Origin of the sequence: Klebsiella sp. K47 (assembly GCF_051858335.1) — a bacterium.
GTDB classification, from domain to species: Bacteria; Pseudomonadota; Gammaproteobacteria; order Enterobacterales; family Enterobacteriaceae; genus Klebsiella; species Klebsiella pneumoniae.
This window is the reverse complement of record NZ_JBPYUI010000023.1, coordinates 1-93,038: the sequence shown is the minus strand read 5'-3', so window position 1 is coordinate 93,038 and position 93,038 is coordinate 1. Positions and strand designations below refer to the sequence as shown.

General features: G+C 58.0%; 101 protein-coding genes and 3 pseudogenes. 55 read left to right on the top strand and 49 right to left on the bottom strand.

All coding sequences use genetic code 11. The features are described from left to right. The 4 genes from RRF55_RS20515 to RRF55_RS20500 form a co-directional block, all read left to right on the top strand. Nucleotides 1-238 (top strand): DUF1028 domain-containing protein (locus tag RRF55_RS20515; RefSeq protein WP_439419162.1); only part of this gene is annotated, 238 nt, incomplete at its 5' end. Further along, entirely contained in the window at nucleotides 216-1,400 is a 1,185-nt protein-coding gene (argE, locus tag RRF55_RS20510) for an acetylornithine deacetylase (protein WP_369887433.1), read from the top strand. The genes RRF55_RS20515 and argE, both read left to right, overlap by 23 nt. Before the next feature lie 24 nt (nucleotides 1,401-1,424). Then, on the top strand, nucleotides 1,425-2,243 hold the full coding sequence (locus tag RRF55_RS20505) for a phytanoyl-CoA dioxygenase family protein (protein WP_032102800.1): 819 nt from the start codon (nucleotides 1,425-1,427) through the stop codon (nucleotides 2,241-2,243). Nucleotides 2,244-2,265: 22 nt separating this feature from the next. Continuing rightward, nucleotides 2,266-3,249, top strand: a complete 984-nt coding sequence (locus RRF55_RS20500) for a zinc-dependent alcohol dehydrogenase family protein (protein ID WP_074185293.1) — start codon at nucleotides 2,266-2,268, stop codon at nucleotides 3,247-3,249. A gap of 2 nt (nucleotides 3,250-3,251) precedes the next feature. Here the strand turns inward: RRF55_RS20500 and tynA are convergent, their stop codons facing one another. Together tynA and paaZ are read right to left on the bottom strand one after the other, a co-directional pair. After that, on the bottom strand, nucleotides 3,252-5,519 hold the full coding sequence (tynA, locus tag RRF55_RS20495) for a primary-amine oxidase (protein WP_020803986.1): 2,268 nt from the start codon (nucleotides 5,517-5,519) through the stop codon (nucleotides 3,252-3,254). Nucleotides 5,520-5,995: 476 nt separating this feature from the next. After that, on the bottom strand, nucleotides 5,996-8,041 hold the full coding sequence (paaZ, locus tag RRF55_RS20490; RefSeq protein WP_064153554.1) for a phenylacetic acid degradation bifunctional protein PaaZ: 2,046 nt from the start codon (nucleotides 8,039-8,041) through the stop codon (nucleotides 5,996-5,998). A 286-nt stretch (nucleotides 8,042-8,327) separates the two neighbouring features. On the opposite strand from paaZ, the gene paaA reads away from it, so the two are divergent. The 14 genes from paaA to RRF55_RS20420 all read left to right on the top strand — a co-directional run bounded on the left by paaA (nucleotide 8,328) and on the right by RRF55_RS20420 (nucleotide 19,897). Next, nucleotides 8,328-9,257: a 1,2-phenylacetyl-CoA epoxidase subunit PaaA gene (gene paaA, locus RRF55_RS20485; RefSeq protein ID WP_004176377.1), complete on the top strand. Its 930-nt coding sequence runs from the start codon at nucleotides 8,328-8,330 to the stop codon at nucleotides 9,255-9,257. Nucleotides 9,258-9,268: 11 nt separating this feature from the next. Further along, the gene (gene paaB, locus RRF55_RS20480) at nucleotides 9,269-9,556 is read left to right on the top strand and encodes a 1,2-phenylacetyl-CoA epoxidase subunit PaaB (RefSeq protein ID WP_004224492.1); all 288 of its coding nucleotides are present in this window, start codon (nucleotides 9,269-9,271) and stop codon (nucleotides 9,554-9,556) included. A gap of 7 nt (nucleotides 9,557-9,563) precedes the next feature. Further along, the gene (gene paaC, locus RRF55_RS20475) at nucleotides 9,564-10,319 is read left to right on the top strand and encodes a 1,2-phenylacetyl-CoA epoxidase subunit PaaC (RefSeq protein WP_016947246.1); all 756 of its coding nucleotides are present in this window, start codon (nucleotides 9,564-9,566) and stop codon (nucleotides 10,317-10,319) included. A gap of 11 nt (nucleotides 10,320-10,330) precedes the next feature. Beyond that, the gene (paaD, locus tag RRF55_RS20470; protein ID WP_016947247.1) at nucleotides 10,331-10,828 is read left to right on the top strand and encodes a 1,2-phenylacetyl-CoA epoxidase subunit PaaD; all 498 of its coding nucleotides are present in this window, start codon (nucleotides 10,331-10,333) and stop codon (nucleotides 10,826-10,828) included. A 7-nt stretch (nucleotides 10,829-10,835) separates the two neighbouring features. Continuing rightward, nucleotides 10,836-11,906: a 1,2-phenylacetyl-CoA epoxidase subunit PaaE gene (paaE, locus tag RRF55_RS20465; RefSeq protein ID WP_016947248.1), complete on the top strand. Its 1,071-nt coding sequence runs from the start codon at nucleotides 10,836-10,838 to the stop codon at nucleotides 11,904-11,906. Further along, a complete protein-coding gene (gene paaF, locus RRF55_RS20460) occupies nucleotides 11,903-12,670 on the top strand; it encodes a 2,3-dehydroadipyl-CoA hydratase PaaF (protein ID WP_016947249.1) in 768 nt (255 codons plus the stop codon). Before paaE ends, paaF begins: the two co-directional genes overlap by 4 nt. A gap of 2 nt (nucleotides 12,671-12,672) precedes the next feature. Further along, the gene (gene paaG, locus RRF55_RS20455) at nucleotides 12,673-13,461 is read left to right on the top strand and encodes a 2-(1,2-epoxy-1,2-dihydrophenyl)acetyl-CoA isomerase PaaG (protein WP_004140117.1); all 789 of its coding nucleotides are present in this window, start codon (nucleotides 12,673-12,675) and stop codon (nucleotides 13,459-13,461) included. Then, a complete protein-coding gene (locus tag RRF55_RS20450; RefSeq protein ID WP_016831960.1) occupies nucleotides 13,462-14,886 on the top strand; it encodes a 3-hydroxyacyl-CoA dehydrogenase in 1,425 nt (474 codons plus the stop codon). It begins immediately after the preceding gene. Beyond that, nucleotides 14,876-15,298 carry a hydroxyphenylacetyl-CoA thioesterase PaaI gene (gene paaI, locus RRF55_RS20445; protein ID WP_002902876.1) on the top strand — a complete coding sequence of 141 codons (423 nt, stop codon included), beginning with the start codon at nucleotides 14,876-14,878 and terminating at the stop codon, nucleotides 15,296-15,298. The genes RRF55_RS20450 and paaI overlap by 11 nt, the downstream gene beginning before the upstream one ends. Continuing rightward, nucleotides 15,298-16,503, top strand: a complete 1,206-nt coding sequence (pcaF, locus tag RRF55_RS20440; protein WP_004151578.1) for a 3-oxoadipyl-CoA thiolase — start codon at nucleotides 15,298-15,300, stop codon at nucleotides 16,501-16,503. Before paaI ends, pcaF begins: the two co-directional genes overlap by 1 nt. 26 nt (nucleotides 16,504-16,529) lie before the next feature. Continuing rightward, nucleotides 16,530-17,846: a phenylacetate--CoA ligase PaaK gene (gene paaK / locus RRF55_RS20435; RefSeq protein WP_020803996.1), complete on the top strand. Its 1,317-nt coding sequence runs from the start codon at nucleotides 16,530-16,532 to the stop codon at nucleotides 17,844-17,846. A gap of 99 nt (nucleotides 17,847-17,945) precedes the next feature. Further along, nucleotides 17,946-18,872, top strand: a complete 927-nt coding sequence (gene paaX, locus RRF55_RS20430) for a phenylacetic acid degradation operon negative regulatory protein PaaX (RefSeq protein WP_020803992.1) — start codon at nucleotides 17,946-17,948, stop codon at nucleotides 18,870-18,872. A 9-nt stretch (nucleotides 18,873-18,881) separates the two neighbouring features. Beyond that, entirely contained in the window at nucleotides 18,882-19,478 is a 597-nt protein-coding gene (gene paaY, locus RRF55_RS20425) for a phenylacetic acid degradation protein PaaY (RefSeq protein WP_004183856.1), read from the top strand. A gap of 8 nt (nucleotides 19,479-19,486) precedes the next feature. Then, entirely contained in the window at nucleotides 19,487-19,897 is a 411-nt protein-coding gene (locus RRF55_RS20420) for a GFA family protein (RefSeq protein ID WP_024940864.1), read from the top strand. A 36-nt stretch (nucleotides 19,898-19,933) separates the two neighbouring features. On the opposite strand, the gene azoR is transcribed toward RRF55_RS20420, so the two are convergent. Then, entirely contained in the window at nucleotides 19,934-20,539 is a 606-nt protein-coding gene (azoR, locus tag RRF55_RS20415) for an FMN-dependent NADH-azoreductase (protein WP_002902889.1), read from the bottom strand. Between the two features lie 204 nt (nucleotides 20,540-20,743). Here azoR and hrpA point away from each other — a divergent pair, with 204 nt between their 5' ends. Further along, a complete protein-coding gene (gene hrpA / locus RRF55_RS20410) occupies nucleotides 20,744-24,646 on the top strand; it encodes an ATP-dependent RNA helicase HrpA (protein ID WP_020803980.1) in 3,903 nt (1,300 codons plus the stop codon). A gap of 60 nt (nucleotides 24,647-24,706) precedes the next feature. Here hrpA and RRF55_RS20405 read toward each other — a convergent pair whose 3' ends face one another. The 6 genes and pseudogenes from RRF55_RS20405 to RRF55_RS20380 all read right to left on the bottom strand — a co-directional run bounded on the left by RRF55_RS20405 (nucleotide 24,707) and on the right by RRF55_RS20380 (nucleotide 31,010). Continuing rightward, a complete protein-coding gene (locus tag RRF55_RS20405) occupies nucleotides 24,707-25,381 on the bottom strand; it encodes an O-methyltransferase (RefSeq protein WP_019704213.1) in 675 nt (224 codons plus the stop codon). Further along, nucleotides 25,382-26,761 carry an efflux transporter outer membrane subunit gene (locus tag RRF55_RS20400; RefSeq protein WP_020804011.1) on the bottom strand — a complete coding sequence of 460 codons (1,380 nt, stop codon included), beginning with the start codon at nucleotides 26,759-26,761 and terminating at the stop codon, nucleotides 25,382-25,384. Continuing rightward, on the bottom strand, nucleotides 26,758-27,843 hold the full coding sequence (locus tag RRF55_RS20395; protein WP_002902965.1) for an HlyD family secretion protein: 1,086 nt from the start codon (nucleotides 27,841-27,843) through the stop codon (nucleotides 26,758-26,760). Before RRF55_RS20395 ends, RRF55_RS20400 begins: the two co-directional genes overlap by 4 nt. A gap of 28 nt (nucleotides 27,844-27,871) precedes the next feature. Continuing rightward, a pseudogene (locus RRF55_RS20390) lies at nucleotides 27,872-29,524 on the bottom strand (MFS transporter). After that, entirely contained in the window at nucleotides 29,524-29,955 is a 432-nt protein-coding gene (locus RRF55_RS20385) for a MarR family winged helix-turn-helix transcriptional regulator (protein ID WP_002902969.1), read from the bottom strand. The pseudogene RRF55_RS20390 and the gene RRF55_RS20385 overlap by 1 nt, the downstream one beginning before the upstream one ends. Nucleotides 29,956-30,062: 107 nt before the next feature. Then, nucleotides 30,063-31,010 (bottom strand): LysR family transcriptional regulator, encoded by a 948-nt coding sequence (locus tag RRF55_RS20380; RefSeq protein ID WP_002902971.1) that lies wholly within the window; start codon nucleotides 31,008-31,010, stop codon nucleotides 30,063-30,065. Nucleotides 31,011-31,110: 100 nt separating this feature from the next. On the opposite strand from RRF55_RS20380, the gene RRF55_RS20375 reads away from it, so the two are divergent. Further along, nucleotides 31,111-32,109 carry an aldo/keto reductase gene (locus RRF55_RS20375; protein WP_004148231.1) on the top strand — a complete coding sequence of 333 codons (999 nt, stop codon included), beginning with the start codon at nucleotides 31,111-31,113 and terminating at the stop codon, nucleotides 32,107-32,109. A 155-nt stretch (nucleotides 32,110-32,264) separates the two neighbouring features. On the opposite strand, the gene RRF55_RS20370 is transcribed toward RRF55_RS20375, so the two are convergent. Together RRF55_RS20370 and RRF55_RS20365 are read right to left on the bottom strand one after the other, a co-directional pair. Further along, a complete protein-coding gene (locus tag RRF55_RS20370; RefSeq protein ID WP_004151574.1) occupies nucleotides 32,265-33,539 on the bottom strand; it encodes a Glu/Leu/Phe/Val family dehydrogenase in 1,275 nt (424 codons plus the stop codon). A gap of 212 nt (nucleotides 33,540-33,751) precedes the next feature. After that, nucleotides 33,752-33,898 carry a hypothetical protein gene (locus RRF55_RS20365; RefSeq protein WP_004224524.1) on the bottom strand — a complete coding sequence of 49 codons (147 nt, stop codon included), beginning with the start codon at nucleotides 33,896-33,898 and terminating at the stop codon, nucleotides 33,752-33,754. A 169-nt stretch (nucleotides 33,899-34,067) separates the two neighbouring features. Here RRF55_RS20365 and RRF55_RS20360 point away from each other — a divergent pair, with 169 nt between their 5' ends. The 6 genes from RRF55_RS20360 to RRF55_RS20335 are packed head-to-tail and all read left to right on the top strand — an operon-like array spanning nucleotide 34,068 to nucleotide 41,579. Then, nucleotides 34,068-35,273 carry an aspartate aminotransferase family protein gene (locus tag RRF55_RS20360; RefSeq protein ID WP_004176366.1) on the top strand — a complete coding sequence of 402 codons (1,206 nt, stop codon included), beginning with the start codon at nucleotides 34,068-34,070 and terminating at the stop codon, nucleotides 35,271-35,273. Between the two features lie 18 nt (nucleotides 35,274-35,291). Next, on the top strand, nucleotides 35,292-36,314 hold the full coding sequence (gene astA / locus RRF55_RS20355; protein WP_004140076.1) for an arginine N-succinyltransferase: 1,023 nt from the start codon (nucleotides 35,292-35,294) through the stop codon (nucleotides 36,312-36,314). After that, nucleotides 36,305-37,771 carry a succinylglutamate-semialdehyde dehydrogenase gene (astD, locus tag RRF55_RS20350; RefSeq protein ID WP_004210329.1) on the top strand — a complete coding sequence of 489 codons (1,467 nt, stop codon included), beginning with the start codon at nucleotides 36,305-36,307 and terminating at the stop codon, nucleotides 37,769-37,771. The genes astA and astD overlap by 10 nt, the downstream gene beginning before the upstream one ends. A 21-nt stretch (nucleotides 37,772-37,792) precedes the next feature. Further along, the gene (gene astB, locus RRF55_RS20345; RefSeq protein WP_130974929.1) at nucleotides 37,793-39,133 is read left to right on the top strand and encodes an N-succinylarginine dihydrolase; all 1,341 of its coding nucleotides are present in this window, start codon (nucleotides 37,793-37,795) and stop codon (nucleotides 39,131-39,133) included. A 10-nt stretch (nucleotides 39,134-39,143) separates the two neighbouring features. Then, nucleotides 39,144-40,139 carry a succinylglutamate desuccinylase gene (gene astE / locus RRF55_RS20340; protein WP_439419161.1) on the top strand — a complete coding sequence of 332 codons (996 nt, stop codon included), beginning with the start codon at nucleotides 39,144-39,146 and terminating at the stop codon, nucleotides 40,137-40,139. 9 nt (nucleotides 40,140-40,148) lie between these two features. Beyond that, nucleotides 40,149-41,579, top strand: a complete 1,431-nt coding sequence (locus RRF55_RS20335; RefSeq protein WP_002903059.1) for an amino acid permease — start codon at nucleotides 40,149-40,151, stop codon at nucleotides 41,577-41,579. A gap of 206 nt (nucleotides 41,580-41,785) precedes the next feature. Here the strand turns inward: RRF55_RS20335 and RRF55_RS20330 are convergent, their stop codons facing one another. Beyond that, on the bottom strand, nucleotides 41,786-43,111 hold the full coding sequence (locus RRF55_RS20330) for an MFS transporter (RefSeq protein WP_032417093.1): 1,326 nt from the start codon (nucleotides 43,109-43,111) through the stop codon (nucleotides 41,786-41,788). Nucleotides 43,112-43,491: 380 nt separating this feature from the next. Here RRF55_RS20330 and RRF55_RS20325 point away from each other — a divergent pair, with 380 nt between their 5' ends. Then, entirely contained in the window at nucleotides 43,492-44,292 is an 801-nt protein-coding gene (locus tag RRF55_RS20325) for a YdcF family protein (protein ID WP_020316474.1), read from the top strand. A 61-nt stretch (nucleotides 44,293-44,353) separates the two neighbouring features. On the opposite strand, the gene RRF55_RS20320 is transcribed toward RRF55_RS20325, so the two are convergent. Beyond that, complete coding sequence (locus tag RRF55_RS20320; protein WP_004140057.1) at nucleotides 44,354-44,491, bottom strand: hypothetical protein; 138 nt, start codon at nucleotides 44,489-44,491, stop codon at nucleotides 44,354-44,356. Between RRF55_RS20320 and aldA the strand changes: the two genes are divergently transcribed. Further along, the gene (gene aldA, locus RRF55_RS20315) at nucleotides 44,490-45,929 is read left to right on the top strand and encodes an aldehyde dehydrogenase (protein WP_004151568.1); all 1,440 of its coding nucleotides are present in this window, start codon (nucleotides 44,490-44,492) and stop codon (nucleotides 45,927-45,929) included. The two genes, RRF55_RS20320 and aldA, sit on opposite strands and share 2 nt — an antisense overlap. A gap of 48 nt (nucleotides 45,930-45,977) precedes the next feature. Here the strand turns inward: aldA and gap are convergent, their stop codons facing one another. Continuing rightward, nucleotides 45,978-46,976: a type I glyceraldehyde-3-phosphate dehydrogenase gene (gene gap, locus RRF55_RS20310; protein ID WP_002903227.1), complete on the bottom strand. Its 999-nt coding sequence runs from the start codon at nucleotides 46,974-46,976 to the stop codon at nucleotides 45,978-45,980. A gap of 282 nt (nucleotides 46,977-47,258) precedes the next feature. Here gap and RRF55_RS20305 point away from each other — a divergent pair, with 282 nt between their 5' ends. Beyond that, nucleotides 47,259-47,417 carry a YqaE/Pmp3 family membrane protein gene (locus RRF55_RS20305; RefSeq protein WP_002903230.1) on the top strand — a complete coding sequence of 53 codons (159 nt, stop codon included), beginning with the start codon at nucleotides 47,259-47,261 and terminating at the stop codon, nucleotides 47,415-47,417. A 34-nt stretch (nucleotides 47,418-47,451) separates the two neighbouring features. Here RRF55_RS20305 and RRF55_RS20300 read toward each other — a convergent pair whose 3' ends face one another. The 4 genes from RRF55_RS20300 to RRF55_RS20285 form a co-directional block, all read right to left on the bottom strand. Continuing rightward, the gene (locus RRF55_RS20300; protein WP_023285078.1) at nucleotides 47,452-47,844 is read right to left on the bottom strand and encodes a DUF1398 domain-containing protein; all 393 of its coding nucleotides are present in this window, start codon (nucleotides 47,842-47,844) and stop codon (nucleotides 47,452-47,454) included. A 250-nt stretch (nucleotides 47,845-48,094) separates the two neighbouring features. Then, nucleotides 48,095-48,328, bottom strand: coding sequence for a sulfurtransferase-like selenium metabolism protein YedF (gene yedF / locus RRF55_RS20295; protein WP_002903233.1), 234 nt, complete (start codon nucleotides 48,326-48,328; stop codon nucleotides 48,095-48,097). Further along, complete coding sequence (gene yedE / locus RRF55_RS20290) at nucleotides 48,325-49,533, bottom strand: selenium metabolism membrane protein YedE/FdhT (RefSeq protein ID WP_002903234.1); 1,209 nt, start codon at nucleotides 49,531-49,533, stop codon at nucleotides 48,325-48,327. Before yedE ends, yedF begins: the two co-directional genes overlap by 4 nt. Before the next feature lie 103 nt (nucleotides 49,534-49,636). Further along, nucleotides 49,637-49,990 carry a DUF1304 domain-containing protein gene (locus RRF55_RS20285; RefSeq protein ID WP_002903236.1) on the bottom strand — a complete coding sequence of 118 codons (354 nt, stop codon included), beginning with the start codon at nucleotides 49,988-49,990 and terminating at the stop codon, nucleotides 49,637-49,639. Nucleotides 49,991-50,226: 236 nt separating this feature from the next. Between RRF55_RS20285 and RRF55_RS20280 the strand changes: the two genes are divergently transcribed. Continuing rightward, nucleotides 50,227-50,706: a hypothetical protein gene (locus RRF55_RS20280; RefSeq protein WP_072202360.1), complete on the top strand. Its 480-nt coding sequence runs from the start codon at nucleotides 50,227-50,229 to the stop codon at nucleotides 50,704-50,706. Between the two features lie 69 nt (nucleotides 50,707-50,775). On the opposite strand, the gene ydfZ is transcribed toward RRF55_RS20280, so the two are convergent. Next, on the bottom strand, nucleotides 50,776-50,979 hold the full coding sequence (gene ydfZ / locus RRF55_RS20275) for a putative selenium delivery protein YdfZ (protein ID WP_004151566.1): 204 nt from the start codon (nucleotides 50,977-50,979) through the stop codon (nucleotides 50,776-50,778). 311 nt (nucleotides 50,980-51,290) lie between these two features. Between ydfZ and RRF55_RS20270 the strand changes: the two genes are divergently transcribed. After that, nucleotides 51,291-52,319, top strand: a complete 1,029-nt coding sequence (locus RRF55_RS20270) for a CorA family divalent cation transporter (RefSeq protein ID WP_004179669.1) — start codon at nucleotides 51,291-51,293, stop codon at nucleotides 52,317-52,319. Between the two features lie 13 nt (nucleotides 52,320-52,332). On the opposite strand, the gene RRF55_RS20265 is transcribed toward RRF55_RS20270, so the two are convergent. Beyond that, nucleotides 52,333-53,505, bottom strand: a complete 1,173-nt coding sequence (locus RRF55_RS20265) for a MalY/PatB family protein (RefSeq protein WP_009308961.1) — start codon at nucleotides 53,503-53,505, stop codon at nucleotides 52,333-52,335. A gap of 51 nt (nucleotides 53,506-53,556) precedes the next feature. Next, on the bottom strand, nucleotides 53,557-55,149 hold the full coding sequence (malX, locus tag RRF55_RS20260; RefSeq protein ID WP_002903245.1) for a maltose/glucose-specific PTS transporter subunit IIBC: 1,593 nt from the start codon (nucleotides 55,147-55,149) through the stop codon (nucleotides 53,557-53,559). A gap of 172 nt (nucleotides 55,150-55,321) precedes the next feature. Here malX and RRF55_RS20255 point away from each other — a divergent pair, with 172 nt between their 5' ends. Beyond that, complete coding sequence (locus RRF55_RS20255; RefSeq protein WP_004148253.1) at nucleotides 55,322-56,350, top strand: Mal regulon transcriptional regulator MalI; 1,029 nt, start codon at nucleotides 55,322-55,324, stop codon at nucleotides 56,348-56,350. A 39-nt stretch (nucleotides 56,351-56,389) separates the two neighbouring features. Here the strand turns inward: RRF55_RS20255 and RRF55_RS20250 are convergent, their stop codons facing one another. Both RRF55_RS20250 and manA read right to left on the bottom strand, forming a co-directional pair. Beyond that, nucleotides 56,390-57,949: a YdgA family protein gene (locus RRF55_RS20250; protein ID WP_064145602.1), complete on the bottom strand. Its 1,560-nt coding sequence runs from the start codon at nucleotides 57,947-57,949 to the stop codon at nucleotides 56,390-56,392. A gap of 86 nt (nucleotides 57,950-58,035) precedes the next feature. Continuing rightward, nucleotides 58,036-59,214, bottom strand: a complete 1,179-nt coding sequence (manA, locus tag RRF55_RS20245; protein WP_002903312.1) for a mannose-6-phosphate isomerase — start codon at nucleotides 59,212-59,214, stop codon at nucleotides 58,036-58,038. Nucleotides 59,215-59,415: 201 nt separating this feature from the next. Here manA and fumA point away from each other — a divergent pair, with 201 nt between their 5' ends. Then, entirely contained in the window at nucleotides 59,416-61,062 is a 1,647-nt protein-coding gene (gene fumA / locus RRF55_RS20240) for a class I fumarate hydratase FumA (RefSeq protein WP_002903313.1), read from the top strand. 339 nt (nucleotides 61,063-61,401) lie between these two features. Continuing rightward, nucleotides 61,402-62,802: a class II fumarate hydratase gene (gene fumC / locus RRF55_RS20235; protein ID WP_002903315.1), complete on the top strand. Its 1,401-nt coding sequence runs from the start codon at nucleotides 61,402-61,404 to the stop codon at nucleotides 62,800-62,802. On the opposite strand, the gene tus is transcribed toward fumC, so the two are convergent. From tus to rstA, 4 genes are all read right to left on the bottom strand, one after another. Next, the gene (tus, locus tag RRF55_RS20230; protein WP_004148259.1) at nucleotides 62,792-63,724 is read right to left on the bottom strand and encodes a DNA replication terminus site-binding protein; all 933 of its coding nucleotides are present in this window, start codon (nucleotides 63,722-63,724) and stop codon (nucleotides 62,792-62,794) included. The genes fumC and tus overlap by 11 nt on opposite strands. A gap of 75 nt (nucleotides 63,725-63,799) precedes the next feature. Continuing rightward, nucleotides 63,800-65,101, bottom strand: coding sequence for a two-component system sensor histidine kinase RstB (gene rstB / locus RRF55_RS20225; protein WP_004151564.1), 1,302 nt, complete (start codon nucleotides 65,099-65,101; stop codon nucleotides 63,800-63,802). 256 nt (nucleotides 65,102-65,357) lie between these two features. Further along, a complete protein-coding gene (locus RRF55_RS20220; RefSeq protein WP_002903374.1) occupies nucleotides 65,358-65,720 on the bottom strand; it encodes a hypothetical protein in 363 nt (120 codons plus the stop codon). A gap of 242 nt (nucleotides 65,721-65,962) precedes the next feature. After that, nucleotides 65,963-66,682, bottom strand: coding sequence for a two-component system response regulator RstA (gene rstA / locus RRF55_RS20215; RefSeq protein ID WP_002903377.1), 720 nt, complete (start codon nucleotides 66,680-66,682; stop codon nucleotides 65,963-65,965). Between the two features lie 128 nt (nucleotides 66,683-66,810). On the opposite strand from rstA, the gene RRF55_RS20210 reads away from it, so the two are divergent. Beyond that, nucleotides 66,811-67,146, top strand: a complete 336-nt coding sequence (locus RRF55_RS20210; RefSeq protein WP_002903379.1) for a GlpM family protein — start codon at nucleotides 66,811-66,813, stop codon at nucleotides 67,144-67,146. On the opposite strand, the gene folM is transcribed toward RRF55_RS20210, so the two are convergent. The 3 genes from folM to ydgH all read right to left on the bottom strand — a co-directional run bounded on the left by folM (nucleotide 67,143) and on the right by ydgH (nucleotide 70,412). Then, on the bottom strand, nucleotides 67,143-67,865 hold the full coding sequence (folM, locus tag RRF55_RS20205; protein ID WP_004176334.1) for a dihydromonapterin reductase: 723 nt from the start codon (nucleotides 67,863-67,865) through the stop codon (nucleotides 67,143-67,145). The genes RRF55_RS20210 and folM overlap by 4 nt on opposite strands. 36 nt (nucleotides 67,866-67,901) lie before the next feature. Beyond that, nucleotides 67,902-69,284: an amino acid permease gene (locus RRF55_RS20200; RefSeq protein ID WP_004183892.1), complete on the bottom strand. Its 1,383-nt coding sequence runs from the start codon at nucleotides 69,282-69,284 to the stop codon at nucleotides 67,902-67,904. A 177-nt stretch (nucleotides 69,285-69,461) separates the two neighbouring features. Continuing rightward, nucleotides 69,462-70,412 carry a DUF1471 family protein YdgH gene (gene ydgH / locus RRF55_RS20195; protein WP_002903384.1) on the bottom strand — a complete coding sequence of 317 codons (951 nt, stop codon included), beginning with the start codon at nucleotides 70,410-70,412 and terminating at the stop codon, nucleotides 69,462-69,464. A 521-nt stretch (nucleotides 70,413-70,933) separates the two neighbouring features. Here ydgH and pntA point away from each other — a divergent pair. The 3 genes from pntA (at nucleotide 70,934) to RRF55_RS20180 (ending at nucleotide 74,199) form a co-directional block, all read left to right on the top strand. After that, on the top strand, nucleotides 70,934-72,463 hold the full coding sequence (gene pntA / locus RRF55_RS20190) for a Re/Si-specific NAD(P)(+) transhydrogenase subunit alpha (protein WP_004148265.1): 1,530 nt from the start codon (nucleotides 70,934-70,936) through the stop codon (nucleotides 72,461-72,463). 10 nt (nucleotides 72,464-72,473) lie between these two features. Next, nucleotides 72,474-73,862, top strand: a complete 1,389-nt coding sequence (pntB, locus tag RRF55_RS20185) for a Re/Si-specific NAD(P)(+) transhydrogenase subunit beta (RefSeq protein WP_002903386.1) — start codon at nucleotides 72,474-72,476, stop codon at nucleotides 73,860-73,862. Between the two features lie 148 nt (nucleotides 73,863-74,010). Beyond that, on the top strand, nucleotides 74,011-74,199 hold the full coding sequence (locus RRF55_RS20180) for a YdiH family protein (RefSeq protein ID WP_002903388.1): 189 nt from the start codon (nucleotides 74,011-74,013) through the stop codon (nucleotides 74,197-74,199). Nucleotides 74,200-74,308: 109 nt separating this feature from the next. Here the strand turns inward: RRF55_RS20180 and uspE are convergent, their stop codons facing one another. The 3 genes from uspE to ogt all read right to left on the bottom strand — a co-directional run bounded on the left by uspE (nucleotide 74,309) and on the right by ogt (nucleotide 76,860). Further along, complete coding sequence (gene uspE, locus RRF55_RS20175) at nucleotides 74,309-75,259, bottom strand: universal stress protein UspE (protein ID WP_002903391.1); 951 nt, start codon at nucleotides 75,257-75,259, stop codon at nucleotides 74,309-74,311. Nucleotides 75,260-75,397: 138 nt separating this feature from the next. Further along, entirely contained in the window at nucleotides 75,398-76,150 is a 753-nt protein-coding gene (gene fnr / locus RRF55_RS20170) for a fumarate/nitrate reduction transcriptional regulator Fnr (RefSeq protein WP_002903394.1), read from the bottom strand. A 194-nt stretch (nucleotides 76,151-76,344) separates the two neighbouring features. Further along, nucleotides 76,345-76,860, bottom strand: a complete 516-nt coding sequence (gene ogt, locus RRF55_RS20165; protein ID WP_004224598.1) for a methylated-DNA--[protein]-cysteine S-methyltransferase — start codon at nucleotides 76,858-76,860, stop codon at nucleotides 76,345-76,347. Nucleotides 76,861-77,152: 292 nt separating this feature from the next. On the opposite strand from ogt, the gene RRF55_RS20160 reads away from it, so the two are divergent. Next, nucleotides 77,153-77,311 carry a hypothetical protein gene (locus RRF55_RS20160; protein ID WP_002903398.1) on the top strand — a complete coding sequence of 53 codons (159 nt, stop codon included), beginning with the start codon at nucleotides 77,153-77,155 and terminating at the stop codon, nucleotides 77,309-77,311. 32 nt (nucleotides 77,312-77,343) lie between these two features. Here the strand turns inward: RRF55_RS20160 and RRF55_RS20155 are convergent. The 15 genes and pseudogenes from RRF55_RS20155 to RRF55_RS20085 form a co-directional block, all read right to left on the bottom strand. After that, a pseudogene (locus RRF55_RS20155) lies at nucleotides 77,344-77,796 on the bottom strand (AbgT family transporter); the annotation flags it as partial. Nucleotides 77,797-77,921: 125 nt separating this feature from the next. After that, nucleotides 77,922-78,182, bottom strand: coding sequence for a pyocin activator PrtN family protein (locus RRF55_RS20150; protein ID WP_023313034.1), 261 nt, complete (start codon nucleotides 78,180-78,182; stop codon nucleotides 77,922-77,924). Between the two features lie 133 nt (nucleotides 78,183-78,315). Further along, nucleotides 78,316-78,717 carry a hypothetical protein gene (locus RRF55_RS20145; RefSeq protein WP_029602963.1) on the bottom strand — a complete coding sequence of 134 codons (402 nt, stop codon included), beginning with the start codon at nucleotides 78,715-78,717 and terminating at the stop codon, nucleotides 78,316-78,318. Continuing rightward, a complete protein-coding gene (locus RRF55_RS20140; protein WP_040244128.1) occupies nucleotides 78,714-78,938 on the bottom strand; it encodes a hypothetical protein in 225 nt (74 codons plus the stop codon). Before RRF55_RS20140 ends, RRF55_RS20145 begins: the two co-directional genes overlap by 4 nt. Further along, a complete protein-coding gene (locus RRF55_RS20135) occupies nucleotides 78,935-79,498 on the bottom strand; it encodes a hypothetical protein (protein ID WP_023313037.1) in 564 nt (187 codons plus the stop codon). The genes RRF55_RS20140 and RRF55_RS20135 overlap by 4 nt, the downstream gene beginning before the upstream one ends. Next, nucleotides 79,495-80,211, bottom strand: a complete 717-nt coding sequence (locus RRF55_RS20130) for a Rha family transcriptional regulator (RefSeq protein ID WP_040244130.1) — start codon at nucleotides 80,209-80,211, stop codon at nucleotides 79,495-79,497. Before RRF55_RS20130 ends, RRF55_RS20135 begins: the two co-directional genes overlap by 4 nt. Before the next feature lie 5 nt (nucleotides 80,212-80,216). Next, nucleotides 80,217-80,735 carry a hypothetical protein gene (locus RRF55_RS20125; RefSeq protein ID WP_021441619.1) on the bottom strand — a complete coding sequence of 173 codons (519 nt, stop codon included), beginning with the start codon at nucleotides 80,733-80,735 and terminating at the stop codon, nucleotides 80,217-80,219. Nucleotides 80,736-80,775: 40 nt separating this feature from the next. After that, nucleotides 80,776-81,216, bottom strand: coding sequence for a hypothetical protein (locus RRF55_RS20120; RefSeq protein WP_023317661.1), 441 nt, complete (start codon nucleotides 81,214-81,216; stop codon nucleotides 80,776-80,778). After that, nucleotides 81,213-81,431: a ParE family toxin-like protein gene (locus RRF55_RS20115; protein ID WP_439419160.1), complete on the bottom strand. Its 219-nt coding sequence runs from the start codon at nucleotides 81,429-81,431 to the stop codon at nucleotides 81,213-81,215. The genes RRF55_RS20120 and RRF55_RS20115 overlap by 4 nt, the downstream gene beginning before the upstream one ends. Beyond that, nucleotides 81,403-81,657: a hypothetical protein gene (locus tag RRF55_RS20110; protein ID WP_040244134.1), complete on the bottom strand. Its 255-nt coding sequence runs from the start codon at nucleotides 81,655-81,657 to the stop codon at nucleotides 81,403-81,405. The genes RRF55_RS20115 and RRF55_RS20110 overlap by 29 nt, the downstream gene beginning before the upstream one ends. Then, nucleotides 81,650-82,015 carry a hypothetical protein gene (locus RRF55_RS20105; protein ID WP_023304721.1) on the bottom strand — a complete coding sequence of 122 codons (366 nt, stop codon included), beginning with the start codon at nucleotides 82,013-82,015 and terminating at the stop codon, nucleotides 81,650-81,652. The genes RRF55_RS20110 and RRF55_RS20105 overlap by 8 nt, the downstream gene beginning before the upstream one ends. Beyond that, on the bottom strand, nucleotides 82,016-82,240 hold the full coding sequence (locus RRF55_RS20100; RefSeq protein ID WP_040244136.1) for a hypothetical protein: 225 nt from the start codon (nucleotides 82,238-82,240) through the stop codon (nucleotides 82,016-82,018). A 171-nt stretch (nucleotides 82,241-82,411) separates the two neighbouring features. Then, nucleotides 82,412-82,606, bottom strand: a complete 195-nt coding sequence (locus RRF55_RS20095) for a hypothetical protein (protein WP_040244138.1) — start codon at nucleotides 82,604-82,606, stop codon at nucleotides 82,412-82,414. Beyond that, on the bottom strand, nucleotides 82,596-82,904 hold the full coding sequence (locus tag RRF55_RS20090) for a hypothetical protein (RefSeq protein ID WP_040244141.1): 309 nt from the start codon (nucleotides 82,902-82,904) through the stop codon (nucleotides 82,596-82,598). The genes RRF55_RS20095 and RRF55_RS20090 overlap by 11 nt, the downstream gene beginning before the upstream one ends. A 158-nt stretch (nucleotides 82,905-83,062) precedes the next feature. Then, on the bottom strand, nucleotides 83,063-83,770 hold the full coding sequence (locus tag RRF55_RS20085; RefSeq protein ID WP_032433006.1) for an XRE family transcriptional regulator: 708 nt from the start codon (nucleotides 83,768-83,770) through the stop codon (nucleotides 83,063-83,065). Between the two features lie 124 nt (nucleotides 83,771-83,894). Between RRF55_RS20085 and RRF55_RS20080 the strand changes: the two genes are divergently transcribed. The 13 genes from RRF55_RS20080 (at nucleotide 83,895) to RRF55_RS20020 (ending at nucleotide 91,503) form a co-directional block, all read left to right on the top strand. After that, entirely contained in the window at nucleotides 83,895-84,122 is a 228-nt protein-coding gene (locus RRF55_RS20080) for a transcriptional regulator (protein ID WP_072025957.1), read from the top strand. Nucleotides 84,123-84,197: 75 nt separating this feature from the next. Beyond that, nucleotides 84,198-84,386, top strand: a complete 189-nt coding sequence (locus tag RRF55_RS20075) for a DUF4222 domain-containing protein (protein ID WP_032419902.1) — start codon at nucleotides 84,198-84,200, stop codon at nucleotides 84,384-84,386. Beyond that, entirely contained in the window at nucleotides 84,383-85,213 is an 831-nt protein-coding gene (locus RRF55_RS20070; RefSeq protein WP_048279576.1) for a helix-turn-helix domain-containing protein, read from the top strand. Before RRF55_RS20075 ends, RRF55_RS20070 begins: the two co-directional genes overlap by 4 nt. A gap of 11 nt (nucleotides 85,214-85,224) precedes the next feature. Next, nucleotides 85,225-86,103, top strand: coding sequence for an ATP-binding protein (locus RRF55_RS20065; protein ID WP_040244146.1), 879 nt, complete (start codon nucleotides 85,225-85,227; stop codon nucleotides 86,101-86,103). After that, nucleotides 86,100-87,479 carry a replicative DNA helicase gene (locus RRF55_RS20060; RefSeq protein ID WP_040244148.1) on the top strand — a complete coding sequence of 460 codons (1,380 nt, stop codon included), beginning with the start codon at nucleotides 86,100-86,102 and terminating at the stop codon, nucleotides 87,477-87,479. Before RRF55_RS20065 ends, RRF55_RS20060 begins: the two co-directional genes overlap by 4 nt. After that, nucleotides 87,466-87,834 carry a RusA family crossover junction endodeoxyribonuclease gene (locus RRF55_RS20055; RefSeq protein WP_040244151.1) on the top strand — a complete coding sequence of 123 codons (369 nt, stop codon included), beginning with the start codon at nucleotides 87,466-87,468 and terminating at the stop codon, nucleotides 87,832-87,834. The genes RRF55_RS20060 and RRF55_RS20055 overlap by 14 nt, the downstream gene beginning before the upstream one ends. Beyond that, nucleotides 87,831-88,613 carry an antitermination protein gene (locus tag RRF55_RS20050; protein ID WP_040244153.1) on the top strand — a complete coding sequence of 261 codons (783 nt, stop codon included), beginning with the start codon at nucleotides 87,831-87,833 and terminating at the stop codon, nucleotides 88,611-88,613. The genes RRF55_RS20055 and RRF55_RS20050 overlap by 4 nt, the downstream gene beginning before the upstream one ends. Nucleotides 88,614-89,059: 446 nt before the next feature. Continuing rightward, nucleotides 89,060-89,383, top strand: a complete 324-nt coding sequence (locus RRF55_RS20045; protein ID WP_071717307.1) for a four-helix bundle copper-binding protein — start codon at nucleotides 89,060-89,062, stop codon at nucleotides 89,381-89,383. A 526-nt stretch (nucleotides 89,384-89,909) separates the two neighbouring features. Next, nucleotides 89,910-90,209 carry a phage holin family protein gene (locus tag RRF55_RS20040; RefSeq protein ID WP_031280382.1) on the top strand — a complete coding sequence of 100 codons (300 nt, stop codon included), beginning with the start codon at nucleotides 89,910-89,912 and terminating at the stop codon, nucleotides 90,207-90,209. Then, the gene (locus tag RRF55_RS20035; RefSeq protein ID WP_004184488.1) at nucleotides 90,206-90,745 is read left to right on the top strand and encodes a glycoside hydrolase family 108 protein; all 540 of its coding nucleotides are present in this window, start codon (nucleotides 90,206-90,208) and stop codon (nucleotides 90,743-90,745) included. The genes RRF55_RS20040 and RRF55_RS20035 overlap by 4 nt, the downstream gene beginning before the upstream one ends. After that, complete coding sequence (locus RRF55_RS20030; protein WP_004190674.1) at nucleotides 90,742-91,086, top strand: hypothetical protein; 345 nt, start codon at nucleotides 90,742-90,744, stop codon at nucleotides 91,084-91,086. The genes RRF55_RS20035 and RRF55_RS20030 overlap by 4 nt, the downstream gene beginning before the upstream one ends. Then, entirely contained in the window at nucleotides 91,083-91,358 is a 276-nt protein-coding gene (locus tag RRF55_RS20025) for a hypothetical protein (RefSeq protein ID WP_004190672.1), read from the top strand. Before RRF55_RS20030 ends, RRF55_RS20025 begins: the two co-directional genes overlap by 4 nt. Further along, nucleotides 91,309-91,503 carry a hypothetical protein gene (locus tag RRF55_RS20020; protein WP_032422211.1) on the top strand — a complete coding sequence of 65 codons (195 nt, stop codon included), beginning with the start codon at nucleotides 91,309-91,311 and terminating at the stop codon, nucleotides 91,501-91,503. The genes RRF55_RS20025 and RRF55_RS20020 overlap by 50 nt, the downstream gene beginning before the upstream one ends. A gap of 90 nt (nucleotides 91,504-91,593) precedes the next feature. On the opposite strand, the gene RRF55_RS20015 is transcribed toward RRF55_RS20020, so the two are convergent. Next, nucleotides 91,594-91,878, bottom strand: coding sequence for a hypothetical protein (locus tag RRF55_RS20015; RefSeq protein ID WP_065800649.1), 285 nt, complete (start codon nucleotides 91,876-91,878; stop codon nucleotides 91,594-91,596). A gap of 132 nt (nucleotides 91,879-92,010) precedes the next feature. Here RRF55_RS20015 and RRF55_RS20010 point away from each other — a divergent pair, with 132 nt between their 5' ends. The 3 genes and pseudogenes from RRF55_RS20010 to RRF55_RS20000 all read left to right on the top strand — a co-directional run. Then, nucleotides 92,011-92,283 (top strand): hypothetical protein, encoded by a 273-nt coding sequence (locus RRF55_RS20010; RefSeq protein WP_439419159.1) that lies wholly within the window; start codon nucleotides 92,011-92,013, stop codon nucleotides 92,281-92,283. A gap of 324 nt (nucleotides 92,284-92,607) precedes the next feature. Beyond that, nucleotides 92,608-92,853 carry a DUF2560 family protein gene (locus RRF55_RS20005; protein ID WP_029497198.1) on the top strand — a complete coding sequence of 82 codons (246 nt, stop codon included), beginning with the start codon at nucleotides 92,608-92,610 and terminating at the stop codon, nucleotides 92,851-92,853. A 55-nt stretch (nucleotides 92,854-92,908) separates the two neighbouring features. Continuing rightward, nucleotides 92,909-93,038 (top strand): annotated as a pseudogene (locus tag RRF55_RS20000) (HNH endonuclease); the annotation flags it as partial.

Sequence of the window (93,038 nt, the reverse complement as noted above, 5' to 3'; positions counted from 1 at the left end):
GCTGCGCGCCGGGATCGTCGCCGGGGGCGAGGCCGGGCCGGTCCACTCGGCGGCGGTGAAGGTGGTGGACGATTACCCGTGGCCGGTGGTCGACCTGCGCATTGACTGGGCGGAGGTGGATCCGCTGGCGGCCCTTGAGCAGCTGTGGCTGGCGTGGGAGCCGCAAATGGAGGCCTATATTACCCGGGCGCTCGACCCGCGAGAGGCGCCGGCCTATGGCGTGCCTGGCGATGAATAACACGCCGGGAGCGATCCTTGCCGCGCTGCTGGCTTTTGACACCACCAGCCGCCATTCGAACCTGGCGATGATCGACTGGATCGCCGATTTTCTCGCCGCCCGCGGCGTGGCGTCCCGCCGCTTTTATGACCCGTCGGGCGGTAAGGCCAATCTCTACGCCCGGCTGGGGCCGTCCGGCGGCGGTGGGGTGATGCTCTCGGGCCACACCGACGTGGTCCCGGTGGACGGCCAGGCCTGGAGCGTTCCGCCTTTCAGCCTGACCGAGCGCGATGGCCGCTACTATGGCCGCGGCAGCGCCGATATGAAGGGGTTTCTCGCCTGCGTGCTGGCGGCAGTGGATGACTTTCTGGCGGCGCCGCTGCGCATGCCGCTGCATCTGGCCTTCTCCTATGACGAAGAGGTCGGCTGTCTCGGCGTGCGCAGCCTGGTGGATTTTCTGCAGGCCTCGCCGGAGAAACCGGCGCTGTGCCTCATCGGCGAGCCGACAGAGATGCAGCCGGTGTTCGGTCATAAAGGCAAACTGGCCATGCGCTGCTGCATCGAGGGGCAGGCCTGCCATTCGGCCTACGCCCCGCAGGGGGTGAATGCCATCCGCTACGCGGCCAGGCTGATCAACCACCTGGATCGGCTGGGCGTGCGTCTGGCCCGGCAGCAGGACAGCCGCTTTTCGCCGCCCTTCAGCACGCTACAGGTGGGCACCATTCAGGGTGGGGCCGCGCTGAACATCGTTCCGCAGTCCTGCCGCTTTGATTTTGAAATCCGCTACCTGCCGGGGATGCGTCCTGAAGCGGTCACCGAGGCGCTGGCGGCCTACGCCCGCCGCCGACTGCTGCCGGAGATGCGCCGGGTCGGCGGCGGGAGCGACATCCAGTTTCAGCTGTTGAGCCACTACCCGCCGCTGCTCAGCGATCCACAGTCCGACTTCGCCCACTGGCTGGCGCAGTGGTGCGGCAGCGATCGGTTTTCCACCGTGGCGTTCGGCACCGAAGGGGGACTGTTCGATGAGATGGGCGTCGCGACCCTGGTCTGCGGGCCGGGCAGCATGGCCCAGGGCCATAAGGCCGATGAGTACATCAGCATCGACCAGACCGAACGCTGCATGGCGATGCTGGGCCAGCTTTGCGCCTGGATGCGCGCCGAACCGGCGGAACCGCTTACCTGATCCACCCACACAGGAACCCAAGCGATGCACAATCAACACTCTCCCCATATCGATCAAGCGACTGTCGACCGCTGGCAGGCGGACGGCGTGGTATTACTGAAGGGCGTTTTTACCCACTGGGTCGAGCGCCTCGCCGAGGGGGTCACGGCGCTGATGGCCAGCCCCAGCGAATATGGTCATGCGCGCACGGTGATCCCCAAAGATGGTTCGCCGCCTTTTTTTCAGGATTACTGCAACTGGGCGCGGATCCCGGCGTTTAGCGAGTTTGTCTTCCAGTCGGCGGCCGCGGAGATCGCCGCGGCGCTTATGCAGTCGCAGACGGCGAAATTTTTCCATGAGCATACGCTGGTCAAACCCGCCGGGGGCAGCACGGTGACTCCCTGGCATCATGACCAGCCTTACTATTGCGTCTCCGGCAGGCAGAACGTCAGCTTCTGGATCCCGCTGGACCCGGTGGCGGAGGCGACCTCGCTGCGCTGCATTCGCGGGTCGCATCGCTGGGAGGCGGAGTACAGTCCTACCCGTTTCAATGGCACTAAGCTTTACGAGCACACCCGGTTCAGCGCGCTGCCGGATATCGACGCCCATGAGGACGAGTACGATATCGTCAGCTGGGCGCTGGAGCCGGGGGATGCGGTGGCCTTCCATTTTCGCACCGTCCATGGCGCCCGCGGCAACCCCGGGGCGCGGGCTCGACGGGTCTTCTCCGCCCGCTGGGTGGGGGATGACGCCGCGTTTGCCGACCGCGGCGGCGTGACCTCGCCGCCGTTCCCCGAGCTGACCCTGCGGGACGGCGACCCGCTGGATTCCCCACTGTTCCCCCAGGTCTGGCCACCGGCGTAAGCGGCTTCGGACGGGATCTGCTATGATCCCGACTTTCGTTGTCTGGAGCCAGTCGATGTTCAACGACGCCATTGTTTATGACCGCTACGGGCCGCCGTCCGCGGTGCTAACGCTGAAACGCCTGCCGCTGGCGCCGCTGGCGGGCGGACGGGTGCGGGTCAGGATGCGCTTTGCCCCGGTGAATCCTTCGGATCTGATCCCCGTGACCGGCGCCTATCGCCATCGCACCCGACTGCCGGCCGTCGCCGGCTATGAAGGCCTTGGCGAGGTGGTCGCCGCGCCATACGGCAGCCGGCTGTGCGCGGGCCAGCGGGTGCTACCTCTTCGCGGAGGCGGTACCTGGCAGCGGTTTATCGATCTGGATGAGACCTGGCTGGTGCCGGTGCCGCCGGCGGTTGACGATCTGCTGGCCGCACGCGGGTATATCAATCCGCTGACGGCTATGCTGATGCTCAAGCGCTGGCCGGTTGCCGGAAAACACCTCGTGCTGACCGCGGCATCGTCCTCCTGCGCCAGTCTGCTGGGACAGTGGGCGCTGGCGATGGGCGCCCGCTCGGTGAGCGGGATTATTCGCTCGCCGCAGCATCGGGCGCGCCTGGAACAGGCCGGGATCTATCCGATCCTCGATACCGACCGGGCGCTGATGGAGAAGGTCAGCCAGCACAGCGATCTGGTGTTTGACGCGGTGGGCGGCGAACTGGCGAATACGCTGCTGTCGGTGCTGCCCGGGTCGTCGACCCTGATCTCCTATGGGCTGTTATCCGGGTGGCCGCTGACCCAGACGCGCGGTAGCGCGACGGTGCGCAAGTTTCATCTGCGGGAGGCGCTGCCGACACTCAGCGTGGCGGCGTGGCGGGCAGCGTTCGACGAAATCTGGCAGCGCCTGCCGACGACCTCCCAGCCGCCGGCCCAGCGTATAGCGTTGAACGACTGGCGGGCGGCGATTGCCGCCGCCGGCCAGCCGGGAAGAGGCGGTAAGATCCTGCTGGATTTCACCGCCGGTTAAGATTACTTTTTCTTTTCGCCCAGAGTAGGGGTTTCGTCAAAGAAGTTCCACGGCTTGAGCAGCGCGTGCGCCCACTCGGTCGGCATGATCGGCCACTCTTCGGCGCGCGCCACGTGGGTGGTGCCGGTGGTGATCCACACGACGTCATCGTGGTTAGTCAGCGACTCATCATCCTTCGCGTACTGGCCCAGGCCGGTATCGTGGGCGGAACGGTTCGGGTATTTCCCTTCCGGATATCGCTCTGTCGGGTGGTAGCGCGTCACCCACAGCTGTTTATCCATAAAGCTCAGGCGATGATATATCCACTCGTCCGGGGCGAATTTGGCGCCGGTCGCCGCCGGGTGCGTGCCGCCGGCGTAAGGGATAATCTGGTATGAGACCGGGTTGCCCATGCGGTTCTCTTTGCTGGTGTTGCTCAGCAGGCGGATAGTGCCCGGGTCGAATTTCTGCGCCGCTTTTTGCTCGCTATCGATTGTGTACTGATTCACCTGCATGGTGCTGGTGCGCGGGCCGCCGGCGGTGTTTGGCTTCACTTCCGGGTCCATCGCCACCAGGGTGTTGTTCTCGCCGTCCACATCGAGGTCGAGGCGGAAGTTATAGATGTGCTGGTGAGTGGTGCCGACAATATTATGGTCGATCAACGTTCCGTAGCGGGTATCCTCTTTGGCGCTGGGGTCATGCATGGTCTTCGCCAGCACGCCTTTCACCGCTTCAATGCCGGTGGCGCCGGCATCGATACCGATGGTGCCGTTGTCGTGGAACACCCAGTCAAAGATATAGTCGTAGTTGCCGACGGTGCTGATCCAGCGTACCACCAGTTCCCGGCGTTCGGTGCTGACGTTGGGTTTGCCCATCTCCAGGTGCTTATACTCAGGCCCGGCATAGCGTTCGAATATGGCCACCGCGCCTGGAATAGTGGTTGGTTTGCCGGTGTAATCGGCGATAGTTTCGTCCAGCAGTACCGCATTTGACGGCGCATCTTTACCGCGTACAATCGGCGAGGTCAGGGTGCCCATGCCATAATCGCCGGAGTCCAGATAGGCTTTGAAATACCAGCCGACGTCCGGGTCGCCGTAGGGGACGATCATCCCGCCGAGGGAACCTTCATACATCACCTGGCGTTTTGTGCCGTTATCGTTGTAAGTCACCGTTGACAGAATTGGTCCGACGCGCGAGTTCAGGCGCAGATGAAAATCCCAGTTCTGCCAGTGAATGGTATCGCCGGTGATCGTGTAGTTTTTGCCTTCCGGTTCGGTTATCTCCAGCGGTTTCACCGCCGGGGCGTTGCGGTCGCGACCATCATACGGACGGGGCTCCATTGGGACCGGGATCACCGGACCTTCTTCGATTTTGATGATTTTCTTCGCTTCAAGGTCGACCACCGCCACCAGGTTTTCAATCGGGTGCGCCCAGTAGTTGCCGTCGCCGGTATCCAGATAACTGACCACCTTCAGCAGACGCGCATCCTGCTGCAGGCCATCTTTGCCATCAAAAAAGCCAACGGTGAGCGGGGTGGTGACCACTTTGCCAGGATCGGTAATACCGTGCTTTTTCAGCACCTCAGCGAATTCGCTGCTGGTATTGATGATGTTCTGCACGCTGACAAAATCATCGAGCAGCACCATCCCGTGGGCGCCTTTGATCGGCGTCCAGGAGAGGATTTTTTTGTTTTGCAGATCGACCACGGCTTCAATGACGTGTTTGCCATCGAGCATCACCACATCGGCAGTGCGGGGAGCATCGACCGGCGTTCCCTGCAGGGCAAAGGCCCATACCGCCGCCTTGTCCGGCTCGTGTAAGGAAATCTCAGTAAAGCGGGTATTCGGCTGAAACTCCGGCGCGGCTTTGACAATGGTCACCGCTTTACTGATTTCCGCCGCCGAGAGCGAGTTTAACGGGTGCGGGCGCTTTTCCACCTGGAAGGTCTGATCGAGACCGGACTGGAAGACATCGTTGATAAAGGTATCGGAAACCCAGGCTTTACCTTCCTTCATTACCACAGGCACCGGTAGGTCAAGGGATTTACCGTTGACGATCGCCGTTTTGGCGCCGGGCTTTACTTTGACGTAAGCGCCGTCTTTTATCAGGGTGAACATTTGCGCGTAGTCATCCCACTGCACATCAGCGCCGAATTCCTGCAGCGTTTTATCCAGCGGTACCATGTGGGCTTCGCTACCGTGAGCGAAGACCGGTGATTGCCAGGCGCAAACCACCGCCACGGCCAGCGCCAGCGCGGTTTTACGAGGAGAAAATTTCAAGCCGTTTGCCATTGTGACCTCATCTTATTGTTGTGTTGTCTCTTGCCGCTGCGAATGTCGGCTTTGTCATCCTTAAGCTACCAGCCAGCGGCGCCGGGGCGTTTGTTTGCTTTTGCCAGCTTGTTTGTCAGTTTTGCCAGACGGGCGTAAAAAATGCCTCCGCAGAGGCATTGAGAACGTGCGCTGATTTTTTTGCCGGGTGGCGGCTGACGCCTTACCCGGCCTACGGTCCGTGCGGCCTGCCGTTAATTTATTCACCATTCTTGCTGGCCCGAGCCCGGGGGTACAGGGGGCGGCGGCGACTGGCCGCCCCCTGTGCGCTCCCAGCGCTATGCCAGGCATAACGCAGACGATTAACCGGGAGCGCAATGTGCGCTGAAGCCACGGATAACATAAAGGACTTCCCGGGGCGAAACCGTTGCAAACCGATTGCAGTATCAATGGCTAAAGGGTCGGCCAACAGAGCGCCAGCGGTCTATTTTTCGCTATCACGCCGGGAAATCTCCCTGTTGACGCGCCACCAGGGTCAGAATGGAATACAGCGCCACCGCCTGCTGGTGCTGATTGAAAATCTCCACCGCCCATTCCACCACGCCGGTGGCTTTCTCATCGGCGCTGCGCTGATGTTTGACCGTTTTCCGCTTACAGGTGAGGCGAACCTGAATGGTGTCGCCCGGTTTGACCGGCTCAATAAAGCGCAGGTTTTCCATGCCGTAGTTGGCGATAACCGGCCCGACGCCGGCATCGACGAACAGCCCGGCCGCGGCGGAGATCAGGAAATAGCCGTGGACCACCCGCTCGCCAAAAATCGACTCGGCGGCGGCGATTTTGTCCATATGCGCGTAGAAATGATCGCCGCTCAGGCAGGCGAAGTTAACGATATCCGCTTCGGTCAGGGTTCGGCGCGGGGTTAATAAGCTGTCGCCAGGCTGAATCTCTTCGAAATATTTGCGGAACGGGTGAATACGGTCTTCGTTCACCTGGGCGCCGCGCACCCACTGTTGACCGATGGTCGCCAGCATCGTTGGGCTGCCCTGGACCGCGGTACGCTGCATATAGTGTTTCACCGAACGCAGCCCGCCAAGCTCTTCTCCGCCGCCAGCGCGGCCAGGGCCGCCGTGCACCAGCTGCGGCAGCGGCGAACCGTGGCCGGTTGATTCTGCGGAGGATGCTTCATTCAGTATCTGAATACGGCCATGGGCGCGGGCGGCGCCGAGGATAAACTCGCGCGCCAGCTCGCCGCTGGCGGTGACCAGCGTCCCCGCCAGACTGCCGCCGCCGGCGCGCGCCAGCGTCAGCGCATGCTGGCGGTCGCGATACGGCATCAGCGTCGCCACCGGACCAAAAGCTTCAATGGCGTGTACCGCCGGCGTTTCATCCGGCTGTGAGCAGTACAACAGGGTCGGCGGGAAAAATGCGCCGGCCGCGCTGAGATCCGCCTCTCCACCGAGGAGTACTTCGCAGCCAGCGGCTATCAGCTTATTGACGCTCTCCTGTACGTCCTGACGCTGTTCGCTATTAACCAGGGCCCCCATCTTAACGCCCTCCTGCGCAGGGTCACCGACGGTTACTTTATGCAGGCGGGAGATCAGTGCATCGCTAACCGCATTAATCTGAGCCAGTGGCACAATGATTCTGCGGATAGCGGTACATTTTTGCCCGGCTTTCGCCGTCATCTCGCGGACCACTTCCCGAATAAACAGCGCGAATTCCGGTTGCTCCGGAGTGACGTCTTCGCCTAACACGCAGCAGTTGAGTGAATCTGCTTCCATGGTAAAGGGAATGGATTTGGCTACCAGGTTAGGGTGCGCCCGTAGCTGCTGGCCGGTGGCGGCTGACCCGGTAAAGGTCACCACGTCCTGGCTATCGAGGTGGTCGAGCAGATCGCCCGCGCCGCCGCAAATCAGGCTGATGGCGCCCTCCGGCACCAGGCCGCTGTCGACAATCGCTTTCACCATTGCCTGGGTGAGCTGGGCGGTAGCGGTTGCCGGTTTAATGATCGCCGGCATACCGGCAAGCCACGTGGGCGCCAGTTTTTCCAGCATTCCCCAGCAGGGGAAGTTGAAGGCGTTGATATGGACGGCGACGCCTGATTTTGATGTCAGCACATGACGCGCGGCAAAACCGCCCTGTTTGGAGAGCGGGATGAGCTCGTCTTCCGGCCACAGGATATCGTCCGGTAATTCTCGACTACCGAGCCCGGCATAGGTGAAAAGGGTACCGATACCGCCTTCAATATCCACCCAACTGTCGGCGCGAGTGGCGCCGGTTTGCGCGGAGATGGCGTAGAACTCGTCTTTCTGCTCCAGCAACCGTTTTGCTACCGCTTTCAGCATCGCGCTGCGTTCAATAAAGGTCATCGCCTGCAGGGCTTTACCACCGCGCTCAATCGCGAAGCGGCGCGCCTGCGCCATATCCAGGCCTTCACTGGTCACCTCCCAAAGCGCCGCGCCGGTGATGGCGTGATGGATAGTACGGGCGCGGCCCCGGCCGGTCTGCCAGGCGCCGGATAAGTAGCTGGCTAACTGCTGCATCGCAAATCTCCAAATGTGTTACGTGTGATATCTATAAATAGTTCTTTTATGAATCATAAAATGCAAGCCCATATTTAATAAATTATTAACATTGTGATCGCGATGGCGTTACGTCTTATGCTTAACTTACTGTATTAATTGTGGTTTACAAAAGGTTTTGCGGAGATTATCACAAAAAGAGCAAACAAAATTTGTGGTTTTATTTAACCAATATGTAACCTTCAATAAACAAAGTGATTCACATAAATGTTTTTGTTGTGAATATCGGAATCATAAAGGTGATGACGTGACAGAAGAACAACGCTTTGACCAGCGCATCGCGCAGGAAACGGCCATCGAACCGCAGGACTGGATGCCGGATGCCTACCGTAAGACCTTGATTCGGCAGATAGGCCAGCACGCGCACTCGGAGATCGTCGGCATGCTGCCGGAAGGCAACTGGATCACCCGCGCGCCGACGCTGCGCCGCAAAGCGATCCTGTTGGCTAAGGTACAGGATGAGGCTGGACACGGGCTGTATCTCTATAGCGCCGCGGAAACCCTTGGCTGCGCCCGGGAAGACCTGTATCAGAAGATGCTCGACGGGCAGATGAAATACTCCTCCATTTTTAACTACCCGACCCTCAGCTGGGCGGATATCGGCGTGATCGGCTGGCTGGTCGATGGCGCGGCCATCGTCAACCAGGTGGCGCTGTGCCGGACCTCCTACGGCCCCTATGCCCGGGCGATGGTCAAAATCTGCAAAGAAGAGAGCTTTCACCAGCGTCAGGGATTTGAAGCCTGCATGGCGCTGGCGCAGGGCAATGACGCGCAGCGGCAGATGCTGCAGGACGCCATTAACCGCTTCTGGTGGCCGGCGCTGATGATGTTTGGCCCCAACGACGACAACTCGCCGAACAGCGCCCGCAGCATGGCGTGGAAAATCAAACTGCACTCCAACGACGAGCTACGTCAGCGCTTCGTCGATAACACCGTGCCGCAGGTAGAGATCCTCGGTATGACCGTCCCGGACCCGGATTTGCAGTTTGATGAAGCCAGCGGGCACTACCGCTTCGGCGAAATCGACTGGCAGGAATTTAACGAGGTGATTAGCGGCCGTGGCATTTGCAATCACGAGCGGCTGGCCGCCAAGCGTAAGGCCTGGGAAGAGGGCGAGTGGGTGCGCGAGGCCGCGCTGGCCCATGCGCAAAAACAGCAGGCCCGCAGCGCGGCATGAGGAGAGACAACATGAGCAAAGTTTACTGGCCGTTATATGAAGTGTTCGTTCGCAGCAAACAGGGGTTATCCCATCGTCACGTCGGCAGTCTGCACGCCGCCGATGATCAAATGGCGCTGGAGAATGCCCGCGATGCCTATACCCGCCGCAGCGAAGGCTGCTCAATTTGGGTGGTGAAGGCCAGCGAAATCGTTGCTTCGCAGCCGGAAGAGCGCGGCGAATTCTTCGACCCGGCGGAAAGCAAAGTCTACCGTCATCCGACTTTCTATACCGTGCCGGATGGCATGGAACATATGTGAGGCGGCGATGAATATCCCTAACCCCGTAGCCACCTACGCCCTGCGGCTTGGCGACAATGGTCTGGTTCTGGCCCAGCGTTTAGGCGCCTGGTGCGGCCATGCTCCCGAGCTCGAGATCGATCTTGCGCTGGCCAACATCGGCCTCGACCTGCTCGGCCAGGCGCGCAATTTTTTAAGCTATGCCGCCGAGCTTAACGGCTGCGGCGACGAAGATACGCTGGCTTTTGGTCGCGATGAGCGCCAGTACAGCAACCTGCTGCTGGTGGAGCAGCCAAACGGCAATTTTGCCGACACCATCGCCCGCCAGTTCTTTATCGATGTCTGGCACGTCGCCCTGTACAGCCGGCTGGTGAACAGCCGCGACGCGCAGCTGGCGGCCATTGCCGCCAAAGGGCTGAAAGAGGTGCGTTACCACCTGCGCTTCAGCCGCGGCTGGCTGGAGCGTCTGGGTAACGGCACCGAGTTATCAAATCGCAAAATGCAGCAGGCGGTCGACAATCTGTGGCGCTTCACCGGCGAACTGTTCCTTGCCGATGAAGTGGAGCTCAGCCTGGTTGAGCAGGGTATTGCGGTTGATCCGCGTGAGCTTCAGGCCGAATGGCAAAGCGCGGTACACACGGCGCTGCTCGACTCCGGCTTACAAATCTCGCAGGAAGCGGCCTTCCGCAGCGGCGGCAAACAGGGGCTGCACAGTGAACATCTCGGCCCGCTGCTGGCGGAGATGCAATATCTGCAGCGTTCGCATCCCGGACTGCAGTGGTAAGTGAGGTGACTATGCAACGTCTTGCCGATATCGCTCCTGCAGAGGTTCGCACCATCTGGGGATTATTAAGCGCGATCCCGGATCCGGAAGTGCCGGTACTCACCATCACCGACCTCGGTATGGTACGCAGCGTCGCGCGCCATGGCGACGGCTGGGTGATTGGCTTTACCCCGACCTATTCGGGCTGTCCGGCGACGGAGCATCTGCTGGGGGAGATCCGCGCGGTCATGAGCGAGCATGGTTTTCAGCCGGTACATATCGTCCTGCAGCTGGATCCGCCGTGGACCACCGACTGGATGAGTCAGGATGCCCGCGAGCGCCTTCGCCTGTACGGCATCAGCCCGCCCCAGGGGCACGCCTGCCATGCGGACATGCCCGCTGAGGTGAGCTGTCCGCGCTGCGGCAGCACCCATACCTCGCTGATTAGCGAATTCGGTTCCACGGCCTGCAAAGCGCTCTATCGCTGCGACAGCTGCCGGGAACCTTTTGATTACTTTAAATGTATTTGAGGTTGCCATGACGACGTTCCATTCGCTTAAGGTGGCGAGAGTCGAGCCGGAAACCCGCGATGCGGTGACCATCACTTTTGCGATCCCGCAAGCCCTGCAGGCGGAGTACTGCTTTCGCCCGGGCCAGCATCTGACGCTAAAAGCCCGTCTGGGCGGTGAAGAACTGCGCCGCTGTTACTCCATTTGTCGCAGCCGCACGCCCGGCGAAATTAGCGTCGCGGTCAAAGCTATCGACGGCGGGCGCTTTTCGCGCTACGCCCAGCACGATATCCAGCAGGGTATGGAGCTGGAAGTGATGGTGCCGCAGGGGCATTTCGGTTATCAACCGCAGGCTGAACGGCAGGGTGAATATCTGGCGATTGCCGCCGGTTCCGGGATCACGCCGATGATGGCGATCATGAGCGCGACGCTGGCGACCGAGCCGCAAAGCCGCTTCACGCTGATCTACGGCAACCGCAGCAGCCATAGCATGATGTTCCGCCAGGCGCTGGCCGATTTAAAAGACCGCTATCCGCAGCGCCTGCAGGTGATACACCTGTTTAGCCAGGAGTCGATGGACAGCGATCTGCTACAGGGGCGCATTGACGGCGACAAACTGCGCCAGCTCGCTGACCATCTGCTGGATTTCAGCCGTTTCGACGAGGCTTTTATCTGCGGCCCGGCGGCGATGATGGATGAGGCGGAAGCGGCGTTACGTGAACTTGGCGTAGCGGAGAAATCGATTCATCTCGAACGCTTTAATACCCCAGGCGGCAATGTGAAGCGCGCCGCTGGAGTGCAGGCGGAAGGGCGCACGGTGACCATCCGCCAGGACGGGCGCGATCGGCTTATCGCCCTCAGTGCCGAAGACGACAGCATCCTGGATGCCGCATTGCGTCAGGGCGCCGATCTGCCGTTCGCCTGTAAGGGCGGGGTATGCGCCACCTGTAAATGCAAAGTGCTACGCGGTGAAGTGGCGATGGCCGCCAATTACAGCCTGGAAGCAGATGAGCTGGCGGCGGGCTACGTGCTGAGCTGCCAGTCGCTGCCGACCAGCGGCGATGTGGTGGTCGACTTTGACGCGCGGGGGATAGCATGAGCGACCTTCTGATCCACCGTCATGGCCGGGTGCTACAGCTAACGCTAAACCGCCCGCAGGCCCGCAACGCGCTGAACAATGCCCTCTTAACCCGGATTGCCGAGGCGCTGGAGGCTGCGGCAGTTGATGACAGCGTCGGCGTCTGCGTTATCAGCGGTAACGCGCGTTTTTTCGCCGCCGGGGCTGACCTCAATGAAATGGCGGAAAAAGATCTTCCTGCCACCCTGGATGATATTCGCCCACGGTTATGGGGGCGAATTGATGCCTTTACTAAACCGCTCATCGCCTCGGTCAACGGCTACGCCCTCGGCGCCGGCTGCGAGCTGGCCCTGCTGTGCGACCTGATTGTCGCCGGGGACAACGCCTGCTTTGGCCTGCCGGAAATTACCCTCGGCATCATGCCGGGCGCGGGCGGCACCCAGCGGCTGATCCGCAGCGTTGGCAAGGCGCTGGCCAGCCGGATGGTGCTGAGCGGCGAGAGTATTGACGCCCGCCAGGCGCAGCAGGCCGGGCTGGTCAGTGATATCCATCCGGCGGCGTTAACCGATGAGTATGCCCTGAAACTGGCAACCACCATTGCCTGCCATTCGCCGCTGGCGCTACGGGCGGCAAAACAGTCGCTGCGCCTGTCGCAGGAAGTCAGCCTGCAGGCCGGTCTGCAACAGGAGCGCCAGCTGTTTAGCCTGCTGAGCGCCACCGAGGACCGCCGCGAAGGCATCGACGCCTTCTTACAAAAACGTACCCCGGAATTTAAAGGACGCTAATCGTGGAAGCTTTCATTCTCAGCGCAGTGGAACAGGGCGTCATGACCATTACCCTCAATCGCCCGGACCGCCTCAACAGTTTTAACGATCTGATGCATCACCAGCTGGCGGAATGTCTGAAGCAGGCCGAGCGCGATGATGGCGTGCGCTGCCTGCTGATCACCGGCGCCGGCCGCGGTTTTTGCGCCGGCCAGGATTTGAACGACCGCAATGTCGACCCCAGCGGCCCGCCGCCGGATCTTGGCATGTCGGTAGAACGCTTTTACAACCCGTTAGTGCGCCGTCTGGCGGCGCTGCCGAAACCGGTCATCTGCGCGGTTAACGGCGTGGCCGCCGGCGCGGGCGCTACCCTGGCGCTGGGCTGCGATATCGTGCTGGCCGCGCGTTCGGCCAAATTTGTGATGGCGTTCAGCAAGCTCGGCCTGGTGCCGGACTGCGGCGGCAGCTGGTTCCTGCCGCGGGTGGCCGGCCGTGCGCGCGCGATGGGGCTGGCGCTGCTGGGCGACAGCCTCAGCGCGGAACAGGCCGCGCAGTGGGGGATTATCTGGCAACTGGTGGACGATTCAGAACTGGCGGATACCAGTCTGCAACTGGCGCGCCATCTTGCGGCGCAACCGACGTTTGGTCTTGGGCTGATTAAAAAGGCGCTGCTGGCTTCTGAAACCAACAGTCTCGACGCGCAGCTGGACCTGGAGCGCGATTATCAGCGTCTGGCCGGGCGCAGCGATGATTACCGCGAAGGGGTCAGCGCGTTTCTGGCCAAACGGCCACCACAGTTCAGCGGAAAATAGATGATGACGACATCCTTAGTCAACGTGGCGGTGATCGGCAGCGGCACCATGGGGGCCGGCATCGCCGAAGTGGCTGCCGCCGCCGGGCATCCGGTGCGTATTTTTGATATTAACCCTAAGGCTGTAGACCTGGCGATAGAGGGTATCGCCGGGCGTCTGGCGTCACGCGTTGCGCGGGGCAAACTGGCGTCAGAGCAGGCCGACGCGCTGCTGGCGCGCCTGCATCCGGCCCACGATTTAGCCGCACTTGCCGATGCAGATTTAGTGATCGAAGCGGCCTCTGAACGGTTGGAGGTCAAAACGGCTCTATTCGCGCAGCTGGCGGAGATCTGCGCGCCGTCAACGCTGTTGACCAGTAATACCTCGTCTATTTCGATTACCGCTATCGCCGCCGGGGTCAAAAACCCGGAGCGGGTGGCCGGACTGCACTTTTTTAATCCGGCGCCGGTGATGAAGCTGGTCGAGGTGGTGAGTGGTCTTGCGACCTCCACAGAAGTGGTGGAGCAGCTGTGCCAGTGCGTAAGCGGCTGGGGGAAACAGCCGGTACGCTGCCGCTCAACGCCGGGATTTATCGTTAACCGCGTAGCGCGTCCGTTCTACGCTGAGGCCTGGCGCGCGCTGGAAGAACAGGTTGCCGCCCCGGAGGTTATCGATGCCGCTTTGCGTGACGGCGGCGGTTTTCCGATGGGACCGTTGGCGCTGACTGACCTGATTGGCCAGGACGTCAACTTCGCCGTGACCTGTTCGGTGTTTAACGCCTTCTGGCAGGACCGCCGCTACCTGCCATCGCTCCTCCAGCAAGAGCTGGCGCTGGCCGGGAGGCTGGGTAAAAAGAGCGGTCACGGCGTCTATCGCTGGCCCGCGGAGACGCAGCCGGACGCGGCGCTGCCGCCGGTAATGATGGGTGCTGAATCCGTTACCGTCAGAAGTGACAACGTCACTGAATTAGACGATGTCTTGCTGCTGGAGACTGAAGGCGAGACCGCCCTGGCGCTGAGTATTAAGCATCACCGCCCGGTGGTGGTGTATGACCTGTGCGCCAGCGATACGGTGGTGCTGGCCGCAGCGGCAACCAACGCGCCTGCGGCCACTGAAAAGGCCGTGCATTACTTCCAGCAGCAGGGCAAGAAAGTGCTGCGTATTGCCGATTATCCCGGCCTGCTGGTGTGGCGCACGGTGGCGATGCTGATTAACGAAGCGCTGGATGCGGTGCAAAAAGGCGTCGCCAGCCCGCAGGATGTCGATACCGCGATGCGCCTTGGCGTGAACTATCCGCATGGCCCGCTGGCATGGGGAGAACGCCTTGGCTGGCGGCGGGTGCTGCAACTGCTGGAGAACCTGCAACACCATTATGGCGAGGAGCGCTATCGCCCCAGTTCCCTGCTGCGCCAGAAGGCGCTGATGGAGAAGCACCATGAGCAATGATCCGTGGCGCAACGCGCGCGTGATGTACGAAAAAGATACCTGCGCCAGAAAGATGGGGATCGAACTTATCGAAATGGACGACGGTTTTGCGCAGATGAGTATGACCGTCTCGGCGGACATGCTTAACGGCCATCAAACCTGTCACGGTGGTCAGCTATTTACGCTTGCCGATACCGCTTTCGCCTACGCCTGTAACAGCCAGGGGCTGGCGGCGGTGGCCTCGGCGGCAAGCATTGATTTTCTTCGTCCGGCGTTTGCCGGCGACCGGCTGGTCGCCACCGCCAGAGTCAAACAGCAGGGCAAGCTGACCGGCGTCTACGACATCGAAATTGTTAATCAACAGCAAAAGATTGTGGCCCTGTTCCGCGGCAAATCGCACCGCATCGGCGGCACAATCACGGGAGACGTGTAATGCGCGACGCCTTTATTTGTGACGGGATCCGTACGCCGATTGGCCGCTACGGCGGCGCGCTGGCCAGTGTGCGCGCCGACGACCTGGCGGCAATCCCGCTGCGTGAGCTCCTGAGTCGTAATCCCGGGCTCGACCCGGCAGCAATTGATGATGTGATTTTCGGCTGTGCGAATCAGGCCGGGGAAGATAACCGCAACGTGGCGCACATGGCGACGCTGTTGGCCGGTTACCCGCATACCGTGCCGGGCACCACGATTAACCGCCTGTGCGGATCGGGTCTGGATGCCATCGGCTTTGCCGCCAGGGCGATCAAAGCCGGCGATGCCGATCTGCTGATTGCCGGCGGCGTGGAATCGATGTCGCGTGCGCCTTTCGTGATGGGAAAAGCCAGCGCGCCGTACCAGCGTCAGGCGGAACTCTTTGATACCACGATTGGCTGGCGTTTTGTGAACCCGCTCATGGCGCAACACTTCGGAACTGACAGCATGCCGGAAACGGCCGAGAATGTAGCTGAATTGTTAAATATCAGCCGAGCCGATCAGGACGCTTTCGCCTGGCGCAGCCAGCAGCGCACGGCGCAGGCCCAGCGCGACGGCATTCTGGCGCAGGAGATTGTGCCGGTGCAGATTGTCGGCCGGAAAGGGGCGGTTAGCGACGTGCGCGAGGACGAGCATCCGCGCCCGGAAACCACGCTTGAGCAGCTGGCGAAACTGAAAGCGCCGTTCCGCCAGGGCGGCGTCATTACTGCGGGCAATGCTTCAGGCGTCAACGATGGCGCCGCGGCGCTGATCATCGCCAGCGAACAGCAGGCCGCTATCCAGGGGCTCACGCCGCGGGCGCGTATCGTGGCGATGGCGACGGCGGGTGTCGAACCGCGCCTGATGGGACTGGGGCCGGTACCGGCGGTGCGTAAAGTGCTGGAGCGGGCGGGACTCAATATTAACGATATGGATCTGATTGAGCTGAATGAGGCCTTCGCCGCCCAGGCGCTGGGGGTGCTCAGACAGCTCGGCGTGCCGGACGATGCGGCGCACGTAAATCCCAACGGCGGCGCCATCGCGTTAGGCCATCCGCTGGGCATGAGCGGCGCGCGGTTAGCGCTGAGCGCCAGCCTTGAGCTGCAACGCCGGGGCGGGCGCTATGCGCTGTGTACGATGTGTATTGGCGTGGGTCAGGGCATTGCCATGATCCTCGAGCGAGTGTGAGCTAATTTACCTGCGAGTACCCTACAATGATAACTACTACAAAATTAGATCCGATTGAAACCGCATCGCGTGACGAACTGCAGGCCCTGCAAACCCAGCGCCTGAAATGGACGCTGAAGCATGCGTACGAAAATGTGCCGATGTATCGCCGCAAATTCGACGCCGCCGGCGTGCACCCTGACGACTTTCGGGAATTAAACGATCTGCAAAAATTCCCCTGCACCACCAAACAGGATCTGCGCGACAACTATCCCTTCGATACCTTCGCGGTGCCGATGGAGCAGGTGGTGCGCATTCACGCCTCTTCCGGCACCACCGGCAAACCGACGGTGGTGGGGTATACGCAAAACGATATTGATAACTGGGCCAATATTGTCGCCCGTTCGCTGCGCGCGGCCGGTGGTTCAGCAAAAGATAAAATTCACGTCGCCTACGGCTATGGCCTGTTTACCGGCGGCCTTGGCGCGCACTACGGCGCGGAACGTTTGGGCGCGACGGTGATCCCGATGTCCGGCGGACAGACCGAAAAACAGGCGCAGCTGATCCGCGATTTCCAGCCGGATATGATCATGGTGACGCCGTCCTACTGTCTGAATCTGATTGAAGAGCTGGAGCGCCAGATGGGCGGCGATGCCCGCAGCTGTTCATTGCGGGTCGGCGTCTTTGGCGCTGAGCCGTGGACGCTGGCGATGCGCGCGGAAATCGAGCGCCGGCTGGGGATCACCGCCCTGGATATTTACGGTTTGTCGGAAGTCATGGGACCGGGCGTAGCGATGGAGTGTCTGGAAACCGTTGACGGCCCGACTATCTGGGAAGACCACTTCTTCCCGGAAATCGTCAACCCGGACGACGGTACGCCGCTGGAAGATGGCGAGCATGGTGAGCTGCTGTTTACCACCCTGACCAAAGAAGCGCTGCCGGTGATCCGCTATCGTACCCGCGATCTGACGCGCCTGATGCCGGGAACCGCGCGGACCATGCGCCGCATGGATCGCATCAGCGGACGCAGCGACGATATGCTGATTATCCGCGGGGTTAACGTCTTCCCCTCGCAGCTGGAAGAGGAGATCCTCAAGTTTGAACACCTGGCGCCGCACTATCAGTTAGAGGTCAATCGCCGCGGTCATCTGGATTCGCTGGCGGTGCGCGTTGAGCTGAAAGAGAGCGGGCTGGCGCTGAGTCATGAACAACGCTGCCAGATTTGCCATCAGTTGCGTCACCGCATTAAGTCGATGGTCGGGATCTCCACCGATATTACTATCGTCAACTGCGGCAGCATTCCGCGCTCGGAAGGGAAAGCCTGTCGGGTATTCGACCTGCGAAAAGCGGTGGTTAGCGGTTAATCCTCTCCCCGATAACCCGGCTGAGGCCTTTACGCCGTAAGCCGGGAATTTCCTGTGCTATGATTCATAAAGGAAAAATATAACAACAGAATGAATCAGATGAGTAAACTCGACGCCTTTATTCAACAAGCGGTGACGGCGATGCCCATCAGCGGCACGTCATTAATTGCCTCGCTGTATGGCGACGCTTTATTACAACGCGGTGGGGAAGTGTGGCTGGGCAGCGTCGCGGCGCTGCTGGAAGGATTAGGCTTCGGCGAGCGCTTCGTACGCACCGCGCTGTTTCGCCTCAATAAAGAAGAGTGGCTTGATGTTGTCCGCATCGGCCGGCGCAGCTTCTATCGCCTGAGTGATAAAGGGTTGCGTCTGACCCGGCGCGCGGAACATAAAATTTATCGGGCGAATGCCCCGGAATGGGACGGAACCTGGCTGCTGCTATTGTCGGAAGGGTTAGAAAAAACGGTTCTGGCGGAAGTCAAAAAGCAACTGTTATGGCAGGGATTTGGCGCGCTGGCGCCGAGCCTGCTGGCCTCGCCGTCGCAAAAACTGGCCGATGTCCAATCGCTGCTACATGAAGCGGGCGTTGCCGAAAACGTCATCTGTTTTGAAGCCCATTCGCCGCTGGCGCTCTCAAGGGCGGCGCTGCGCGACCGCGTAGAGGAGTGCTGGCATCTCACCGAACAAAATGAGATGTACGAGGCGTTTATCGCCTTGTTCCGACCATTACTGCCGCTGCTGCGCGACAGCGAGCCGTCAGAGTTGACGCCGGAGCGCTGTTTCCAGATCCAACTGCTCCTTATCCATTTCTATCGCCGGGTGGTGCTCAAAGACCCGCTGCTGCCGGAAGAGCTCCTGCCGGCGCATTGGGCAGGGCAAACCGCCCGCCAGCTGTGTATCAATATTTATCAACGCGTGAGTCCCGGTGCGCTGGCGTTTGTCAGCGAGAAAGGTGAGAGCTCGGTGGGCGAGCTCCCGGCGCCGGGTCCGCTCTATTATCAGCGCTTTGGCGGTTTGCCGGGCGCATAAGGAGGTTGCATGCCGATATATCAGATTGATGGACTGACGCCGGTGGTGCCGGAGGAGAGTTACGTTCACCCGACCGCGGTGTTGATTGGCGACGTGATCCTCGGCAAAGGGGTCTATGTTGGGCCCAACGCCAGCCTGCGCGGCGACTTCGGGCGCATCGTGGTCAAAGACGGCGCCAATATTCAGGATAACTGCGTGATGCATGGCTTCCCCGGCCAGGATACGGTGGTGGAAGAGGAGGGCCATATCGGCCACGGCGCTATTCTGCACGGCTGCGTGATTGGCCGCAACGCGCTGGTGGGCATGAGCGCGGTGATTATCGACGGGGCGGTCATTGGCGAAAACAGCATTGTCGGCGCTTCGGCCTTTGTCAAAGCCAACGCCGAGATGCCCGCCAACCATCTGATTATCGGCAGCCCGGCAAAAGCGATTCGCATCCTGAGCGAACAGGAGCTGGCGTGGAAAAAACAAGGTACCCGTGAATACCAGGCGCTGGTGGAACGCTGTAAGCAGACGCTGCACCAGGTGGAGCCATTACGGGAAGTCGAAGCAGGGCGTAAGCGGCTGGCGTTTGATGAAAACCTGCGGCCAAAAGCCGCCACCTGAGGGGTAAAATTATGGCAGAGAAATTATCCGCTCACTGTCACTGCGGTGCGGTGGCGTTTACCGTGGAACTCAGCGACGGCTTCAACACCGTTCGGCGCTGTAACTGCTCATATTGTCGCATGCGTGGGGCGGTCGCGGTCTCTTCGCCGCGTTCAGGAATAGAGGTGGTACGCGGAGGGGATAAGCTCACAGAGTATCGCTTTAATACAGGGGAAGCCGTGCACTTTTTCTGCTCGGTATGCGGGATCTACACCTTTCATCAACGGCGATCAAACCCACAGCAGTATGGGGTGAATGTGGCCTGCATTGACGGCGTTTCGCCTTTCGATTTCCCTTGCGTGGAGGTCAACGACGGCGTGAATCATCCAAAAGATGGCGGCGGAGGCGTGGTGGGGTATTTACGCTACGAGAAAAAGTAAAACTCTCCTCCCGCAGGAAGCGAGAGGAGTGAAATATTAGGCTGCAACCACGCTGTCGATGGCCGCTTTCGCGTCAGACTGCGCTTTGGCCGCGACTTCCGGGCCGTAAGCGATACCTTCGGCGAACACAAAGTTCACGTCGGTGATGCCGATGAAGCCGAGGAAGGTGGACAGGTATGGGGTGACCAGGTCGGTCGGAGTATCTTTATGGATACCGCCGCGGCTGGTAACGACGACCGCGCGTTTACCGGTTACCAGACCTTCCGGCCCTTTCTCGGTGTAGCGGAAGGTGACGCCGGCGCGAGCCACCAGGTCGAAATAGTTTTTCAGCTGCGTCGGGATGTTGAAGTTGTACATCGGCGCAGCGATAACAATCACATCGTTGCCTTTCAGTTCGGCGATCAGCTCGTCGGAAAGGGCCAGCGCTTCCTGCTGACGCGGAGTCAGCGGCGCGTCGCTCGGACGCAGGGCGCCCACCAGTTCGCCATCCAGAACCGGGATCGGATTGGCGGCCAGGTCACGCACGGTGATCTCATCGCCAGGGTGTTTTTCCTGCCATTGTTCAACAAAATAGTCGGAAAGCTGACCAGATTGTGAGTACCCTGCCAGAATACTGGATTTCAGAACTAATACTTTGCTCATGGGTGTTTCCTTTTTTTAATGTGATTGACGGGTCAATGCCCTGGTGCTTGTTGACACTGTATTCACAATCGCGCCACAGAGATAGCGCAATATATCGAATCCTATGTTCAGATTTTTTGAACAAGGCACGAATGACACAGATGTGGTACTCTAAGGCAATACTTCAAAAGAGATTTTCCCGGCAGAGCTCTGCCCGATAACGCTATGACAGAACAACAAAAAATCACCTTCCCCCAGCTTTATCAACAGCTCGACGGCCTGATGCTGCGCGACAAAACGCGCTTTGCCCGCCGTCTGCACGGCGTGAAGAAGGTTAAAAATCCTGAATCGCAACAGGCCATTCTGCAGGAGATGGCGCTGGAGATAAGCCAGGCAGCCGGTAAAGTCCTGCTGCGCGAAGCGGCGCGTCCGGCCATCACCTATCCGGAAAACCTGCCGGTTAGCCAGAAAAAACAAGAGATTCTCGAGGCGGTGCGCGACCACCAGGTGGTGATCGTCGCCGGGGAGACCGGTTCGGGTAAAACCACCCAGCTGCCCAAAATCTGCATGGAGCTGGGGCGCGGGCTGAAAGGACTCATCGGCCATACCCAGCCGCGTCGCCTGGCGGCGCGGACCGTCGCCAATCGTATTGCCGAAGAGCTGCAGAGCGAGCCGGGCGGCTGCATCGGCTATAAAGTCCGCTTCAGCGACCACGTCAGCGAAAACACCATGGTTAAGCTGATGACCGACGGTATCCTGCTGGCGGAGATCCAGCAGGATCGCCTGTTGATGCAGTACGACACCATCATTATCGATGAGGCGCACGAGCGCAGCCTGAATATTGACTTTCTGCTCGGCTATCTGAAAGAGCTCCTGCCGCGCCGCCCGGACCTGAAAATCATCATTACCTCGGCGACCATCGACCCGGAACGTTTCTCAAAGCATTTCAATAATGCGCCGATTATCGAAGTCTCCGGGCGGACTTACCCGGTGGAAGTGCGCTATCGGCCGATAGCGGAAGAGGCGGACGATACCGAGCGCGATCAGTTACAGGCGATCTTTGATGCGGTTGACGAACTGGGGCGCGAAGGGCCCGGCGATATTCTGATCTTTATGAGCGGTGAGCGGGAAATTCGCGATACCGCCGATGCGCTGAATAAGCTGGATCTGCGCCATACCGAAGTGCTGCCGCTGTACGCCCGCCTGTCCAACAGCGAGCAGAACCGCGTCTTCCAGCCGCACAGCGGACGACGCATCGTGCTGGCGACCAACGTGGCGGAAACCTCGCTGACCGTGCCGGGCATTAAATACGTTATCGATCCCGGTACTGCGCGTATCAGCCGTTACAGCTACCGCACCAAGGTGCAGCGCCTGCCGATCGAGCCGGTTTCCCAGGCGTCCGCCAACCAGCGTAAGGGCCGCTGCGGCCGCGTTTCGGAAGGGATCTGTATTCGTCTTTATTCAGAAGACGATTTCCTGTCGCGCCCGGAATTTACCGACCCGGAGATTCTGCGCACCAACCTGGCGTCGGTCATCCTGCAGATGACCGCCCTGGGCTTAGGCGATATCGCCGCCTTCCCGTTTGTCGAAGCGCCGGATAAGCGCAATATCCAGGACGGCGTACGCCTGCTGGAAGAGCTGGGCGCCATCACCACCGATGCGCAGGCAACGGCTTATAAGCTAACCCCGCTGGGCCGCCAGCTCAGCCAGCTACCGGTGGATCCGCGTCTGGCGCGCATGGTGTTGGAGGCGCAGAAGCACGGCTGCGTGCGGGAAGCGATGATCATCACCTCCGCGCTGTCGATCCAGGACCCGCGCGAGCGGCCGATGGACAAACAGCAGGCCTCTGACGAAAAACATCGCCGCTTCCACGATAAAGAGTCTGATTTCCTCGCCTTCGTCAATCTGTGGAACTACCTCGGCGAGCAGCAGAAGGCGCTGTCGTCGAATCAGTTCCGCCGCCAGTGCCGGGTCGATTTTCTTAACTATCTGCGCGTGCGCGAGTGGCAGGACATCTACACCCAGCTGCGCCAGGTGGTGAAAGAGCTCGGCCTGCCGATCAACAGTGAGCCGGCGGAATATCGCGAGATCCATACTGCGTTGCTGACCGGTCTGCTGTCGCACATCGGCATGAAAGATGCCGATAAGCAGGAGTTTACCGGCGCCCGTAATGCGCGGTTCTCTATCTTCCCCGGCTCCGGTCTATTCAAGAAGCCGCCGAAGTGGACGATGGTTGCGGAGCTGGTCGAGACCAGCCGGCTGTGGGGGCGTATTGCCGCGCGCATTGAGCCGGAGTGGGTGGAGCCGGTAGCGCAGCACCTGATCAAGCGCTCATACAGTGAGCCGCACTGGGAGCGGTCGCAGGGCGCGGTGATGGCGACGGAGAAGGTCACCGTCTACGGCCTGCCGATCGTTGGCGCGCGCAAGGTCAACTACAGCCAGATTGATCCGGCGCTGTGTCGTGAGCTATTTATCCGCCACGCGCTGGTAGAGGGCGACTGGCAGACGCGGCACGCCTTCTTCCGCGATAACCTGAAGCTGCGCGCGGAAATCGAAGAGCTGGAGCATAAGTCGCGCCGCCGCGACATCCTGGTGGATGACGAGACGCTGTTCGAGTTCTACGACCAGCGCATCAGCCACGACGTCATCTCCGCCCGCCACTTCGATAGCTGGTGGAAGCGGGCCAGCCGTGAAACGCCAGACTTGCTCAATTTTGAAAAGAGCATGCTGATTAAAGAGGGGGCGGAGCAGGTCAGTAAACTGGACTACCCGAATTTCTGGCATCAGGGCAACCTCAAGCTGCGGCTTAGCTATCAGTTTGAACCTGGCGCCGATGCCGATGGCGTAACGGTTCATATTCCGCTGCCGCTGCTCAACCAGGTAGAGGAAGCCGGGTTTGAATGGCAGATCCCTGGCCTGCGTCGCGAGCTCATTATCGCGCTGATAAAATCGCTGCCGAAGCCGGTACGGCGCAATTTCGTCCCGGCTCCCAACTATGCGGAAGCGTTTCTTGGCCGGGCGACGCCGCTTGAGCTGCCGCTGCTCGATTCGCTGGAGCGCGAGCTGCGTAAGATGACCGGCGTGACCATCGACCGCGAAGCCTGGCAGTGGGATCAGGTGCCCGATCACCTGAAAATCACCTTCCGGGTGGTGGATGATAAAAACAAGAAGCTGCAGGAAGGGCGCTCGCTGCAGGCGTTGAAAGACGCCCTGAAGGGCAAAGTGCAGGAGACGCTGTCGGCGGTCGCTGATGACGGTATTGAGCAGAGCGGGCTGCATATCTGGAGCTTTGGCACCCTGGCGGAAAGTTACGAACAGAAGCGCGGTAACTATAAGGTGAAAGCCTGGCCGGCGCTGGTGGACGAGCGCGACAGCGTGGCCATCAAGCTGTTTGATAATCCACAGGAACAGCAGCAGGCCATGTGGCGCGGTCTGCGTCGCCTGCTGCTGCTCAACATCCCGTCGCCGATTAAGTATCTGCACGAGAAACTACCGAATAAAGCCAAGCTTGGGCTCTACTTTAACCCGTACGGCAAAGTGCTGGATCTGATTGATGATTGCATCTCCTGCGGCGTTGATAAGCTTATTGACGAGGCGGGCGGTCCGGTGTGGACGGAAGAGGGCTTTAGTCAGCTGCACGATAAAGTGCGAGCCGAGCTCAACGACACGGTGGTGGAGATCGCTAAACAGGTCGAGCAGATCCTCACCGCGGTGTTCAATATCAACAAACGGCTGAAAGGCCGGGTGGATATGACCATGGCGCTGGGGCTGTCGGATATCAAAGCGCAGATGGCGGGTCTGGTGTATCGCGGCTTTGTCACCGGCAACGGTTTCCGCCGTCTTGGCGATACGCTGCGCTATCTGCAGGCGATTGAAAAGCGTCTGGAGAAGATGGCTATCGATCCGCACCGCGATCGGGCGCAGATGCTTAAGGTGGAGAGCGTGCAGCAGGCGTGGCAGCAGTGGCTGAATAAGCTACCGCCGAACCGCCGTGAGGACGACGATGTCCGCGAGATCCGCTGGATGATCGAGGAGCTGCGGGTCAGCTTCTTCGCCCAGCAGCTGGGCACCCCGTATCCTATCTCGGACAAGCGAGTGTTGCAGGCGATGGAGCAAATTACCCCATAGCCTGGCTGGTTGTCCCCGGTGGCGCTGCGCTTACCGGGGCTACTGGTCAGGCGTCCACGCTTAAGCGTTTACCCACGCCAGAGTAAAGCCGTCCCAGCCTTTAGTGCCCACGGTTTGCAGCGCCGTTGCCGTCAACCGTGGCTCGGCGCCCATCATCTCAATGAACTGACGCACACCCTGAACGCGCTCGTCGGCGCTCTGTGGATTGACCACTTCGCCGTCGCGTACCACGTTATCGCCAATAATTAAGGTTCCTGGGCGGGAATAACGTAGCGCCCAGCGCAGATAATGGGGGTTATTCGGCTTATCGGCATCGATGAAGATCAGATCGAAAGCGGGACATGCGCCAAGCGCCTCCAGGGACTGTAGCGCGGGTCCCTCCCGTAGCGTGACCCGCTGGTCAACGCCCGCCAGCTGCAGATTCTCCCGCGCCACCTGGGCATGATGCGCGTCGGCCTCCAGGGTGAGGAGTTGGCCGTCTGCAGGAAGCTCGCGCGCCATCCAGATGGTGCTATAGCCGCCGAGGGTGCCGATCTCCAGTATCCGCTTAGCCTGGGTTAGCCGTACCAGCAGGGCGAGAAACTGACCCTGATTGGCGGCGACATCGTGTGCCGGGAGCCCGGCACGATGGTTGTTTTCCAGTACCCGATCGAGCACAGGATCGCCGGGAATTAAGGCCTTAATCAAATAATTGTCTACTGCCGACCACTGTTGTTGCATATGACGCTTCCCCATTTAGCTCCCTGATGAGTCAGACCAGCCGCCTCCCAGCGCCCGGTACAGATCGATCTGCGCCAGCAGCAGGTTGTTCTTCACCTGCACCACGCTAAGCTGGGTGGAGAACAGCGTTCGCTGGGCATCAAGCACATCCAGATAAGAAGAGTAGCCGTTACGGTAGCGGTTTTGTGCAATACGTAAGGTTTCCTGGGCAACGGTCTCTTGTTCCTGAAGCTCGGATAACTGTTCGCCATAGCGACTGATGGCGTCCAGGCTGTCATTGACCTCTTTGAACGCGCTGCGCACCGTTTTCTCATAGCTATAGAGCGCCTGGTTGCGCTGGGCCATGGAGACGTCCACCTGGGCATTTAACGCCTGGCGGTTTAGCAGCGGCGCCAGAATACTGCCGCCAAGACTCCACAGCCGCAGCGGGTTGTCCAGCAGATCCGGCAGCGTCCGGTCCTGCAGGCTGCCGGTAGCGGTCAGGTTAATAGAGGGCAGCAGCTGCGCCTGCGACGAGGCCAGCGTGGCGTCGGCGGCCACCAGCTGGCGCTCGGCCTGAGCGATGTCCGGACGGCGGTTGAGCAAGGTGGACGGCAGCTGCGACGGCAGACGCAGCGGGGTAAGCTGGGCGAACTCGCCGCGTTTTACCGCGCCAGGGTTATCGCCGAGCAGCACGCTGAGCGCATTTTCCTGCTGCGCAATCTGGTGCTGTAGCGGCGGGATCTGCGCCCGCGTTGACCGCAGCTCCGAATCCGCCTGCATTAGCTCAAGGCGTGAAGTATACCCGGTTTCAAACTGACGTTTGGCCAGGCGCCACGCGTCTTCCCTTGATGTTAGCGTCTGCTGGGTCACCCGCAGCTGCTCATCCAGCGACAGCAGCGTGACGTAGCCAACGGCCACCGAGCTGGCGACGCTCAAATTGGCGGCGGCGGCGGCGGCTTTCTGCGCCTCAAGGCTGGCCCCGGCGGCGTTGGCCGCGCTGCGGTTCGCTCCCCAGATATCGACATCATAGCTGGCGGTCAGGCCGCCCTTATACAGTGTGCTGTGGATCGGCAGGCCGGTGGCGGCGGACTGCGTCCGGGCGCGGGTGCCGGTGAGGCTGGCGTCCAGTGACGGAAACAGACTGCTGTCGGCGGCGTAAGCGCGCGCCTGATACTCATTCACCCGCTCGCGGGCGATCAGCACATCGCTGTTATAGCGCAGCGCCTGGTCGACATACTGATTGAGGGTATTGTCATGAAAATTGCGCCACCATACGCCCTCCACCGGGCTGGCCGGGCCAACGTCGGCCCGCCAGGCGGCAGGAATGGTCAGGGTCGGCTGCGCGCGTTGCACATCGGCGGATTGACAGCCGACCAGCGCCAGAACGATAGCAAGGGCGACCGGGCGGATCATGGTTGTTTCTCCGCACGGGTATCAATAGTCACCTGCACCGACATCCCCGGCCGCAGGCGTTCGCTGTTGTTTTGCCCGTCGTTGACCGTAATACGCACCGGGATGCGCTGGGCGATCTTGACGAAATTGCCGGTGGCGTTGTCCGGAGAGATGGCGCTGAACTCCACCCCGGTCGCCGGGGAGATACTCTGCACCTTGCCGTGGAAGGTCTCGCCGTTGAGCGCGTCTACGGTGAAGGTGACCGGCTGGCCAACGCGTACTTCGGCCAGCTGGGTCTCTTTGAGGTTGGCAATCACCCAGTGCTGCGGCGGAACCAGCGAGGTCAGATGGGTCCCGGCGCTGACATAGGCGCCAAGACGCACCGAGATCTGCCCCAGCTGGCCGCCGGTGGGGGCGATAATCTGGGTATTCTGCAGGTCGATCTGCGCCAGCTCAAGCGCCGCTTTGGCGCTGGCCACGTCGGCCTCCAGCGAATCGCGATTGACGATGGTCGATTCACGGTCCTGGCGCGACATCTCCAGCGCCGCTTTCGCCTGCTCAATATCCGCCGCCCCTTGCGCCGCGCTGGCCCGCGCCGAATCACGTTCGCGGATCGACAGCGAACCGTCGGCGGTTAACTGCTGGATGCGTTTTAAATCGGCCTGGATTTTCAGATTCTGCGCGCGGGCGTTTTGCAGCGCGGCTTCATTCTTGGCGATCGTCGCCTCGGCGCTTTTGCGCTGTTGCAGGTTATTGCGCAGCGCGGCCTCTTTCATCGCCAGGGTAGCCTGTGCCTGATGCACCCGCTGTTTATAGATGCGATCGTCTATCTGGAACAGCACCTCGCCCGGCTGGACAATCGCGAAATCTTTGACGTTGACGGCGGTGATATAGCCGTTGACCTGCGGGCTAATAAAGGTGGTCTGCCCGCGCACATAGGCGTTGTCGGTAAACTGGCTATGACGAGTGAACGGCGGCAGTTGCCAGGCGTAGAGGATCACCAGCACGCCGACGAGGCCTATCGCCGCGGCGGTAAAAATGGAAACCACGCGAATATTATTCCGGGTGTTGGCCTGTTGTTTGGCCGCATCCTGCTGACTCATAACGACTCCAGAGATGAAATGATGATAATTATTTGCTGCCGGTAGCGCGTTGCAACGCGATACGGGCAGTCAGTCGTAAGCGAATTAAGCGCCAGAAAACCCACACTAGTGTCCCGGCGGAGATCGCCGCCGTCAGCAGATAGGTATCATTCCAGGCGAGAATATTGGCCTGCAACGTCGCGGCGTTTTGCAGCAGGGTGGTGGCCTGAACGTTGAGCAGCGTACTGTCGCCAATCTGGCTCTGATACATCTGGCTGTACTGCTGCAGCCGCTCGACGATCAGCGGGTTCAGGGTGGTTATCTGGTCCGCCAGCTGGCTGGAGTGGAATTTCTCACGCCAGGTCTGGAAGGTGCCGAGGATCGCCGAGCCGAGCAGCCCGCCAATGTTCTGGCTCATGCCGAACAGCACCGAGAAGCTGACCAGGTTGCGCGGGTCGGCAAACACGCCGCCAATCCCGGCGAGCATCGCCGGGGCCAGAAAGAAGGCGCTGCCGAAGCCGAGTAAAAACTGGCTGAACATTAATTGTTCCGGACGGGTGAGGGCGTTGGACTGGCTGTCGAGCAGCGAGGCTATCATGATCAGCGCCAGCGCGGTGGCGGTCGGCCAGTAGAGCTTCTGCGGGTTGAGCGTCAGACAGCTGGCAATGATCCCGCACAGAATACCGGCGAAAATCGACCACGCGAGGTTAGTCATCTGTTCGTTTTGCAGGCCAACGTACTGCAGCCAGCCGATGACCCCGGTGTTCTGCTCCGCCAGCACGATGCGGATCAACAGCATAATCAGGCCCAGACGCACGATGCTGCCGCTGGAGAGCCATTTGGTATTGAGCAGGGGGTTGCTGCGGTTATGCTCGAAGGTAATCGCAGCGACGATCAGTATTACCGCCGCCGCCAGCGCCCAGCCGATCCACGGCGCTTCAAACCACCACTCGAGCCGCCCCAGCGACAGCACGGCGCACACCAGCGCCATGCCGGGCGCCAGCAGAAAGAAGGTAATGAAATCCTTTTTTTCGAACACTTTTTTACGATCGCTTGGCGGCAGTTTTAGCGCGATGACGCAGGCCAGCGACACCAGCGCCAGGCCCAGTTCAAAGAAGTAGAGACCGCGCCATTCATCGGTCTGCAGCAGTTCGGTGGAAAAGAGGCGCGCCAGGGGAATGGCCAGCGACGAGCCGGTGATGCCGATAGTCAGCCCTTTCAGGCGATGCCGAGCAGGCCAGGCCTGTACCTGGTAGTAGATCCCCAGCGAGCTGAGCGCCGCGGCCACCATGCCATGGGCGGCGCGAACCATCATCGCTGAGCTGAGATCGTTGACGAAGAGGTGGAAAAAGGTGACCAGCACATAGAGCACCAGAAAGCCTTCGGTGAAAGCGCGCAGGCCAAACTGCTGGCGGAATTTCACCAGCAGCAGGTTGATGGAGACGTTGGTCATCACGTATACCGCCGGCAGCCAGGCGATTTCTGTCGACCAGGCGGCGAAGGTACCCTGCAGCAGCTGCAGGTTGGCGGTGACCACTGCGTTGCCCAGCGCGCCGGTGAGACATACCAGCAGACCGACCACGCCGTAGGCAAGGCGTTTCGCCGGACTGTGCAGCGGCGTCGACGGCGAACCGAGCAGAGCCGGTTTTTCATGCGGCGCCCAGTCATGCGGGGCGTAGGGGTTATCCTGGCGACGGGGCATTATTTCTTCTCCACTTCGCGCAACAGCTTTTCCAGCACCCGCTGGGTTTGCTCCTGCTCCTGTGGGGTAATCGCCGTCAGGATCTCTTCGCGCAGATCGTCAGCCACCGTTTTGACCTGTTCATAGAGGGCCTTCCCTTTGTCGGTGACCACCAGCAGTCGCTTACGTTTGTCGCTGGCGGTGGTGATGCGCTCCACCAGTCCGAGGGCGACCAGACGATGGATCAACGGCACAATGGTCGGGCTCTCCACCCCCAGCTCCTGCGCCAGTTCGCTTTGCGACAGCGGCTGCTGGTGGCGGGCGATGGACGCTACCGCCACCCAGCTGGCCTGGCTGAGACCGAGATTTTTCAGCCGACGATTGACCGCCAGCCGCCAGTGGTGCGCGGTGAGGTATAAAAGATGGGAGAAGGTAAGCTGTCGATTGTCCATAGGTCGTCTGTCAATATCGTTAGAGCTCTAACGATTTTATGCCGGATAACCGCCGGAGTTCAAGATGAAAGATAGAAATTGGTTAACGGTATGTACGTTAATTGTAGTTAACCTTCCGGCCGCGATCCGTGTCGTGCGGTCTGCTGACCGAGGATATTTTTATTCTGCGCCATCACCCAGGCGATAAAGGCCCGCAGGGGGGCGGGAATATGTTTCCGGCTTGGGTAGTAGACGCAGAAATGGTCGGCAGGATAGCGGTAGTCGGGTAACAAATGGACCAGGCTGCCCGCGCTCAGCTGCTGCGTCACCAGCGACTGATAGACAAAGGCGATGCCTAATCCGCTCTCCGCGGCCTGGATCATTGCGCTATCGGCATCGACGACCAGATCGCCTTTAACCGCGACCTCGCTAAGCTCGCCGCTGGGGCCAATAAACTCCCAGCGGTACTTCTCCCCACCAGGAAAACAGCGGTTAATGCAGCGGAAATTAACTAATGACTGCGGGGTGTCGGGCTCTCCGGCTTCGCGTATATAGTCCGGGCTGGCCACCGGGATCAGCGATAGTTTCTCGCCAAAGGGGATGGCAATCATCTCTTTGGGCACATCCTGCGAATAGCGAATGCCGGCGTCAAAACCGGACTCGATAATATTGACTTTCCGATCGGTGGCATACAGTTCGAGCGTCACATTGGGACAGGCGTTTTTAAAGGCGATAAAATAGTCTTGAAAAAACAGGTCAATAACAATGCGCGGTAAATTAACTTTCACCACGCCTTCCGGAGTCAGACGGTGATAATTCAGACTGTCCACCACCCGGCGATAATCATTGACCACCGGCGTTATATTATTAAGAAATTCCTCACCCACTGCGGTTAATGACAAACTGCGCGTTGAGCGATTTAGCAGGCGCACGCCTAACTTTTCTTCCAGATGATTAATAGCGACGGTAAGGGCCGGTGGGGAAAGGTTTAACGCTTTAGCGGCCTGACGAAAACTGCCATGTTTCACTATGAGTATTAATATTTCTATTTGTTGCAGATCGGGCAAGGTTTTCATTGTTAATTTCCAGCTAACACCGCGTTCGGAATAGATTAATTGTTATCAATATGAAAGGGAAGTATATATTTAATGCCATTCAGCAATTAAGGAAAATAAGATGAAAACACGTTATCTTGGAAAAGAGAAGTTTCAGGTTTCCGCATTAGGTCTCGGATGTATGGGGATGAGTTTTGCCTATGGCGGCGCTGAAACGTCGCAGGCGATAAATACGATCCATGCCGCCATGGACATGGGCGTGACCTTCCTGGATACCGCCGAAGTATATGGTCCTTTCGATAATGAAGTTCTGGTCGGAAAAGCGATTAAAGGTTTTCGCGATAAGGTGCAGATTGCCACCAAATTTGGATTTCGTATTTTGCCGACCGGCCAGGGTCTGGAGCGGATGGCCGGCGTTGACAGCCGTCCGGCACATATTCGCGAATCAGTGGAAGGGTCGCTGAAGCGACTGAATGTCGAGACCATCGATCTGCTCTATCAGCACCGCGTCGATCCCGCGGTACCGGTGGAAGAGGTGGTGGGCACTATGGCCGATCTGGTTAAAGAGGGTAAAATTCGCCATATCGGTCTGTCGGAAGTATCTGCTCAGACGCTGCGCCGGGCCTGCAAGGTACATCCGATCGCTGCCGTGCAGACGGAATATTCGCTATGGAGCCGCGAGCCGGAGGCCGGTATTCTCCACACCTGCCGCGAGCTGGGGGTCGGCTTTGTGCCATACAGCCCGCTTGGCCGCGGCTTCCTGACGGGGACAATTACCGATCCCGGCGTTTTGGCAGCGGATGATTTCCGCCGCCATCTGCCGCGCTTCCAGGCCGAAACCATGCGCAAAAACCAGCTGCTGCTTGAGCGCCTGCAGCAGGTGGCCACCCGCTATGACGCGACCCTTGCGCAGATTGCCCTTGCCTGGGTGATGAGCAAAGGCGAGGATATCGTGCCTATCCCGGGGGCGAGGAAAATTGCTCACCTGCGCGACAATGCCGGCGCCGCGAATATTACTCTCGCGCCGGAGGACATCCTCACCATCGAACATATTTTCACTGCCGACAACGTCACTGGCTTACGCTATACCCAGGGCGACTTTGATTTAATCGAAAAATAATCCCCTGCGGGCAGCGGATGGTTATTACTTGCGTGACGTTGTCACCTTTGCCGAACAACTCCTCGTCAGATAGCGCACATCCTCGGCGGTTAACGGCGCGGCAAAGAAAAAAAGGGGCGGCGCAAGGCCACCCCTGATGCGGTTGCTGATGGGGATCAGCCCGGGTAGATGCCGCGGTCTTTACGCGCCATCAGGATGCGCTCGCAGGCCACGATATAGGCGGCGGTGCGCAGCGTACACTCTTTCTCGGCGGCTTTATCCCAGACGTGCACGATAGCGTCGGTCATAATGCGGTCCATCTTGGCGTTGATCTCCTCTTCGCTCCAGAAGAAGCTGGCCATGTCCTGTACCCACTCAAAGTAGCTGACGGTCACCCCGCCGGCGTTGCAGATAACGTCCGGCACCACGATCACGCCGCGCTCGGCCAGCACGTCGTCCGCTTCCGGATAGGTTGGGCCGTTGGCCCCTTCCAGCACCAGTTTGCAGGTCAGCTTCTCAGCGCGCTCGCGGGTGATTTGCCCTTCCAGCGCCGCCGGGATCAGGATGTCCATCGGGGTGGTCCAGAAGGCGTCTTTATCGATCTCCTGGGCGCCCGGGAAACCGGCAATCTGCTTTTTCTCCGCCTGCCAGGCGGTGAGGGCGGCCATATCGATTCCGCCTTCGTTATACAGGGTCGCGGTATGATCCTGAATAACCACGATACGAGCGCCGACCCCGGCGAACAGGCGGGCCGCTTCGCTACCGACGTTACCAAAGCCCTGCAGCGCCACTTTGGCGCCTTCAATTTCGATACCGGCGCGACGGGCAACTTCCCGGCCGGTGACAAACACGCCGCGTCCGGTGGCTTTTTCACGACCGAGGGAGCCGCCGAGGTGGATCGGTTTGCCGGTGACCACGCCGGTGATGGTGGTGCCATGGTTCATGGAGTAGGTGTCCATCATCCATGCCATCACTTTGCCATTGGTGCCGACGTCCGGCGCCGGAATATCTTTCTGCGGCCCGATAATAATGCCGATTTCGCTGGTGTAGCGGCGGGTCAGACGCTCCAGTTCACCTTCCGACAAGGAGAAGGGGTCGACGCGGATGCCGCCTTTGGCCCCGCCGTAAGGAATATTGACCGCGGCGCACTTAATGGTCATCCAGGCAGAAAGTGCCATGACTTCGTTAAGATCGACATCCGGATGGTAGCGAACACCACCTTTACCCGGTCCGCGCGACAGATTGTGCTGAACGCGATAGCCCTCGAAGTGGCGGATGGTGCCGTCGTCCATTTGCACAGGAATGTCGACGATCAGCGCGCGCTTCGGATGGCGCAGGGTTTCCACCCAGTAGGCAAGATCGCCGAGATAAGGCGCGACGCGGTCGATCTGGCGCAGGTAGGTGGTCCATGGAGATGTACTACTTTCAGATGCGTAAGATAACTTTTCCATAAGAGTCCTGTTTCTCAGTGTTATTTATGTCGTGTAAAACCGTGGAATAGCTACAGCAGTAAACTCTGTGCAATGAATGGTATCACCAATTTTATAAAGCGGTATTTGACGGCAATTCCGATTTTTAAATTTTTGTTAGATTTTTTATTTTTTAAGTGAATAACTACGCACGTCAACCACCCGCAAGCTGTGCATTTTAATTCACTTTTTATTCACTTAAGTGCATAAGAAAATATTTTTTCTATGTTTTTCATTATCTTGATGATCTTCAAAAAGTGAATAAATTGCTTTTGCCCGTATTGACAATCTTGTTGTTCACAGGCCAGCATTAGCCCACACAACAACATGGCATTAACCATGAATTAACAATTACCCGTAAAAAGAATAGGGCTTTATTTTTCTGTGGTGAATATTTTTACCATCGCAGCGGGTGCGCTCGTGCCCAAAATAAGCCGAGGGGCAGGGTTAATGTCGATTGTCCAACGCGACGGGAGCGTTTTCCGTCGTCTTACGTTCCGGAGATAAATTATGTCAGGCAGTATGACTCGCGAAGATTTTGACGCTTACCTGGTTCCCTGTTTTGCCCCCGCGCCGTTTATTCCGGTCAGAGCGGCGGGCTCCCGCGTCTGGGACCAGCAGGGGAAAGAGTATATCGATATGGCGGGCGGCATCGCAGTGAACGCCCTGGGCCATGCTCACCCGGCGCTGGCTCAGGCCCTGCAGGATCAACTGGCGAAACTGTGGCATATCGGCAATGGCTATACCAACGAGCCGGTGCTGCAGCTGGCAAAAACCCTCGTGCAGTCGACCTTTGCCGACAAGGTGTTTTTCTGCAACTCCGGCGCCGAAGCCAACGAGGCGGCCCTTAAGCTGGCGCGGAAATATGCCCACGATAAGTTTGGCGGTGAAAAAAGCGAAATCATCGCCTTCAACCACGCCTTCCACGGCCGCACGCTGTTCACCGTCTCCGTTGGCGGCCAGCCGAAATATTCCAGCGATTATGCTCCGCTGCCGCAGGGCATTACCCATCTGCCCTATAACGATATCGAGGCGGTCACCGCGGCGATCTCCTCGCGCACCTGCGCGGTGATCGTCGAGCCGATTATCGGCGAAGGCGGGGTGATCCCGGCGGACCCGGCGTTCCTGCAGGCGCTGCGTACCCTCTGCGATCGCCATCATGCCACCCTGATATTCGATGAGGTGCAGACCGGCGCCGGGCGTACCGGCCATCTCTACGCCTACCAGCATTACAACGTCGTCCCGGACATTCTCACCAGCGCCAAAGGGCTGGGGGGCGGCTTCCCGATCGGCGCGATGCTGGCGAAAGAGGCCTGGGCGCAGGTCTTCCAGCCAGGCACCCATGGCACCACCTTCGGCGGCAACCCGCTGGCGGCAACCGTCGCTAACGCCGTGCTGGCCCATCTCGATGCGCCGCTGCTGGCGGGCGTTGGCGAGCGCCATGCGCTGATCGTTGACCAGTTGAATGCGATCTCTGCCCGATACGATGCGTTCAGCGCCGTGCGCGGCACCGGTCTGCTGATCGGCGCTGAGCTGGCGGGGCCGCTGCGCGGCAAGGCCAAAACGTTGACTAACCTGGCGGCGGAAGAGGGGCTGATCGCCCTGATTGCCGGCCCGGACGTGCTGCGCTTCGCGCCGGCGCTCAATATCCCGCTGGCGGATATTGCGGAAGCCTTCGTGCGCCTTGATCGCGCCGTTGCCCGCTTAACCCGCTAACCGGGAGGACGGCCTGTGATGCTATTTCGTCCCGTACGGGAAAACGATCTCGACGACATCGTCCGCCTCGCCGCGCGGGCGGGGGTCGGCATGACCTCTTTACCGCATGACGTCGGGCGCCTGGCGGCCCGGATCCGGCGCAGTATCGAGACCTTCGCCGGCGAACTGCCGCGCAGCCAGCAGGGTTTCCTGTTTGTGCTGGAGGACACCGCGCTGGCGCGGGTGGTGGGGGTGAGCGCCATTGAGGTCGCAGTGGGCCTGGACGAGCCGTTTTACAATTTTCGCATTCAGAAAACGGTGCGCGCCTCGAAAGCGCTGGGAGTCTATAAGCCCCAGGAGCTGCTTAATCTCAGCTATGACCACACCGGGCATAGTGAGCTATGTACGCTGTTTCTCGACCCGGCGTATCAGCGCAACCGCAATGGTCTGCTGCTCTCCAAGGCGCGCTTTTTATTTATCGCCGCCTTTCGCGAGTGGTTCTCCCCGCACCTGTTTGCCGAACTGCGCGGCTGCAGCGATGAGCAGGGACAGTCGCCGTTCTGGGATGCGCTGGGCCATCATTTCTTCGACATCCCGTTCGCCGATGCCGACCGGCTGACCGGCACCGGCATGAAAACCTTTATTGCCGAACTGATGCCGGCGTACCCGATCTATATCTCACTGCTGCCGGAAGCGGCCCGCGGGGTCATCGGTCAGGTGCATCCCAATACCGCCCCGGCGCGGGCGATCCTCGAGAAAGAGGGTTTCAGCTGGCGCGGCTCGGTGGATATTTTCGATGCCGGTCCGGTGCTGGAGGCGGACACCGATCAGATCCGCGCCGTGCGCGACAGCCAGCGCCTGCCTGTCCGGCAGCTGATGGGCGACCTGCCGGCGCCGACCCTCGTCGCCAACGGTCAATTCGACAACTTTCGGGCGCTGCTGGTGGCCCACGAAGAGCAGGTCTCGCTTGACAGCGCCGCGCTGGACGCGCTGCAGGTCAGTGAAACCGACCGCGTTTATACGGTAACCCTGAATCCAGAGGACAACAGATCATGGCGGTAAAAGCACAGTTTATAGCCGGGCAGTGGCTGCCAGGCAGCGGCGCAACGATGAGCAAACTGGCCCCGGAGGATCAGTCGCTGCTGTGGCAGGCGGCCAGCGCGGGGGCTGACGACGTCCAGGCGGCCTGCGCCGCGGCGCGCGCGGCGTTTTATCCCTGGTCGCACCGGCCGCTGGCCGAGCGTATTGACGTCGTACAGCGTTTTGCCGCGCTGCTGGAGACGCATAAAGAGGCGCTGGCGACCCTGATTTCCCGCGAGACCAGCAAGCCGCTGTGGGAGACCCGCACCGAAGTGCAGGCGATGATCGGCAAGGCCGCGATCTCCATCGAAGCCTATCACCAGCGGACGGGCTTTCATGAGTCGACGCTGCCGGACGGTAAAGCGCTGCTGCGCCACAAACCGCACGGCGTGATGGCGGTCTTTGGCCCCTACAACTTCCCGGGCCACCTGCCCAACGGACATATCATTCCGGCGCTGATCGCCGGGAACACCATTGTGTTTAAACCCAGCGAGCTGACGCCGGCTACCGCTGAAATGACGGTCCAGCTGTGGCAGCAGGCGGGCATCCCCGACGGGGCGATCAACCTGCTGCAGGGCGGAAAAGCCACCGGCCAGGCGCTGCTGGAAAATCGTGATATCGACGGCGTGCTGTTCACCGGCAGCGCGGCGGCCGGTTTCCACTTCCATCGCTACTTCGGCGGCCAGCCGGAGAAGATGCTGGCCCTCGAGATGGGCGGCAACAACGCACTGATCGTCGCCGACGTGGCCGATATCGATGCGGCGCTGCATGTGATTATCCAGTCGGCGTTTATCTCTGCCGGGCAGCGCTGCACCTGCGCGCGCCGGCTGATCGTGCCGCGCGGCGAGCAGGGGGATGCGCTGCTGCAGCGGCTGGTAGAGGCCAGCGCGCAGATCCGCGCCGGCAAGTGGGATGATCAGCCGGCGCCGTTTATGGGCGGGGTGATCTCTCTCGACGCTGCGCAGAACATGCTGGCGGCGCAGCAAAAACTGGAGGGGCTCGGCGGCAAGGTGCTGCTGCGCATGCGCCAGCCTGACCCGCGCTCCACGGTGCTGACCCCGGGGATCGTCGACGTCACCGGTATTGAGGTGCCGGATGAAGAGTACTTTGGCCCGCTGCTGACGATTATCCGTTACGACGGCTTCCCGGAGGCGATTCGCCTCGCCAATCAGACCCGCTATGGCCTGGCCGTCGGGCTGATCTCCAGTGATGCGGCGCAGTTTGATCAGCTGGCGGACGAGGCGCGAGCCGGGATCGTCAACTGGAACAAGCCGCTGACCGGCGCATCGAGTAAAGCGCCGTTTGGCGGGGTGGGCGCCTCCGGCAACCATCGCGCGGCAGCGTGGTATGCCGCCGATTACTGTGCCTGGCCGATGGCCTCTCTGGTCAGCGATACGCTGACGCTTCCGGCGACGGTATCGCCGGGCCTGCCATTCTGATAACGGATCCTGTGAGGACATATGTCTGGTTTTGAAGCAAACTTTGATGGCCTGGTCGGCCCGACGCACCACTACGCCGGACTCTCCGTCGGCAATGAAGCCTCGCAAAATAACCGCGATGGTCTCTCTAACCCTAAAAAGGCGGCGCTGCAGGGGCTGTATAAAATGAAAGCCCTGGCCGATCGCGGCTTCGTGCAGGGCATTCTGCCGCCGCAGCCGCGGCCGAATCTGCGTCTGCTGCGCGAAGTGGGTTTCCAGGGCAGCGATGAGCAGGTTATCCGGCAGGCGGCCCACGCGGCGCCGCAGCTGCTCTCCGCCTTCAGCGCCGCCTCGTCGATGTGGACCGCCAACGCGGCGACCGTCTCACCGTCGGCGGACAGCGCCGACGGCAAAGTCCATTTCACCGTCGCCAACCTGAACAATAAGCTGCACCGTATGCAGGAGGCGCCCACCACCTCGGCGATCCTTGGCGCCACGTTCGCCGATCCGCGCTACTTTGCCCACCATGCGGCGCTGCCGCAGCATGGCGACCTCGGCGATGAAGGGGCGGCCAACCATAACCGCTTCTGCCGGGAATATGACCGGCAGGGGGTGCAGTTTTTCGTCTATGGTCGACGCGCCAGCGGCGGTATCGCCCCGGTGAAGTATCCGGCGCGGCAGACCCTCGAGGCCAGCGAAGCGGTGGCCCGCCTGCATCAGCTGGATCCGCGCTACACGGTGTTTGCCCAGCAGGCGCCGCAGGCTATCGATCGCGGCGTGTTTCATAACGACGTCATCGCGGTCAGCAATCGCCATGTGCTGTTCCACCATCAGCAGGCGTTTGTCGATCAGGCTACAGTGCTGGCCACGCTGCGGGCTAAAAGCGACAGTCTGGATATCCCGTTCACCAGCGTGGAAGTGCCGGACGAGCGGGTTTCGCTCGACGACGCCGTGGCCTCATACCTGTTCAACAGCCAGCTGCTGAGCAAACCAGACGGCAAGATGCTGATCGTGGTGCCGGAGGAGTGCCGCCAGCGGGAAAACGTCTGGCGCTATCTCAGCGATCTCGCCGCCGATAGCGCATCGCCGATCGATGAAGTGGCGGTCTTTGACCTGCGGGAAAGCATGCGCAACGGCGGCGGCCCGGCCTGTCTGCGGCTGCGAGTGGTGCTCAACGAGGCGGAGCGCCAGGCGGTCAACGCCCATAGCCTGATGAACGACGAACGTTATCAGCAGCTGACGGCATGGGTGGAAAAACACTATCGCGACCGGCTGCATGCCCGCGATCTGGCGGACCCGCAGCTGCTGCGCGAGGTTTATCAGGCGCTGGATGAGCTGACGCAGATCCTGCGCCTCGGCGCGGTCTATGATTTTCAGCGTTAAGGAGCGGCAGATGGAGCACCTGGTTAACGATTTACTGCACTGCCGCCTGCAGGCGTGGACCTTTCCGGCGGGCATCGAGGCCCGCTGGCTGGGCGAGGGCATTTTACAGCTGCTGCCGACGGCGCCGTGGCGCCGGGCGACGATCCTCTCCGCCGGCGTGCATGGCAATGAGACCGCGCCGATTGAACTGCTGCTGCAGCTAACCCACGATCTGAGCCAGGGGCGGCAGCCGCTCACGCAGGCGCTGCTGATCGTCTTTGGTAATCTGCCGGCGATCCGCGCCGCGCGCCGCTATCTGCATAACGACCTGAATCGCCTGTTCGGCGGCCGCCATCTGGCGGTCACCCCGGGAAATGAGTCGCGGCGGGCTTTTGCGCTGGAGCAGGCGGTGCAGGCTTTTTATCGCGCCGCCGATGCGGCGGGGCCGGTCAACCGTGGTCATCTCGATATGCACACCGCCATTCGCGGATCGCTGTATCGCCAGTTTGCGCTGCTCCCGGCCCACGCCGGGGATTTTTCGCCCGATTTCTATCAGCTGCTGCAGGCCAGCGGGATGGACGCCGTCGTGCGCCATACCGAAGCGGGCGGCACCTTCACCCATTTCACCTGCGAAAAGTTCGTCGCGCAAAGCGCCACCCTGGAGCTGGGGAAAGTGATGCCGTTCGGCGCCAACGATCTCAGCCTGTTCGCCGCCGCCGACGCGGCGATCCGGGCCTGGATCGCTGACGCGCCGCTGCCGCCGCGCGACAAAGCGCCGGTGGACTACTTCCTGGTCGAGGAGAGCATCATCAAGCGCGAGGGGGAATTTACGCTTAATCTCGCGGCAGACGTTGAAAACTTCACCGCGCTCCCGGCAGGGTATGAGATCGCCCGCCAGGCAGAGAAACGTTGGGTGGTGCAGGCCCGGGCCCCCTATATCCTCTTTCCCAACGCCGGGGTCGCCACCGGCCAGCGCGCCGGGCTGTTGCTCCGCGCCGCTGCCCTTCGTCTCCCGCAACCAGCCTGAGGAAACACCATGACTGAACATCAACATCAGGCGTCACCTGCCGCCGGAGGTGAAGGCGCGTCACAGCTTAAGCGCGGGCTCAGCGCCCGCCATATCCAGATGATTGCCCTCGGCGGCGCCATCGGCACCGGGCTGTTTATGGGGGCGGGGCGCAACATCGCCGTCGCCGGCACCTCGATCCTGGTTATCTATGTGCTGGTCGGGTTCTTTACCTATATGGTGATGCGGGCGATGGGCGAGCTGCTGCTCACCCGCCATGACTACCGCTCGTTTGCCGACTTTGTCGGCGAGTATCTCGGGCCGCAGGCCAGCTTTTACCTCGGCTGGACCTACTGGCTAAGCTGGGTGGTGACCTGTATCGCCGACGTGGTGGTCTGCGGGAGCTATATGCAGTACTGGTTCCCGGAACTCTCGGCGTGGATGCCGGCCCTCAGCATGCTGGCGATCCTGTTCCTGCTTAACCTGCTGTCGGTGAAAATGTTTGGCGAGGCGGAGTTCTGGTTCGCCCTGATCAAGGTGATCACCATTATCGCCCTGATCGGCACCGGCGGCTGGATGATTGCCACCGGCTGGACCTCCCCGGACGGCGTGACGGCCTCCCTCAGCCATCTCACCGACCCGACGGCCTTTATGCCCCACGGCATCACCGGCTTTTTCGCCGGCTTCCAGATAGCGATCTTCTCCTTTACCGGCATTGAGCTGCTGGGCACCATGACGGCGGAGACCCGCGATCCGCAGCGCATTTTGCCCAAGGCGATCAATGCTCTGCCGCTGCGGATTATCATCTTCTATCTGCTGTCGATGGTGGTGATCATCGCTGTCGCCTCGTGGCCGGGGGTGTCGGCGGAGACCAGCCCCTTCGTGACGCTGTTCGCCAAGGCCGGGCTGCCTGCCGCCGCGGCGGTGATTAACTTTGTGGCGCTGACCTCGGCGATGTCCTCGGCCAACAGCGGGGTCTTCTCCAGCACCCGCATGCTGTACGGCCTGTCGGTGGAGAAGCATGCGCACTGGCAGTTTCGTATCCTGTCGCGCAGTACCCGCATTCCGGTGCGCAGCCTGCTGTTCTCCTGCTTCTGCATGCTGATCGGCACGCTGTTGCTGTTTCTGGTGCCGAACGTGATGACCCTGTTCACCATCGTCTCGACCCTGGCGGCGATTATGGTGGTGTTCAGCTGGGGGATGATCCTCGTGGCCTATCTGGTTTACCGCCGTCAGCGTCCGGACCTGCACGCCGGGTCGATCTTTAAGATGCCCGCCGGGGTAGTGATGAGCTGGGTGAGCCTGCTGTTCTTCGCGTTCGCTATCTTCATCATGATCTTTGACCCGGACACGCTGCTGGCGCTGTTGGCTTCTCCGCTGTGGTTTATCGCGCTGTGGGGCTTCTGGAAGCTGAAGCAGCGGCGCGAGGGGCAGCTTCAGCTGGACAACCAGAGCGCCTGACACCCGCCGGCCCTGGCGGCCGGCTAAGCAGGGGGGAAGACTTGACGCCTGTTTGTGCCCGGTGGCGGCTGGCGCCTTACCGGGCCTACATGCTTACCGGACCTGGGATAAGCGGTTTCCCCCGCGGCGCGATCCCCCCAGGCCCGCGCACGCGCAGCGCCGCAGGGCGGGATAGTCGACTCCGTAGTAGCCCTGGCGGGCTGCGGTCAGGCGCTTTCCGCCCGGGAGGGGGCCGTGCCCAGCGCGGACTTCATCCGGCTGGCGCAGAATATCGCCAGGAGCGAAATCGCCACCGTAACGCCCAGATAAATGGCCACCGGCCGCCAGTCACCGTCATATTTTGCCAGCAGACCGGTGGCGATAAGCGGCGCGGTTCCCCCGGCCAGCGCGGCGCCCAGCTGGTAGCCGAGGGTGATCCCGGTATAGCGCACATTGGCGCTGAAAATCTCAGAGCACAGGGTGCCGAGCACCGCGGTTACCGGCGCCCACAGGATGCCGAAGGCAACGATCGTCGCCAGCATGATGCCCCAGCCGGTGCCGGTGTCGAGCAGCAGGAACCACGGGACGATAAACAGCCCCAGCAGCACCACGCTCAGGGTGTACATCTTTTGCCGACCCACCTTGTCTGACAGCAGCCCCATCAGCGGGATCATCACGGTGGCCACCAGCGCGCCCAGGGTCACGGATTCCAGCGCCTGCGACTTCTGATAGCTCAGGGTGGTGGTGGCGTAGCTGACTACAAAGGTGGAGAAGATATAGAAGGGGGCGGTCTCCACCACTTTCAGGCCGGCGGCGATCAGCACTTCCCGCCAGTGGTGCTTGAGCGTATCGCGCAGCGGGGCCTTCGCCACCTGGCCGGATTTTTTCACCTGCTTAAAGGCGGGCGTTTCGTCGATATCTTTACGGATCCACAGGCCGAGAAAAACGAGGACGGAGCTGAGCAGGAACGGTATGCGCCAGCCCCAGGCGAGAAACTGCGCCTCATCGAACAGCGTCATCAGCGAGACGATAAATGTCGCCATCAACATGCCGATGGTCACCCCGGCCTGGGGAATGCTGCCGAAAAAGCCTTTCCGCTTTTCCGGCGCGTATTCATAGGCCAGCAGCAGCGCGCCGCCCCATTCGCCGCCGATACCCATGCCCTGAATAATGCGCAGAGTAATCAGCAGGGCCGGCGCCCAGAGGCCCACCATCTCGTAGGTGGGCAGCAGGCCGATCGCCACCGTGGCGCTGCCCATCAGCGACAGGGTCAGCACCAGCGTCTTCTTGCGGCCGATGCGATCGCCGATATGGGCGAAAATCACGCCGCCGATGGGGCGGATAAAAAAAGTCAGCGAGAAGGAGAGCCAGGAGAGGATCAGGCCGATAACCGGGTCGACCATCGGAAAGAAGATTTTGTTGAACACCAGCGCGGCGGCGGTGCCATAGAGAAAATAATCGAACCATTCGATGGCGCTGCCTGTCAGGCTCGCGATCAGTACCTTCTTGTTTTTCTGCAGAATGGATGCAGTGTTGTCTTGTGGATTGCTCATTACGAAACGTTCTCCCGCCACGGTAGATAGGTCAGGTGTCACTCTGTACGAGCAGGGTGCAACCTGATGTGAAAAGGTTGTGTAATTGTTAAGCAACTTAGGGTTGAAGGTTACAATTGGCAAGTTTATGGCTGGCAAACTGGGCGTTATGGCGCGCTTTGAACTGGTATAACCGCGACGCTATTTTTTATTTTCCACCTGATTTTGCTGTTTTTTGTTATTTTCATAGTGAGTTGTTAAGGTGCAACCCGCCTGTTTTTAGATGTTTCTTGTTATTTCAAAATGGTTACAAATCGACGCCGCTATGCCTTCCGGCAGGCGGCGTTTATGATAGCGAAAGCATCCTCTCCGCTCGGCTGAGAGGGGATTAAGGAGACAGAATGGCAGAACAATTTCCTCCGCTGTCAGCAGCGACGCTGGCGGCGGCTAACCAGGTCGGCGCCTGGCTGGCGCAGGACGATCTGGCGACGCTGCCCGCGCTGCCGCAGGTGGACGTGGTAGTGCTGGCCGGCAACGCCGTGATCCCAACCATCGACGCCGCCTGCCGTCTGGCGGCGGCGCAGGCGGTCCCGCTGCTGATCAGCGGCGGCGTGGGGCATTCTACGGGCTATCTCTACGAGGCGGTGCGCCAGGATCCCCGTTACCGTACGTTGCCGGTGGATGGCCGCCCGGAAGCGCATGTTCTGGCCGACATTGCTCATGACTACTGGCACATCCCCCATTCGCGGCTGGTGGTGGAGGACCAGTCAACCAACTGCGGTGAGAACGCCCGTTTTACCCGGACCACGCTGGAGAGCCGGGGGCTCGCCCATCGTCGCGGGATCGTCATTCAGGACCCGACTATGCAGCGGCGAACCATGGCTACCTTCGCCCGCGTCTGGCAGGGGGCGACGACGCCGCCGCAGTGGTTGAGCTTTCCCGGCTGCTCGCCGGTGCTGGAGCAGACCGATGGCCAACTGGGGTTCGCGGGCGGCGGAGCGGGGCTCTGGCCGGTCACCCGCTACCTGGGGCTGCTGCTGGGCGAGCTGCCGCGCCTGCAGGATACCCCTGAAGGGTACGGTCCGCGGGGAAAAGACTTCATCAGCCATGTCACCTTCCCGCCGGAGATTCTCGACGCCTGGCGACAGCTGCGGGAGGACGCCCAGCTTGCCGGGGCGCTGCAGGCCCGCACCCTCGGCTGAAAAATGCCCGTTTACGGCAGATTCGTCGCAAACGGGCAATTTGTGTTATTAAAATGTAACCTCAAGCGGGCATTTTTGGCCCGTTTTTATGAATCAGCTCACAGAACTGCGTCAATGTGCTGCCGAACAGCGGCTTATCCGCCCGATATTTAACAAAAAAATCACCTGTTAAATACAAATGCACCACAGGAGCAGCCATGACAGCACCCGTTCAACACCCGATGTATATTGATGGCCAGTTCGTTTCCGGTCGCGGCGACGGCTGGATCGACGTGCTTAACCCGGCGACCGAAGCGCTGCTGTCGCGGATCCCGGACGGGACTGCCGAAGAGGCGCGGCTGGCGATTGACGCCGCCGAGCGCGCCCAGCCCGGCTGGGAAGCGCTGCCGGCCATTGAGCGTGCGGGCTGGCTGCGCAAAATTGCCGCCGGTATCCGCCAGCGTGCCGACGAGATCGCCGGGCTGATTGTCGCTGAAGGCGGCAAGATCCAGCAGCTGGCGGCGGTGGAGGTTGCGTTCACCGCGGACTATCTCGACTATATGGCAGAATGGGCGCGCCGTTACGAAGGTGAGATCGTGCAGAGCGATCGCCCGGGGGAGAATATCCTTGTCTTTAAACGCGCGCTGGGGGTGACCACCGGGATCCTGCCGTGGAACTTCCCGTTCTTTCTTATCGCCCGCAAGCTGGCGCCGGCCCTGATCACTGGAAATACCATCGTCATTAAGCCCAGCGAATTTACGCCCAATAATGCCATCGCCTTTGCCGAGATTGTCCATCAGGTTGGGTTGCCGAAAGGGGTCTTTAACCTTGTGCTTGGCCGCGGAGAAACCGTTGGCCAGGAGCTGGCCGGCAATCCGAAGGTGGCGATGGTCAGCATGACCGGCAGCGTGGCGGCGGGAGAAAAAATTATGGCCGCTGCGGCGAAAAATATCACCAAAGTGTGCCTCGAGCTCGGCGGCAAAGCGCCTGCCATTGTAATGGATGATGCGGATCTGGAGCTGGCGGTGAAAGCGGTAGTGGACTCGCGGGTGATTAACACCGGGCAGGTGTGTAACTGCGTCGAGCGGGTCTATGTTCAGCAGGGAATATACGACCGCTTCGTCAACCGCCTCGGTGAGGCGATGAAGGCCGTCCAGTTTGGCGACCCGGCGACGCGAGATGACATCGCGATGGGGCCGCTGATCAACGCGGCGGCGCGGGACCAGGTGGCGGGCAAAGTGGCGAAGGCGGTGGCGCAGGGGGCGCGGGTGGCGCTGGGCGGTCAGCCGCTGGAGGGCAAAGGCTATTTTTATCCGCCGACCCTGCTGCTGGATGTACGTCAGGAGATGGACATTATCCATGAGGAAACCTTCGGTCCGGTGCTGCCGGTGGTGGCCTTTTCGACCCTCGATGAGGCGCTGGCGATGGCCAATGACAGCGATTATGGCCTGACCTCCTCAATCTATACCCGCGATCTGAACGTGGCGATGAAAGCGATTAAGGGACTGAAGTTTGGCGAAACCTATATCAACCGTGAGAACTTTGAGGCGATGCAGGGGTTCCACGCCGGCTGGCGTAAGTCGGGGATCGGCGGGGCAGATGGCCGCCACGGCCTGAATGAGTACCTGCAGACCCAGGTGGTCTATCTGCAGGCCTGAGGCACTCCACACAGAACCGGCGGACAGCGCAGGCTGTCCGCCGTTCACTTAGCGGGCAAATTTCTCCAGCACGCGGATCAGTTGGGTGACAAAGCCGTATTCGTTATCGTACCAGGCGACGGTTTTCACCAGCTGTACGCCGCCGGCCTCCACAATCTCCAGCTGGGTAGCATCGTAGATCGAACCGAAATGGCTGCCGATGATATCGGAAGAGACGATCTCCTCTTCGGTGTAACCAAAGGATTCGTTACCCTCGGCCGCCTGCCTCATCGCCTGATTGACCTCATCCGCAGTCACCTTTTTCTCCAGCACCGATACCAGCTCCGTCACTGAGCCGGTTTTGGTCGGTACGCGCTGGGCATGGCCTTTCAGCTTACCGCTCAGGGCAGGGATCACCAGGCCAATGGCTTTTGCCGCGCCGGTAGTGTGGGGGATAACGTTTTCCGCCGCCGCCCTGGAGGCGCGCAGATCTTTTCCGCGCGGCCCGTCCACCAGCGACTGGGTGCCGGTATAGGCGTGGATGGTGGTCATGGTGCCTACGGTGATGCCGAAGGCATCCTGCAGAACTTTGGCCATCGGCGCCAGGCAGTTGGTGGTGCAGGAGGCCACGGAGATGATGGTGTCATCCGGGGTCAGGGTGTCATCGTTGACGTTGTAGACGATGGTTTTCATCTCGCCGGCGGGGGCGGAAATCAGCACTTTGCGCGCGCCGGCCTGGAGATGGGCTTGCGATTTCTCGGCCGAGGTGTAGAACCCGGTACACTCCACAATCACCTCGGCGCCTGCCGCCTGCCATGGAATATGCTGCGCCTCTTTTTCGGCATACACCGTAATGGTTTTGCCGTTGACGATCAGCGCATCTTCGGTAAAGTCGACGCTCCACGGGAAGGGGCCGTAGTTTGAATCATGCTTCAACAGGTAGGCCAGCACCTTTGGCGAAGTGAGGTCGTTGATAGCCACCACTTCCAGGCTGCTGTCGACTTCTAATAAACGACGTAACACCAGACGTCCGATACGACCAAATCCATTAATCCCAAGTTTACTCATGGATATTCTCCGGTTGGTAAAACGACTCGATGTGATGAAACTCCTCCAGGCTTAGCCCTGTCCCCCTGATTGGTCAACTGACAATCTGTGCGCTATGCCAGGGCCTGCGGGCCGGAGAGGGGAAAAGTGAATGTTTTCCCGGTCTTTTTTGCCCGTGACGGCAGGGAATGATTTTTGTTACCAGAGATGAGGGGGCTGCCTGCTGGCGAAACGACGAAAAGCGTCTATGCTTAACTATTGAATAGCTTAGTAAAAAATTGACGTTAGACGAAGGGAGAGGTTATGGGATTCTGGAGAATCGTTTTCACTATCATTCTGCCGCCGCTGGGTGTGCTGCTGGGAAAAGGCTTCGGCTGGGCGTTTATTCTCAATATCATTTTGACCCTGCTGGGCTATATTCCTGGCCTGATCCACGCCTTTTGGGTGCAGACCCGCGATTAAAGGCTGACCCTCGCCGCCTCCCCCTGAGACCTGTTCAGGGGGGCATCAGGCACTCTTTATATAACAGCGTATTATCCTTCGACCAGTAGTGCCGGGTCTCCTCTTCCAGATCGACGATCCACTTAAACACCCCGGCGCTGGCGAGATCCCGGCAGTACTGTTCAAAGTTAATGGCCCGGGCAAAGTGGCGGATAACGGCGGCCCTGGTCAGACAATGGCTGCCCTCAGCGCGAACGCGCAGCAGCCCGCGGGCGCTTTTTACCGAGACCACCTCGTCGTTTGCCATTACGAAATTCATATTGCCGGTGGAAACAAAATAGATGTAGTAGGAGACCTGATGCCGACGCAGTTCATTGGCGAAGGTGGCATAGTCGGCGTCAGAACGCGCTTGCTCAAAAAAATGACCCAGCCTGACCAGCAGTTCCATTTCGATCCTTATCGTGTCGCTGTGTGCGGCTTTGGCCGATAGCGGCAGAAACCATTCACTAAATAACTTATTCGCATTTTAATAATATAGGCGCGTTATATTAATGGTTATTGCGTAACTGGAACACGGTTTCAAGTGTTACAATCTATTGCAATCGTTTGGCTACCTGGTCAGCGATGCGTAAGCGAACGGCGAGGCGGGAACGAGGAGACAAGCGCCGGCGGGGAAGGCCGCCGGCGGGAAAACGGCGCTACTTCTGAATCAAATAGCGAATGGTTGGGCCATCCTGTTGAATATCCAGCACCGTGTAGCCGTGGTTCCTTGCATCAAGCGGAATGTTATTGATCGACTGCGGACAGTCGCTGACCACTTCGAGGATCTCGCCTTTTTGCAGGGAAGGCATTGCCTCCAGGGTAGCGACCGCCGGATACGGGCAGGGTTCGCCGACCATATCCAGGCGATAATCAGGGATGATGTTTTTCATGCGCTCTCCTTCACGGTCCGGACCGCCGCCTGGCGGCGGAAAAAATGTCTCTCCCAGGCGATCACCAGCAGCAGGGCGATCAGCAGCAGCAGATAGGTGGCCAGTAGTCCGCCAAAGGGACCGAAGGCGTTCAGCAGGTTGACTTTCTGCCAGTGGGTGGCGAGGGGGGCGGCGATATCGTCCCAGCACCAGGCGAGCAGCGTTGAGCCGATGACGTTGCCCAGCCCAACCCACCAGTAGTGAACCTGGCCCTCCACCGCCCGGTACATCCAGCCGGTCTCACAGCCGCCGGCCAGCACGATGCCAAAGCCAAATAGTAGCCCGCCAATCGCCGCATTAGGACCGGCCCACATAATTTTCGGCGCCATCCCCAGCTGCACATAGCTGAAGATACCGATGGCGCTCGCCGCCATGCCGAAGATAATCGCCTTCGCCATCACCGTCCGGCCGGTGATCCACATATCGCGAAAGGCGGAGGTAAAGCAGATCTGCGCGCGCTCGATAAGCAGACCAAAGCCAATACCGAACAGCATCGCCAGGCCCAGCGCCGGGTGGTCTGCGGCGGTGAGCAGGCCCCAGCCGATCATGGCGAAAAAGACCACCATCCCCAGGCGGAAGCGGCGGCGCGCCTGCTGCGGTTTTTGGGTTAAGGGCGAGGCGGCGGACACTTTTTGCATTTTTACCGGGATGCGAAAAAGGGGCAGCAGCGTGAAGCGGGCGCCAAACCAGGAGCCGATGGCGGTGGCGATGGCAAACAGCCAGGCGTGCAGGGAGAACTGCGGAATGCCGGTGAAGAAGGCCGCCAGGTTGCAGCCCATCGCCAGCCGTGCGCCGAACCCGGCGATGATGCCGCCCGCCACGGCCTGCGCAATGCGGATCCGGCTGCGTGGCAAGCGCAGTTTGACGTTATTCGCCCACAGCGCGGCGGCCAGGCAGCCGCCGAACATGCCGATGATCATCCTGCCATCGATGCGGGTCAGCGGCGACCCTTCGAGATGTATCAGCTGGTAATAGCCCCACTGTTCGCTGTGGACGCCCAGCAGCTGCAGCAGCTGACCACCCCAGCGGGTGAATTCGCCGGTCACCGCCCAGAAGGTGCCGGTGATGCCAAAATAGTAGGTAGAGAGAATGCCCGCGGCAATGACCGCCGGGACAGGAGACCAGAACCGGATAAGCCAGGCCTGTTTGAAGGATTGCCATGTCATAAAAATGCCTCTGAACTCAGAAGGTATTAACGGTCGATGACCGACCAAAGGGGGCAAATAGTACCCGCCTTAGCGCCTGCTTTCTCTGTTTTGGATCAAGGCCCTACGCTTGCGTCAGCACGGCAACCAGCGCCAGCAGCGCGGGCAGCGCCTGAATATAGAGAATTTTGCGGCTGGCGGTCAGCGCGCCGAAAATCCCGGCGGCCAGCACGCAGGCCAGGAAAAAGATAACCACCTGCACCCCCGGCGCCCCCAGCCACAGCCCCCATGCCAGGCCGGCGGCCAGAAAGCCGTTATACAAGCCCTGGTTGGCCGCCAGCACCCGGGTCTGCCGGGCGAAATCGGCGCTGAGGTTAAAGGCCCGGCGCCCGGCGGGGGCTTCCCAGAGAAACATCTCCAGCACCAGGATGGCGAGATGAATAATAGCGACCAGCGCAACGAGGAGAGTGGCTAACACAGCGGTCCTTAACGATTAGGGGAATGTTTCTCCAGTATAACCGCAGGCGCTCACCAGGCGAGAGGGCGACTGCTATAGTGCAGATAGCGTCATATTTTCCCGCCGCGAAGAGCGTCGGTTTATCTGATTGCCCTTTGGTTTAGCTAAGCGGTGCTAGCATGCCGGGTTCTTTTTACGGGTATGGCATAGGTTACTGAATGGTAAATAAATTATGGATTTTGTTATCAGCGCTACTAATGGTTGCCATGCCGTCGGTGCAGGCCGGGGAATTAAACCTCTATTCGATGAATACCGGTTCCTATGTCTATCATATGACGGGTAACCACGGACAATATAACGAACATTTCAATAACAACTTTTTCTCGGTGGAGCGCAAGTTTTCTCAGGATTCAAAATACAGCGTGCTGGTCGGAACGATGAAAAACAGCTTTGACGATCGTTGCCTGACCCTCGGCGTGCGCCGCGACTGGCTGAAAAACGATACCGGCTGGGTACTGAAAGGGGTGTATGCCTATACCGGGGAATTTTTCTTTGATGCCTTCAGCCACTGTGGGGATTCCGGCACCTACCGCACCGCCAAAAAAATCACCGGCATCGGTTTTTCGCCCTACCTCTATCATGGCCTGCAATATAATTTCACCGATTATTTCGGTGTGGAAGGCGGCATTATTGTGCCGGCGATCTTTGTGATGAGTGTTCAGTGGAGCTTTCGCTAGACGCTTTATTTCCCGGGAAAAGAGCAGGCCACCACAGGTGGCCTGATACTAACGACCTGGCGGCAGGAATTAATGGAAGCCGAGACGGATCAGATCCAACGGGCAGAAGCGGCCCTCGCAGCCGTCGATTTCAACGCAGTCCGCCCGGCGCAACTGCTCAGCGGTTTTCCCCTCGCCATGGATAGCTTTAATCACGCCCGTCGTCCCGTTACCGGCGATCATTACCATGCTGCCGGTAGCAATAGCGTTACGATTACGGTCATAGGTTTTCATGGTCTCCTCCTCAATAAACCTGGGTGAAAGCAATGATTAAGCGCGCAAATTAATACCGCTTTCTGCCTAAAAAAGTTTTGAGGATAATCAAATTTATTTTAATAACCACCTGAGCATAAAGGCAAGAAGACCTTCTGTTCGCCTCCATCGCATCGCCTGCGCGGCGAGGGGATGAAGCGTGATACTGGCCGTCATATGTCAGCCAGGTTACTGTTTTATGACCAGATTATTAACCTTGCCAGCCCGCGGAAAATAGCGAAAGATGGCACTATTCGGGCATCAACGGTGCCAGTGCCTGTCCTGAGGGAGCCATGAGTCAAGACGTCACCGCGAAGATGTTAAAGCCCGATTTTGATAGTGAAGTTTCCGGCCTGGTGCATGGCTATTTGTTTCATGAACAGCGCCCCCCGCAGCCGATCGCCTCTGGCGAGGTATGCGCCCGCTATCAGGCGCTCGCCGATGACAAGGCGTTTATCTGGTTACACCTGAATCTTAATCATGCCACCGCCGAGAAATGGTTAACCAGCCACTTTCCGGTGGCCGATTTTTTCTTCGAGGAGATCCGCAGCGGCTCGCACACCACCCGCATTGAGCGACAGGGGGAAAATCTGTTCGCTGTGCTTAACGATGTGCTGTTTCGTCCGCAGGATACCAGCGCGGAAACCGCCACGCTGTGGCTCTACTGTAGCCCCAGGCTGGTGGTGACGGCGCGCTTCAAACCGTTGCGGTTTATCGAATGGATGCTGCCGCGCTTGCAGACGCTCAGGGTGAACACGTCTACTGAGCTGCTGGCCTTTCTGCTGGAGGAGCAGGAGGAGGTGCTGGAGCAGGTCGTCCGCCAGGCCAGCCGCCATGTTGACCTTATTGAAGAGCGTCTTCTGAGCAATCACGTGCAGCGCAACCGGGCCGATCTGGCGCGGCTACGGCGGATGCTTTTACGCTTCCAGCGGCTGCTGGCGCCGGAGCCGGCGGCGATGTTCCGGCTGCTTAACCGGCCGCCGGCGTGGATGGATCGCGCGGTGGTGCAGGCGTTTCGTCAGTTCACCGAAGAGTTTAGCGTGGTGCTTAACGATCTGTCGGGCCTGATCGAGCGCATCAGTCTGCTGCAGGAGGAGATCGGCGCCCGCCAGCTGGAGCAGAGCAATCGCACCCTCTATACCCTGACGGTGATCACCGTCCTCGCGCTGCCGATTAACATCGTCGCCGGTTTCTTCGGCATGAACGTCGGTGGGATCCCGCTGGCAAGCAACCACCACGGGTTTATCCTGCTGGTGGTGATTGTCGCTGTCTTTACCCTCGGCGCCGGTTATCTGGCGTTTCGCCGGCGCGATGACCTGTAGATTGCGCGTCGAATCAGCTGAGGCTGCGCAGGGCGGCAATCAGTCCTTCGACACCGCGTTCCAGCTTCTCGCGCGGGCAGCCGACGTTGAGACGCAGAAAGCCGTTGCCCTCAGGACCATAGGTATAACCCGGCATAATCGCCACCTTCTGTTCGGCGATCAGCGCCTGCTGTAGCGCGCGATCGTCAACGTTGAGCGGGCGCAGGTCGATCCATGCCAGGTAGGTGGCCTCCGGCGGCTGCCAGCAGAGCGCGGGGAAGGCGTTGTTGAGCGTGTCGGCGACATAGCGCATATTCGCCTGCAGGTAGTCGCGCAGGGCATCGAGCCAGGGAGCCCCGTCGCGGTAGGCGGCGATATGGGCGACCAGCGCCGGCACGGAAGGGGAAGAGAGCCCGTCGCGACCCTTTAGCGCCTGCAGGTAGCTGTCGCGCTCGTTCTCTTCGGGGATAAAGCCGTAGGCCCCGGTAAAGGCCGGAATATTGAAGCTCTTCGAACCGGAGGTGAACAACGCCCATGGTCCCTGAGCGACCTCGCTCCACGGGATATGGCGGTGTTCGCCCCAGGTCATGTCCATATGAATTTCGTCGCTAATCACCCTGACGCCATGTTTTTGACACAGGGCCGCCATGGTCTCCAGCTCCTCGCGACGCCAGACTTTCCCCGTTGGGTTGTGCGGGCTGCACAGCAGCAGCAGGGTATTCTTTGGCTCCGCCAGCGCCGCCTCCAGGCGGTCCATATCGCAGCGCCAGCGATTATCCTTCAGGATCAATGGCACCGGGGCAATCCGCCGCCGGTTAGCGGTGATGGTGTTATAGAACGCATCGTAGGCAGGGGTGTGGACCACGACGCCGTCGCCTTCTTTCGACCACTGGCGGATGGTTTCCGCCACCATGTAGATAACCGACGGTCCGTAGACCACAGATTGCGGATCGATGTCGCTGTTAAAGCGGCTGGCGTACCAGTGGGCAATCGCCCCGAGAAACGCCTCGTTGCGCCAGCGGCTGTAGCCGAACACCCCGTGGGCCAGCCGCTGGCTAACGGCGTCGAGAATACAGGGCGCGGTGGCGAAATCCATATCGGAAATAGTGAACGGCAGCAGATCGGCGGCGCCAAACCGGTCGGCGACATAGTCCCATTGCGTGCACCAGGTGCCGTGGCGATCGATAGGGGTGGCAAAATCAAACATTGGAGCTTCCTTAGCGAGCGCCCCCTCCGTAGCGGAGGGGGACTAGTGGGATCAGGCCTGCACGGTATTCATCAGCGTGGCCATCTCATCTTTTACCGACTGTACCTGCGGGCCAATAACCACCTGCAGATTATGCTGGTTGAGCTGTACCACCCCGATGGCGCGATGGGCTTTCAGCGCGGCGGCGTCCACTTTGCTCATATCGTGCACCGACAGGCGCAGACGGGTAATGCAGTTATCCAGCGAAACAATGTTCTCTGCGCCGCCGAGCGCCGCCAGAATCGCCGGTACGTTATACCCGGATTTGCCGATGGTACCGGCGACGGCTTTCTCCACGCTGGCGGCAGTGTCGATGTCGCGGCCCGGCGTTTTCAGATTGAAGCGGGTGATGGCGAAGCGGAAGATGGCATAGTAGACCGCGAACCAGATAGCCGCCACCACCGGCACCAGATACCACTTGGTGGCCAGGCCATGCAGAATGCCAAACACCACGAAGTCGATGATATTGCCGTCGGTGTTGCCGATGGTTACCCCGAGCACCGCCATGATGGTAAAGCCGAGACCGGTCAGCAGCGCGTGGATGACATACAGGACCGGCGCGACAAACAAGAACAAGAACTCCAGCGGCTCGGTGGTGCCGCCGACCACGCAGGCGATGACCCCGGAGATCAGCAGGCCTTTAATTTTATGTCGGTTTTCCGGACGGGCGCAGTGGTACATCGCCAGCGCGGCTCCCGGCAGGCCGCCGAGGAATGCCGGCATTTTACCCTGCGACAGGAAACGGGTGGCGCTTTCGGCGAAGCCGTGGGTCGTCGGGCAGCTCAGCTGCGCCTGGAAGATGGTCAGCGCGCCGCTGACGCTGTGGCCGCAGACGTCGAGGGTGCCGCCGGCTTCGGTAAAGCGGATCAGCGCCACCAGAATATGGTGCAGGCCAAACGGCAGCAGCAGTCGCTCGCCGGTGCCGAAGATCATCGGCCCAAAATCCCCGGCGCTGTTGATCATCTTCCCGAGGGCGTTGATCCCCATAGCGAAGACTGGCCACACCAGCGGGATCGCCAGCCCAACCAGCCCCAGCACCACGGTGGTGACGATCGGCACGAAGCGGGTGCCGCCGAAGAAGGCCAGGGCGTCCGGCAGGCGAATGTTATGGAAGCGTTCATGCAGCAGCCAGACGATAATCCCGGCGATCACCGCCCCGAGGATCCCGGTATCGATTGACGGAATGCCGATAATGTTCTGGATATTGTTGGCCTTCAGGATCGCGGCGTCGGTGGTGGGCAGAATACCCTTCGCGGTCAGCCAGAAGTTGACCGCCAGGTTCATGACCGCGTAGCCAACGAAGCCGGCGAAGGCGGCGACGCCTTTGTTCTCTCGCGCCAGACCCAGCGGGATGGCGATACAAAACATGACCGGCAGGAAGCTGAAGGCAAAGGAGCCGACCTTGCTCATCCAGATAAAGATGGCCTGCAGCAGCGGCATATCCAGCCACGGCAGCAGAGTCAAAACATCGTGACTGCTTAGCGAGCTGCCGATCCCCAGCATGATCCCGCAAAACGAGAGCAACGCTACGGGCAGCATGAAGGTTTTTCCCAGCTGCTGGAAAAATTCCCATAAGGTGATTTTTGGTGCTGTTTTCGCCGTCATAGCACGGTTCCTGATTCATAAGTGGTCGGGAGAACTAACGCCACGGCAAGATAAAACGTTTTACCACTTTTTAGTGCGATAAAAATCACATATTCAAGCGATAATAAGGTTTATAAAGATCGCACAATGATAAAACGATTTATCGACAGGCAAGGGAGTCAGCCAGCAGGTTATGGCAATCGCAAAAAAGATCACCATCAATGATGTGGCGCTGGCTGCCGGCGTCTCCGTGAGTACCGTTTCACTGGTACTGAGCGGCAAAGGGCGCATCTCCAGCGCCACCGGCGAGCGGGTTAATCAGGCTATCGAACAGCTGGGATTTGTGCGCAATCGTCAGGCGGCCTCGCTGCGCGGTGGGCAGAGCGGCGTGATTGGCCTTATCGTCAGCGACCTGTCAAAACCGTTTTATGCTGAATTAACCGCCGGCCTCACCGATGCCCTGGAGAGGCAGGGGAAAATGGTATTTCTCACCCAGGGAGGCCGCAGCGGCGAGAAGATGGCCCAGCGGTTTGATACGCTGGCGGCGCAGGGGGTGGACGGGGTGATTATCGCCGGGGCGATCGACCGCGGGAGCGAGCTGCGCGAGCGTGCGGCGGAGGCGGGGGTGCCGCTGGTGTTTGCTTCCCGCGCCAGCTATCTTGACGATGTCGACCTGATCCGCCCGGACAACATGCAGGCGGCGCAGCTGGTGACGGAGCATCTTATCCGCCGCGGCCATCAGCGGATCGCCTGGCTCGGCGGGCAGAGTGCTTCGCTGACGCGCGCCGAGCGGGTCGGCGGCTATTGCGCCACCTTGCTGAAATACGGCCTGCCGTTTCACAGCGAATGGGTGCTGGAGTGCGAGTCCAGCCAGAAGCAGGCGGCGGAGGCGATGACCGGCCTGCTGCGCCAGAATCCGACCATTACCGCGGTGCTGTGCTACAACAACGTGGTAGCCACCGGCGCGTGGTTCGGTCTGTTACGGGCTGGAAGACAGAGCGGGGAAGATGGCGTCGAGAGCTACTTTGAGCAGCGGGTGGCGCTGGCGGCGTTTGCCGACGTGCCGGAGGCCGCCCTCGACGACCTGCCTCTCACCTGGGTGACCACCCCGGCGCGGGAGATGGGGAAAAGCCTGGCGGATTCGATGCTGCGGCGGCTGGAAGAGGGGACTGGCGAGACGCGAAACCAGATTATGCCCCCGCGGCTGGTGACGCGAAAATAAGGGAGACGGCGCGCGCTGGCCGTCTCCTGTACCGATAAGTTACGGCTGCGGGGCGGCGTCGTCCTGCTGAGGAGCGGCGTCATCCTGCTGCGGCTGGCCTTCCTGCGGCGCGCTGTCCGGCAGCGAAGGCGCTTCCAGACCAAACATCGCGGCAAAGTCTTGCAGCGGCATTTTCTGTCCGTTCAGCGTCACCTGGCCGTTCGCGTACTGCAGACTGCTGCTGATGGCGTTATCTTCCATGGTGGTAATGCGGAACATCTGGCCCATCGCCGCCAGGCCTTTGACCTGCTGATCGGCGAGTTTGGCGGCATCGGCCGGCTGATAGCCTTCCAGACCGGCGATCTTAGTCATAAACTCCGTCGCCATATCCACCGGGATCACCACTTTGCCGTCCAGGGACTGCACCACGCGATCCAGGCTGTCCGCCAGGGTCTGCGGCGGAGCGGTCACCTGGGCCGGATCTTTCAGCAGAACCGAGAAGTTGAGGGTGCTTTCGCCTTTGGCATTGCGCCAGCTCAGCGGAGAGATGGTCACCGACGGGTTGCCTTTGAGCAGGATCGGCAGCGCATTGAACAGCGTTTCGGTGAGGGCCTGCTGATACAGCTCCGGATTCTGCGCCAGCTCCGGTTTCGCCAGCAGCGCCTGAGACTGCGCGCTGTACTGCTGACTGAACTGGTGCCACGCCTGACCGTCGACGTTATCCACTTTCAGCGTGAGTTTGCCGCTGCCCATATCCTGCCCCTGCAGCTTGAGGCTGTTGACGGTGTAGTTCACCTGGCTGTTCACGCCTTTGCCGTCCTGGGTCAGCGTCGAGCCGCCGTCCAGCGCCATGCCGTCGATCAGCGCCAGCTCTTTGCCTTCGACGCTGATGGCCAGTTTATCGAGGGTCATTTTTTGCTGGCCGATACGTTCGTTGAAGCTGGCCAGCTCGGTGGCGCCGTCGGTGGTCAGGTTGACGAAGCGCAGCTGTACCTTCTGATTATATTCGTTGAGCGCATCGATCTGCCCGCTGCCGGCCTGGCCCTTCAGGCTGATGTTTTTGCCGTCGCGGTCGGCGTCGAGCTGGAACTGACCGCCGCTGAAGGTGACTTTCTCATCGCCTTTAGCGTAGTCGAGGGCGTTAAGGACGATAGCCGACTGGCTGTCGCCGCTGTAGGCAATGCGCGTATCGACGGTAAAGGGGGTGTCGCCTTTGGCTATCTCGAACAGCGCCTGGCTGGCGTCGTTTTTCACCAGCGTGGTGTGGACGGAAGCCATTGCCGGCGCCAGATTAAAGGCTTTTAACGAGGCCAGCGGGAAGGGGCCATGATCGACCACTTCGTCAAGCACCACGCTCTGCCCGGCGGCCAGCCAGCCGTTAGCCTGACCGGCGATCGGCTTCACCACCAGCTGCAGATGGCTGCTGAACAGCCCGCGCTGGTAGTCCTGATAGCTCAGCTCCAGACCTGACTCCGGCGCGCTGCTGCGCAGCTGGGCGTTTGCCTGCTGCACCATATCGGCGATCCGGCCTTCCAGCTGTTTACCAGTGAACCAGGCGCCGCCTGTCCATACCACGCCCAGCGCCACGATGACTCCTGCTGCGACCAGCGATTTTTTCATAGCATTTATCCATAAATGAAGCCAGGCGGAGAGACCGCCTGGCTGAGTTATCACCAACAGTAAGCGCGACCTGAAGGGTCAGTCGCTTACTGGAGCTTATTGAAAACGCGCGCCACGCGGCCGCGGCCGCTGACCTGCACCGGCGATTCACTGGCGGCCACGAAGGCCGACTCGCCCGGCTTGAGGGTCAGGCTCTGGTCGCCTTTGCGCAGTACGGCTTCGCCGTCGACGCAGAACACGATCGCCGCGCTTGCCTGGGCTAGATCGCTGGCCTCGGCGGAGAGGTCATGCAGGGAGAAGGCAAAATCTTCCACCGGGATCGGGAAGTCGAGTTCCGCGCCGTGACGCTGCGGCTGGGTCAACAGCTCACCCGCCGGTTTAGCCTCGAACTTGACGTTAGCAACCAGCTCAGGAATATCAATGTATTTCGGCGTCAGGCCGGCGCGCAGTACGTTATCCGAGTTGGCCATCACCTCCAGCGCCACCCCCTGCAGATAGGCGTGCGGCGTTTCAGCAAACAGGAACATCGCTTCGCCTGGGTTCAGCTTCACCACGTTCAGCAGCAGCGGGGAGAAGAGGCCGCTGTCGTCCGGATAGAATTCCGCGATCAGGCGGATAGTCTGCCACGGTTCGCCTTGTTCACGGGCCAGTACGTCGCGCAGCACCTGCAGCGCCTTGGCCTTTTCCTCACCCTGCATATTTAGCAGGCTGGCAAACAGCTGGCTCAGGTGAGTCGCGTCCGGCTGCTGCAGGAAGGCGCCGATTGCCGGATGCGCGCTAGCCACCGGCTGCAGCAGGGTGACAATCTCGCTGAACTCGCGAAATGCATTCATCGCCAGGAACGGCGTCAGGGCAAAAACCAGCTCCGGTTTGTGGTTCGGATCTTTGTAGTTACGCTCGGCGGCGGAGAGCGGGATACCGGCGGCGTTCTCGCGGGCGAAACCTTCTTCCGAGGCCTGCTTGTTGGGATGCACCTGAATTGAGAGCGGCTGAGCGGCGCACAGTACCTTAAACAGGAACGGCAGTTCACCAAAGCGGGCGGCAACCTTGTCGCCGAGCAGAGCGGCTTTATCCGCGTCAATCACCTCGCGCAGCGAACGCGGCTGGCCGTCGGCCGCCAGGATCTGCGAGCTGCTCTTCGGATGCGCCCCCATCCACAGCTCTGCCATCGGCAGATTGTCCGGGTTGGCGATGCCATACAGTTCAGTTAAGGCGGTGTGGCTTCCCCATGCATAGTTCTGCACGGCGTTAATCAGCTTTTGCATTCTCAATCCCTGTTTCAAACAAAGTAAATTTTATCGCCCTATTAAACCAGCAAACGGTGGAGAAGCAACTGCTGAAAGAAAAAGTCGTCCTTGTCTCAGTTTTTGTTAAAAAATTGTGTAAGATTGTTCGACTCGCTTTTCTACAGGCACATGGAGTCCCTGCCTGAAACATAATCAGCCAAAGCAGTAAGTGAGAGTACAATGTCGAATAAACCGTTTGTTTACCAGGATCCTTTTCCGCTCAAAAAGGATGACACCGAGTATTATCTCCTCAGCAGTGATTACGTCTCCGTCGCCGAATTCGCCGGCCAGGAAGTGCTAAAAGTTGACCCTCAGGCGCTGACCCTTCTGGCGCAGCATGCTTTCCACGACGCCTCCTTTATGCTTCGCCCTGCGCATCAGCAGCAGGTGGCGGATATCCTTAACGATCCGGAAGCCAGCGAAAACGATAAATACGTCGCGCTGCAGTTCCTGCGCAACTCGGATATCGCCGCCAAAGGTATTCTGCCCACCTGCCAGGACACCGGCACCGCGATCATCATGGGTAAAAAAGGCCAGCGCGTGTGGACCGGCGGCGGCGATGAAGCCGCCCTGGCGCAGGGGGTGTATAACACCTATATCCAGGACAACCTGCGCTACTCGCAGAACGCGCCGCTGGATATGTATAAAGAGGTTAACACTGGCACCAACCTGCCGGCGCAGATCGATCTCTATGCTACCGATGGCGATGAGTACAAATTCCTCTGCATCGCCAAGGGCGGCGGCTCGGCGAACAAAACCTATCTGTACCAGGAAACCAAAGCGCTGATCACCCCGGCGAAGCTGAAAAATTACCTCGTCGAGAAGATGCGCACCCTCGGTACTGCCGCCTGTCCACCGTACCATATCGCCTTCGTGATCGGCGGTACCTCGGCGGAAGCGACGCTGAAGACCGTGAAGCTGGCGTCCACCAAATACTACGATGGCCTGCCGACCGAAGGTAACGAGCACGGCCAGGCGTTCCGCGACGTGCAGCTGGAGCAGGAGCTGCTGCTGGAGGCGCAGAACCTTGGTCTCGGCGCGCAGTTCGGCGGCAAATACTTTGCCCACGATATCCGCGTGATCCGTCTGCCGCGTCACGGCGCTTCCTGCCCGGTAGGGATGGGGGTTTCCTGTTCCGCCGACCGCAACATCAAAGCCAAGATTAACCGCGACGGCATCTGGATCGAGAAGCTGGAGAGCAACCCGGGGAAATATATCCCTGAGCATCTGCGCCAGGCCGGGGAAGGCGAAGCGGTGAAGGTAAATCTTAACCAGCCGATGAGCGAGATCCTGGCGCAGCTGTCGCAGTATCCGGTATCCACCCGCCTGTCGCTGAGCGGGACTATCATCGTCGCCCGCGATATCGCCCACGCTAAGCTGAAGGAGCTTATCGACAACGGCGAGGCGCTGCCGCAGTACGTCAAAGATCACCCGATCTACTACGCAGGTCCGGCCAAGACGCCGGACGGTTACGCCTCCGGCTCTCTGGGGCCGACCACCGCAGGCCGCATGGACTCTTACGTTGATCTGCTGCAGTCCCATGGGGCGAGCAAGATCATGCTGGCGAAAGGCAACCGCAGCCAGCAGGTCACCGACGCCTGCCACAAACACGGCGGCTTCTACCTCGGCAGCATCGGCGGCCCGGCGGCAGTGCTGGCCCAGCAGAGCATCAAGAGCCTCGAGTGCGTGGCCTATCCGGAGCTGGGTATGGAGGCTATCTGGAAAATTGAAGTGGAGGATTTCCCGGCCTTTATCCTCGTTGATGATAAAGGCAATGACTTCTTCCAGCAGATCCAGACCTCGCAGTGCGCCCGCTGCGTGAAGTAACCCAGGCCGCCCTTCGGGGCGGCGCTGGTCGATGACAAACCTGATTTCGTTAGGGTGAGCGCTTTTCTGCCGGGCGGCGGCTTTCGCCTTACCCGGCCTACGAAAAACAGCAATATCAATAAGTTATGCAGTTCTCTGTAGGCCCGCGCAATCGCAGCGCCGCCGGGCAATCCCGACGATTGCATTTTGTCAGCGGTCTGGGCTGCCCCTCGGGGCGGCTTTTTTTATGGCGCTTCGCGGCACGAACCACCAAAACAACTTATCAATCTGGCCAATACTTAGTCTTTTAAGCAGGTGAGCTTTGTCGCTATGACGCACTTTTCATCCAAGGAGAAAGTAATGACAACGCATCGCAGTGAAAAAGACTCGATGGGCGCCATCGAGGTCCCGGCCGATAAACTCTGGGGCGCCCAGACCCAGCGCTCGCTGGAGCATTTCCGCATCTCGACCGAAAAAATGCCCGGGGAGCTGATATACGCCCTGGCGCTGACCAAGCGGGCGGCGGCGAAGGTTAACCAGGATCTCGGACTGTTGACGGCGGAAAAAGCCGGGGCGATCGTCGCCGCCGCTGACGAAGTGCTGGCCGGAAAGCACGCGCAGGAGTTCCCCCTGGCTATCTGGCAGACCGGCTCCGGCACCCAAAGCAATATGAATATGAACGAGGTGCTGGCCAACCGCGCCAGTGAACTGCTCGGCGGAGAACGGGGGATGGCGCGAAAAATTCATCCCAATGACGATGTGAATAAGAGCCAAAGCTCAAATGATGTATTCCCCACCGCCATGCACGTCGCGGCGCTGATTGCCCTGCGGGAAAAAGTGATCCCGTCGCTGCAGGCGCTGCGGGCGACGCTCAATGAAAAAGCGGTGGCCTTCAGGGATATCGTCAAGATCGGCCGCACCCATCTGCAGGACGCCACGCCGCTCACCTTAGGCCAGGAGATCTCCGGCTGGGTGGCGATGCTGGACCATAGCCTGAAGCACATTGAAGCCAGTCAGCCGCATCTTGCCGAGCTGGCGCTGGGCGGGACGGCGGTAGGAACCGGGCTGAATACCCATCCGGAATATGCCGTACGGGTGGCGGCCGAGCTGGCGTCACTCAGCGGACAGCCATTTGTCACCGCGCCGAACAAATTCGAAGCGCTGGCCACTGTGGATGCCCTGGTCCATGCCCACGGCGCGCTGAAAGGCCTGGCGGCCTCGCTGATGAAAATCGCTAACGATGTCCGCTGGCTGGCCTCCGGCCCCCGCTGCGGCATTGGTGAAATCGCCATCCCGGAAAACGAGCCAGGGTCATCGATTATGCCGGGCAAGGTTAACCCAACCCAGTGCGAAGCTCTGACCATGGTCTGCTGCCAGGTGATGGGCAACGACGTGGCAGTGAATATCGGCGGTGCTTCCGGCAACTTTGAGCTTAACGTCTATCGCCCGATGGTCATCCACAACTTCCTGCAGTCGGTACGTCTGCTGGCGGACGGTATGGCGAGCTTTAACGAGCACTGTGCGGTGGGTATTGAACCGAATCGCGAGCGGATCAGTCAGTTGCTCAATGAGTCGCTGATGCTGGTTACTGCGCTGAATACCCATATCGGCTACGACAAGGCGGCGGAAATCGCTAAAAAAGCGCACCATGAGGGGCTGACTCTCAAAGCCTCGGCGCTGGCGCTGGGCTACCTGACGGAAGCCGAATTCGACAGCTGGGTGCGCCCGGAAGAGATGGTCGGCAGCCTGGCTATTCGCTAGCCAGCCAGAGGTGCAGGCGCGGGATAAGCAATCTCAGCGACTGCGCCTCCGGTTTGTAGCGATACTGCACATTGTCGGCATCATAGTTCAGCAGCTCGCCAATATCCGGTACGCTGACCCCCCGGCTGCCGGACATCAGGGCGATCAGCGGGCTGGGGCAGGCGTACTGTACCTGTTTCTGCTCGCCGGCGTACCAGACGCGGGCGATCGGCTGGACTTTCACCGGTCGTTTTATTTTCAGCCGCGCCCGCTGCGGCAGGGCGGCGATATCCTGATACTCCCTTTCCAGTTTGCTCTGCCACTGCTCCCGGGTCCACGGCGGCACCGCCCGCGGCGCTTGCAGGCTTTTCTCCAGCATCATCAACACCTGGTCGCGGGTCAGATTCTTGATGACGTGCTTATTGGCCCAGCCGAAGCGGATGGTGCTCGGGTCGACGAGGGGCGTCAGCGTGCGGTAGGCGCTAAGGGTGATCAACCCCGGCAAATGACGGTGTACCCACTCAAAACGGGCGGTGGGGGGCAGGCCGGAGTCGACGGTGACGATCTTCTCGAAGGTGGCCTTCAGGGCATTGATATGCTGAATACGCGCCAGCAGATCCTGCTGCTCCGCGGCGGTAACCTGCAGGCAGATAGCCCCCGGCAGGCGTACGGCGGCCTTGCTGCTGCGGTTTTCCGATTGCTGCTGGATAAACAGATGGCTGTAGTGGCGCAGGGCGCGCGCCAGGGCCGTCTTGCCGATGTGCTGCACCACTGGAATGGTGGCCAGCGGATCGTGCTCGGCATCCTTACCGATCGCCGGCAGTTCAAATACCCGGCCCGCCAGCAGACGGCAGTCACTTAACGCCTGCTGGAGCGCCTGCAGCTCCAGCTCGATCTGGCGAAAGGTATTATTCAGACGTTCAACGAGGTCGTAGCTGGCCATTATTACCACCTTAGTTACAACATACTATTAGATTTTTGCAGCATACCCAGCCCGCGGCTTCTGCGCAAGTTTTATTCAGGCAGAGGTGAAATCAGGCAGCTGATGATAGACCGGCCAGCTAAAGCAGAAGCGGGCGCCGCCGAGAGGGCTGGCCTCGCAGCGCACCTCGCCGCCCATCGCCTGGGCGATACTGTGGACAATCGCCAGGCCGAGGCCGCAGCCTCCTGTCGCCCGGTCCCGGCTGGGGTCAAGGCGGACAAAGGGCTCAAACACCCGCTCGCGCTCCTCGGGGGCGATTCCCGGGCCGTCATCCTCAACCAGCAACGATGCGCGCGAACCCTGCAGCGTCAGGCTGACCGCCACCCGCTGGCTGCTGTAGCGCAGGGCGTTATTGACCAAATTATCCAGCACCCGCTCCATCAGTCGCATATCCAGCGCGCCGTAGTTACCGTGGGTCAGCGTCGCCAGGGCGACCTCGCGCTGTGGGTTAACCATCTGGATATCCTCGACGTGATCGCTGATCCAGGCGGGAAAATCGGGAGTCGTCAGGCTGAGCTCCGTCTGCGGGCGGTCGAGGCGGGCGTAGGTCAGGAGCTCTTCAATCAGCGCCTCCAGCTGACCGATATCGCGGTTCAGCGCCTGCGATTCCGCCTCGGTGAGATTCTCGCTCATCTCCAGACGGTAGCGCAGGCGTACCAGCGGTGTCCTGAGTTCATGGGCGATGCCGTCAATCAGCTGCTTTTTGCTGGCAATAAGCGCATTAATGTTATCGGCCATTTGGTTAAAGGCCACCCCGAGCCGCTCGAAGCTGGACATACTGTCGAAGTGAATGCGCTCGCTGAGGTGACCTTCGCCAAAGCGCTGGGCGGCCGTCTCAATGCGCAGCATGTCCTGCCAGTGCGGGCGCATCCAGATAAACACCGGAAAGGCCAGAGAGATAGCAATAAACGCCATTAGCGCCACGTCCAGCAGGCGCATCTCATGCAGAAAATAGAGATAGGGCACCGGGCCCACCGACAGCACATAGTGGCTGCGGGGAATGCGCTGAATAAAGGTGTACTGATCGTCGAGGGCGACGATATCGCCGGCGCGCAGGTGCTGCATCGAGCTTTCCGACAGCTTAAATTTGCTGATCGGCTCGATGTGCAGATCAAACGATAAATTCAGGTCCAGCTCTTTAAGGGTCTTGCTCCAGTCGCGCGGCGGTATCTCCCGCAGCTCGCTGCGCATCAGATACAGCGAGCTTTTCATCAAATCGTCAAGCGACTGCCGTCCGGCGCGCTCCGCGGTAAATTTATAGACCAGACCGACCAGCATGGTCATCACCAGAAAGCAGACGAAGAGCAGAAGATAGAACTGCACGAACAGCTTTTTCATTACATTACCGCGTATTCAAGAGAAACCTGTCTGGCGCCCCAGGGGCATCTTCTGCGCGTCGGGGAGTCAATGTTATCGATATCCCCGGGCGAGGCGCGGGGAAATCATAGATACGCTATCAAAGCAGGGTTTATGCCCCCTGACAATAGCCAGCCTGGAGACAGAACGGTGAAAAGGTGACAGTGTCACTCGATGCGGTGATTTCTTCACCCTCGGGGGGAGCAGGGCAATCGTATTTTGTGCGTCGATGGATACGCTACTCACGATAATAAGGAATGTCTACCGGATAGGTGGTCGTCAGACTCAGCAGCCGACAGCGCACCAGCTTTTCCGTTTCGGCATACCAGTAAGCAAACTCGCCGGTGGTCTGGTGGTAAATCATCTGATCGAGGTTGGCAAACGGGATCACCAGCAGCGGCCCCTGGCGAACGTGGCCGCCGCCGGTTTCAAAGTGATGCTGCCCCCAGGATTGCTGGGTATGTTCATAGCGATGAAGGATCACCTCGATTTGCCCGCGCTGCGGACAGAGGAGTCGAATATCGGCGTTGTCGAGGGAAAAAGCCCAGCCAGAGAGAGAAGTGAACAGTGAGAGTGCCAAAAGTACAACGTATTTCATCATGCAAAAGTCCTGTGTTTTCAGGCTTTATGCCACTCTGACAGCGGTAAGTCCTTGAGCACAATCATATTGAGGAGTTATGTGATGGGGTTCTGTACGGCTAATTCTAATGATTTAGTCAATATGACAAGTTCCGGTGATGAATGTGCGCGCCAGGGACGAACGCAGCAGGCAGCAAACGTGATAACTTTGCCGCCGGCGAGTGCGCGATGAGCGGGCCCCTCGCAGGGCCGCAGAAGGGCTGCTTAGTTATCCCAGGCGTGAGGGGCGAACAGGTAGCCTTTGTTGCGAACGGTCTTAATACGATAGGGCTCCGTGGCGTTGTCGAGCAGTTTTTTGCGCAGGCGGGAGATAGCCACGTCGACGCTGCGATCCATCCCGTCATAGGTAACGCCGCGTAAATTTTTCAGCAGTGCGTCGCGGTCCATAATCTGCCCGGCGTGGGTGGCCAACTCCCACAGCAGATCGAAATCGGCGGTCGACAGGGCGACGTTTTCTCCGCCAAGCAGCACCTGGCGGTTGACCGGGTCAATGGTCAGCGAGCCGAAGGAGATGGTTTTATGTGGCGTGAGCGTTGAGGAGGCGGATCCGGCGCCTGCCGGAGCAATATGCTGGCGCAAATGCAGACGCAGTCGCGCGAGAAGTACCGCTGGCGGGGTGGTTTTCAGAATATAATCGCTGGCGCCCATCTCCAGGGAGAGGATATGGTTCATATCGCTGTCGAGCGAAGTCAGCAGGACAATCGGCCCTTGCCATTGCCCGCGCAGATCGCGACAGAGCGTCATTCCGTCCTTGCCGGGCAGCATAATGTCCAGCAGCACCAGATCCGGTTTCTCCCGCGCGATCACCTCCTCAGCGCGGTCGCCGCGAGGCTCGACCACCACATCCATATCATGCTTGCCGAGATAGGCGGCGATCAGCGTGCCTACCTCAGGGTCATCCTCAACAAAAACGATTTTATTCATGTCTATTGCACATCAGTAAAAGAAGTAACATACACCGCACTTATTTTACCCGCCATTACTCTTTTATAAACAGCGTTAAATCCGCTATGCTGCCCTAACTTATTGATTCACTGTTAAGGCATACGGGCATGGGGCTGTTAATCAAAGGGCTGTTGGGAGCGCTGGTGGTGGTGCTGATTGGCGTGCTGGCGAAAACCAAAAACTACGCTATCGCTGGCCTGGTCCCGCTGTTTCCCACCTTTGCGCTCATCGCCCATTATATTGTCGCCAGCGAGCGGGGGATCGAAGCCCTGCGCGCGACCATCGTATTCGGCATGTGGTCGATTCTTCCCTATTTTATCTATCTGCTGTCACTGTGGTATTTCACCGGGATTATGCGCCTGCCGTTGGCGCTGGCAGGCGCAGTGGGATGCTGGGGGCTGTGCGCCTGGCTGTTAATCCTCGGCTGGAGCCGTTTCCACTAGCGCAGCGGGCGGCCGCCGTCGACAGCGAATGAGCGGCCGGTAACGTAGCGGCTGGTAAACAGGTAATCGATGAGATCGCTAATCTCTTTTTCGCCAGGGGCGATTTTCATCAGCGATTTATCCAGCGCCTGCTGACGATAGGCCTCGTCGTCACCCTCATTAAACATGATTAGCGACGGCGCGATGGCGTTGACCTTAACCTCTGGCGCCAGCTTGCGAGCGAAGGAGCGGGTCATGTTATCCAGGGCGGCTTTGCTGGCGGCGTAGGCGATATGTTTGTCGCTCCCGCGCTCCACCACGTAATCGGTGATATGTATAATGTCGCTGGCGGCATGGCCGTGGCCGCGCAGCAACGCCTCCAGCGCATGGTTGAGCAGATAGGGGGCGTGGACGTGGATCTGCATCATGCGGTTGATGACGGTGCTCAGCGGGACGCCCGGCTTTTCCGCCATCCAGTCGCTGGCGTTATGGATGATGGCGCGCAGACCGTCGGTGTGTGATTTGACCGCTTCAGCGAAGGTCAGAATGCCGTCATCGCTGCTAAAATCGGCCTGCAGGCAGAGCGCGCCCGCTTCGCGCAGGCCGTCAATCGCCGGATAGGGCGTACGATAGCTGACGATGACCGGCTGGCGCTGCTGCAGAAAATGGTGTGCCAGAGCGAGGCCGATGCGGCGGCCTGCTCCTGTGATCAGAATCGGGCGGGGCTGTTGTTCAGCCATGGGTATCTCCTATGCGTTCTGCGGCAGGGCGACCGCTTACCCCACCAGCATCCACGTTGCCGGCACAGCGGCAACCAGCAATAAACCAATTAGCGCCACTTCGCGGCGTTTGAGCGAACGATCGTGCTGGTGCGTACGTCGGGCGTACAAAAAGACCAGAAGACCCGGAGCGTAAAGTACCACCGACAACAGCAAATGCACAGGCCCCGACGCGTATAATAACCATATGCCATAAATACAGGCGCCGATAGCCACCGCTTTATGCAGCGGGCGAGTGGCGATTTTCAGCAGAAAGGCGCCGACCAGCAGATAGGGCACGAGAATCATCTCAGAGGCAATGGTCAGCAGCGTGCCGTAGTCCGATCCGGTCAGCCAGATCAGCACCAGCGATACCTGAACGCTGATATTGGTCAACCACAATGAGGCGGAGGGGGCGTTGTTGCTATTCTGACGGGCAAACAGGCGCGGGAAGGCTTTATGAGTGGCGGCGAGGAAAGGCACCTCCGCGGCCATGATGGTCCAGCTGAGATAAGCGCCGCACACCGACACGATCAGCCCGGCGGCAATGACGATCTCCCCCCACGACCCCATCAGCCTGACCATCAGTCCCGCCATCGACGGGTTGCGCATTTCGGCCAGTTCGCTGCGCGGCACGACGCCCAGCGACAGCAGGGTGACCAGCAGATACACCGCGAGGGCCGACAGCACCGCCAGCAGCGTCGCGCGGCCAACGTCGCGCTTGTGTCGCGCCCGCGCGGACACGACTACCGCCCCCTCCACGCCGATAAACACCCACAGGGTGATCAGCATGGTGTTTTTGACCTGCTCCCATACCGGCACGCCCAGCGCCAGGCCGCTAAAATCGAGGCGGAACGTATCCAGCTGAAAGGCCAGGGCGGCGAGCGCGACGAAGGCGCCCAGCGGCAGAAGCTTGGCGAGGGTGGCCACCAGGTTAATCCCCGCTGCCGTCTGGACACCGCGCAGGACCAGAAAGTGGACGACCCACAGCAGAACCGACGCGCCAACGATAGACTGCCAGGTATTACCATCGCCAAACAGGCGCAGCTCAGGGGTATCGGTGAAAAAACTGAGCGCCGAAAAGACGATAACCAGATAGGAGACATTGGCGATCACCGCGCACAGCCAGTATCCCCAGGCGGAGCAGAAGCCGATCAGTTCGCCGAATCCTTCGCGAGCGTAGGTGAAGATCCCGCCGTCGAGGTCGGGACGAATACGGGTCAACAGCAGCATGGCGAAAGCGAGAAACAGGATCCCGACGCCGGTGATGGCCCAGCCAATGAGCAGAGCGGAGGGGCTGGCCACGGCAGCCATATTTTGCGGCAAACTGAATACGCCAGCGCCGAGCATTGAGCTAAGGACCAGGGCGGTCAGGGCGCTCAGGCCCAGTTTCTTTTCCATTGCATTCCCGAGGTGAAAATGGCTGTTCCAGAATATTTATTTTGCGAAATCGCATAAAAATGGAGGATTGCGCTAAGGCGCGGGATTTTACGGAGTGTCCGGGGGCCATGCAATGGCGGGGGATGAAAAAAAATGAAAAGGCGGCAATGCGCCGCCTTTTTAGCCAGCCAGCAGCGATTATTTGTACAAATCGGCGCTGATGGTGATGTTGCCGCCGCGTTCCTGCCACTGGCGGGTGATGTGGTAGTACTTCGCCCCTTTCTTCGCCGCGCGTTTCGCCGTCTGATAGGAGATCTCGGTCATGTTGCCGTAGTTGCCGGTGAACTGGATGTTATCGAACGGCACCATTTGCGCCGCAGTCACTTTGTTCACTTCTTCGACCTTAGTGCCGTTCGGCAGGGTGACAGTGTAACGTCCACCTTTCGAAGACTGAGTCTCAAAGAAACGCCCAACGCCGGTACCCGAACCCACCGCGGCGGTGGTGGCAACGCCCGGAATTTCAACGTTCTTCGCCGCTTCGCCGCCTTTGGCCAGCGCTGCGCGGCCAGCTTCAGAGTCAGCCGGGATCGCGTCCGGGCTCTGCAGCACGCGTTTTTCAGCATCTTTTTTGTAGATATAAGCGGTAATGCGCTGGTTGCCGCCCTGGTTGGCGTCAACCTGGCGGACGATAAAGAACGCATAGGCGCCTTTTGCTTTCGCCGCTTTGGTGATGGCGTCGTTGACTTCCGGCTGGCTGCGATAGAAGCCCTGAACGGTGACGGTGTCGTAAGGCATCAGCTCAACGGCCTGATCTTTCGGCAACTCCATCACGCCGTTGATAATGCGATTCTTCGGCGCATCCGCTTTCGGCGCGTCTTCTTTATAAAGGTCAGCCGTGACGCGCCAGTTGCCGCCATTGCCGTAGTCCGACGTGTCGACAACATAGAATGAGGCCGCGCCGTCTTTGTCGGCTTTGCGCGATACTGCCTGTACCGCATCGCCAATGGCATTAAACCGGCCGGTGACGACAACGCGATCGTAGGGCTTCAGCGCAGCCGCCTGCTCCGGGGTCAACTCGGTCGCTGCATGGGCAGACAACGTGGCGGTTGTCAGGAGAGCAGACGCCAGGAGGGTGTTTTTAAGCTTCATAAAAATAATCCTTTGCCTTGCGCAAACCATATACTGGTGTTGTTGTTGACTGAAAACGTTTGATTATTGCATTTAATCGCCGTGACTGTCTGCGTCAATTTTTGCTTGCCGCCCGAATCGTATACTACGGAAAGATAACATTTTTCGATATGTTGAAAAAACAGGCGCTTGACCAGCAAAAACGATAATCAATACCACTTTTATTAGTTAATGTAATGTTAACACAATGATCTCAATGGCGATAAATGGCGTTTTATACCGCAGGATAAGCGGATTATCAGGCCTGGGCGGCAAATTCAGGTAAATATTGCTGCCCGGACCCATCTGAGCTGACAATAAGCAATAAAATCAAAATTTGTGTTTTATCGCAGTAGATCACAATCGGTATTTTCAGTAGGTTATAAAAAGTTTGTTACTGTTTCATTTTGTAGACAGCGAAAGATGGCGAGGAAGATTTTGCCGTCCTGGCGTTGTTGGGCAGAAAAGTAAACCATCATCAAAAACCGATGGAAGGGAAAACTATGCGTATTGGTGTACCACAAGAAAGGCTAGCCCAGGAGACCCGGGCCGCCGCCACGCCGAAGACCGTTGAGCAATTGCTCAAACTCGGCTTTAGCGTCGCGGTAGAAAGCGGCGCCGGGAAGCTGGCCAGCTTTGACGATGAGGCCTTTGCCGAGGCAGGAGCTGAAATCGTGACCGGCGACGAGGTATGGCAGTCTGATGTCATCCTTAAGGTCAATGCTCCGAATGACGATGAAATTGCCCTGCTGAATCCGGGGACCACGCTGATTAGTTTTATCTGGCCGGCGCAAAACCCGCAGCTGATGGAAAAACTGGCGGCCCGTAATATCAACGTAATGGCGATGGATTCCGTGCCGCGTATTTCCCGCGCCCAGTCGCTGGATGCGCTCAGCTCAATGGCCAACATCGCCGGGTACCGCGCTATCGTTGAAGCGGCGCATGAATTTGGTCGATTCTTTACCGGGCAGATTACGGCGGCAGGCAAGGTTCCGCCCGCCAAGGTGATGGTCATTGGCGCCGGGGTCGCCGGTCTGGCGGCGATTGGCGCCGCCAACAGCCTGGGCGCTATTGTTCGCGCCTTCGATACCCGTCCGGAAGTGAAGGAGCAGGTGCAGAGTATGGGCGCCGAGTTCCTCGAGCTGGACTTTAAAGAGGAAGCGGGCAGCGGCGATGGCTACGCCAAGGTGATGTCTGAGGCCTTTATTAAGGCTGAAATGGCGCTGTTCGCCGCGCAGGCGAAAGAGGTCGATATCATTGTCACCACGGCGTTAATCCCGGGCAAACCGGCGCCGAAGCTGATCACCCGCGAAATGGTCGACTCCATGAAATCGGGCAGCGTGGTGGTCGATCTGGCCTCGCAAAACGGCGGCAACTGTGAGTACACCGTACCGGGCGAAGTGGTGACCACCGCCAACGGCGTGAAAATCATCGGTTACACCGATCTTCCTGGCCGTCTGCCGACCCAGTCCTCCCAGCTCTACGGCACCAACCTGGTGAACCTGCTGAAGCTGCTGTGCAAAGAGAAAGACGGCAATATCGTTATCGATTTCGATGACGTGGTAGTGCGCGGCGTGACCGTTGTTCGCGAAGGTGAAATCACCTGGCCGGCGCCGCCGATTCAGGTCTCCGCTCAGCCGCAGGCCGCGGCGAAAAAAGTGGAAGCGCCGAAAGAAGCGGTGAAACCGGCGTCGCCGTGGCGCAAATATGCGCTGATGGCGCTGGCGATTATTCTCTTCGGCTGGCTGGCCAACGTGGCGCCAAAAGAGTTCCTCGGCCATTTCACCGTCTTCGCGCTGGCCTGCGTGGTGGGTTACTACGTGGTGTGGAACGTCTCCCATGCGCTGCATACGCCGCTGATGTCGGTGACCAATGCCATTTCGGGCATTATCGTGGTTGGCGCGTTGTTGCAGATAGGCCACGGCGGCTGGGTCAGCTTCCTGAGCTTTATCGCGGTGCTGATCGCCAGCATTAATATTTTCGGTGGTTTTACCGTGACTCAGCGCATGCTGAAAATGTTTCGCAAAGGATAAGGGGTAGCACATGTCTGGTGGATTAGTAACGGCTGCATACATTGTTGCTGCAATCCTGTTTATTTTCAGCCTGGCGGGCCTGTCGAAACACGAAACGTCGCAGCAGGGCAACTATTTCGGCATCGCCGGGATGGCCATTGCCCTGATCGCTACCATCCTGGGGCCGGACGCCGGCAACGTCGGCTGGATTATTCTTGCGATGGTGATCGGCGGGGCGATCGGTATTCGTCTGGCGAAGAAGGTCGAGATGACCGAGATGCCGGAGCTGGTGGCTATCCTGCACAGCTTCGTGGGGCTGGCAGCGGTGCTGGTGGGTTTCAACAGCTACCTGCAGCATGAAACCGGTATGGAGCAAATTCTGGTCAATATTCATTTGACCGAAGTGTTCCTCGGGATCTTCATCGGCGCGGTGACCTTCACCGGTTCGGTGGTGGCGTTTGGTAAATTGCGCGGCAAAATTTCCTCCAGGCCGCTGATGCTGCCCAATCGCCATAAGCTGAACCTGGCGGCGCTGGTGGTTTCCTTCATCCTGATGGTGATTTTTGTTCGCTCTGACAGCACCGGCACCCAGGTCCTGTGCCTGCTGGTGATGACCGCGATCGCGCTGGCCTTTGGCTGGCACTTGGTGGCCTCTATCGGCGGTGCGGACATGCCGGTGGTGGTCTCGATGCTCAACTCCTACTCGGGCTGGGCGGCAGCGGCGGCGGGCTTTATGCTGAGTAATGACCTGCTGATCGTCACCGGCGCGCTGGTGGGCTCTTCCGGCGCCATCCTCTCTTACATTATGTGTAAGGCGATGAACCGCTCCTTTATCAGCGTGATCGCCGGGGGCTTCGGCACCGATGGTTCCTCCAGCGGCGGCGATGAAGAAGTGGGCGAGCATCGCGAGATTAGTGCCGAAGAGACGGCGGAGATGCTGAAAAACTCGCACTCGGTGATCATCACCCCGGGCTACGGTATGGCGGTGGCTCAGGCGCAGTATCCGGTAGCAGAAATTACCGAGAAGCTGCGGGCGCGGGGTATCAAAGTACGCTTTGGTATTCATCCGGTGGCCGGGCGCCTGCCGGGGCATATGAACGTCCTGCTGGCGGAAGCCAAAGTGCCTTACGACATCGTGCTGGAGATGGATGAGATCAACGACGATTTCAGCGACACCGACACCGTGCTGGTGATCGGCGCCAACGATACCGTCAACCCGGCGGCGCAGGACGATCCGAAGAGCCCGATCGCCGGCATGCCGGTGCTCGAGGTGTGGAAAGCGCAGAATGTGGTGGTCTTTAAGCGTTCAATGAACACCGGTTACGCCGGCGTACAGAACCCGCTGTTCTTTAAAGAGAACACTCATATGCTGTTTGGCGATGCTAAAGCCAGCGTCGATGCGATCCTGAAAGCGCTGTAATGTAACATAATTGTTTTACAACGTTTGTTTATAAGCCGTCTCCTGTGAGACGGCTTTTTTATATGCAGGGGGATGCCTGGAATTGTTCATAAAATAAGCGGCAAGAGGTGATATAATGTTCCGGTTCTTAAATCAGACAGAGGATATTATGGATACCGAGTTAACCCCAACGCAGATGGCCATCGAATTCTTACGCCGCGACCCCACCGTCATGACCCCAGCGCAGTATCTGAAAAAACTTAAACTGCTGGAGCTGGAGTTTGCTGACCTGATGGCGCTCTCCTCGCTGGAGCTGAAAGAAGAGATCGATCTGGCCTGGCGTCTGGGTATCCACTAAGCCATTCTCGCTGGACAGCGACAGGGGCCGCCAACGGCCCTTTTTTTGTGCCTGGCTGGCAGCAAGCAAAAAAATCCCCCGCGAGGCGGGGGAAGATGAGCGGTAGCGGTTAATCGTCGTCGTCGTCGTCCAGTTCCACCGGCGTCTGGTAGGCCTCCGGTTTCAGCACCAGCAGGTCACAGCGCAGGTGGTCGACAACCTGTTCCGCGGTATTGCCGAGGAACGCCGCCGACAGGCCGGTACGTCCGACCGTTCCCAGCACCACGATCCCCGCCTGCAGATGCTCGGCGAGGTCCGGGATCACCTCTTCAGGCAGTCCTTTTTCGACGTGGGTGAATTTTTCATCGATGCCAAACTTCTGCCGCAGCGCTTTCATCGCCAGCAGATGCTGGCCGCGGATCGCGTCGTTGTAGACGCTGGGATCAAAATCCGGCAGTTCTATCGCGATATTGATCGGCGTCACCGGGTAGGCACCGATCAGGTGCACTTCAGTGTGGTTGACTTCTTCCGCCAGCGACAGCGTCTCGCGAACCAGCTTCTCGTTAAGGGTGTTGTGATAATTCTCTTCGCTGGCGAGATTGACGGCGACCAGCGCTTTGCCGCCTTCCGGCCACGGCTGGTCTTTGACCATCCACACCGGGCAAGGGCATTTACGCAGCAGATGCCAGTCCGTCGGGGTAAAGATCACCGCCTCCAGTTTGTCGTGCTGGTGGGCCATCTTCAGCAGCAGATCGTGTTTCTCACTGACCACCTCCTGAATAATCGCTTCGAAGGGACGGTTGTGCCACACCACTTTCACGTCAATCGGCACGCCCGATTCCAGGTAGAATTTCGCCTGCTCGCGGATCCAGGCCGTTCGTTGGGCAATGACGCCCTGGCGCATTGCCGTCCGCTCGTCCGGCGACAGCAGGGTGGTCATTTCATAGGAAAAATCATAGATCGGCAAAAAGGCTTTGATGCGTCCACCAATCCGTTGGTGCAGGTACACCGCTCGCCTTAGCGCCGGCTGGTCGTCCTGGTTAGGATCGATTACTACCAGCATGCTCTGATACTTCGCCATACAGGGTCTCCTTACAACTGCAGCTACCGTCAGTTATTAAAAAGATAACCTATATGGATGAATTGAAACAGGGGAGGAGCCTGGTCAGATCAACAAATCTGAAAAAATTGCCGATCGTGACCAGGTATTGCGCAGAGATTAAGCGACGTTGCGCGCCTGCCCGGCCAGCTGGGCCAGCAGATCGCTGTTTTCAATAGTGATATATTTGCCTTTCACCGCCAGCATGCCGCTTTTCTGAAAACGGCCCAGCAGACGGCTGATGGTTTCGACGGTGAGGCCGAGATAGTTGCCAATATCGCCGCGGGTCATGGTCAGCCGGAACTCACGTGGTGAGAAGCCGCGCTGGGCGAAACGACGAGAAAGGTTATAGATAAACGCGGCCAGGCGCTCTTCGGCATTCTTTTTGGAAAGCAACAGGATCATATCCTGGTCGCCTTTAATCTCACCGCTCATCAGGCGCATCATCTGCTGACGCAGATTGGGCATTTTTCCGGAAAGATCGTCAAGAGTTTCGAAGGGGATCTCGCAGACCATTGAGGTTTCCAGCGCCTGCGCAAAGCTCGGGTGCAGACCGGTGCCGATGGCGTCAAAGCCCACCAGGTCGCCCGCCAGATGGAAGCCAGTGATCTGCTCATCACCTTGCTCGGTGATGGTATAGCTTTTGATGGTCCCGGAGCGAATAGCGTACAACGACTTCAGCTCATCACCGGCTTTGAACAAGGTTTGACCTTTCTGGATAGGCTTTTTCCGCTCGATAATATTATCCAGCTGATCAAGCTCATGCTCGTTCAGAGTAAAGGGGATGCAGAGCTGGCTAATGCTGCAATCCTGACAATGGATTGCACAACCGCCAGACTGAATGCGTCGAATAATTCGCTTCTCAGGGATCATATGTCTGCTCAGGCCTTAATTGATATTGGTCAATTTTAACATCTTTTTGATCAGCAGGTAAGCCTTCAGGCCCGGAAACACGTAATATCAGCAGGGTAAATCAAATCGCTTGTGTATCTATTTGATTAAAAACAGATTATTACGCCACTTTTGATTGTAAAATTACCTGAAAATTCCAGAAAAGGCATTTTCAGTCAAAGCAACAGATAGCCCTCATGACGCAAAAGCCACTCTTTACGCTGTACGCCGCCGGCATAGCCGGTCATGGTGCCGTTGCGCCCGATGACCCGATGGCAGGGCACCACGATACTCACCGGATTGGCGCCATTGGCGGCGCCCACCGCGCGCGCGGCGCCGGGACGACCGAGCGCCTCGGCCAGTTGGCCGTAGTGCATCACCTGGCCGCAAGGGATATCGCGTAACGCCTGCCAGACCTGGCGCTGAAAAGGGGTGCCGGCGGTGGCGGTAGGCAGAGTCTCGATAATGGCTAAATCGCCGGCAAAATAGTCGCTCAGCTTACTGCTGAGACCGCCGGGATTGCGGCAGTCGACGCGCTGATAACCTTCCCGACGATAGTGTACGTCGAGCAGCGTTTCCATCCGATCGCGGTGCTCGTCCCACTCGACGGCGCGCAAATTAAACTGTTCGTCGCAAAGCACCCACAACGGCCCCAGCGGGGTATCCATTTTATCCTGCAGCAAGGTCAACATCGTTTCTGTCATCCACCATCGTACATGAGAGGCACACGATACCACGCGCTGACGGCAGTCAACTATACTCCCAAAAGGTAAAACCGCATCGCCAGATAGCACGGCGGGCTATCCGCCGTGGAGGCATTCTGCGATCGCCACGATGATTTATTTTTGGATCGATCCTGGCGGGTTACCGGACAGGGTTTTTGCTACTTTTAAGCTGACGACGTCGGTCCTCCGCGCCGCTGTGCGCGCTCGGGAAAGTGCTACCGCGTCGGCGCGGCGCGGTTAATAACTCAGAGGTGGAGCTATGCAATATATACTGACTGGCGTAATCGTACTGATCTTCAGCGGTCTGGTTATTCACGGTATGTCGCTGTTGCTTGAGCGGGGGTATCGCGCGCTTTTCGGCATATTCGCCGGAGCCGGGGAAGCGACCCGTAAGTTCAAAGTGAAGATATCGCGTTAAGCTAAGGCGGCCGTCCCTGGCGCATCGGTGGGTTAAGACAGCCGCGGATAGATGCCAGGGCCGATCGGCAGTCCCACCAGATACCAGCCCACCAGCAACAGCAGCCAGACGGCGAGAAAAATCAGCGGGTAAGGGAGCACCAGCGAGTAGTAGGTGCCGAGGCGGGCATCCGGCCGGTAGCGCTGTAGAAAGCCGAGAAACAACGGCACAAACGGTGACACCGGCGCCAGCGGCAGCACCGATGAATCAGCGATACGAAACAGGATCTGCGCAAACGCCGGGTGAAAGCCCAACAGCATAAACATTGGCACGAAGATCGGCGCCAGAATCGACCAGATGGCCGAGCCGCTGGCGATAAACATACACAGAAAAGCCGACAGCAGCGCAAGACCGACAAACGCCGGAACACCGTTCATGCCTGAACTCTCCAGCAGATCCGTCAGCCCGACGGCCATAAACTTGCCCATGTTGCTCCAGTTGAACATGAAGGGAATAAATAATTAAAACAATATGATGTGTTGTTTTGGGGTTCTATTGGGATGCCGGGTGATGCAAAAATAAAACCGGATGCTACATAATGTGCGGCATCCGGAATTGAGTTACAGTGTCACTAATGATCGCTTTTCATCTTTTCCAGGAGGTCCCGGCCTTTCTTCAGCTGCGCATCAATGTGATTCGCAAGGTCCTGGATGTGGATCATGCGCGGTGCTTTTTGGCTTTCTGCGGCTCGGAACGTTGGAATGGGGATCTCGCCCATCGCAGCGCGTTTTTCCGCTGTTGCCGGTTTCAGCCCAAAATACTTTTCACATACCTGGCTGAGCGGAACCGTAGCAGACCCGTATTCGGCCATTAACAAAAACATCGTGTTCATCTTCACCTCATACCACAATCAGGCCACGACAGTGGCGCCACAATTCAAATTCACGATTCATGTCGTTAACTCCGAAACAGCCAGGCAATTGCGAGCGCGCAACCGACGATGCTGAATGCTGTAGGCCAGTCCATCACTTCACCTCAATCATCGCAGCACGAAAGTCTTGCTCCAGTCGCTGTTCAGCTTTAATTTTTGCCCGGCGCAAACACTCACTGAAAACCTCTTTGCTCACCTGGCTTTTCAGTTGCGCCATCAGGGCTTCATTTTCATACTGCCAGCGAAGACGGTTAACGTCCTTTTCCTGACGGCGCAAAATAGCCAGTTGTTCGCAGATTCGTGAGCGAGCCCAGAACCATGATTTGTGCGCAACTGTAGCCCGTCTGTACCAGTCTGATTTTTTATCGGAACGCTGAGACATTTGGTCTTTAATACTGTCCAGCGTCCTGTTCGCCAGCGCGAGTCCGCGCAAGTGATCTTCAATTGTCACCAGGGAATCAAGGTTAATACGTCCATTTTCGAGTGTGATGCTCATCGCTTAGTCTCCCTGATCAGATGTTTGTAAGCCCGGAGGGCGTGCTTTGTCTGGCCGCTCAAAGCCGTTTTTATGATGAAAAAACCGCTTCTCTGGCTGGTCATTTCAGTCGTGAGAAGCAACGCTACATCAACCGCCCGGTTGTGCCGGCGGAACTCAAAGACAGTGCTGGTTACCGTAATAACTGAAACCGATCCTTGATCGTTAAATTCGATTTTCATGGTTGACGATTCTCCCCCTTAAAATAATTATCACGGCAAGGCATAACGACCAGCTCAGGGTTTCCGTACATGCGGTTGATATGCTCATTAAATTGGAACCGTACTGCGTCGAACTCACCTGATGGACGAAGCTGAACAGGGACAAACTTTTCTTCACGTCCAAAAATCTTTGCCGGATAGCTCAGGTATTCCGCCTGGATAGCTGGGCTAACGCTAAAGTCCCGTGTTTTCGGGATGACGCGCTCCAGGTCAGGGAAGCGTCCACTCAGTAGCTTAATGCCAGTAATGGACAGGCGATTCTGGTGCTGATCACGATGAATTGCGATCGGCTCCTTATTGAAGATCAGCTCCGTTGTTTCCGCCTTGACTGGCACGCAGCCTTCAAACTGGACGATGATATTTTTCTTCGTCCTGATTCCATGCTGCATACGCAGTGCTACATGACCGTTGGTTCCCTCAATGTATTTCGGGGTGATATGGACTCCGCACAGGTAGTAGCGGGCATCATTTTTAGCAACGCACACCAGAGCGGCGCGGATCAGCTTTGAAGGAATGATCATGCTTTATCTTCCCATCCGATAGCCTGAAAGAGTCCCATTTTCGGGTGATACCAACGGGTCCCGCGTGGTTCGGCTTCTGCCATCATTTGGCGGAATGCTTTCATAAAAGGTTCAAACTCCACGATCGCCCGGCGAGACAGCAAACCATCAGGCGTCATGAATTCGTGTGTATCGGTTGGGATACGGTATGCGTTAACAAGGTTTCGACACTTGGCATCGGTCATGCCGCTTTTTGCGACTACCTGGCGATAACCGACATATCCGGCCCGCATATTTCCACGCTTAATGTTTTCGACAGCTTCGACTACGGTTTCAACCTGTTCTTCAACCTGGTAGAGGCGTCGCTCCTGCTCAACATTCAGCAGGGCCATTTCTGCGATCAGCTCTGCCTGCGATTTTGGCCGTGAGCGTTCTTCTTCCAGCTCTTTCCAGCGATCTACCAGCCTGGCGGTAAACTCGGGGCTAAGTTGCGCGACCACAATGATGCTGTCACGCTTCCCTTCTTCACCTGAGAATTTGTAAACCTCGTCATTGACGGCAAATCCTAAGTTATTGATTCTTTCGAGAACCTCAATTTGAGGAGACCGGATAACATCCTTCGAAGCCAGTGTCACAATGGTTCGTTTCACGTTGTCGTGGCGTTTCTCTACCAGCTCGGCGATCTCAAGGCTGCTCATAGATGGTTTGTTAGTGATCAAGTTATTCATCATCATTCCCCTCAATGCATAATCGGTGCTTCTGGCACACCTTCGATCTGGATGTGTTCGATAAAGCTGTCATGGAGGAGGTTAAGCCCCTCCCGGCCAAGTGCTGATAACCTGAACCCAAATTCTTCGTCAGCAATAACCATGTCCTGATACATCCGCAGCGCCAGCTGCTGGCCAACCTCTGGCCCATATTTCTCGATTGCCCCCAGCTCAATATGGTTGGCGAGTGCAAAGCGTTCAGGTCCCGGATAGATGCTAATGGCGCCATGCTTGCTGGAATAGATAACAGCAGTATCAACACCGCCAGTATCATTCGGAACGTCGACAGTTCCGTTTTTCTCCAGCTCCTCAGTGATGAACACGGCAGCCAGTAGCCAGCGCCAGAGGATCAACTCTTTTTCGATATTGAGCGTGATCCAGTTGCTTTCTACCGCTTCCATGATGCAGGCCAGAATTTCCATTCCATCGGCAAGGTGTTTGTCATAGCGACCGTTATCCAGCAGGCGAATAGCAGCGGAGTAGCCAATCACCCGGTTTCCAGACCGGATCCCTGTTGAGGTTGGTTCCGGGTTAAGCATGTTCTGAAGCATTGCGCACCTCTGCTGGTTTACAGGCCTGCAGTTCTTCGCGCTCTTTCACGTAGCGGTCGTGCATGGCATCCCATTTTTTGCACCACTTTTGCATTTCTCTTTTGCGGGCGAGGATGCGACGCAGCCGGCGAACGGTGCGCTGGTGGGCGTTGAAATACTCAATGGTCACGGCGCCACGTTGCCAGCTACTCAGTTCTGGATTCAGTGGATGAATTACCTGCACGTCCGGATAACGCTGCTTGAAACCAGAACGCCCAAAAGCTCGGGAGGTCATGAAGAACGCCAGGTAACGAATTGCGGTATCCCGGCTGAAGCACCGCTTCATGCGTCCGTGGCGGATCGCGGCGAACAGATCACCAACCTGCGTTGGGTGCTTTTGTAACGCCAGGTCAATGGCGCTGACAGTTCTGTTGTCAATCATTTGTCTTTCTCCCGGTTATAGGTTTCATGACTCATAACTTCCCAGTTCCGGCCATCGTCTTTCGATAACAGGCGCCAGCGTAGGTTAACCTTCAGGCTGAGGTAGCCGGTGCGGCGCATTCGCCGCGGGAATATCCGCCGGCGCCGATACCGCAGCAGGACCTGCAGCGCCTGCAGGTGAACCCTCTCAGGAATTCGTATCGCTGTCAGTGCCACCAGCTACCTCCTCAAATCTCAGTTCCATTTCGCGCGCCATTTCGATAAACGTGGCCAGTGTGCAAATGTGCTCGTCGTCGAACAGCTGGCGGTCGCATATCACCCTCCCGTTCTCGATGTGCAAGACTACCCGCCCGGTAAAATCAGGGAGGACATGCAGATCCACGTTCAACACGGGGCGGGGGATCAGCACACCCTGATAGAGCATTGTTTGCTGGTTATTCATTGCCGGACTCCGCAGTAACTGGTTTCTGCTTTTTGACGAACTCAACCAGTTCAGAAATAAGCTCGTCGATTAACTCTTTCCCGCTTTCTGTGAGGAATTCGCCGCTGCCATTAACATCAACAGAGTTGCTGTAAATTCCCTTAAGAGCTTTCACACCTTCCACATTTCCGTACTCACCGAGCGCCAGTCGCTCGAATTTCCGCAACAATCCATCAAGAAGAATCTCAGTTAATTCGATAGTACTAATCCCACCCTTGTTAAGCTTAATGACAAGTAAGCTACTCCCAGTCTTTCGCTGGTGGCGTAACAAGGCTGCTTTTAAAATTCGGCGGCGATAGGTAGTAATTAAGTTACTCATCTAATTACCCCTTCTTTTCTGTTCTTCATTTTTCTGTACAATCTTTTCCTCTTTTTCCATCCATGAATAGACCTCGCCAGCAAGGTCATATGCAAGACCTAAAACCCCATCAAGTTGATGGCAGTCAAAGTCCTTGTGATGTGTAAAAATTGTCTGCATAAGGAAGTTAAGCTGCTCAGCCTTAATGGTGACGCACTGAATATCTTGGCGGCGCTGCATACCCATGATTATCTCCCATAAGCTTTTTTTAAAAATAAAATTGCGATATCCCAGTAGCCTGCACTACACATCATTTTTGCTGTCTTAAAGGCATCTTTATTTTTCACAGTGCTCTCCTGAATAATGAATGTGAATTCCCGCAGAAATTAATCTTGAATTAAATAGTTAAGTGTTGTTTTACTTATTATTTTTTATTGCCTGCTCTTCAATAAGCCATGCACATACATCACCAGTAAGAGTTCTGAGCAGCGAAGATAATGCCTCAACTTCGGTACAATCCATTTTATTAGGGTATACCTCCATCATGCGGCAAATTATCTCCGCCTGATGAGCTTTCTCTGCCGCCTGCTCTAATGAAATTTCATGCGCCATCATTGCCACCTTTTAAACCAGAAAGGTATGATGCAGATTGAGCGATTTTATTTGTGGCAATTGCCAGTTCTGCAAGGTCAGCAATAATACAGGAAAGGTTAGTTATTTTTTCTTTATCAACCTGGAACTCTTCCATAAGAGAGAAAACATTAAGGCTGATATGATTTATTGCACTTAATATTGAAATTGTTTTAGAGTCGCAGTCGACCGCGATACCATCATAATCGATATCAGTCGCACGCTTATCAAAACGGTAGTCTGGAATATCTACTAATTGAATGAAGTTTTTAGTTGTCATGATAATCGCTCCGTTGAATTACTTAAGTTGTAATTAGGATGGATCGGATCTTTGCGATAGTCAATGACTAAAGTAATTTATTTTTTATCCCTTAGGTATTTTATTGTTTAGTAAGCAAAAAAAAGACCGCCTAAGCGGTCGTTCTTCTATGTTGAGAGTTAGGCGAATCGTTTAAAGGCTGCCGACTGTTTGACCAGCACTTTAGCTAAAACGTGAAACTGATCTTCATCACATGCGTCTATTTCCCAAGGGCTGTAGAGCTTGTTATCTGACAGAACGACAAGGCTATTCTTCTGCATTTGCAGGCGTTTGATATGAATCGTTTTGCCAAAAACGAAAACATAAATACCATCACCTTCAAAGTGATTTACTGATGTATCCACGAAGATGTAATCACCTGGATCAATCGTACCTTCCATGCTATCGCCACGCACGGTGATCACCTTGATAGATGATGCTGGACGACTTCCAAACATGCTTCTTGCATATTCTTCTGTGAATTCAATTGCTTGTACTGTCTCGATGAACTCAGAAGATAGGTATACTCCGGGACCAGCACTCACTTGAACATCAAGCAAATCGACTCTGTAAATCCCAGGGTCAACAGGTCTTTGTTGCCTGTAGACGGTTGGGAGATCATTGGATTCATTATCATTCACGGGCAGCTCACCTGAGGCGAGCCATTCAGGCCTGACATGTAGTGCTTTAGCTAATTCTACAGTTTTCCGTGAGCCTGAGGCCGCGCCAGAAGTTAGTTTCCAGATACTGGATTGCGACATTCCTACAGCGGCAGCAAGGGAAGCTTGGGTAAAGCCTGCTGCCTTCATTGATTCAACCAATCTTTCAGCAAACGTTGTTTTCGACATGTTGGCTACTCCAAAAGTTGTTAAAAACTTAACTCACTGAACGCGATAAGTCAAAAAGTAATTATTAGACTTGAGGTTTACCCATGAAATCGCTAAAGTAATAATCAATTACTAAGGGGGTTTTATGATTTCTGAGCCTATTGATAAAGCAATCAGATGTACAGGAAGCCAGGATGCGCTTGCAAAACAATGTGGTGTGTCCCAAGCAACGGTATGGAAATGGCGCCACGGGAAAAGAGTTAAGGCAGAGCATGTATTAAAAATTGTGGCTGCTGCTAATGGCCAAGTAGCGGCCTATGAAATCAGACCTGACCTGCCCGAGCTATTCCCGCACCCAACGCAAGGTGAGTGACATGGCTCGACAATGCAGGCGAGGCATGAAGTGACGCCAGATAATCCGATTACAAATCAAGCGCTGGTGAGCTGAATGTTTCCAGAAACGGGCGGTATTAAGGCGCTGGACAGGCTGTATCACGATCCTCGGGGTATTGTCGCGCACGTCACTGGGTGGGATCGCGAAAAGCAGCAGGTTTATTTCACCAGACCGGGTTATCCGCATGAATGTATGCAGCCAGTCTGGAAGTTTCAACAGTACTTCACGAGGGTTTTGGTATGAGCATGGATCTGATGGTTCAGGCTATGAAAATTAAGGTCGGAAACCCTTTGCGCAAATTGGTTCTTCTTAAGCTGGCGGATAACGCCAGTGATCTCGGGGAGTGCTGGCCTAGTTACCAGCACATCGCTGACCAGTGTGAAATTAGCAAGCGTTCGGTGATGAATCACATCCAAGCGCTTTGTGAATGTGGCCTGATAAAAAAAGAGCTACGGACAGGGCCAAAGGGGAATTCCAGCAACGTTTATCAGCTCAATTTACGTAGTGCAAGAGATTCACCAGGGGGTAGTGCAAGTCGTTCACTACCTGGTGCAACAGATTCACTACCTGGTGCAGGAGATTCACCAGGGGGTAGTGCAGGAGCTGCACCCAGAATCAGTCACTCTTTTGAACCAGTCAATGAATCAGTCAATGAACCTATAAAACATACTGGTGCTTCGGCTATCGCCTCTGCACCGTCTCGTTCTGCAAAACAGGATTATTCCCCTGAGTTTGAGAAAGCCTGGCAGGCATACCCAAAACGCGCTGGTGGTAATTCCAAGGCTGCCGCCTTCAAAGCCTGGAATGCCCGCCTGAAAGACGGGGTTAAACCTGAGGTCATGCTGGCGGGTGTTAAACGCTACGCAGCCTATGCTCGGGCAACCGGCAGTGCTGGAACTCAATACGTGAAGCAGGCCGTGTCGTTCTTTGGGCCAGATCGCCATTTCGAAGAATCCTGGCAGGCGCCATCCGCTCCCGCCGGTGGGCACAACGGCACTATTGCCCGCCTGTCTGGACTGGGGCGTATGTCCGACGATTTTGGCGAATCTGCTGAGAACCTGAATTTTTGATTGAGGTGGATATGTTGAATTTGAATCAGCTCAAAGAGCGTGAAGACCTGATGGCGCAGCAGGCAAAACTAGGTGATGAACTCACTTTCGCCGAAGAGCATACATTACCCTGGGGTTTCGGGGGATGGAACTCGAACTATACCAGCATGGCTTCATGTCCGGATCATGGAGACTACGAGCGATTCACCCTGGTGGGTAAGGATTTTCGCGGTGGAGAGATATTCAAACATTCTCGCTGCCCTGCGTGCATCCGGTCAGAGCAGGCAAGCGTTGAGTCTGGACTGAGAGAACTTCGCGTTGGCAGCTTGCTGGACGATGCCGGCATCACTCGACGCTTTGGTGATTGCGAATTTGAAAATTACCTGGAGATCAATCCTGAAGCCTCACGCAACCTCGCAGCCTGCAAGCGCTACGCAAAAAACTGGCCAGCAGTTCTGGAGGCTGGGAAAAGCCTCGTGCTGACAGGCAGCTGCGGGACGGGGAAAAACCATCTGGCAGTATCACTGGCAAAAAACATCATTCGTAACCACCTCGCCAGAGTTGAAATCACAGACGTTATGCGCCTGACCCGCACCGTGAAAAGTACCTGGCGCCACAATGCAGACGTGACCGAAGAGAGCGTGCTGGACCACTACTCCTCTCTGGACCTGCTAATTATCGACGAGGTTGGCGTGCAGTTTGGTAGTCCGGCAGAGATGACAATCCTGCATGAGATCATTAACGCCCGCTATGAAAGTGTTCTGCCAACGATCCTGATTACCAACCTGCCGTGTGAGCAACTGAAAGAGTTTATCAGCGACCGCATTTTTGACCGGGTTAGTGATGGAGGGCGCAACTACCTGGTTTTTAACTGGACGAGTTTTCGTGGTAATAACGGGGGGCATGCATGACACCAGTCTGGCGTAACGACGAACTTGAAGAGGCGGTCATCGGTGCATTGTTTTTGCGCGGAGCTGATCCTGAGGTGCTGGATGTTCTCTCCCGGTTACCTGCAAGCACCTTCTCAGTTCGCCAGTATCGGGATATTTACACTGGTATTTGCCGACAGGCTCGTAGTGGAGGCGTGATTGATCCACTGCTGCTGTGCGAATCGTTGCCGGCGCTTCAAACCACAATTCTGGCAGCCACCCGCGTCAACTGGGCGAAATCCGCGTTGTTATCTTACGTTGATGTGCTGCGGCGCAATGCTGGTGTACGTGATGCCGAAGCAGCACTGGAAAAAGTGCTGGAGCAAATCAGGAGCGCGAGCAACGGAGAATCAGCCCTGGCCGCCCTTGAAGCTGCGAAGCTGGCTGTATCGGCGATCGACATTTCAGCAGATACCGTCCAGCCCATTCACATCTCCGAACTGCTCACCGCAGTGGCGGACGAAGTTGAATCGCGGAGCCAGGGGAAAGAAGAGACCAGGTGCCTACTCACTGGCATTGAGGAGCTTGATGCTAAGACCGGCGGCATTGAATCGACAGATCTGGTGTTTATTGCCGCGCGGCCATCGATGGGTAAAACCGAACTGGCACTGGATATCATCGACAAGGTTTCCGCTCAAGGCCATGGCGTGCTGTTTTTCAGTATGGAGATGTCGGACACGCAGATCACCAAGCGCATGGTTTCCGCTGCAGGCGGGATGTCGATGTCTCGCCTGAAAGCCGTGGATAAATTCGAGGACGAGGACTGGGCGCGGTTCTTTAACGGCATGGAACGCATGGCAACCCGCAATATCTGGATCACTGACGCCACGGGGCTGACTATCGACCAGATACAGCAAACCGCCACGCGCTACCAGATAGCGCATCCGGAAATCGCGCTGGTGGTCATCGACTATCTGGCGCTTATCAAAATTCAGAGTGCTGCGCGGTACGATCTGGCCGTTGGCGATGTATCCAAGGGGCTTAAAAACCTGGCTAAATCAAATAAAACCCCTGTCCTTGCGCTGAGCCAGCTATCGCGCGGTGTCGAATCCAGACCCAATAAGCGGCCAATGAACTCCGATATGAAAAACTCGGGGGAAATTGAGGCTGATGCTGACTTGATCCTGATGTTGTACCGAGATGAGGTTTATAACCCTGAATCGCCAGCAAAGGGTATTGCCGAAATCAACGTGACAAAACAGCGTAATGGAGAGCTGGGGACCATCTATCGTCGATTCTACAACGGTCATTTCCTGCCAATTGATCAGGAGGAAGCTCGCCAACGCTCAACGCCGCAACCAAAGGCACATCAACGCCGTTACACGAAAGGGAGCCGGGCTGGCCATGAAGATTTTTAACATTACACCAATGGGCAAGCCGAGGATGACCCGGGCAGACAAATGGAAACAGCGGGAAGTGGTCATGCGCTACCGGGCATTCTGCGATGAGGTCCGTCTGAAGAACGTTGCTATGCCGGAGCAGGGCGGACACATAACCTTCGTGGTTCCCATGCCAAAGAGCTGGAGCCAAAAGAAGCGAGTAACGATGAACGGACAGGCACACCAGCAGAAACCAGACGCCGATAACATGATCAAAGCGCTGATGGATGCTCTGTTTACTGATGACGCACATATCTGGGACTTTCGTGCAACAAAAGTCTGGGGTGAATCCGGACAAATTTTAATTTCTGATATCGGAGAAGTGGCCGCATGAAACTGGAAGCATCGTTAAAGCATTTCAGCCCGCAGGGGATGCATATCAGCGACGACGTGAAAAGCACATCGCCGAATCGCCTGAATGGCACAGACATTATGACCGGGATCGGTGTGACCAGCAGCAGGGCACGCTTCGGCCTGGCCGCTTTCTTCGGAAAGGCTGGTATCAGCAAAACGGATGAACAGCTTGCAATTCAGGCGCTGGCGCAGTTTGCCATCAAAAACGCTCCTAAAAATGTCCGCAAAGCCGCTGGTGACAAGCTCGGCGCCTGCATGTTGACGCTGGCGCAATTTGCCTTTGCGGAATACTCACGTTCGGCGGCCACCAGAGCAACGTGTCAAAGCTGCAGCGGTACCGGCTTTATTTCCCGCCATGAAGATGTAATTAAGCACCCCGGTATTTTCGATGCTGACGGTGTCGAAGTGAAGGCCCCAAAGATTAGAAATGAACTGGTGAAAAGGGTCTGTGGAGTGTGCGGAGGAAAGAAAGTGATCCATGCGCGATGCAGGTGTGGTGGTAAAGGGGAGGTGTTAGATCGCAAAGCGACCAAAGAACTTGGCGCACCGGTTTTCAAAACATGTGAACGCTGCTCTGGTAATGGCTTCTCTGTTGTACCCTCTGCGACGGTACACCGCGCCATTCTGAAGCGTCTCCCGGATCTCCATCAGTCTTCGTGGTCACGCAACTGGAAGCCGTTCTATGAAGGGCTGGTGGATACGCTTCACAAAGGAGAGAGACAGGCCGCGGCTGAATTTGAGAAGGCGACCTGTTATTAATGTGATCGAAACAGATGGCGGCAATTTTTTGCACGATAGAGTTGACTTTGCATAAAGTTGTCCTGTATGCTTCTAATCATGTGAAGTAACGCCTAAAAGATTTAAACAAGAAGCCCCTTGCGGGGTTTTTTCATTACTTAAGCCAATTTAAAAACTCATGAAGTTTTCCTAATGTAATCGAAGATGTAGCGGGCGCGACCGTGATCAATACTTTGCACTTGGTACAGGGAGATTTGACCTGCGATAACGGCGAGGCTTAACCAGGAAGTCTTACATTCCCCTTTGTAATGTCGGCCAGTGCGTTATTCGCTGAATTAAGCCGTTATTCGAATATGTTACCTATCCTAGACGTTTAAGCGAATTTGGAATAACGGCTACTCACACTGGCATAATCGCAATCAAGCAACCATGCTTTACTTTCTGCTTACAACTGAAAGGAGCTAACTATGCCAGTTAACTATGCTGAGTGTATTGAAGTCTGCTATAAATGCGCGACAGCCTGTGATTATTGTGCTGCTTCCTGTCTGAAAGAAGAACAGGTGGATATGATGCGCGAGTGCATCAGACTTGATATGCAATGTGCGAATATTTGTCGACTTGCAGCACAATTTATGACCCTTGACAGTGAATTTGCTAAATCGTTATGTCAGGTCTGTGCAGAAATCTGTCAAAAATGCGGTGAAGAATGTGGTAAACACGAAGCAGAACACTGCCAGAAATGTTCTGAAGCATGCCTTCGCTGCGCAGAAACGTGCCGCTCAATGGTTTAAGGGAGCTTGCATCCAGTTTTGTTCAAGCATCCACCCTTTATATTTCTGACAAATTTTTTACTATGGTTGTGGACAAGGTGGACCCCCTGTGCGGAGGGGTAACCCAGTTTATGTTCCTGTGAATATGCCTGTGGCTCTGATTACTGGTAACAAGCCACCGGGAGGCACCCGGAACCACAGCCCTCTCAAAATTAGAATCAACAGTGGCAGGCTCGCTTCGGCGAGCCTTTTCTTTAAGTGAAAAAAAGCCCGCATTGGAGAGCGGGCCGTAATATACGGGACAATCATTACAAGGAGACTGAGAGCTCCAGAACCTCTCAGTTTTTAAATGTTAGTCATTGCTTTCTGAATTGTAAACAAACGTCCGTAATTACAGGTCATGCATTCGCGTGGCTTTTTTATTATCAGGTCCCACGGGAATCATCATCGATACGCTTCGTTGTTAAATCCAGCCCGACGGGCCTGACCCTTCTCAAACACACAGCTTCCCGATCTTTCATCGGAGGCGGTAACTATGGCTAAACGTATGCAAGACAAAGAGAGCATTGCCGGGATGTCCTGGCTGGTTCTGCTGATCATTGCTTGCTGGGGTGGACTTGTTCGCTACCTGATAGATGTGAAGCAGAGCAAGGCAACATGGAGCTTGATCAATGCTCTTGCCCAAATGGTGGTTTCAGGGTTTACCGGCGTTATTGCTGGCCTGGTGAGCATTGAAAGCGGACTGAGCATTTACATGATACTGGCCACTTCCGGAATTAGCGGGGCAATGGGTTCTGTTGCTTTGACCTATTTCTGGGAACGCATTACCGGAGTTAAGGCGCCATGACAGCAGATCAGATTATCGAGGGGATCCTCGGCAAGGAGGGTGGTTATGTCGATCATCCGTCGGATAAAGGCGGGCCGACCCGCTGGGGCATCACGCAGACCACCGCCCGTGCACATGGCTACACCGGTGATATGCGGAACCTGCCCAGGGAAACAGCAAAGCAAATCCTGCTGAGCGATTACTGGACCGGCCCCCGGTTTGACCAGGTGGCAGCTCTATCTACGTTACTGGCAGATGAGCTTTGCGACACTGGCGTGAACATGGGGCCATCTGTAGCCAGTAAGTTTTTCCAGCGCTGGCTGACCGCAATGAATATGCGCGGAAAGCTGTATCCCGATCTGATTCCGGATGGTGCCATTGGTCCCCGAACCATCACCGCGCTTAAGGGATACCTTTCCGCCCGCGGGAAAGAGGGTGAACAGGTTCTGTTGCGTGCGCTGAACTGCAGCCAGGGTGCCAGATACCTCGAACTGGCGGAGGGCCGCGAAGCCAACGAGGATTTTCTCTACGGCTGGGTTAAGGAGCGTGTCCTGTGAAGATGATCATTTTCGCTTTGCTTGTGCTGGTGGCTGTGCTCGTTCTGTTACTTCTGCGCAAATATACCCGGCTGGAGTTCGTAGGGCATGCCAGCTTGCTGCTGAAAACGTGGTCTGTAAAGCTGGGAGCTATCGGCGCGCTGGTTGGTGTATGGGCGCAGTCGTTCCCGGATGCTGCGCTGCACGCCTGGGCGGTGCTGCCGCCGGATATCAAAAACATCCTGCCGCCAAACATCGTTGCGTTGATTAGCCCTGCGCTGGTGGTGCTGGCCGTACTATCGCAATACGTACGCCAGCCAGCATTGAAAGAAAAGGCCGACGAACTGAAGGAGCAGCAATGAGCTTTGAAATTATCGCGGGACTGGTGGTCGTCATCCTGGGTGCTATTGCTGGCGCGTTCGGCATTGGTCATGCTCGCGGGGCCAGTAAGGCGAAAGCCAAAGCTGATCAGCAACGTACCGAAGAGAACGCCGCTGCTACTGTCGCCGCGGCAGAACGCCGTGCTGAAGTCACGAAAGGGGCCAGCGATGTACAGGAAGACGTTAAGCGTATGGGTGATGACGATGTTGATCGGGAGTTGCGCGAAAAGTTTACCCGCCCCGGTAGTCGTTGACACGGCCTGCAGCTGGGTGCGGATCATCTACCTGACTGACCACGATATCGATGTGTTGGATAAGCAGACCAAGCGTGACATCCTGGCGCAAAACAAATCAGTGCAGGCTAACTGCCCGCAACTAACCGGCAGGGTTACGCGATGACCAAGGCAAAGAATATTGAATTTCGACTGAGCAAACTTGAGAAAGGGCCAGACGAGAACGTTCTGGCCATCATGGAGATAAGGTCGAGAGCTATTGCAGGTAGCTTGCTGAAGCAGATTTCCTGCCAGGCGTTGAAAGATCGATAATGTCAGTGAAGATTGCCTTGTAGGCTTTATTTAACTTCTCAACTGTTTTCGGGGTGATATCACTCGTAGGCGGCGCGTCGATACCATCCATTAATTCTATTTCAGCAAATTTATTCAAAACCTGAAGGACACTCTCTTTTTGTTCTTCAGGCATCGTTTGCACAATAAAAGCAACAACGTTCCTCAGCGCCAGGAGTTGAGCATGAGTTACATAGTAATGATCGATCATATTTTCGTTCCTGTTCTGTTGAGCTCGGCTAATTAACAGTATAGCGGAGAAATGTTGCCCGCTACTCTGTGGCAACTTTCAATCGTGATGACTGGCAATAGCGGGACTTTTTATGCCCGGAACGGAGTATCTATGAAAGAACGAAAACTCGTAATTGAAATTGATGACAACGCCATTGATTCAGTAATCGAAAAGGTTCGCCTGCTCAAAGAAGAACTGAGAAGCCTCAGCCTGCCGATCAACATCTCTGACGCAGTGCCGGCAGCATTAAAGCCAGAAGAGGAAAGGAACACGCAGGATGCCCGAAGCGTATTCCTTAGCAACCTTGAGGCCGAAATTATTCAGGCTTGGTCATCATTGACAGCGCTTTTGAATACACGTCGTGACGCGACCTCCTTCGACTAGGAGCTGCTGCTGGCTTAAGGGTGTTTAGTTCATTCACGGCCTTTGTGAATTTAACCCTCACTTTACTGACGCTATCTGATGGCATCTCGCTGAAGAGGCAAGATATAGCGATAGATAGTACCTCGGTCTCACCTTAGAGTGATTCCAGCTCCTCGACGATTTTCTGGAAAAGTTTCTGATTATCAACAGACATAAAAGCTCCTTATTTTGCTGTGTGGAAACTCAAAGATAAGCGAGCGTAACTTTTTGTAACATCCTGATATTCGATCAGTGCCGCTACCGTGCGGCTTCGATAATGCTCCCCACATCGCACAGAGGTAACACATGGCAGAGATCACACCTGCAGAACAGATTCGACTGAATCTGCTTTCCACCCTGAACTACGACACAGCAGCAGCAAAAGAGGCTATTGCGTTCGTTCAGGATAGCCAACTCAAATATCAGCTGTTTATCCAACAGTACAGCCGCGTAACAACTGAATCAGAAGTGGTGGCGCGGACAATCAAAGCAGTTCAGGAGTCGACCGAAGCTCTGGCTCTGTTTGATACCATCGCAGAGCAGGCCAGCTAAGGCATTACAGCAGGCACTCGCTGAGCGCCTGTGATAATGCTCAAGGAGCGATTACGTGAACAAAGAGCCCCGTATCTATGGCAGCAAGTGGGACCGAGAGCGTCTTATCTTCCTACGTGCGCACCCCTTGTGCGTCATGTGCCAGGAGCAAGGCAGGGTGACAGCGGCAACGGTGGTTGACCACA

Excerpts from the sequence above, each read along its gene's own strand:
- azoR (WP_002902889.1), bottom strand. The coding sequence starts at position 20,539 with ATGAGCAAAGTATTAGTTCTGAAATCCAGTATTCTGGCAGGGTACTCA.
- hrpA (WP_020803980.1), top strand. The coding sequence starts at position 20,744 with ATGACAGAACAACAAAAAATCACCTTCCCCCAGCTTTATCAACAGCTC.
- paaC (WP_016947246.1), top strand. The coding sequence starts at position 9,564 with ATGAATATCCCTAACCCCGTAGCCACCTACGCCCTGCGGCTTGGCGAC.
- folM (WP_004176334.1), bottom strand. The coding sequence starts at position 67,865 with ATGGCTGAACAACAGCCCCGCCCGATTCTGATCACAGGAGCAGGCCGC.
- ydfZ (WP_004151566.1), bottom strand. The coding sequence starts at position 50,979 with ATGAAAACCTATGACCGTAATCGTAACGCTATTGCTACCGGCAGCATG.
- RRF55_RS20045 (WP_071717307.1), top strand. The coding sequence starts at position 89,060 with ATGCCAGTTAACTATGCTGAGTGTATTGAAGTCTGCTATAAATGCGCG.
- paaZ (WP_064153554.1), bottom strand. The coding sequence starts at position 8,041 with ATGCAGCAGTTAGCCAGCTACTTATCCGGCGCCTGGCAGACCGGCCGG.
- RRF55_RS20085 (WP_032433006.1), bottom strand. The coding sequence starts at position 83,770 with ATGTCGAAAACAACGTTTGCTGAAAGATTGGTTGAATCAATGAAGGCA.
- astE (WP_439419161.1), top strand. The coding sequence starts at position 39,144 with ATGGAGCACCTGGTTAACGATTTACTGCACTGCCGCCTGCAGGCGTGG.
- RRF55_RS20145 (WP_029602963.1), bottom strand. The coding sequence starts at position 78,717 with ATGAGCATCACACTCGAAAATGGACGTATTAACCTTGATTCCCTGGTG.
- tus (WP_004148259.1), bottom strand. The coding sequence starts at position 63,724 with ATGGCCAGCTACGACCTCGTTGAACGTCTGAATAATACCTTTCGCCAG.
- RRF55_RS20255 (WP_004148253.1), top strand. The coding sequence starts at position 55,322 with ATGGCAATCGCAAAAAAGATCACCATCAATGATGTGGCGCTGGCTGCC.
- RRF55_RS20055 (WP_040244151.1), top strand. The coding sequence starts at position 87,466 with ATGAAGATTTTTAACATTACACCAATGGGCAAGCCGAGGATGACCCGG.
- RRF55_RS20380 (WP_002902971.1), bottom strand. The coding sequence starts at position 31,010 with ATGAAAACCTTGCCCGATCTGCAACAAATAGAAATATTAATACTCATA.
- RRF55_RS20325 (WP_020316474.1), top strand. The coding sequence starts at position 43,492 with ATGGCAGAACAATTTCCTCCGCTGTCAGCAGCGACGCTGGCGGCGGCT.
- RRF55_RS20120 (WP_023317661.1), bottom strand. The coding sequence starts at position 81,216 with ATGATTGACAACAGAACTGTCAGCGCCATTGACCTGGCGTTACAAAAG.
- gap (WP_002903227.1), bottom strand. The coding sequence starts at position 46,976 with ATGAGTAAACTTGGGATTAATGGATTTGGTCGTATCGGACGTCTGGTG.
- astA (WP_004140076.1), top strand. The coding sequence starts at position 35,292 with ATGCTATTTCGTCCCGTACGGGAAAACGATCTCGACGACATCGTCCGC.
- yedF (WP_002903233.1), bottom strand. The coding sequence starts at position 48,328 with ATGAAAAACATCATCCCTGATTATCGCCTGGATATGGTCGGCGAACCC.
- RRF55_RS20100 (WP_040244136.1), bottom strand. The coding sequence starts at position 82,240 with ATGGGTATGCAGCGCCGCCAAGATATTCAGTGCGTCACCATTAAGGCT.
- RRF55_RS20070 (WP_048279576.1), top strand. The coding sequence starts at position 84,383 with ATGAGCATGGATCTGATGGTTCAGGCTATGAAAATTAAGGTCGGAAAC.
- fnr (WP_002903394.1), bottom strand. The coding sequence starts at position 76,150 with ATGATCCCTGAGAAGCGAATTATTCGACGCATTCAGTCTGGCGGTTGT.
- astB (WP_130974929.1), top strand. The coding sequence starts at position 37,793 with ATGTCTGGTTTTGAAGCAAACTTTGATGGCCTGGTCGGCCCGACGCAC.
- RRF55_RS20105 (WP_023304721.1), bottom strand. The coding sequence starts at position 82,015 with ATGAGTAACTTAATTACTACCTATCGCCGCCGAATTTTAAAAGCAGCC.
- fumC (WP_002903315.1), top strand. The coding sequence starts at position 61,402 with ATGACAACGCATCGCAGTGAAAAAGACTCGATGGGCGCCATCGAGGTC.
- RRF55_RS20180 (WP_002903388.1), top strand. The coding sequence starts at position 74,011 with ATGGATACCGAGTTAACCCCAACGCAGATGGCCATCGAATTCTTACGC.
- RRF55_RS20035 (WP_004184488.1), top strand. The coding sequence starts at position 90,206 with ATGACAGCAGATCAGATTATCGAGGGGATCCTCGGCAAGGAGGGTGGT.
- rstA (WP_002903377.1), bottom strand. The coding sequence starts at position 66,682 with ATGAATAAAATCGTTTTTGTTGAGGATGACCCTGAGGTAGGCACGCTG.
- RRF55_RS20405 (WP_019704213.1), bottom strand. The coding sequence starts at position 25,381 with ATGGGGAAGCGTCATATGCAACAACAGTGGTCGGCAGTAGACAATTAT.
- manA (WP_002903312.1), bottom strand. The coding sequence starts at position 59,214 with ATGCAAAAGCTGATTAACGCCGTGCAGAACTATGCATGGGGAAGCCAC.
- argE (WP_369887433.1), top strand. The coding sequence starts at position 216 with ATGGCGTGCCTGGCGATGAATAACACGCCGGGAGCGATCCTTGCCGCG.
- RRF55_RS20160 (WP_002903398.1), top strand. The coding sequence starts at position 77,153 with ATGCAATATATACTGACTGGCGTAATCGTACTGATCTTCAGCGGTCTG.
- paaD (WP_016947247.1), top strand. The coding sequence starts at position 10,331 with ATGCAACGTCTTGCCGATATCGCTCCTGCAGAGGTTCGCACCATCTGG.
- RRF55_RS20200 (WP_004183892.1), bottom strand. The coding sequence starts at position 69,284 with ATGGAAAAGAAACTGGGCCTGAGCGCCCTGACCGCCCTGGTCCTTAGC.
- RRF55_RS20025 (WP_004190672.1), top strand. The coding sequence starts at position 91,083 with ATGAGCTTTGAAATTATCGCGGGACTGGTGGTCGTCATCCTGGGTGCT.
- yedE (WP_002903234.1), bottom strand. The coding sequence starts at position 49,533 with ATGACATGGCAATCCTTCAAACAGGCCTGGCTTATCCGGTTCTGGTCT.
- rstB (WP_004151564.1), bottom strand. The coding sequence starts at position 65,101 with ATGAAAAAGCTGTTCGTGCAGTTCTATCTTCTGCTCTTCGTCTGCTTT.
- RRF55_RS20110 (WP_040244134.1), bottom strand. The coding sequence starts at position 81,657 with ATGAATAACCAGCAAACAATGCTCTATCAGGGTGTGCTGATCCCCCGC.
- RRF55_RS20095 (WP_040244138.1), bottom strand. The coding sequence starts at position 82,606 with ATGGCGCATGAAATTTCATTAGAGCAGGCGGCAGAGAAAGCTCATCAG.
- RRF55_RS20500 (WP_074185293.1), top strand. The coding sequence starts at position 2,266 with ATGATCCCGACTTTCGTTGTCTGGAGCCAGTCGATGTTCAACGACGCC.
- RRF55_RS20130 (WP_040244130.1), bottom strand. The coding sequence starts at position 80,211 with ATGATGATGAATAACTTGATCACTAACAAACCATCTATGAGCAGCCTT.
- RRF55_RS20090 (WP_040244141.1), bottom strand. The coding sequence starts at position 82,904 with ATGACAACTAAAAACTTCATTCAATTAGTAGATATTCCAGACTACCGT.
- RRF55_RS20365 (WP_004224524.1), bottom strand. The coding sequence starts at position 33,898 with ATGGTTAATGCCATGTTGTTGTGTGGGCTAATGCTGGCCTGTGAACAA.
- RRF55_RS20270 (WP_004179669.1), top strand. The coding sequence starts at position 51,291 with ATGAGTCAAGACGTCACCGCGAAGATGTTAAAGCCCGATTTTGATAGT.
- ydgH (WP_002903384.1), bottom strand. The coding sequence starts at position 70,412 with ATGAAGCTTAAAAACACCCTCCTGGCGTCTGCTCTCCTGACAACCGCC.
- fumA (WP_002903313.1), top strand. The coding sequence starts at position 59,416 with ATGTCGAATAAACCGTTTGTTTACCAGGATCCTTTTCCGCTCAAAAAG.
- RRF55_RS20210 (WP_002903379.1), top strand. The coding sequence starts at position 66,811 with ATGGGGCTGTTAATCAAAGGGCTGTTGGGAGCGCTGGTGGTGGTGCTG.
- RRF55_RS20080 (WP_072025957.1), top strand. The coding sequence starts at position 83,895 with ATGATTTCTGAGCCTATTGATAAAGCAATCAGATGTACAGGAAGCCAG.
- tynA (WP_020803986.1), bottom strand. The coding sequence starts at position 5,519 with ATGGCAAACGGCTTGAAATTTTCTCCTCGTAAAACCGCGCTGGCGCTG.
- RRF55_RS20020 (WP_032422211.1), top strand. The coding sequence starts at position 91,309 with ATGTTGATCGGGAGTTGCGCGAAAAGTTTACCCGCCCCGGTAGTCGTT.
- RRF55_RS20050 (WP_040244153.1), top strand. The coding sequence starts at position 87,831 with ATGAAACTGGAAGCATCGTTAAAGCATTTCAGCCCGCAGGGGATGCAT.
- ogt (WP_004224598.1), bottom strand. The coding sequence starts at position 76,860 with ATGTTGACCTTGCTGCAGGATAAAATGGATACCCCGCTGGGGCCGTTG.
- paaK (WP_020803996.1), top strand. The coding sequence starts at position 16,530 with ATGATAACTACTACAAAATTAGATCCGATTGAAACCGCATCGCGTGAC.
- RRF55_RS20150 (WP_023313034.1), bottom strand. The coding sequence starts at position 78,182 with ATGAACACGATGTTTTTGTTAATGGCCGAATACGGGTCTGCTACGGTT.
- paaF (WP_016947249.1), top strand. The coding sequence starts at position 11,903 with ATGAGCGACCTTCTGATCCACCGTCATGGCCGGGTGCTACAGCTAACG.
- RRF55_RS20140 (WP_040244128.1), bottom strand. The coding sequence starts at position 78,938 with ATGAAAATCGAATTTAACGATCAAGGATCGGTTTCAGTTATTACGGTA.
- uspE (WP_002903391.1), bottom strand. The coding sequence starts at position 75,259 with ATGGCGAAGTATCAGAGCATGCTGGTAGTAATCGATCCTAACCAGGAC.
- RRF55_RS20010 (WP_439419159.1), top strand. The coding sequence starts at position 92,011 with ATGAAAGAACGAAAACTCGTAATTGAAATTGATGACAACGCCATTGAT.
- RRF55_RS20060 (WP_040244148.1), top strand. The coding sequence starts at position 86,100 with ATGACACCAGTCTGGCGTAACGACGAACTTGAAGAGGCGGTCATCGGT.
- RRF55_RS20250 (WP_064145602.1), bottom strand. The coding sequence starts at position 57,949 with ATGAAAAAATCGCTGGTCGCAGCAGGAGTCATCGTGGCGCTGGGCGTG.
- RRF55_RS20135 (WP_023313037.1), bottom strand. The coding sequence starts at position 79,498 with ATGATCATTCCTTCAAAGCTGATCCGCGCCGCTCTGGTGTGCGTTGCT.
- malX (WP_002903245.1), bottom strand. The coding sequence starts at position 55,149 with ATGACGGCGAAAACAGCACCAAAAATCACCTTATGGGAATTTTTCCAG.
- RRF55_RS20300 (WP_023285078.1), bottom strand. The coding sequence starts at position 47,844 with ATGGAACTGCTGGTCAGGCTGGGTCATTTTTTTGAGCAAGCGCGTTCT.
- RRF55_RS20305 (WP_002903230.1), top strand. The coding sequence starts at position 47,259 with ATGGGATTCTGGAGAATCGTTTTCACTATCATTCTGCCGCCGCTGGGT.
- RRF55_RS20280 (WP_072202360.1), top strand. The coding sequence starts at position 50,227 with ATGGTTGCCATGCCGTCGGTGCAGGCCGGGGAATTAAACCTCTATTCG.
- aldA (WP_004151568.1), top strand. The coding sequence starts at position 44,490 with ATGACAGCACCCGTTCAACACCCGATGTATATTGATGGCCAGTTCGTT.
- RRF55_RS20335 (WP_002903059.1), top strand. The coding sequence starts at position 40,149 with ATGACTGAACATCAACATCAGGCGTCACCTGCCGCCGGAGGTGAAGGC.
- RRF55_RS20065 (WP_040244146.1), top strand. The coding sequence starts at position 85,225 with ATGTTGAATTTGAATCAGCTCAAAGAGCGTGAAGACCTGATGGCGCAG.
- RRF55_RS20370 (WP_004151574.1), bottom strand. The coding sequence starts at position 33,539 with ATGGAAAAGTTATCTTACGCATCTGAAAGTAGTACATCTCCATGGACC.
- RRF55_RS20360 (WP_004176366.1), top strand. The coding sequence starts at position 34,068 with ATGTCAGGCAGTATGACTCGCGAAGATTTTGACGCTTACCTGGTTCCC.
- RRF55_RS20505 (WP_032102800.1), top strand. The coding sequence starts at position 1,425 with ATGCACAATCAACACTCTCCCCATATCGATCAAGCGACTGTCGACCGC.
- RRF55_RS20075 (WP_032419902.1), top strand. The coding sequence starts at position 84,198 with ATGTTTCCAGAAACGGGCGGTATTAAGGCGCTGGACAGGCTGTATCAC.
- RRF55_RS20400 (WP_020804011.1), bottom strand. The coding sequence starts at position 26,761 with ATGATCCGCCCGGTCGCCCTTGCTATCGTTCTGGCGCTGGTCGGCTGT.
- RRF55_RS20385 (WP_002902969.1), bottom strand. The coding sequence starts at position 29,955 with ATGGACAATCGACAGCTTACCTTCTCCCATCTTTTATACCTCACCGCG.
- paaX (WP_020803992.1), top strand. The coding sequence starts at position 17,946 with ATGAGTAAACTCGACGCCTTTATTCAACAAGCGGTGACGGCGATGCCC.
- RRF55_RS20040 (WP_031280382.1), top strand. The coding sequence starts at position 89,910 with ATGCAAGACAAAGAGAGCATTGCCGGGATGTCCTGGCTGGTTCTGCTG.
- paaB (WP_004224492.1), top strand. The coding sequence starts at position 9,269 with ATGAGCAAAGTTTACTGGCCGTTATATGAAGTGTTCGTTCGCAGCAAA.
- pcaF (WP_004151578.1), top strand. The coding sequence starts at position 15,298 with ATGCGCGACGCCTTTATTTGTGACGGGATCCGTACGCCGATTGGCCGC.
- paaI (WP_002902876.1), top strand. The coding sequence starts at position 14,876 with ATGAGCAATGATCCGTGGCGCAACGCGCGCGTGATGTACGAAAAAGAT.
- RRF55_RS20320 (WP_004140057.1), bottom strand. The coding sequence starts at position 44,491 with ATGGCTGCTCCTGTGGTGCATTTGTATTTAACAGGTGATTTTTTTGTT.
- astD (WP_004210329.1), top strand. The coding sequence starts at position 36,305 with ATGGCGGTAAAAGCACAGTTTATAGCCGGGCAGTGGCTGCCAGGCAGC.
- RRF55_RS20220 (WP_002903374.1), bottom strand. The coding sequence starts at position 65,720 with ATGATGAAATACGTTGTACTTTTGGCACTCTCACTGTTCACTTCTCTC.
- pntB (WP_002903386.1), top strand. The coding sequence starts at position 72,474 with ATGTCTGGTGGATTAGTAACGGCTGCATACATTGTTGCTGCAATCCTG.
- paaY (WP_004183856.1), top strand. The coding sequence starts at position 18,882 with ATGCCGATATATCAGATTGATGGACTGACGCCGGTGGTGCCGGAGGAG.
- RRF55_RS20015 (WP_065800649.1), bottom strand. The coding sequence starts at position 91,878 with ATGATCGATCATTACTATGTAACTCATGCTCAACTCCTGGCGCTGAGG.
- paaE (WP_016947248.1), top strand. The coding sequence starts at position 10,836 with ATGACGACGTTCCATTCGCTTAAGGTGGCGAGAGTCGAGCCGGAAACC.
- RRF55_RS20330 (WP_032417093.1), bottom strand. The coding sequence starts at position 43,111 with ATGAGCAATCCACAAGACAACACTGCATCCATTCTGCAGAAAAACAAG.
- pntA (WP_004148265.1), top strand. The coding sequence starts at position 70,934 with ATGCGTATTGGTGTACCACAAGAAAGGCTAGCCCAGGAGACCCGGGCC.
- RRF55_RS20395 (WP_002902965.1), bottom strand. The coding sequence starts at position 27,843 with ATGAGTCAGCAGGATGCGGCCAAACAACAGGCCAACACCCGGAATAAT.
- RRF55_RS20265 (WP_009308961.1), bottom strand. The coding sequence starts at position 53,505 with ATGTTTGATTTTGCCACCCCTATCGATCGCCACGGCACCTGGTGCACG.
- RRF55_RS20450 (WP_016831960.1), top strand. The coding sequence starts at position 13,462 with ATGATGACGACATCCTTAGTCAACGTGGCGGTGATCGGCAGCGGCACC.
- RRF55_RS20005 (WP_029497198.1), top strand. The coding sequence starts at position 92,608 with ATGGCAGAGATCACACCTGCAGAACAGATTCGACTGAATCTGCTTTCC.
- RRF55_RS20375 (WP_004148231.1), top strand. The coding sequence starts at position 31,111 with ATGAAAACACGTTATCTTGGAAAAGAGAAGTTTCAGGTTTCCGCATTA.